This is a genomic window from Nocardia sp. CA-107356 (assembly GCF_050946365.1).
In the GTDB taxonomy this organism is placed as follows: domain Bacteria; phylum Actinomycetota; class Actinomycetes; order Mycobacteriales; family Mycobacteriaceae; genus Nocardia.
In genome coordinates this window covers 1-115343 of record NZ_CP191992.1, presented here as the reverse complement: position 1 = coordinate 115343, position 115343 = coordinate 1, and the positions used below count along the sequence as shown (strand labels likewise).

Sequence of the window (115343 nt, the reverse complement as noted above, 5' to 3'; positions counted from 1 at the left end):
GTACGGCCCGCGAAGAGGGCGATTACCTCGGTGAACAGTTCATGCAGTGGTTCCTGAAGGAGCAGGTGGAGGAGGTCGCCAATATGACCACCCTGCTCACCATCGCCGATCGCGCCGGGTCGAACCTGTTCGACCTCGAGGATTTCGTGGCCCGGGAAATGAGTGGTCCGAGCGATGCCTCCGGCGCTCCGTCCGCCGCGGGCGGCAGCATCTAGTCCGCGATTTCCGAGAGCGAAATCAGGGTCGGCTCGTCGCGACGAGCCGACCCTGTCGCTGTAATTCGAGCACGGGGCACGCGACCCCGCTTTCCGTAAAGCGGCTTACTTGGCACTCATGGTGCTGAGCAGCGTCTTGAGCAGCGTGAGAATGGCGTCCATGGTGTTCCCTACTTTCCTCATCTTTCGGTGAGACTGTCCCTCACCACCACCAGCTTTCGGTGATGCAGTGAACCTAACCGAGCGCGATTAGAAAGGAGGGTGTTTCACAAAATTCTTTGTGATTTTTTTCGAATCACCGCAAAGTGACCTGGCGAGACCGCAGTCCATCGCGGGAACGGCGCTCATCCGCCGAGAGCGGAGCGGTATCGGCCAGCGCCGCCGCCAGTCGCTCACCGAACTCGATGGCCGGTTTGGTCCACTCGCTGGCATGCGATTCCGGGTCCAGATCGAAGACCGGCACCAGCAGGCCGTGCGTGCGGAACGAACCCGCGAAGCGCGAACCCTCTCCGAGATGCAGTCCACCGGAAGCGTGCAGCCGGGCCAGCGCCAGCATCAGATCGTCCTCGTTCTCCGGACGAACCCAGCGCACATGCGCCTTCTCACCGGCGTCGACCCACCAGGCAGCACCGATCGCATCGGAGCCGAGATCCAGGCGCGCCGAGGGCATGATCGCCTGCTTGGCCTGTTCGATGGTCGCGGCGACCTGCGGATCGGGCTCAACGCCTTCGGGCACCCACCAGTCGAAGTCCTGGTGCACGGTCACCTCCAGTGCCGCCCCGGCATCGATCACATCGGCCAATCGCGGTCCGCCCGAAACACTTTCGGCCGCGGTCAGCGATTCGCCGGGTTCGGCGGACTGCGTCCACAGGATGGCCGCCGCGATATCGGCGGCCGGATCCGCACCCTGGAACTGCACCTGCGCGGCGACGTACCCGGTCGGCGACTCACCCGCCCGCACCAATCCGGCGACCGCGCCCGGCAGCACCGTGGCCAGTACGACCGAACGCTCCGCCGCGATATCGGTCGCCAGCTTCAGCGTCGCGGTCGCCGACGGCACGAACTCGCGCAGCGCCACCAGATCACATTCCGCGGCCAACCCCTGGAACGGACGCGTGACGGACTGCGCCGCCTGCTGTTCCAGAGCCGCCCGCCGCTCGGCGAGACGCTGGGCCCGGTTCCCTCCGGGCTTCGGACTATTACGCTTGCTTTTACCCACGGCAGGTCAAACTACAGGGTGAAACCCGCGATGTGCCGCGCGCTCGGTCTATTTGCCGCGCCTTCGGCGCGGCGTGTGCTCTGTTGTTGGCAGCGCCTTCGGCGCTGCGTGTTCGCGGCCCCCTTGGTCTCGCGTCCGAGCCGTCGAGACTCGCGCCTGCGGCGCATGCGCTTCGACGACTCGGACGCGAGACGGGCCGCGAACGGGTCGCTCGTAAGACTCGCTCCGTCGGGGTTGGCGAGGTGCGGATCGTCAATACCCGGCGTACACCAGCCCAGCCGTCGAGACTCGAATCCTCGGCGCATGCGCTTCGACGACTCGGATGCGAGACGGGCCGCGAACTCCTCGCTCGTAAGACTCGCTCCGTGGTGGTCGCCGGGGTGCGGATCGTCAGTCGGCGTACACCGGCCCAGCTGTCGCGACTTCGGCGCATGCGCTTCGACGGCTCGGACGCGAGACGGGCCGCGAACTCCTCGCTCGTAAGACTCGCTCCGTCGGGTCGATGATGCGGTGATCCGACCGTTGGACAAACATCGTCGCTGGCGGGGTGGCGCGCGACGAAAGGCTGTGCGGCCGAAACGATTCGACTCAGGCTGCGGCCAGCAGGGCCTTCGTGCGGGCCGGATGGTTGGTCGCGACCCAGCTGACGCCGAGATCGGCACACAGGCGCACATCGTCGGGGTCGTCGACCGTCCAGCAGTAGGTGGCCCGGCCCGCGGCGGCGGCCTTGTCGACCAGGTCAGGATGCTCGCGCAGGGTTTTCACCGAGGGGCCGACGGCGGTGGCGCCGACCGTGGTCGCGGCGCCGCCGCCCAGGTAGCGCGATGATTCGCCGAGTAACACCGTCGGCAGCAGCGGCGCGGAACGGCGGATCCGCCAGACCGCGGTCGCCGCGAAGGACATGACGACCGCGCGCGAGTGATCGGCGGAGGCGGGGGTGGCGATACCGAAACGCTGGAGTTCGGCGAGCAGCTTGTTCTCCACCAGCGCGCCGTAGCGCACCGGATGTTTGGTCTCGATGAACAGCTTGGTCGGCCTGCTGCGCCAATCGAGGACCAACTCGATCAAATCGCTGAGGGTGAGCACCGAGGCCGGTGCGCCCGTCGCGCCGAAGTCGAGGTCCTTGAGCTCGTCGAGGGTCAGCTCGCTGACCAGTCCGGTGCCCGAAGAGGTCCGGTCGACGGTGCGGTCGTGCACGCAGACCAGATACCCGTCCCTGGTCAACCGGACATCACACTCGACGCCATCGGCGCCCTCCTGTAGCGCCAGCTCATAAGCGGCGAGCGTGTGTTCCGGGCGCGCCGCCGAGGCTCCCCGGTGCGCGACGACGAACGGTGCGCGACTGCCCTGGCTCACTTGGCCAAAACCTCCTCGTGCTCACGGTGCGGTGTAGTTGTCTCGGGCGCGTCTACTTGTTCGGCGGGTGGCTGCTTCGCGGCTCCGCCGCCGGGCTGCACGGGTTCGATAACCGGTACCGCCGGATCGACCGCGATCACCCAGCGGCGCGCGATCCTGGTGCGGCCCAACAGATCACGACCGGTGATCGACCGCTGCACCCAGAGGGTCAGCACCGCGACCCCGGCGGCAACGAGATCGGTCAATGCGGTGAACAGCACACCATCCGCCTTGACCTGCAGGGAATCCGCGGTCCGCCACAGCAGCGCCGCCACCGTGCACACCGCGCCGAGCACCCAGCCCAGCCACCAGATACGCACCGCCCGCAGCGCCCGCGGATCGGCACGCAAGCTGACCAGCTCGGTGAGAAAGACACCGGGCCACAACAGATTCACCACCGGAATCAGACAGCCGAGCGCGAGCATCCGGACCGACCGGGGATCACGTCGCCCAGCCCTGGCAAAGGCGGCTCGACGCGTATCGATCAACCAGCCGAGCATCGCGAGCGCGCAAGCCAGCCCGAGTACGAGGCCGACCACTGCCGAAAGCCAGACCATGACATCGGAGAAGTGCAGTAGCAACGATGGGATCAACCGGGTGCGGTTGCGCAGCAGAATCAGGTAGCGCCCGAGTTCGGCGCATGCGGCGATCGCGAATACCGCCGCGGTCGCGATGAGTAGCGCAGCGGCCCGGTTCGTCAGCCGGTCCAGCGGCCGCTGGACCTCGGCGGCGGATACGACTGGCGGATCCAGCAGACCCCAGCGCGGAATCTGCTGATAGCGCGGTGTTTCCAGCGACGGCCGCGGCCGGCCCGAGACCGGCCTGCGCGTGCGCTGATCGGGGCGGCGCGCCACCCACCGATAGTTACGCCGCTCGGCGGGGGCGTCGATGGGCGCCGGTGACAGCAGCACGCCACGGCAGCGCGGGCACCAGTGCATCGGGGTCGTCTGCACGGCCCAGCGCGCGCCGCAGCGCGCACAAGGTTGTACCACCGCACTCACGGAGTCTCCTTGGCGGCATGCCCGGGCCCTACGTGGTTACGCAGGCTGCCGCCTCCGGGCCTGACGTTCATGCCGCGCGCCCCTCTCTCTTTCCTCAGTAGATCTTCGCCTGGTGATCGCCGTCCGCGACCAGCGGCCGGCCCGCCCGCTGCCATGCCACCATGCCACCGCTGATGCTGACCGCCTCATATCCGATATGCGTCAAGTACTTGACCACCTCGAAGGACCGGCCGCCCTGTCGGCAGACCACATACAGCTGGGCGTCGTAATCGAGCTCGTCCACGCGCGCGGGCACGTCGACCATCGGGATATGGATGGCTCCCGGCGCGTGCCCGAGCTCCCATTCATCGTCCTCGCGTACGTCGAGCAGGATCGCCCGCGGCGCGTCAGCGGCGACACGTTCGGTCTTATCGAATTCGTCCGGTACGGCTTCCACCGGCACCGACGACACTTCGGGGCTCGTCACGCTTCGATCCTGCCATGGGTGGCGCACTGCGGGGGAGTTCCGGGCCCGCTGCCCGGGGAGCTGATCCTTTCGAGCGACCTGCGACCAGTCCGCTACGGCCACGACACTTCACGGCCTCGACATCGGCACGTTACCTCAGGTATGTTCTGTGCTTCTGGATCGTGTCCGACGCCCCGCTCCGGGGCCGCTTGTGCATATCTCGGTCAAAGTTATCCACATAATCCACAACTTGATCCACAGGCCTCAGCTATCGAACAGCACACGATTCAGAGGCTCCAGCTATCAAGTCAGCGCTTCGAGAATTCGATCTACGAGGGCTGATGCCACACACCCCGGTCCGATCGCATCTTCTCTGCCGGTTGCTGGTAACCGTCGACGCCCCCTCCGACGGCCCCGGAGGCCAACGCTAGCGGTACGAACGACCGATCCGAGACTCCCCTCCTTGCCATCCCGGAGCGGTCATTCGCCGCAGCTTCGGGAACTGAGGCTGTGCAGGTCCCGATAAGTACTTGGACGCCGCTGCTCGCTGATCGGTTCCACAAAAAGCGAGAACACTTGCGAATAGCTGAAATACCGGGTTCCCGCAGGTGCTGTCGGTAGCCTGGATGCATGAACGTGAGCAGGGGGCTACTCGAAGGAATAGACACGACCGCACTGAACACCGCACTCTCCGAGGCCGCGTGCCTAGGCCTGGCGGTCGATACCGCGAACGCACAGCTGAGTCTGGATCTGGAGGTGCTGACACTTCCGATCGAGGGACCCGCGCCCCAGGACTACCGCGTGAAGCTGATGTTCACCGGCGTCAGCCGGGTCGCGGCCTCGCTGCGCATCCAGGAGTGGGACGATCTGAACCCCAGGGTGCTGCCGCTGCAACTGGACAGCCTGGACAAAGCCATCCGCAGCTTCGGCGGCGGACGGCTGCACGGCTGGGAATTCATCGATCTGGACGACAGCGGCTGGGTGCACTGGAGTGAACTGCTCAGCTTCGACACCCAGATCGACCCGCACGTCTCCGCGCACGTGCTGGAGTTCTCCCAGGAGGAGGGCATCGATCCGCGCGAACTCGACGTACGGGTCTGGTTCGACGACATGACGATTCACGACTCGAACGGCACCGAGCTCCCGCCGGCGCAATTCATCGCGGGCGGGGTGCGCTGGTGGCAGGCGCATGACGCGGGCGACCCGCGGACCATGCGCGCCGGAATCGTGCCGCAGCTGTAGTAGATCGCCGAAATCGCCTACCGCACACCCGGTCACCGGGTGTGCGGTCGTGTTTCGGGCACCCGAACCGACCGGGTAGCCGACACCGGTGGCGGGTACCGGAAACCAACCCTGGAAAACAGCCCATCGCACGACGGTGACCTGCGGGCTTTCCGGAAACGGCGTACGGATCGGGTGTCCGTTCAGATAATGGGTATCCGACACCAAGATCGCGTCGGGGCGTCCGGGCAAGCCTGATCCGGCGACACGATGACCGGCTCGGGAAGACGGATACGTCCGACTAGCTCGTCGTACCAGGACATGGTGCTGTTCCGCCGCTCCGCGTATTCAGGCCATACGATTTGGGAGCCACATGGCCTGGTCTCGGATCCTGCGTACGGTGCATGGTCGGCTTTGGACGTACCCGGCGAGTTACCCCTTGTGCTCACGAAATCAGTCGTGCCGTCAAGCGCCGAGTGCACACACCCCGCACTGTGGAATTGCCGGTCGGAATGTGGGGGCAAGGGGCGCGGTTGCAAACGAGCGGGTGTACGAATGATGGTTGAGTGTGCCCGAGACGGAGGGCACACACAGCCCGACATTAGGAAGGGACATCGTGGCTGAGTACACGTTGCCAGATCTGGATTACGACTACAGCGCCCTGGAGCCCCATATCTCCGGGCAGATCAACGAGATTCATCATTCCAAGCACCACGCTGCCTACGTCGCGGGCGTCAACGCGGCACTGGAGAAGCTCGACGCCGCGCGCGAGGCGGGCGACCACGCCGCCATCTTCCTGAACGAGAAGAACCTCGCCTTCCACCTCGGCGGCCACGTCAACCACTCGATCTGGTGGAAGAACCTGTCCCCCAACGGTGGCGATAAGCCGGTCGGCGAGCTGGCCGCCGCGATCGACGACCAGTTCGGTTCGTTCGACAAGTTCCGCGCGCAGTTCACCGCCGCGGCTAACGGCCTGCAGGGCTCGGGCTGGGCGGTGCTCGGCTACGACACCCTCGGCCAGAAGCTGCTGACCTTCCAGCTCTACGACCAGCAGGCCAACGTGCCGCTCGGCATCATCCCGCTGCTGCAGGTCGACATGTGGGAGCACGCCTTCTACCTCCAGTACAAGAACGTCAAGGCGGACTACGTCACCGCGTTCTGGAACGTCGTCAACTGGGAAGACGTGCAGGAACGCTTCGCGCGCGCCATCGGCCAAGCCAAGGGCCTGATCTTCGGCTGAGTCAACTCGCCTTCGGGCCCGCGAACCTCGCCATCCGTGGTATTCGGTTCGCGGGCCCGATGTGTTTACAGCTCGGCCTCGGCTCAACCTCGGGAAATCCGCCGCCTCGTGATTCGGCCCGTCGGCATACACCAGGTTTCGAGCGAAGCGAGATCGCGCATGCGCCGTTCGCGGCCCGGCTCGCGTCCGAGTGGCCGGTGTGATGCGACGCAGTCGCCAGCAGCGGTCGCGGCCGCTAGGACTTGCTTGCAGGTCGCTCGAAAGGGTCGGACATGAGCCACCAGGAGCCACGAACATACAACGCCGCAGGCGCTGCCAAAGGCGCTGGCACTCTTTGGTACTTGTGTGCCAGGTGAGTTTCGGCGCATTCTCGGGAATCCACAGTTCGAGGACGGGCAACGCCGCCCCCGGTTCCATGACGGGAGGCATCATGCATACGAATGGCCCCATCGGCATCACGCCGTTCCATGCCCGCGGATTGCTGCGGGGGTTCGTCATTTCCGGCCGCTGGCCCGATACCACCAAGGAATGGGCGCAGGTGCTGGTGCTCGCTGTGCGGGTGGCGTCGTTCCCCGGACTGCTGACGACCTCGACCGTGTTCGGCGTGCGCGAGGAGCTACCGGATGATCCGGCGCCCGGCACCGTCGGCCTGGTCGTCGCCGAGGGACCGGTGCTCGGTGAGCAGGCGCTCGCTCCCGGCCGTTTCGCCGACCATGTGCCGGCGGCTTTGCTGATGCTGCATCCGCCCTCGGAGACCCGGCCGTCACTGCCGGAATGCGTTGGCGCGGCGTCGGGTTGTGTGCTGCTGCCCGGCGTCCCACATCTGGGACTCGAGCATCGCGCCGCCTGGGCCGAGGCCGAATCCGACGGCACCGTCACCTCCCTGGTCAGCCGAGTCGGCTTGGACCCGATCAGCGATCCCGATACCGCGGTGCTGGCCATGCTGCTCGCCGCATAGGCGGCGCCGCCCCCGCACTTGTGGAGATCCCGTGGCGGATCTGTCGAGATGTGGTGGGCTGCGGCGGATTACCGGTCCATGGTCGGCACCCGTCGGCATCATGGCAGCATGGATGTGCTCGATCGGGTGGGGCCGAATATCGCGGATGTGGTTCGGCGGGATTTCTTTTGGCTGGTCTGGAACACGATGCTCGCCTGGGTTCCAGTGGGCTTGGCGCTGTTGGTATTTCGGTCGAGGTCCGATATTCGGCTGCCGCGGTCCCCGGTGTGGTGGGCGGGTGTCGTGCTGTTCGTCCTGTTCCTGCCGAACGCACCCTATGTGGTCACCGACCTGGTGCACCTGCGCGATGACATCCACTTCGTCGGTGACGGACCGGTCGTCACCACGGTGCTGCCGATCTACGCGGCCTTCATCTGCTCGGGATTCCTCGCCTACTATCTGGCGCTCGCCGAGTTGGGCCGCTACCTGGACCGCAGCGGTCGCGCGGCCTGGCGCACACCGCTCACCTTCGGCTTGCATGCGCTGTGTGCGGTCGGCGTCTTCCTCGGTCGCTGGGTTCGCCTCAACAGTTGGGAACCGGTGGTCCAGCCGCGCGGCACCTTCGAACGCATGATGCTCGCACTGACCTGGTCCTGGGCGCCGATCCTCATTGCGGTCGTCTTCGTCGTCACCACCATCGGGCATTTCGTCACCAAGGCGATCGCCGAAGCGGCGGTGGTGCATGCGCGGGTCGGGATGCGCTGGATTCGCGGCGTCGCGGCGGGCGGAGCGTGATAAGGCCAACACCGCGCAAACGCGATCGGTTGAGGACAATGAATGGTGTGTCGAATGTGAACGGGCCGGTGATCCGGGCCGCCCGTGCTGATGACTATGACGCCATTGCAACCGTCATCGATGACTGGTGGGGACGCTCGGTGTTAACACACCTGCCGAGGTTGTTCCTCGATCATTTCTATCGAACCAGCCTGGTCGCCGAGGTTCCGGTCGCGCGGATGCGGGAGCCGACCGATTGGCTGGCCGGATTCCTGATCGGCTTTCTCTCGCCGTCCGAATCCGATGAGGCCTATATCCATTTCGTCGGCGTGGATCCGCAGTACCGCAAGAGCGGCCTCGCGCGGGAACTGTACGAGCGGTTCTTCGCGATCGCCCGGGCGAACGACCGGCACATCGTCAAGGCGATCACCTCGCCCGCCAATGACACGTCGATCGGCTTCCACCGGCACCTCGGTTTCACCGTCACCGGGCCGGTGCGCGACTACAACGGGCGGGGCCACCACCTGATCACCTTCGAACGCAAAATCTGATCCGCTTCGCGCACAGCGAGATCGGCCTGGGTTCGTAGGTCCGCGGGGTGCGGCACGGTTAGCCTTGGACGGTCGAAAGGATCGTCAGCAGATGTCTGGAAACCCGCTTGCCGCCGCTGAACCCTGGGATCTCGTCGCCGACGGATACGCCGAATTCGGCGCTGCGATCATGGCGCCCTTCTCCGATCGCGCACTCGAACTCGCGGGCCTGTCGGCGGATTTGCATGTGGTGGACATCGCGGCGGGACCGGGCACACTGAGCCTGCCCGCCGCCGAACGGGTGGCGCAGGTGCATGCCATCGACTTCTCCGAGCCGATGATCCAGCGACTCACCGAGGACGCGCGGGCCGCGGGGCTGACCAATATCGAAACGAGCGTTGGCGATGGACAGGCGCTGCCCTTCGACGATGATCGATTCGACGCGGGCTTCTCGATGTTCGGGCTGATGTTCTTCCCGGATCGGGCCAAGGGTTTCGCCGAGTTGTTCCGGGTGCTGCGTCCCGGCGCCACCGCTGTGGTGTCGAGTTGGGCGCCGGTGGCCGAGTCGCCGCTCATGCGAATGATGTTCGGTGCATTCGCCGCCGCCGATCCGGCCATCCAGGAGCCCCAACCCAACTTCCTCAATTTGGAGAACCCGGAGGTCTTCGCCACCGAGATGCAGACCGCGGGCTTCGCCGGGGTGAGCATCCAACGTCACACCAGCGCACTCACTTTCGCGAGCTCCGACGAAATGTGGACGACAATGGTGCGCAGCAGTGCGCCACTGATGCTGATGCGGCGCACTGTCGGGGAGCAGGTGTGGGCCGAGCGGATCGCGCTGATGCGCACGTACCTCGCCGAGAACTACCGCCCGAATATGCCGCTGTCCACCACGGCATTCCTCGGCATCGGCCATAAACCGACGCCATGACCGGTGCTCAGCCGAGGAATTCGGTGAGCGCTGCGATGACGGCCTCCGGCTGCTCTTCGGGAAGGTAGTGGCCGCAGTTCGCGATCTCGCGCACCTGGACATCGGTTGCCTTGGCCGGCATGAGATCTCGTAGGTAGCCGTAGTTGCTCGCGCTGCCGCCCAGCGCCAGCATCGGCGCGGTGACCGGCGGATAGATCTGTTCGTCCGCGATATCGCGGGTGAATGCCTGGTACCAGGAGTTGCCCGCGCGGATCGCGTCGGCGCTGCCGTAGGCCCGGGCGTAGACCTGACGCGACCGCTCGTCGATATCGGCCTGATCCACGGCTTGGCGCTGGAACAGCCAATCTATGAGCAGCCGAATCCGTCCTTCCAACAGCAGTTCCGGTAGCTCACGGACCTGGTTGAAGGCGAACCACCACAGATAGGAGCGGTCGCCCGCCTCGATGACGGTGTCGACGTGCTGGTCGGGCGCGGGCAGCAAACCGAAGTCGGCCCAGCCCGAATTCGGGTGCGGTACATCGAGCAGCGAGACCGAGGCGGTGGACTCGGGATAGTTGACCGCATAGGCATAGGCCACCATGGCGCCGATATCGTGCCCGGCGATGTGGACCGCGCCCAGCTCGAGATGTTCGACGAGGGCGCGGATATCACCGGCCATGGACTTCTTGTCGTACCCGTCGGCGGGTTTATCCGATCCACCCATGCCGCGGATGTCGACGGCGAATACCCGATAGCGCCGCGCCAATGCGGGCAGCACCTTGTGCCACTGCCACCAGGTCTGCGGCCAGCCGCCGAGCAGCAGCAGGGGTGCGCCACTGCCGCCGCTGACATAGTGCAGGCAGATTCCGTTGACCTGCGCGTATCGACTGGTGAAGTCGCCGTCCAGCGAGCTGGCGAGTTCCGCGTCCGACAGTTGGTCAATCGTATTGGTGCCCATGGCTCCTCATCGTTTGTACGATAGTACGGGAGTTTCGTACTTTGATAGTACGAGATCTTCGTACGATCAAGGAAACAATGTCAACCCATCCGAGTCAATTAGTACGAGATCCACGTACAGTGAGCAGGTGACCGCCCTGCACCATCCCGCCGCCGCCGATATCGAGCTCGTCGATGTACTGGCCGCACTCGGGCATCCGGTGCGGTTGGCGATCGCGCAGGCGCTGGCCTCCGGCGAGGAACGATTCTGTGGCGAGATCCTGCCGGATATCCCCAAATCGAGCATGACGCACCATTGGCGAGCACTGCGCGAAAGCGGTGTCCTGCATCAGCGCAAGGATGGACGCAAGTACTACCTGACGCTGCGTCGCGGCGATCTGGATGCACGCTTTCCCGGTCTGCTGGATCTTGTACTCACCCGGTCATACGAAAACACCCCGCCATCTCGGCTTTCGCCGTGATGCCGGGGCACAGTCGCCGGACTCCGCAGGAGCCCAGCGCAACAACTGATTTCGTAAGAACATCGGTACCGCACCGGGTACGTCCAAAGGCCATTGGGCACCCGACCGCCGGTCCTGCGTACGACGGTCGTGGCACCCAACTGCTATGGCCCGAATATTCGGGGAGGCGGACCGACTAGCGCGGAGCCATGCGCAGGGCGCCATCCATGCGGATGGTCTCGCCGTTCAGGTAGTCGTGCTCGACGATGTACTGCGAGAGCTGGGCGTACTCGTCGGGGCGCCCGAGGCGGGACGGGAACGGCACACCGGCCTCGAGGCCCTTGCGGTACTCCTCGGTGACACCGGCGAGCATCGGGGTGTCGATGATGCCGGGGGCGATGGTGTTCACGCGAATGCCGAACTGCGCGAGGTCGCGTGCGGCCGGGACGGTCATACCGTGGACGCCGCCCTTGGAGGCCGAGTACGCGATCTGGCCGATCTGGCCCTCGAACGCGGCGACCGAGGCGGTGTTGATGACGACGCCGCGCTGGCCGTATTCGTCGACGGTGTCGGTCTTGGCGATCGCGTCGGCGGCCAGGCGCATGACATTGAAGGTGCCGAGCAGGTTGACGGTGATGACGGTGCGGAACAGCTCCAGATCGTGCGGGCCGTTCTTGGACAGGATGCGCCCGGCCCAGCCGACACCGGCGCAGTTCACCACGATGCGCAGCGGCACACCGGATTCGACGACCTTCGCGACCGCGGCGGAAACCTCGTCGTTGCTGGTGACGTCGGCGGGGATCAGGGTGACGCCGTCGGGCACATTGTCCCCGGCGCGTTCGATGGATTGGGGTACGTCGAGTCCGAAGACGGTTGCGCCCAGATCGGCGAAACGCTTGGCAGTGGCGGCGCCGAGGCCGGATGCGCCTCCGGTGATGATGGCGGCGGAACCCGAAATCTCCACGATGGTCCTCTCGTTCGTGACAGCCAGTTGGCCCTTCGTCAATTGCACCCTAACGGGTCCCATGTGAGAGCCCGATCACGGCTCCCTGGCCCTCGGAGCTCGGCGCGCACAGCACAGCGGGATCAACAGCGAATTCTTTGCGAACATATATGTTCACAGGTGGTATCGTCGCTGGCATGAAGCTTTTTTCCGCCCCGCCGCTGACCGGGCGCCGGATTCTGATCACCGGCGCGGCGCGTGGTATCGGTGCCGCATTGGCGCGCCAGCTGCACGCGAAAGGCGCGAAGGTAGCGCTACTCGGCTTGGAGGCGGACCTGCTCGCGGAAGTGGCGCACGAATGCGGAGACGCTCCGTGGCGCTACTGCGATATCGCCGATCAGCCGCAGGTGGAGCGGGTGGTTAACACGCTGGTCACCGAGCTCGGAGGACTGGATGTGGTGGTCGCCAACGCCGGGGTGGCGAAGCAATTGGCGCTGCTCGGCGGGGATCCGGCGGTCATGGAGGAGACGCTTGCGGTCAATGTGCTCGGCGTCTACTACACGCTGCGCGCCGCAGGACCGCACATCTGCCATCCGAACGGGTACGCGCTCGTCGTCTCGTCGCTGGCCGCCGCAGTGAATCTGCCGCTGGTCGGGGCATACAGCGCGTCGAAGGCCGGGGTAGAGGCGCTGGGCAATACGTTGCGCCATGAGGTCAGACATACCGGGGCTCGGGTCGGGGTCGCGTACTTCGCCGAACTCGATACCGATATGACCTCGCGCGGTTTCGGCACCGCCGCCGCGCGGGCCATCCTCGGCCGGTCGACGGTGTCGGGAGTAGCGCCGCTCGGCCCCGCGATCGATGCGGTCGAACGCGCCATCGCACGGCGCAAACGTCAGGTCGTATCGCCGTGGTGGGTGGCGGTGGCGCTACCGTTCCGGCCGATCGCCCAGCGCGTCATCGATATCGCGCTACGCCGCGGGGTGGCGCGGGCATTGGAGATCGCGCGCACCGAAGAGGCGCCCTTCACCACCGACCAACCGGCACGACCCCGCAAAATGGAGCGACCGGCGTAGCCGCGGCCGGATACCGCCCCACCGTATGACCGACTATCGGAGCCACCGTATGACCCAATCCGCCAGCAGCGCCCGCCAACTCCCCCGGGGCAGGCACGGCCTGCCGAGGGAAGAGGTGATCGCCTCACAGCGCGAGCGGATCCTGAGCGCGATGGCCGAGGCCATGGTCGAGAACGGGTACGTCGGGACCTCCGTCGCGGCCATCCTGAAACGAGCCGGGGTATCGCGGGAGACCTTCTACGAGCAATTCCGTTCCAAGGAGGATTGTTTCGAGGCCGCCTACGAGCGGGCCGTCGAGCTGCTGATCGCCAATATCGCGCAGGCCATCGGCGGATCCGAATCCTATGCGGCGGATGGCGGGAACCCGGCCGATCCCGATCGGTTGGGCCGGATCCTCGAGGCCTACTTCGACGGGCTGATCGCCGAACCCGCATACGCCCGGCTCTATCTCGTCGAGGTGTACGCAGTGGGTTCGAAGGCAGTCGCCCGGCGCGCCCAACTGCAGGAATCCTTCGTCGCGATGATCGCCGACGTCCTCGACGCCCACACCGAACAGCAGCGCTTCGCCTGCCAAACCCTGGCCGCGGCGGTGAGCGCGATGGTCACTGCACGCATCGCCGTCGACGATCTGGCCGGACTTCGAGCACTCCGAGAACCGCTGTTGGACCTGGTGCGCCGCAGCGGTGATCTGTACGGCGAGGCAATGCTGCGCCGGTCCGAGGTGCGCGCCTGAGCTGTGCGTGCGCGCCACGTATTGGCGAGTCAGCGGGCCGCTGAACAGCGCCATCCGAAGGCGCGCGGGGTGCACGCCACGTAATGGCGAGTCGGCGGGCGCTGGACGGCGCGCAGTACAGCTGTACATGTGATTGCGTTCGACTCGTACCAGCCGGTGCGGCGCTGGTGGCCGGGCGGCGGCAGATGAGTGACGACCGGTCAGCGCATCTCCTCGGCGGGGCCGGCCGCTGGGTGGTCGTGGACGAGTTCGGAATGGTGTACGAGCCGTGCTCGCATCAGCAGGGCAACGCCCGCGGCAGCGGGGGCGAGGATGGCGAGTGCGCCGCCGGTGAGCACGCCGATGCCAGGGAGGGCGGCAGCCAGCAGGCTTGCGGTACCGAAGTAGAGAAACAGCAGGCCGGAGCCGATGCCGATGACATGTTCGGGAAGATGTTTGCCGACCAGGATGCCGACGGCGATGGCGAGAGCGTCGGCGGCGACCATACCGACGGTGGAGCCGATCCAGACGCCGACCCAGCTGTTATCGGTGGCCAGGGCGGCGGTGGCGAACATGGTCCGGTCGCCCAGTTCGGCGAGCAGGAATGCGGACAGCACCACGAAGTACGGGGCGGTGTTCGCGCGCGGTGGCTTCGGATCCGCGTCCTGCGCATCTTCGCCGCCGAAATGCTCGCGCAGGGTCCACAGGCCGACGGCGAGGAAGGTGATGGCGGCCACCAGCGTGATGGCCCGGGTCGGCAAGGCGGCGCCCAGGAAATATCCGACGCCGACCGAGATCAGGTGCACCACCGCGGTCGCGGTCGCGATACCGCCGAGCACCACCCACCAGCGGTAGCGCAGCGCGAACGTCAACGCCATGAGCTGGGACTTATCACCCAACTCGGCGAGAAAGACGATCCCGACGCTCAGCAAGATGGTGGCGATCATGTGGTGTGCACTCCCGGGTCTCCGGCCTGTCGGCCGGGAGATCAGGTACGCCTCCGGCCGACAACGAAATGGTTGTCTCGGCCGAAGGTCTCGCCCACCGGATCAGTACCGGTTCACGCGGCCGGGTCGCGCCCTTGCGGGGCGGCGGACCAGTATGTCGACAGCGCGATTGTGGGCTACTCCCCTTCGCTGTCTTCGACTGTACCCCGGCAGCCGCGCACGCACCAAACCACTGTTGCCGAAATCGCAATGCGCACAATAAGTTTGGTGATCCAACCGTCGAGTTTCGGGTGCCCTTACAGGGTTGGCAGCGAGCACTTATCCAGAAGTGAGCTATGCCGCGGCAATCAGTTGGCGGCACCGGTAGGCGCATACCGGTTGGGCACCTCGCAAAGGTTGCGCTTGCGCGACGCGCTCACTGGGTGTGTGGCAGCCCAAATGCACAGGGCTCCACGGCGACCAGCGCGGAATGCAGCGGCCGCCCCGCCCCATCGGGGACGGGGCGGCCGCCGGTCGAATTCTCAGAGCGTGCGGGTGAGCCGCTCGGTGAGGATCTGGGCGAAACGGGCCGGATCCTTCAGCTCCCCGCCCTCGGCGAGAACCGCTGTGCCGTAGAGCAATTCGGCGGTTTCGGTGAGCTCGGGGACCTTACCTGCATCGGCATCGTCCTTGCGCGTGTCGTAGGCGTCGCGCAGACCGGTGACCAGCGGATGGGTCGGGTTGAGCTCGAGGATCCGCTTGGTCTCGGGCACCAGCTGACCGGACGCGCGGTACATGCGCTCCAACATCGGGGTGAAGTCGAAGACATCTCCGACGAGGCAGGCGGGCGAGGTGGTGAGCCGGTTGGTCAGGCGCACCTCCTTGACGTTGTCCAGGGACTTGCCGAGCCAGGTGAGCAGTTCCGCGAAATCCTTGTCCTGCTGTTCGCGCAGGGACTCGGTGGCCTTCTTCTCCTCCTCGGTCTCCAGGTCGACCTCGCCCTTGGCGATGGACTGGAACGGCTTGCCGTCGAATTCGGTTACCGAGCCGACCCACATCTCGTCGACCGGATCGATCAGGATCAGCACCTCGCGGCCCTTGGCCTTGAAGGCCTCCATATGCGGGGAGCTTTCGACCTGCTGGCGGGTCTCGCCGGTCATGTAGTAGATGGCGTCCTGGCCATCCTTCATGCGCTCGACGTACTGGGCGAGCGTCGTCAGCTCCTCTTCGGAGTCGGTCGAGGCGAACGACGAAACCTGCAGCAGCGTCTCGCGATTGTCGAAGTCCGAGAGCAGCCCCTCCTTGAGGACGCGGCCGAACTCCTTCCAGAACGTCTGGTACTTCTCTTGGTCGTCCGCACCCTGCAGATCCTTGACCGTGGACAGCACCTTCTTCACCAGGCGCTTGCGGATCATCTGGATCTGCCGGTCCTGCTGCAGGATTTCACGCGACACGTTGAGCGACAGATCCTGCGCATCCACCACACCCTTGACGAAGCGCAGATACTCCGGCATCAGCTCCTCGCAGTTGTCCATGATGAACACCCGCTTGACGTAGAGCTGCACGCCGCGCTTGTGCTCGCGGGTGAACAGATCGAACGGCGCGTGCGAAGGAATGAACAGCAGCGCTTGATATTCGAAGGTGCCCTCGGCCTTCATCGGGATGATCTCCAGCGGATCGTCCCAGCCGTGGCTGACGTGCTTGTAGAACTCCTTGTACTCCTCGTCGCTGACCTCGCTCTTGGGGCGGGTCCACAGCGCCTTCATGGAGTTGAGGGTCTGCTCCTCGAGAATCGTCTTCTCGGTCTTCTCCTCACCCTCACCCTCGGTGACGGTCCGCTCCACCTGCATGCGGATCGGCCACGCGATGAAGTCGGAGTACTTCTTGACGATCTCGCGGAGCTTCCACTCCAGCGTGTAGTCGAAGAGGTGATCGTCCTCGTCGGCGGGCTTGAGGTGCAGCGAGACTGCGGTGCCCTGCGGGGCGTCGTCGAGGGTTTCGATGGTGTAGGTCGACTGCCCCTCGGACTCCCAGCGGGTGCCTTCGGTCTCCCCCGCCTTGCGGGTGGTCAAGGTGACCTTGTCGGCGACCATGAAGGTCGAGTAGAAGCCGATACCGAACTGGCCGATCAGTTCCTCGGCGGCCGCCTCGGACTTGGCCTCGTTCAACTTCTTGCGCAGCTCGGCGGTGCCGGATTTGGCGAGTGTGCCGATCAGATCGACCACCTCGGCGCGAGACATGCCGATGCCGTTATCCCTGACCGTCAGGATCCGGTTGTCCTTGTCGACCTCCAGCTCGACATGCAAATCGGAGGTGTCGACGTGCAGATCCTTATCGCGGAAGGACTCCAGCCGCAGCTTGTCCAGCGCGTCGGAGGCGTTCGAGATCAGCTCCCGCAGGAATGTGTCCTTGTTGGAGTAGACCGAATGGATCATCAGCTCGAGCAGCTGATGGGTTTCTGCCTGGAACTCGAGTTGTTCGACATGCTCTGTCACGTCGCGATAGTACGACTCTTGAAATCGGCGATGCCAGGAACCTCGATATCGGCGCAGTGCGACACCGGCTCGCGCGGCTTCATCCATTCGCGCAGCACCATGGTGGCGCGCACATCGTCCTCGTTGTACTCGAGCAGCCGGGTGCGCTGACTCAGATCGGGTTCGCCCTCGTAGCCGACGGCCAGCCGATACCAGCTCATCGACGCCTCACCGCCCGCCTCGGGATCGCGCCAGGAGAATCCGGCCACCGGCGCGATCTTCTTCAACCCCTTGCCATTCGGGCAGATGAACTGGTCGGAGACGGCCTGGAACATATCCACCCACTGCGGTCCGTCGACGAACGCGCGCACCTGGTCAACCGTCGGCACTCCCGGCCGACCCGCGAACCGGCGCGCCGATTCGTAGAGCCATTTGTCCTCGGCGGTGCGTGAATAGCAGTAGGCGGCAAAGGTTTTCCCGGCCGCGATGGCCTCGGCGCGCACCGTCATCAGCCAGGTCCAGAACTCGCCGAAGGACCGGCCCTCATCCTCGGTTGGCAGCGGATCCCAGGTGACGAACGGGCGGTACACGCCGTCGAGCAGCGTGCCCCACAGGTAGGCGCCGTATTCCTGGAAGCTCTCCAGGTCGACGTCCACCTCGACATCGGCCCGGCGCACCCAGACCCGCTCGGCCCGGCGGACCAGCGGTGCGCCCGCGAGCCAGGCCCGGGCGGTGACGACCGCCTCGTCGAACGGGCCGTGCTGCCAGTCCTCCGGATCGTCACCGACCCAGGCGGCCAGATCGTTGATGGTCTCGACCCCGTGCCCACGCAGCACATCCGCGCGCGAGCCGGGCGCGACCAGGCTGACATCTCGATGTTCGGTCAGCCAACCTTCGCAGCTCTGCCCCGCGACCTGCGCCTCATCGGCGGGCGCCCGGCGCGTCCACCACGGGCATTGGCGGCATTCGGGCACCTTCGACGGAACGGTCGGCAATTCCCCGCGCACCACCGCGATCCGATCGGCGTAGCGCCGGTCGTAATCGTCGAGCAGCGGACCGAGATCGTGTACCAGGATGCGGTCGAAGTGGTAGCCGATCACGCCGCCGACCAGTGCGGGGCTGGCCAGACCGTGCCGCTGCAGCATGCGGTACAGATGTGTGAGCCGCTGTTGGTCGCGGGGCTGCTGGCGCAGTTTGCGATGCGGATCCGGTTGTGGATCCCAGCGATAGGGGTCCGAGGTGGTCGGGTGGAAGTCGGCCGGTTCGGGCTGGCGCGGGTCGGTCACCTTGTGGTTGACCACGATCACCGGGATATAGCCGCCGCGATCGAGATCGCGCAGCAGGATCTCCGAGCCACCGCGGCGCCCGGTATCCGGCTCCTGCGGCAGCAGCCCGCCCCAGATATGTTGTGCGCCTTCGGCACATGCGCGCATCGTGGCCGCGGCCCGCTCCCCCGCGCGCAGTGTCGGATCGATCACCACCCAGTTGTCCGGATCCGCGGCGATCAGTGCCTCGCGCACCCGGGTGCGGTGCGCCGTCGCGGCGTCGCGGCGCTGGCGTACCCCGGCGTCCTCGGTCACCCCGGTCAGCGATTCGGGATGGGCGGCGTTCAAATGCAATCGGTGACGGCAGCCGATCAACGCCCTGGCATCGACGAATGCGGTCGGCCCCGCTGACGTCGGCACCGCATTCACCTCGGCTTGCCGCTCGTCGGCTACGCCTTCGTGATTGTGACCGTCGCGGTCACCGATGCCCGAATACACATACGCAGTATGGTCCAGACCCCTGACAACTCCGCGAACCGCATGACACGGCGCTATGTGCGAGCCAAGTCGAGCACTCACCCACTCGCAGCTGCCACCATGGACCCGATAGGGTACTGACGACACGTGTGACATGGGCGGACGAGCGTTCCCCGACGTCGTACTGCCATGGGAACCAGCAACACGGAGGGCCTTCGATGGGGTTGTTCACGAAGCGCAAACGGCGGCCGAGCCGCAGGGCCGAGGCGAAAGCCCTCAAGCACAAGGCCGCCATGGAGGCGAAACTCGGCGCCAAGAACGACCGCAAGGCCCGGCGCGCGGAGGCACGTACCCAGCGCATGGTCGCCAAGGCCCAGATCTCCACGCTGCAGGCGGAGGAGAAGGCCGCACTCAAGGTGGCGGCCAAGGCCGAGCGGGATCCGTTCAGCGCGAGCCAGGTCCGCAAATACCTCGGTGTCGCCCGTGTGCTCGTGCCGGTACTCGCGCCGCTGGCCTACCGCGCCGCGACCTTCATACGCGGCCAGATCGATACCCGTCGGGCACATCAGCTCGGCATCGGCATCGAACAGCTCGGTGATTTCAGCGGCCACGGCGGTCGCCTACAGGCCCGGATCACCAATACCGAAGCCGCCCTCGACAAGATCGGCACAGAGTCGGGCGACAAGTCGAACAAGGGTGAGACCCAGAAGTTCGTCGTCGCCACCCAGGACCGACTCGGCAATCTGACCGCCGCGATTCGGACCGCCGAGCAGATGCCCGCGCCGCGCCGCCGCGCCGTGCACGCATCGATCTCCAACGAGCTGTCCGGTATCGAGGCCGACGTGTTGGCGCGCCTCGGCGTCAGCTGATCGATAGAATGCGCCCCGGACCGACTACCCGTAGCCTGCGTGGCTGCTCGGTAGGCGGGATGGCCGGGGCGCTCGCCGTCGCCGCGCATGGTGCCGCGGGCGGCGGATTTCCGGATTCGACGGATCTCGCGCTGCTGCTCTTTGTTTCGATGCTGACGGGTTGGGCCGCGGCCTGCGGTACGGGTCGACTCCGGCCACCGTGGCGGGGGGATAACGCGCATTCGGTCACCGATTCGATGAGTGGTGGACGTGCAGCACTGCTCGGTCCGCTCGCGTTCGGTCAGCTCGCCGGACATGCGGTGCTGTCCGGACTGATCGATCACTCCCACGGTCCCAGACCTACCGGTGCACCGCTCGGCGGTCTGCATCCGTCCTATGTACCCACCAGCTGGATGCTGGTGGCGCACCTGATCGCAACCCTCGGCTGCGTCGCACTGATCCTGCTGGCCGAGCGGCTCTACACGGTGGCCTCCAGCGTCATTCGCGCGGTCGCCCCACGATCGTCGGCATCAACCGAGATCACCGGCCCGCTCCGCTGGTCGAATCCCGGTCTCGGAAACTACAGCTTTCCTCCGAACGGCGCGATCGGTCCGCGCGCGCCGCCGGTGTCGGCCTGACCCGCCACACCCAACCCCCCTCGGACAGAAAGCACTTCACTCATGCGCACGCAGATCTCGCATGCCTGCACGGCCGCGGCCGCCGCTGGCCTGGTTCTCCTCGCGGGCGGTACCGCCTCCGCACACGTCACCGCCGATGCACCCGGCGCGACGCAGGGCGGATATTCGGTGGTCACCCTCAAGGTCCCGACCGAATCGGAGACCGCCAACACCACCGCACTGACCGTCACCCTGCCCAACCTCAAGAGCGCTCGCACCGAACCCATCCCCGGCTGGACCGCCAAGGTCGACCGCAACGACAAGGCCGAGGCCATCTCCGTCACCTGGACCGCCGTTCCCGGCACGCCCGGCGTCGGCCCCGGTCAGTTCCAGCGCTTCGTACTCTCGGTCGGCCCATTGCCGAGCCAGGAGACGATCAGCCTCCCGGCCACCCAGACCTACAGCGACGGCAAGATCGTCAAATGGGATCAGCCGATGGGCAGCGACGGCTCCGAACCCGAGCATCCGGCGCCGACGCTCGCCCTCGCGGCGGGGAAGGGCGGCGATGGTCATCACGTCGACGCCGAAGCGGCCGAGACATCGAAGGACACCGACGACACCGCACGCTGGCTGGGTGGCATCGGCCTCGCCCTCGGCCTGCTCGGTGTTGCCCTGGGTCTCGGCAATGTGATCCGCGGACGCCGGGCATGACCGACCAGGGCAGCGCGGTCGTCGCGGCGCGGCGACTGCTCGCCGGGCTCGTCGCCGGTCTGCTCCTGCTGGGCGTGGGTTTGCTCGCGGCAGGCCCGGCCGCGGCGCATTCGTCCCCGGTCAGCAGCGTGCCCGCCGACGGGGCGAGCATCGATACCGGTCCGGAGCGGGTGAGCATCACGTTCAACGAGCCGCTGCAGACGAGCTTTCCGGCGCTGACCGTGGTCGGCCCCGACGGCAATCTGTGGTCCAAGGGCGACCCGACGGTTGACGGCCCCACCGTCAGCGTCGCGGTCGGCGAACTCGGCCCGACCGGCGTCTACAAGATCGGATACCGGGTCACCTCCGCCGACGGACATCCGGTCAAGGGCGAGTTGACCTTCACCCTCACCAAGGCGGGCAATGGCACGCCGGGCCCGAGTGCCAGCAGTCGGAACAGCTCCGGCGATAAGGCCGACTCCGAGGGAATTCCGTTGTGGATCTTCATTGTCGGCGCTGTCATCCTGTTCGGCGGTGGTCTCGCATTCGCCCTGTTCGGCGGTAGGGGCCGGAAACCGCAGCGGTGAGAAGAGCACACGGGTGAACAAGGCGCAGGGGACGACCGGCGGACATGCGCAAGCGCTGCTGCTGGTCGTCCCGGCCGGACTACTCGGGGTGGCGCTGGCCCTGATCCTGGCGATCCCGGCCCCTGCCCAAAGCGCGAGCATCGTCCGAGTGATCGCCGACTGTGCCGGGGCGACCGTGCTCGGGCTGGCCGCGCTGCCCCGGCTGCACGATCGGCTGCGCCCGCCGTGGCGGGTACTCGCGATACTGGCCGGAATCTGGTGTGTCACCGAATTCGCGGTGCTGGTCTTCGAGGCGGCCGCGGTCGTTGGTGTGCCCCTCGGCAGACTCACCGGCGGGCAATTCGGCAACTTCCTGGTCGAGATCAGCGGCGGTCAGGTCGGTATCGCCGTACTGGTCGGCAGCGGTGCGGTCGCCGGCTATTCGGCGCTGGCGTTCCGGCGACCGGAGACCGCATCGGCCGATCTGGTGCTGGTCTTCGCTGCGGTGGCGCTGGCGCTGCGGCCGATCACCGGGCATATGTCGCAGCAGCCCTTCGGTTCGGTGCTCGCGGCGGTGCATGCGCTGGCGGCGGCAGCCTGGTTCGGGCTGCTGGTCGCGCTCGCACTGGTGGTGCGTACCCGCGGTGAATGGGCGGTGACGCTGCCCCGGTATTCGGCCGTGGCATTGCCGATGGTCGGCGTTGTCGCGGTGAGCGGCATCGTCAACGGGCTGGTGCGGGTCGGCGGGATCACGCCGTTCGTGACGACCGGCTACGGACGCATTCTGCTCGCGAAAACCCTTGTGCTGGTTGGTTTGCTGGCGCTGGGCTGGTGGTGGCGACGCACCTGGGTACCGCTCGCGACCAGCCATCGGATGCAGGCCGAATCCTCGCTGCGGCGGGCGGTCGTCGAGGTCGCGGTGATGTCGGTGGCGTTCGGTCTGGCGGCGACACTGGCGGTCACCGCCTGACGCTTGCAAATGCAAGCGCGAGCTGCCGGGCAGATAGCAACCCGTTACAGTTGGGCCATGACCGAAGTGAAGATCGTCGAAGACTGTGCGGCGACGGCCGAAACCGCATTCGCGTATGTCAACGACTACCGAAATCTGTCGCGCTTCATCACCGAGGTCCAGGACTTCACCCCGCGCACCGAACAGGTAGAGGGCGTCGGCGCGACGTTCGACGGCGTCATCAAACTCGGTCCCGCCTCGCTGCATTCGCGGCTCCAGGTGGTGCGCTGGGAGGAGAATTTCGCGATCGCGGTGAAGTCGATCAAGGGCTTCGAGATCGAGTCGACCTTCCTGTTCCACGATAAGGGCGCCGACCTGTGCACCGTCGACGCGATCGTCGACTATCGCGTACCGGGCGGCATTGCCGGAAAGGTGCTCGGCAAGACCATCGAGCCGTTCGTGAAGATCGCGGTCAAGCACTCCACGCACAACCTGACCACCCAGATCGCCGAATTCCACACCAGCAGGCAGAGCTAGCGAACCGCCTTCGAGGGCCGTGCGCGCAGTTGCCAGCGGTCATCGAAGGGGATAGAACGCCGGTCGGCGAAGTTGTCCGGGTGAACCCGGGCGGAGGATGCTGAACAGCATGGCTGAACGCACGACACCGACGCTGCCGCAGCGCATCGGCTATATCTGCGGGCGCACATTGCCCGAGTCGATGTCGGCGTGGGTACTCGACGACCTCACCGGACCGGGCGCGGCGCGGCGCTATCTGATCCGCTTCCTGATCCCGATGATTCCGGTGCTGAGCCTGTTCCTGCTGGTACCGGGGCCGCTGTGGATGGGCTTCGCGATGATGGCGCTGCTGTATCTGCCGCTGATCTATTTCACCGCGGCCTTGATGTACGTGTATCGCAGATCGCGTCTGGTCAAGCACGGCCTCGATCCGGCGCTGGCCGATTCTGCCTCGCGCAAGCGCGCGGAATCCGAGCGTCTGGCCTACGAACGCCGTCACGGTCGCGCCTGATTGCGCCCTTGCCGAATATTCGCCGAACCTGTGGTTACTCGGCCTGACCTGCAATCAATCCGTAGCGGTGACCGACCTCACAGGCATAGCCTTGGCATATGAAACGCCCCACGTTAGGCCAGCGGATCGCCTACGATCTCGGCCGCGAGCTCCCCAAAGAGCTGCACGAGTGGGTTATCCACGACCTCGTCGGGCACGGGGCCATGGAGCGCTATCTCGTCCGGTTCGTCGTACCGTTCATCCCGTTCTTCCTGCTGTGGCTGCTGTTCCCCGGGCCGATGGCATTGAAGATCGGCATGATCGTCATGATGCTCGTGCCGCTGATCCTGTTCACCGTGTCGCTCAGCTACGTCTGGCGTCGCTTCCGATTGGGCCAGCACGGCCTCGATCCGGAATGGATCAACCACAACAAGATGCGCGAAACCGAGCGGATCAAATACCAGATGCATTACGGGCACCGTTAGCAATACGGTTTGCTGGGCGCCCGTCGGTCAGCGCTGACCATCGGCACTCACCCCGACGACCACGGAGCGAGTCTTTAGGCGACCGTTCGCGGCCCGTCTCGTGTCCGAGTCGTCGGAGCGCATGCGGCGCAGTCGCGAGTCTCGACGGCTCGGACGCGAGACACCAGGGGCCCGCGAACCCGCCGCGCCGCAGGCGCGGCAAAATAACACAGTGACCGAATCGCAAAATGTAGTTGCTACCGCGGATCTCGCCGACGAGATCGGCCCGGAAATCCGCAGCTGCGATACGCAGTTCATCCAGTTCGGCGGGCGTGCGGCGTTCTCAGGGCGCATCACCACGATCCGCTGCTTCCAGGACAACCTGCTGGTCAAGCAAACGCTGAGCGAACCGGGCAATGGCGGCGTGCTCGTGGTGGACGGTGGCGCAAGCGTGCACACCGCACTGGTCGGCGACATCATCGCCGGACGCGGCGTGGCCAACGGCTGGTCCGGTGTCATCGTCAACGGCGCGGTGCGTGATTCGGCGATTCTGCGCACGCTCGATATCGGCGTCAAGGCATTGGGCACCAATCCGCGCAAGAGCACCCAGACCGGCTCCGGCGACCGCGATATCCCGATCGAATTCGGCGGGGTCACCTTCGTACCCGGCGATATGCTCTACAGCGACCACGACGGCATCGTGGTCCGCGCCGAGAACTGAACTACACCGCCGCAACCCTGGCCTTGTGACCGGCGATGGCCACAATGTCGCCGACGTGCAGCTGCCGTCCGCGACGTAGTTCCACCTCCTCGTTCACCCGGACCAGCCCCGCGGCGATCACGGTCTTGGCCTCCGACCCGGATTCGATCAGATTGGCCAGCTTGAGGAACTGACCGAGTCGAATGACGTCGTCATCGATCGGCACATCGACTGCATCGGACATGGGATACATCCTTACTCCGTGTCGGTGTTCGGCGAAACGCCAACCCCCGCTCTGACAGCTGACACGCATGAATGACGCGCCGATACCGGCGACGCGAGCGACGGGCCGGGCAGCGGTAGCGCAGCGTGACCACGGAGCGCCCAGGAGGTGTCACGAATGAAACACCGACATGCCCGGGTGGTCTTCGAGCACCAGTACGGCGGCACCGTACACACTGGTGCTGTGACCACCACGCACGCCCGGCAACACATCGACACCGAACCACCCTCGGACAGACCGGCACCACCGGTTCCGCATCGCGGACACGGACGGTTGCGCGAGGTCCCGCATATCGCGGGTCTGCTCCTCGGCGTTTTCGCCGTGCTCTGCTTCCTGTGGAGCCTCTCGCCCGGACTGCGGTACCTGACACATGTGCCGCGTCGCTATATCGACCTGTACTACTTCGACGCACCGGACACCAGCCTCGTATGGGCACTGGTGGTCGGATTGCTCGCGGGGGCGACGGCCAGCCGCAAGCGGATCGCTTGGTGGTTGCTGCTCGGCTATACCGCGCTCTATGCACTGGCGAACGCCCTGGAATTCGCCGACGAGGGCGATATGAACGCGCTCGTGGCCGCGGTGGTGCAGATCGTCGCGATCGGCGTGCTGCTCGCGTCCTGGCGCGAGTTCTACACCAAGGTGCGCCGCGGTGCGGGCTGGAAGGCGTTGGGCGTGCTGGCCGGTGGCCTCGCGGTCGGCTGTCTGCTCGGCTGGGGTCTGGTGGAGCTGCTGCCCGGCTCGCTGCCACAGGGCGTGCAGCGGCCGCTGTGGTCGGTCTATCGGGTGACCGCCGCGGTGCTGGTGGACAACGAACACTTCGACGGCCACCCACGTCCGTTCGTCAACTTCCTGCTCGGTCTGTTCGGCGCCATCGCATTGCTGGCCGCGGTGGTCATCCTGCTGCGCTCGCAACGCGCGGGCAATGCGATGACCGGCACCGACGAATCCGCGATCCGCGGTCTGCTGGAACGCTCCGATGTCGAGGATTCGCTGGGATACTTCGCGACTCGCCGCGATAAGGCCGTGGTCTTCGCGCCGAGCGGCAAGGCCGCGCTCACCTACCGGGTCGAGTTGGGCGTTTGCCTCGCCAGCGGCGATCCGATCGGCATCCGCGAGGCCTGGCCGCAGGCGATCGACGCCTGGCTGCAACTGGCCGACCAATTCGGTTGGGCGCCAGCAGTCATGGGCGCCAGCGAGCTCGGCGCGACAGCATACCGGCGGGCCGGACTCTCGGCGCTGCGCCTCGGCGACGAGGCCATCCTCGACACCAGGACCTTCTCGCTGGCGGGCCCGGAGATGAAACAGGTCCGTCAGGCCGCGAACCGATTGCGCAAGCACGGGATCACCGTTCGGATCCGCCGCCATCGCGATATCTCGGCCGAGGAATTCCCACAGGTGATCGCCCGCGCGGATGCCTGGCGCGACACCGAAACCGAGCGCGGCTTCTCGATGGCGCTCGGGCGGTTGGGCGATCCGCTGGATGGTGACTGCCTTTTGGTGGAGGCGGTGAAGCTCACCCGCCAGCCCACCACCAGCCACAACGGACAACCTTCGGCCGCATCCCAACCCGAGGAGCGCGTGCTCGGCATGTTGTCGCTGGTGCCGTGGGGCCGCACCGGTGCCTCACTCGAGCTGATGCGCCGAGATCCGCACGGCCCGAATGGCGTGATGGAGCTGATGATTTCCCAGCTCGCACTGACCTCCGAACAGCTTGGCATCACCAAGGTTTCGCTGAACTTCGCGGTGTTCCGCTCGGTCTTCGAGGAGGGCGGGCGCATCGGCGCAGGTCCGGTGCTGCGCCTGTGGCGCGGTGTGCTGCTGTTCTTTTCGCGCTGGTGGCAGCTGGAGGCGCTGTATCGGTCGAATGTGAAGTATCAGCCGTACTGGGTGCCACGGTTCTTCCTGTTCGAGGAGCGCAGGCAGCTACCCCGGGTCGCCATGGCCAGTGCGCTCGCCGAGGGCTTCCTGCCGCGCTTCGGCAAGGACCCCGAGACCATCACTCACACCGGTCTGCACAGCGCGGTACCCACGGGCATTACCGGACTGCACGCCGACGGCAGCCCGCCGGATCTGCCGAATATCGTCGGCGCGGAACAGCTGCCACGTCGCCCGGAGCAGGTGCGGGTGCGCATGGACAAACTCGACCGGCTCAGTGCCGAAGGCATCGATGCCTATCCGGTCGCCTATCCCCCGACGCATACCGTTGCGGCAGCACGTCGTTCACCGCGCGGCACCACGGTTCGGGTATGCGGCAGGCTGTTGCGCATCCGCGATTACGGCGGCGTGATCTTCGCGGTGGTCCGGGACTGGACCGACGATATCCAGCTGGTCATCGACCGCGATCGGGTCGGTGCGCAGCGCAGCGCCGAATTCGGTGACTTCTTCGACCTCGGTGACCTGATCGAGGTCAGCGGTCAGATCGGCCGCAGTCGCCGCGGCGAACTCTCCCTGCTCGCGGCAGACTGGCGGATGATCGGCAAATGCCTGCACCCGTTGCCGGACAAGTGGAAGGGCCTGTCCGATCCCGAGGCCAGGGTGCGCCAGCGCTACGTCGATATGGCGATCAATCCGGAGGTCCGCGAGGTGCTGACCAAGCGCACCGCGGTGGTGCGTTCCCTCCGAGATTCGTTGAACGCCTGGGGATATCTCGAGGTCGAGACCCCGATCCTGCAGAAGGTGCACGGCGGCGCCAACGCGACCCCGTTCCTCACCCATATCAACGCCTACGACCTGGATCTGTATCTGCGGATCGCACCCGAGCTGTATCTCAAGCGGCTGTGCGTCGGCGGCATGGAGAAGGTGTTCGAGATCGGCCGCAACTTCCGCAACGAGGGTGTGGACTTCAGCCACAATCCGGAGTTCACCAGCCTCGAGGCCTATGAGGCGCATGCCGACTACGAGCGCATGATGCACCTGGCCCGCCAGCTCATTCAGGACGCCGCGCTGGCGGCCAATGGTGCGATGGTGGCACTGCGCCCCAATCCGGACGGTTCCTTCGAACAGGTGGACATCTCCGGTGAGTGGTCGGTGAAGACCGTGCACGGCGCGGTATCCGAGGCGCTGGGCAGCGAGGTCACACCGCAGACCACACTCGACGAACTGCGCGAACTCTGCGATAAGGCGCAGGTGCCCTATCAGCACGGCTGGGACGCCGGACAGGTCGTGCAGGAAATGTACGAGCATCTGGTCGAATCCCAAACGCAGGAGCCGACTTTCTATATCGACTTCCCCACCTCGGTCTCCCCGCTGACCCGCGCGCACCGCAGCATCCCCGGCGTGACCGAGCGCTGGGATCTGGTCGCCTGGGGCGTCGAATTGGGTACGGCCTACAGCGAACTCACCGATCCGATCGAACAGCGGCGCAGGCTCACCGAACAATCGATGCTGGCGGCCAACGGCGATCCAGAGGCGATGGAGCTCGACGAGGACTTCCTGCAGGCGCTCGAACATGCGATGCCGCCGACCGGCGGGTTGGGGATGGGCGTCGACCGCATCGTCATGCTGATCACCGGCCGCAGTATTCGCGAGACGCTGCCGTTCCCCTTGGTGAAGCCGCGCTGAGCATCGCACCGCCGAGGGGCTCACTATGAAAGATTGCAGTACCGAAAAGTTCCATATGCCGTAATCGCCCGCTAACCTTGATAATTCGGCCCCGGGAGGAGGCCGGTACCTACAACTATGGGGATGCATATGTATCTTGACCTGCTGACCAACACCACTCTGCTGGACCCGCAGGTGTGGGCGAGCGCGGACACCTGGACCAACTCGGACACCTTGTCGTCGGCGATGGAGTTCACGGCCAAGAAAAAGAAGAAGAGCAGCAGTGGGCTGATCATCGGCGGCATCTGCTGCCTGGTCGTCATCGCCCTGATCGTCGGCGGCATCTACCTGCTGACCCAGCGCAAGAAGCAGCAGTAGGCGAAACCATACGACAACGGCCCGGCTCGCGAGCCGGGCCGTTTCGGTATTTCCGACAGACGCCCAGATGGCGGTGCGTTCGGAAGCCACCTCGGCCGCGAGCAGCAGTTCGTCGTCGAGGTCGTCCTGCGGCGCGTGCGGCTGCGGCGGCACCCTCGGGTGACAGCTGGGCGAATCTACAGCCGGTCGATACCGGTCAGGTCGCTGTCGATGTCGAACGGCACGCTCAGCTTCGGTTGCTCATGATGAATGCCGGTGAGCGCGTACACGTCAGTAGCCGGGTCGAGTTCGTATACATGGACCACTGGCCGTCCGTCGACATTCTCGACCCGCCAGAAGTGTGCGAGTCACAACGCACCGATGCCCCGGGGACAGAACCCGACCGGCATACGGCAGAGTGGGCGGGGTGCAGTTGATTCTTGTTCGTCATGCTCAGCCGGTGCGGGTGCTGACCACCGGTGGTCGCGCGGATCCTGAATTGGCGCCGGTTGGGGTGGAGCAGGCGGAGCGGGTGCCCGCGGCATTGAGTCAGCATCGGATCAGCCGGATCGTGAGCAGTCCGCAGCGGCGGGCGCGGGAGACGGCCGAGCCGACGGCGGCGAAGCTGGGCCTCGCGGTCGACGTCATCGATGACCTGGCGGAATACGATCGGGATCTGCCCGCCTACATTCCGATCGAGGACGCCAAGGTCGAATTCCACGCCGTCTATGAGCGGATCAAGTCCGGGCATCTGCCCGAGCAGATCGACGGACCGGCCTTCATTACGCGGGTGCGCGACGCTGTCACCTCGATCGCCGCCCATACCGATCCCGCCGATACGGTGGCCGTCTTCGCGCACGGCGGGGTGATCAATGTGATCCTGCAGGACGTGCTGGGCCTGGTACGGCCGCTGACCTTCCCGATCGACTACTGCTCGATCACCCGAATCCTGTTCTCCCGCAGCGGCCGCCGCACCGCGGCCACCATCAATGAGAACGGGCACGTCTGGGATCTGTTGCCACGCAACATCTCACAGCGATCCTGACGGTTATTCACAGACTCGGTCATTCACAGTCGACTGCCAGACGAGTCGCACCGCAGTCCCAGTGACGGAGCCTTGTATGGGTCCGGTGAGCCGCCGCACCAGCGACTCACGGTCCGAGGAAAGGAACCGTTTTGCTCTCCAAGACATCGACCTCCTTCAGGCGGGGGTTCGCTCGCGTTGCGATCGCAGGCGCCCTGGCCGCAGTTCCGCTCAGTGCACTCGCGGTCACCGCATCCGCGGCCGCGCCCGATTCGTCCGCGCCGACGGTTCAAGCAGCGTCAGACCAGATTCCGTTGCAGGGCACCGATATCGACGGTCAGGACTGGGACGGACCACGCGGCGACCACGATGGCCGCCGTCATCACCATCACCGCGGCCCCGACGATCAGCACGATGGTCCGTGGCAGCCCTGGCAGCCGCCAGCCCTGCCGTCGACCGGCTCGGCCGGCTAGCAGCCCAGACCCGTTGGACAAGCGAAGGCCACCCCTCCGAACAGGAAGGGTGGCCTTCGCTTTTGCCTTGGGACTACCGCCTGGGTATCAGGCCATGCCCGCGATCCAGTTGTGCATCCAGCTGATAGCGGTCTGTCCGCCGCCCACCGGGTAGCTGCCGTAGAGCGTATGCGCCTGCGACTTGTAGAACCGCTCCAGATCCTTGGCCCGCTGCTCGTTCGCGGAGTCGGTCAGCTGCGACTGCAGCGTCGGGACACCCCCGCGCGACATCAGGTCGTTCATGATGGCGCCCGCCTCGAGCTGGTAGCGCCAGATGTTCGCCGGGTTCGCCTCGGAGGTCTGCGCAAGGAATCCGGCGAACCGGGTCACGAAGTCATCGGTAGCGGTGGCGCAGTAGAGATCGTCGACCGCGCAGATGGTGCGGGTGCGATCGCTGAGCCAGCCGAAGCCGCCGACCCGAGCGCCACCGGCACCCCCACCCTGTGCGACCGGACCGACCTGAATGTCGGTGGGCGAACGGCGCGGATCGGAGATCAGGCCGACGCCCGCGATCCGGTCCGCCGGAATCGAGCTGAGGCCGCTGCCGATCTCGGCCGCGAGATCACCCGCGGCATCCGCACCCTGGCTGTAGCCGAGAAGCGCGATCTTGGTGCCGCCGCAGCTCTGCACCATCGCGGTCGCCAGGTCACGGGCCCGGTCGGTCGCTTCCTTCTTGGACGCACCGTAAACATCGCCTTCCCAAGGGAATGCGGTCGCGGCGTACGTCACGTAGTCGACGTCTACCGACCTGGGCAGACCGTTGGTGACGCCGGACAACATACCGGGCTGCGGCGTCTTATCCTTTCCGGTCTCCCAGGTGCCGGGAACGGCAACCACGTAGAGGCTCGGGCACCCCGGATCGGCCGTTACCGAACCGCTACCGAGGACCACGCCGGATGTAACAGCCGCGCACGCACCGAGTACGGCGGCAACTTTCTTCAACCGCATATTGCTCCAGTTCAAAACCGTTGCCCCTTGCGAGAGCAAGCGCCGACAGTCGTTCGCCAACCATGCTGACCTCGGCGGATGTCGGTCCAGTGCACGTCGGGTGAACGCGAGTCACCCGCCGGTATGACATGCACGACGCGACCACATCCCAAGATCACGCACCACGCCGAAGATCACAATAAGGCAACACCACAACTTGCGCCATTCGAACTGGTGGCCGTGTCCGATTCCCGTCACCGACAACAAGACTCGGGCACACAAGCAAGGGCGCCTGTGGACTCGAGTCCACAGGCGCCCTTATCCGCTCCGGTAAGAGAGAGGTTCTAGCGCTGGGCGACTGCCGTCGGGGCGATCGGCGCGGGGAGCGCGGTCTCGCCTTCCAGGAACTTGTCGACCGCGGAGGCCGCAGCGCGGCCCTCGGCGATGGCCCAGACGATCAGGGACTGGCCGCGGCCCATATCACCGGCGACGAAGACGCCGGGAATGTTGGTCGCCCAGTTCTTATCACGCTGGACGTTGCCGCGCTGGTCGTAGCCGACACCCAAACCTTCGAGCAGACCCGGCTTTTCGGGTCCGGTGAAGCCCATGGCCAGCAGCACCAGGTCGGCCTCGAGGGTGAATTCGGTGCCCTCGACCTTCTCGAAGCGGCCGTTGACCATCCTGACCTCATGCGCCTCCAGCGCGGTGACCTTGCCGTCCGCGCCGACGAAACGCTCGGTGTTCACAGAGAACACGCGCTCGCCGCCCTCCTCGTGTGCCGAGGAGACCCGGTACATGAGCGGGTAGGTCGGCCACGGGGTGGAGGAGGCACGCTCTTCCGGCGGCCGCGGCATGATCTCGAACTGGTGGATGCTCGCCGCACCCTGCCGGTGCGAGGTGCCGAGGCAGTCCGCGCCGGTGTCACCGCCACCGATGATGACGACCTTCTTGTCCTTCGCGTGGATCGGCGGCAGGCCGTTCTCATCGGTGACATCGTCGCCGAGCTGCACCCGGTTGGACCAGGGCAGGAACTCCATCGCCTGGTGGATGCCGTCCAGATCCCGACCGGGGATCGGCAGGTCACGGGCCAGCGTGGCGCCACCGGCGAGTACGACCGCGTCGAACCGCGCGCGCAGTTCACCGGCGGTGATGTCGATACCGACGTTCACACCGGTCTTGAAGATGGTGCCTTCGGCCTCCATCTGCGCGAGGCGGCGGTCGATGAAGCGCTTCTCCATCTTGAATTCCGGGATGCCGTAGCGCAGCAGGCCGCCGATGCGGTCGGCGCGCTCGAAGACGGTCACGGTGTGACCGGCGCGGGTCAGCTGCTGCGCGGCAGCGAGACCGGCGGGACCGGAACCGACGACGGCGACCTTCTTGCCGGTGAGGCGGGTCGGGTAGACCGGGGTCACCCAGCCCTCGTCGAAGGCGTTCTCGATGAGCTCGACCTCGACCTGCTTGATCGTCACCGGATCCTGGTTGATACCGAGGACGCAGGACGCCTCGCACGGCGCCGGGCACAGCCGCCCGGTGAACTCCGGGAAGTTGTTGGTCGCGTGCAGCCGGTCGATGCCCTCACGCCACTGACCCCTGTGGACCAGGTCATTCCACTCGGGGATGAGGTTGCCCAGCGGACAGCCGTTGTGACAGAACGGAATACCGCAGTCCATGCACCGGCTGGCCTGAGTCTGCAAGGTCTTGTGGGAGAAACCCTCCTCGTAGACCTCTTTCCAGTCCATCAGGCGCAGCGGAACCGGACGACGCGTCGGCAGCTCCCGCTTGGTGGTCTTCAAAAATCCTTGCGGGTCAGCCACGTGCCGCCCCCGAATGGTCACAGCGCCTCGTCGACATCTTTAGAACACTCCTGTCAGCCACGTGCCGCCCCCGAATGGTCACAGCGCCTCGTCGACATCTTTGAACACTCCTGTTAGCCACGTGCCGCCTCCATGATCGCCTCGTCGACGTCCGTGCCGTTCTTCTCGGCCTCGGAGATCGCGAGCAAAACCTTCTTGTATTCGCGCGGCATAACCTTCACGAAGTGGTTCACCTGCTGTGACCAGTCGCTCAGAATGCGCTCGGCGACAGCCGAACCCGTCTGGTCACGGTGCTGGGTGATGATGTCGCGCAGCCAGGTGAAGTCGTCACCGACGAGCTGCTCGACGGCATCGGCCTGCTCCGGATTGAGCTTGGCCTCGAAGGTGCCGTTCGGGTCGTAGACGAACGCGACACCACCGGACATACCGGCGCCGAAATTGCGGCCGGTCTCACCGAGGATGACTACGCGGCCACCGGTCATGTACTCACAGCCGTGGTCACCGACGCCCTCGACCACCGCGGTGGCGCCCGAGTTGCGCACGGCGAACCGCTCGCCGACTACACCGTTGATGAATGCCTGGCCGCTGGTGGCGCCGAACAGGATCACGTTGCCCGCGATGATGTTCTGCTCCGCGACGAAGTCGGCAGGTGCGTTCAGCGATGGGCGCACGATCAGGTGGCCGCCGGAAAGACCCTTGCCCACATAGTCGTTCGCGTCACCCTGCACCCGCAGCGTGATGCCTGCCGGGACGAACGCGCCGAAGCTGTTGCCCGCGGAGCCGGTGAAGGTGATGTCGATGGTGTCATCGGGCAGGCCGGCGCCACCGTAGAGCTTGGTCACCTCGTGGCCGAGCATGGTGCCGACGGTGCGGTTCACGTTCGTGATCTTGGTTTCGAACTTCACCGCCTGGCCGCGTTCGAGCGCATCGGCGCTCTGCGCGATGAGCTGGATGTCCAGCGCCTTGTCCAGGCCGTGGTCCTGGGTCTTGGTGCAGTACCTGTCCTGGCGCATGAATGCGGTCTCGACATCGTCGAGGATCGGCGACAGATCCAGCTTGCTGGCCTTCCAATGCGCCTTGGCCTGCGAGGTGTCGAGCATATCGACCCGGCCGATGGCTTCGTCCAGGGTGCGGAAGCCCAACTCCGCCAGCAGTTCCCGGACCTCTTCGGCGACGAACAGCATGAAGTTCTCGACGAATTCCGGCTTGCCGGTGAAGCGTTCGCGCAGTACCGGGTTCTGCGTCGCGACACCGACGGGGCAGGTGTCGAGGTGGCAGACCCGCATCATGATGCAGCCCGAGACCACCAGGGGCGCAGTGGCGAAACCGAATTCCTCGGCGCCGAGCAGCGTGGCGATCATCACGTCGCGGCCGGTCTTCATCTGACCGTCGACCTGCACGACGATGCGGTCGCGAAGTCCGTTGAGCAGCAACGTCTGCTGGGTTTCGGCCAGGCCGAGTTCCCAGGGACCACCCGCATGCTTCAGCGAGGTCAGCGGCGAAGCACCGGTGCCACCATCGTGACCGGAGATCAGCACCACGTCCGCATGTGCCTTCGACACACCGGCCGCGACCGTGCCGACGCCGGGCTCCGCAACAAGTTTCACGTGAATCCGCGCCTGCGGGTTCGCATTCTTCAGATCGTGGATCAGCTGCGCCAGATCCTCGATCGAGTAGATGTCATGGTGCGGCGGCGGCGAGATCAGACCGACGCCGGGCGTCGAGTGCCGCACCTCGGCGACCCACGGGTACACCTTGTGCGCCGGAAGCTGGCCGCCCTCACCGGGCTTCGCACCCTGCGCCATCTTGATCTGGATATCGGTGCAGTTGGTCAGGTAGTGCGCGGTGACACCGAAGCGACCCGAGGCAACCTGCTTGATCGCCGAACGCCGCCAGTCGCCGTTCTCCTCGATCTCGAAGCGGGCCGGATGCTCGCCGCCCTCACCGGAGTTCGAGCGTCCACCGAGTCGGTTCATCGCGATCGCAAGGGTCTCGTGCGCCTCGGACGAGATGGAGCCGTAGCTCATCGCACCGGTGGAGAACCGCTTGACGATGGCACTGGCCGGTTCGACCTCGTCGATCGAAATCGGCTTGCGCTCACCGCTCTTGAACTTGAACAGGCCGCGCAGCGAGGCCAGCCGCTCGGACTGATCGTCGACCAGCTTGGTGTACTCCTTGAAGATCGAGTACTGACCGCTGCGGGTGGCGTGCTGCAGCTTGAAGACGGTGTCCGGGTTGAACAGGTGGTACTCGCCCTCGCGCCGCCACTGGTATTCACCACCCACCTCGAGCTCGCGGTGCGCGCGCTCGTTGCGGTTCTCCAGGAACGCCACGGTGTGCCGGGCCGCCACATCGGCGGCGATCTCGTCGAGGCCGACGCCGTCGAGGTGCGAACGCAGACCGGTGAAGTACTCGTCCACCAGTTCCTGCGACAGGCCGATGACCTGGAACAGCTGCGCGCCGGTGTAGGAGGCGATGGTGGAGATGCCCATCTTGGACATCACCTTCAGCACGCCCTTGCTCGCGGCCTTGTTGTAGTTCGCGACGGCCTTGCGGTAGTCGGCGGCCAGATCGCCGGTGCTGCCGGGCATCTGCAGCCCGCCGCGCTCGAGCAGATCCTCGATGGTCTCGAAGGCCATGTACGGGTTGATCGCGGCCGCACCGAAACCGACCAGCATGGCCATGTGGTGCACCTCGCGGGCGTCACCGGCTTCCACAACCAAGCCGACCATGGTGCGGGTGCGCTCGCGCACCAGGTGGTGGTGCACCGATGCGGTCAGCAGCAGCGATGGGATCGGTGCCAACTTCTCGTTGGACTCGCGGTCCGACAGCACGATGATCCGCGCGCCGCCCTCGATGGCGGCCGAGACCTGGGTGTTGATGGCCTCGAGTGCCTTGCGCAGGCCCTTGCCACCCTTCTTCACCGGGTACAGACCGTGCACGACCACCGAACGCAGCTCCGGATGCGAGCCGTCGTCGTTGATGTGGATGAGCTTTGCCAGCTCGTCGTTGTCCAGAATCGGCTGCGGAATGGTGATCTGGTGGCAGGACTCCGGGCCGGGGTGCAGCAGATCGGCCTCCGGGCCGAGGGCCCGGCGCAGGCTGGTCACCACTTCTTCGCGGATCGCGTCCAGCGGCGGGTTGGTCACCTGCGCGAAGAGCTGGGAGAAGTAGTCGAAAAGCAGTCGGGGGCGCGAGGACAGCACCGCGATCGGGGTGTCGGTGCCCATCGAGCCGAGCGCCTCGCCGCCGGTCTTGGCCATCGGCGAGATCAGCAGGTTCAGCTCTTCATTGGTGTATCCGAAGATCTGCTGACGGATGAGTACGCGATCGTGCGACATGTGCACATGCGGGCGGTCGGGCAGATCGACCAGCTTGGTCACACCGGCGTCGAGCCATTCCTGGTACGGGTGCTCGGAAGCCAGCTGGCTCTTGAGCTCCTCGTCGCCGACGATGCGGCCCTGCGAGGTGTCCACCAGGAACATGCGGCCCGGCTGCAGCCGAACCTTCTTGATCACCTTGGCCGGATCGATGTCGAGGACACCGACCTCGGAGGCCATCACAACCAGACCGTCATCGGTGACCCAGATGCGGCTGGGACGCAGACCGTTACGGTCGAGTACCGCGCCGACCACGGTGCCGTCGGAGAAGCACACCGATGCCGGGCCGTCCCACGGCTCCATCAGCATCGAGTGGTAGCGGTAGAACGCCCGCCGCTGCGGGTCCATGTTCTCGTTGCGTTCCCAGGCCTCGGGAATCATCATCAGCACCGCGTGGGGCAAGCTGCGGCCGCCGAGATGCAGCAGTTCCAGCACCTCGTCGAAGCGCGCGGTATCGCTCGCCCCCGGGGTACAGACGGGGAAGATCTTCTGCAGGCGGTTGTTGCCGGCTTCGTCGATGCCGAAGACATCCGAACGCAGCAGCGCTTCGCGGGCCCGCATCCAGTTCTCGTTGCCGGTGACGGTGTTGATCTCACCGTTGTGCGCGACCCGGCGGAACGGATGCGCCAGCGGCCACGACGGGAAGGTGTTGGTGGAGAACCGGGAGTGCACGATGCCGAGCGCGGACTCCATCCGGCCGTCCTGCAGGTCCAGGTAGAACGCGCGCAGCTGCGGCGTGGTGAACATGCCCTTGTAGACGAAGGTCTGACCGGACAGGCTCGGGAAGTACACCGACTCCTTGCCGACCGCACCTTCGCCCGCGCCGGCCTTGCCGAGTTCGTGCTCGACCCGCTTGCGCACGACGTAGGCCCGTCGTTCCAGGTCCATGCCCGACAGCTGTTGGGCAGCACCCTTCGGGGAGCCGATGAAGATCTGGCGGAAGGTCGGCATGGCGTCACGAGCCAGCGCACCGAGGGTGGACTCGTCGGTGGGCACCTCACGCCAGCCGAGGACGGTCAGGCCCTCGGATTCGACGATGCGCTCCAGACCGTAGGCGGCCTTGGTCGCCTCGCGGCGGGCCTGCGGCAGGAAGGCGATACCGGTGGCGTAGGAGCCCTCCGGCGGCAACTCGAAGTCAACCACGGCGCGGAAGAACCGGTCCGGAATCTGGATCAGGATGCCCGCACCGTCACCACTGTTGGGTTCGGCGCCAGCGGCACCGCGGTGCTCCAGGTTCAACAGAGCCGTAATAGCCTTGTCGACGATGTCGCGGCTGCGGCGGCCGTGCATGTCGACGACGAATGCGACACCACAGGCGTCGTGTTCGTTCGCCGGGTCGTAGAGCCCGATGGGTCCGGGGGACCTGTGGCCAGGAAGTTGCGTCATGCCTCTGCCTTCAAGAAAGTCGGCCTCGATGAATCGGCCTATGGGAAAGGGGCCTTTCGTCGATTGCCTCCGTCGAGACTGCGCCCGTACGTTGTGAAACCAGCCGCGCTGATGGTCTTCTTCGTGCAGTCACGTCTCCAGTTGTCCACCCGCTGCTGTGACGTAGGGGTGCTCGTCGGTAACGGAACGCTTACGTGTTCCTTACCTCCGCGCGGGTGCTCGCCCGCTACGCTTGGGCACCGGATTCGCCGAGTCCGAGCGGGCGATAGTGCCGAACATTCTGTGTTCGGCGTAAGAGCAAACGATAAGTCAGGTCCTGGGCCCAACCAACTTAGGTCGTGCTAATAACTAGGTCTAGCTGGGCTTCTTCAATCGGTCCTCCACGTGTGCGCGTTGTCCAGTGTAAAGCAGCGAACACGGTGGTATCGATCCCCTTGGCACCCCGTGCCAACCAGCGACAACGGACGCCCAGGACCCGCGCCGCGGCGCACAGCGCACGCGAGAACCGGCGCTCACCTGCATCGAAGTGGATTTCCCCTGCTTCACACGGCGCAAACCCGATCCGCGGTGGCTAACTGGCCAGCGGGCCTATTGAGAGATTTCCGACAGGGGCGTGACGAGCACACAACCTGATCCGACCGTCCGGACTGTTTTACATTCTGTGGGATTCAGCACATTTCCAGCAATCGAATTCGAGTGCTTTACGACACATTTCCGACCTTCGGCGCGCTATCGCGGAGACTTTGAGATCTGCGTCACACCAGACCGAGAACCCGCAGTGCCTACGGACCACACAGTGCGGCGGCCGCCCGAACCAGTGCAGCCTGATGCAAGGCGTCGGCCCGTCCCGAGGTCAGAACCCCGAACACTGGCGATGCCAGGCGCTCGGCGCAGTTCGGTCCGGTGAGCTCGGCGCGGCGCAGGGCGAGTTGGTCGACGATCTCCACATTCACCCGGTCGATCACCGGGCGCACGGCGGCCAGATCCGGCGGTGTGCTCGGCGCCGCGGACGGATCGAAGCGCCAACGGGTCACCAAACCGCGCTGAACGATCTTATTGGCCTCGATCTGCCCCGAGAACACCTGGCGGATCCAGCTTTCCGGCAGCCCGCGCTCGGCCCCGAGGCGCGCCATCGCGTCATATACCTGCGCTTCGCGCACCGGATCGTCGATCGAGAGTTCGCCGCCGTTCTGCGCGGCGCTCGCCCATTTGGCCGCGGCGACGGCGTCGGCGGTATCGAGGCGTTCGGTCACCAACGCCACGATGCGATCCAAAGACGGGTCGTCGTCGAGTGTTTGCGCGCGGCTATCAGGGGCAGCCACCAACAGTGCCGCAGCCACGCACACCAAAACCCTTGCCGAGCCTCGGAAAAACATCCCCAACACCCCGTCCGCTGGCCGTTCCGATCCGATCACCTAGGTCAGATTAAGCGTGAGCGCGCGCACAAGTCCGGGCGGGCGGCCCACTTCTGTGAGCCTGACCACATCCCCGGTTCCTTGCTCGGTGTGTCGCGGCCGCGCCTGTCACGCTGTGACAACGAATCTGTGACAGTTCGGCTGATCGTCTTCCAGCGACCGGCAAGCAGTCGCTAGCGGTGCAGCCACCATGACTGGGATGTAGAGGATGTGGGATCCCATGACAGTCACCGGCTTGTTCACCTGGCTCGGCGGAGGTCTCGGGCGCGAGCAGGATGGGTCAGAACTGAACGACCGGCACGAGCGGGCGGGGTATGCCGTAAGTGGAGCGGTCGTACTGCTGTTCGCGACCGTGGCCGGTGTGGTCACCACCCTCGCACTGACCATGGCCGATGCCATGCCCTTATTCGCGATCGTCCTCGTCGCGCTCGTCGTCGCAGTACTGACCGGTGCGGTGGCCCGCGCGCTGACGACCCGACGACCCGCCAGCGGGCCCGATCGCCGCGGCCTCGCCGGACGGATCGCGGTCGCGGTCCTGGCCGGTGTGCTGGTCGCCGAACTCGCCTCGACGGTGCTCTTCGGCGGCACTATCGACCGGTTGCTGGATGAAAAGGCGCAGCGCGCGGTCGATTCCGCCCCCGCGGTGGTCACCGCGCGCACCGAACTCGACCGTGCCGAGGCCGATCGCGCCGCGCTGGATCAGTCGATTGCCAAGACGCAGGCCGATATCGATCACGCGCTGGTGATCGCCCGGTGCGAATACAACCCGACACCGGAATGCCCGCAGACCAGGATCACCGGTGTGCCGGGCCGCGGACCCGAATCGCAGACCGCCAACGAAATGCTCGACGACGCCCGTAAGCAGTTGGCCGCGGCGCAGGGTCGGGTCGTCGGACTGGATCAGCGCATCGCCGATGACCAAAAGGCTGTCACCACAGCGGGTTCCGCCGCCTTCGCGGATGCCGATCGCGGCCTCGGCGCGCGCTGGGTGGCGATGAACGACTACACAACCGGCGCGGCGGGCGCTTTCCTGCTGCGGGTGCTGACCATCATCACCTTCGTCCTGCTCGCGCTGCTGCCGCTGATCCTGCGGTGGTGGCGCGGCGAGACCACCTTCGATCGGCGACTTGCCTTCCACACCGTGCAGGATCGCGCCGAACGCAGCGCCGACGCCGCCATCGCGGTCAAGCGCGCCGAGGTGCGGGTCGAGGCCGAAAATCTGCGTGCCGAACAACAATTGACCGCCGCCCGACTGGCCGTCGAGGCCGATACCGCCATCGACCGGGAGCGCCAGCGCACCCGGATCATCGCCGCCATCGGTGGGCTGGAGATCGGCATCACCGATCCGGGACGCCTGGATGAAAAACAGCGTCGTGGCGAACTACCAGCCGCAACGGCTGGCGACCGAGAGGACAGCTCCGTGTCTCAGGAGGGCATCGTGACACCGAACCTACCGGCCACTGTCAGCGCGGGCGCGCTGGCGCCGACCAGCGGGGCTGGCCCGGTGCGGCCGTACGTCGCGGCGCAGGCGCCCACCGCACCTAAAACCAGTGGTGGCCTGGAACTTCCGATCATCGGCACGGTGCCGTTCACCGATACCGCGGCCCGCTGGATCCGGCCGCTGGTCCCCTCGTTCGTCGCCAATGCGATCGACACCGCCACACACCCGCTGCGCACTGCGCGGCAGGCCTTCGAGGAAGTCGAGGAGATCACCTTCACCCTGCGTCGCACCCGCAAGGTGACCGTGGATACCCAGGATTCGCACGCACCGGCGATGACTCAGGCCGCCGGGCCGGGATACCAATTACCGCCCGGCTCTGCCGAGGCGTGGCACGCACAGCGGATCGCCGCCAATGTCGTCGACGCGGACTACCAACAGCCCGCACGCTACTCGGCCCTGCCCCACGCGACCGCGCAGCAGAGCTACGGCCTATCGCCCGCCGACCGGCATGAGGAGTTGTCGGCTCAGCATCGCGGCGAACTCCAGAACCGCCCCGGACCACGGGAGCTCCCACCCGCCAACTAGTCGGTACGTGCACCATTGGTCCCGTCGAACAGCACAACGAATTCGGCGAGCACCCCGCACGATTGACGCTGTTCCCTACGATCGGTAGCCGTGCCCATTTCGTATCGTGACGGCACATGGCGGAGGTCGGGGCTGCTCCAAGCCGGGGCCGCTGCAGTTGGTGCTTATCGGCCACGCCGCTGTATGGCGCACTGGCGGTGCTGATCGGTCTGGGCGGGTACGGCGCGCGGCTCGGCGGGGCCCGTGGTGCGGACCGAGGCGGAGCAGGCGGTGACCGCGCGGGTGCTGGAGGCCGCGGCCTCGCGGCGGGCGGGATCGGTGTCTTCGGTCGTTCGATTCTGACCTGAACGCTCGGCTCCGCGGTGCCGCAGCGATGACCGCCACCCGCCCCGCCACCCAGATCGTCGCCATCTCAACAGCTTCTTCATCGTCGTCGACGAGGTCGAACGATATGGCGGCCTGCTCAGCAAGTTCGAGGGCGATGCAGCACTGGCCGTCTTCGGTATGCCCGCGCCATCGACGACGCACCGGGCGCGGCCCTGTCCTGTGCCTGCGCGATCCGAAACCGCCTGACCGCCAGCGTCTGCAACTTCACCGCCGCGATCGGCGTGGCCGCGGGCCGCGTCGTCGGGGCAATGTCGGCGCGCTCCAACGCTGCGAATTCACCTGATGCCGTGGCGTCGAGTGCGTGGGCGCTCGGTGCCGGGGCATCTGATGCGACGGACGCGCTCATGATTTCGGTTCCTCCATCGTGCCCTGCGGAAGCACCCGCCCCGGGGCACCGTCTTCGGCGACGCCGTCAACGAGGCCGTTCGCCTCTGCGACTCGCCAAGAACAACCCTGGCCGACTGCTCACCACCGAAACCACCATCGCCACCACTGATCCGACCGAAGCGGAACATTGGCAACTCGGCGAGTCCCACGCTGCGCGCGGCCGCGTCACACCGACCTGATCGGGACGACCGCACCCGGATCAGCCGGTCGGTACTGCATATCCGCATCCGCACTGTATATCCGATATCGGACATACAGACGGAACCGGACAACTGTTCCGAACCGTACAGCAATCACGGCGGGCCATCGAAGCCGCTGGTCAGCAGCGATAATCCGAGACAGCAACATACGGCGGCACGAAGCCTGTGACGGCGAGTCGATCCAGACCGGTTGGCTTTGATACGACGTCGCTCCCGCTCCGAGTGCGGAACAGGGGCGAAATCTCCACCGGGGTATGCAGTTAGGCACGAGCCGTCGGTAGGCGGCAGGTAACCACAGCGCCGATCAACAACACCAAGGCCGTACCCGCGGCGGCGATATAGACGTCGGACACGAAGGGTCTCGTGCGCCGATTCAGTCGGTCCGAATTATGCGCGGGCCGTGCGCAGTCGGAACGCGACGACCGCAGCGATCAACAACACCACGACCGTAGACCTCGGACACGAAGGGCCTCGTGCGCCAATTCAGTCGGTCCGAATTACGCGCGGGCCGTGCGCAGCCGGAACGCGACGACCGCAGCGATCAACAACACCACGACCGTAGACGTCGGACACGAAGGCCGTCGTGCGCCAATTCCGTTGGTCCGAATTACGCGCGGGCCGTGCGCAGCCGGAACGCGACGACCGCAGCGATCAACAACACCACGGCCATGCCGATCGCGCTGACGTGGACGCCCGAGACGAAGGCCTCGTGTGCTGACGTCAGGAATCCATTCGCCAACGATTCCGGTAGTTGACGTGCGTATTCGGTTGCGCCGCCGAGGGATTCCGAGGCCGCGCCGGTCCGGTCGCTCGGCACCTGGGACAGGTCGAGTCCGCCGCGGAATACCGCCATGGTCACGCTGCCGAGCACCGCGACACCGAGTGCGATACCGGTCTCATAGGCGGTCTCCGACACCGCTGCGGCCGCACCGGCACGTTCGGCCGGAGCCGAGCTGACCACCAGATCGGACGAAACCGTCAGTGCCACGCCGACACCCGCGCCGATGCAGAGGAATCCGAGGATGAACGGCACCGTACTGGTCGCCGAATCCGGGCTCAGCCACAGGAACAGTGCCGAACCGACCGCGGCGAGCAGCAGCGCGGCACCGAGCACAAGTCCGGGACGCAGCACCCGAACCAACCATGCCGCCGCCAACGAGGCCAGCACACTGGCCGCGAGTCCGGGCAGCAGGAGCAGTCCGGCCTGCATCGGCGAATGTCCGAGCACCAATTGCAGGTACTGCGAGCCGGAGAACAGCACACCGGCCAGCGCGAATACCGCGAGGAGGTTGGTGAGTACCGCGGTGCGGAACTTGGGCAGCGCGAACAGCTTCAGGTCGATCATCGGATGCGTGAGACCGCGCTGTCGGCGCACGAACAGCACACCGGCGACGACACCGATCGCACCGATCACCAACGGCCGCACACTGATACCGTGCGCCGCGGATTCCTTGAGCGCGTACACCACCGGCACCAGCGCCAGCATGGACAGCGCCGCGCTGGGCAGATCGAAGCGGCCGGGCTGCGGGTCGCGGGATTCCGGGATGAGTGCCGGGCCTACCGCGAGCAGCACCAGCATTACCGGCAGGTTCACCAGGAATACCGAACCCCACCAGTAGTGCTCGAGCAGCCAGCCGCCGAGCAGCGGCCCCGCCGCCGCCCCGCCACCGGCCATCGCGGCCCAGACCGAAATGGCGAGCGTGCGCTGCCGCGGATCCAGGAACATCGACCGGATCAGACCCAGTGTGGCGGGCATCAGCGTCGCACCCGCGACACCTTGCAGCACGCGCGCGGCGATGAGCATTTCCGGATCGACCGACCAGGCGGCCAGCGCCGAGGCGAGTCCGAATCCGATGGCGCCGATCAGCAGCAGTCGGCGCCGCCCGATCCGGTCGCCGAGATTGCCCATTACGACCAGCAGTCCGGCCAGGACAAACGAGTACACGTCGATGATCCACAGCAGCTGCGGTGTGGTCGGTGCCAGTTCCGCGCTGATCGCGGGCACCGCGAGGTCGAGCACGGTCGCGTCGACGGCGAGCAGCAGCAGGGCGAGCGCGAGCACGACCAGTCCCGCCCAATCACGCACCGTGGCGCGCGGCGGAGCGAGCCCGGCACCGCTGTCCTTCTCGATCTGTGTGGTCATCGCCTTCTCGACTTCCATCGTCGGTCTTCTTACCGTCCAGACGGTACAGTAAATCGACCTTACCGTCCAGCCGGTATAGTGAGGGCGGTGACGGCAAACACTCGCGACCGGATCTTGGACGCGCTCGAATCCCTGCTACTGGAGAAGGGGATGTCCCAGGTGACCCTGGAGAACGTCGCCGCGGCCGCCGGGGTCTCCAAGGGTGGGCTGCTGTACCACTTCAAGAGCAAGGACACCCTGCTCGCTGGTCTGGTGCGCCGACTGGGCGAACGCGCCGAACAACAACTCGACGCCGCCGTCGCCAAGGGCACGCCGGTCGCCGAGTGGTATCTGCAGACCCCGAATCCGGACAATGCCTCGGACGCACTGGAACTGGCGCTCTACCGATCGATGGTCGCGGCCATGCGCACCATCGACGCCAAGTCCGGTCCGGAGACCGATGAGGTGCAGCGGGCACTATCCGACATGATGGACAGCTGGTCGCAGGGCCTGGACGAGGATATCGACGACCCGGTGCACGCCGACATCATTCGGTTGGTCGGCGACGGTGTCTATCTGCGCGCCCTGCTCGGCCTGCCGCCGGTCGACCCGGCGCGCTATCGGAAGGTCGTGGACCGCTTGCTCGAGCGCTGACCCGACGCACCATCGGTAGTTGTGCCCCGCCTGGCGGGTCGCCGACGGCTAGACTCGGCCGCGTGCTACCAGCCGCCGAGTCGGCCGGGGCCGTCGGGGCGGGGAACGATCCGGTACCAGGGTCCCCTGGAACGACGGTGCCGATCCGCCCATTGAGCTTCCGCGAACTCCTCGACGAGCCGTTCGCGCTGATCCAGGCGAATATCGTCGTGCTGGCCTGCACCACTGCGATCGGGCTTGTCCTCGCCGAACTGGTGGTCGTCGCGGTCACCGGGGGGATTTCCCATCTGACCGACGGCTCCGACGCGGGCACCGCCTGGGCGGCGATCCTGGCCACGGCGGCCTGCGCTTGGGCGCTGCGGTTCCTGTTGCGCGGAATGACCGTCGCGGTCGGGCTGGCGACGGTTGCCGGATCCCCGATCGGCTGGCGCACGGCACTGGGCCGGGTGAGTACCGTCGCGGCTCCACTGCTGGCGTTCCAGGTGATGTACACCCTGGTCGGCATCGGAGTGCTGGTCGGCGGCAGCATTCTGATCATCACGTATCCGTTCGCGCTGATCTGGCTGGGCTATCTGCGGGCCGGACGGTTCGTCGCGGTGCCGGTCATCTTCGTCGAGCGGACCACGCACTCCGGGGCGGTCGCACGTTCGAAACTGCTGGTCGAGGGCGCGCAGTCGTCGATAACCGGTCTCTGGTTGGCCTGCCGCGCGCTGCTGGTCCCGATTGCCGTGCCGCTGTTCGGCATTCCATGGTACCTAGCGGATTTCACCGGCACCCATCGCTGGCAGGTCATCGTCCTGCTCACTTCGGCGGCGCTGTTGATCATCGCCTTCGCTGAGGTCGTCGAGTCGGCGACGCGGGTGGTCTCGTATGTGGATCGCCGGTGCCGTCGCGAGGGGCTGGACATCCGGATTCCTGGAACGGAAAAGCGATGAACGGTGGGCCGGACTTCACCGAACGCGCATCGGGCGAGCCCGCGGCACCGCCGCCGCCGCGACTCGGGCCCGCGGACGACCACCGCGACGCCGCGGAGAACGCCGCACTGCACCGCGATTTCGATATCGCGCTGCGCGAGCGGTTCCGTGCGGTGCTGCGCGGCCTCGAACAGCGCGGCATGCTGGAGGTCCGCCGCTCGCGAACCGCGCGGGAAACCGCGGACGATGCGACGACCGCGCTGCCACTCGAGGCCGCGACCGAATTACATCCGGCCGCACACAGTTTCGACGAGGTCGTCTACGGCGGCCGCCACGCGACCGAGGACGAATACCGCAGACTCGAATATGCCGACCGCTACTCCCGCAGCGCACCGGCGCCGACACCGGAACCGGTCGAGGCGACGATCACCGAAAAGACCAAGACCCGCAGACAACTTCCGCCGCTACCCGACCTGCTGCGCAATCCGAAATTCTGGGCCGCACTGCTCGCCGTCATCGCGCTGGCCGTGCTGCTCTACGCCGTACTGAATTCGTGTGCCGCGCCAACCCCGCACAAGCCCCCACCGCCGGATCTGCCGCCGCCGACCGAACATCACGACCACCACCCGGATAACAGCCGCGATGATTCGGGCTTCGGCGCGGGCGAGGACTCCATCTTCGGCAGGCTGCCCGCACCGCTGGCCTTCGGCGGACTCCAATTCCTGATCGCCGCAGCATTTGTGGTGTGGTGGCGGGCCCGCCGCCGCGGTGCGCTGGTCGGTGAGCCGCGGCCGGTCGAGGTGGCGGCGAACGAACTGCTCGACGGCCAGGCCGCGCTGTATCGCCGATCGAAGGACCACGAACACGTCGCCGCCCGGCTGCGCGCCGCGACGCTGCGCCGGATCCGCCCGATGCTCGGGGTGGGCACCGATGCCACACCCGATCGACTGATCGCGACGATCGCCGCACGCACCAGGGCCGATCCGGCCATGATCGGCGCTGCACTGTACGGACCGGTACCCGATGCGGGCACCCTGCAACTCGTTGCCACACAACTCGAATGGATAGAGGCGGAGGTCGGATGACCAGCACGGACACCAACCACACCCCCACCGCCGAGGAGGCGGGCGCCGCATTCGCCGCGCTGCGTGCCGAAATCGGCAAAGCGGTGATCGGCAACGACAACGCGATCATGTACCTGGTGCTCGCACTGCTCTGCCGCGGCCATGTGCTGCTGGAAGGCGTTCCGGGCGTGGCGAAGACGCTGCTGGTGCGGGCACTGGCCACGGCCCTCGATCTCGAACACGCCAGGGTCCAGTTCACCCCGGACCTGATGCCGGGTGATGTGACCGGTTCGCAGATCTACGACCCGCATACGACCGAGTTCACCTTTCGACAGGGCCCGGTCTTCACCAACCTGCTGCTCGCCGACGAGATCAACCGCACACCACCGAAGACCCAATCGGCGCTGCTGGAATCGATGGAGGAGCGCCAGGTTTCGGTGGACGGTAAGCCGCGGCCGCTGCCGGATCCGTTCGTGGTGGTCGCCACCCAGAATCCGATCGAGCAGGAGGGCACCTATCCGCTGCCGGAGGCGCAGCTGGACCGGTTCCTGTTCAAGGTCGATATCCAATTGCCCGGTCGCGACGACGAATTCCGCATCCTGCAGCGGCATGCCGGTGGGTTCGATCCGCGTGATCTGGTCGCCGCCGGTCTGCGCCCGGTCGCGGGTCCGTCGCATATCGCCGCGGCGCGGGCGGCGATCACTCGGGTCACCATCAGCCCCGAGGTGCTCGCCTACACGGTGGATATCTGCCGGGCCACCCGCAACTCCCCCGCGGTACAGCACGGTGCGTCCACCCGAGGGGCAACCGCATTGATGGCGGCCGCACGCGCCTTCGCCTGGCTGAACGGTCGCGGCTACGTCACCCCGGATGACGTGAAATCGGTTGCGGTGGCGGTTCTGCGGCACCGTTTGCACCTGCGGCCCGAGGCGGAGTTGGACGGTGTGACGACCGAGGGCGTCATGTCGTCGCTGCTGCTGTCGGTTCCGGTTCCGGTGTAGCTCGTGGTCGTCACCGGTCGGCTCGCCGCGACGGCGGCGGTGCTCGCAGTGTTCGTCGGCTTCGTCATGCCGTCCTGGCTCGGCGTTGTCCTGGTGACGAGTCTGCTTGCCGCCCTTATCCTTTTCGATCTGGGCACGGTGGCCCGAGCGTGTGACCTCAGGCTGTCCAGGGAACCGCTGACGGTGATCCGACTCGGCCGGACCGCCGAGGTGGAACTCGGCGTGGTGAACAATGGCACCCGCACCGTGCGCGGGCGGTTGTGGGACGACTGGCCCGCCAGCGCCCGCGCCGAAACCCGCACGCACCGGCTGGATCTGCCGCCGAACACTCGCCTGCGCGTGCACACCACACTTACCCCGACCTACCGCGGTGATCGGGTCGCCGGTCCGGTGACGGTGCGACTGTTCGGCCTACTGGGTATGGCCGGATGGCAGAGCCGCCATACCGTGGCCGCCCGTGTCCGGGCGCTGCCCGAATTCCGAAGCGAACGCCTGCTGCGCTCGAAAGTGAAGCGGCTGCAACATCTCGAGGGCCGCAATATCGCCAACCTGCGGGGTCAGGGCACCGAATTCGATTCGTTCCGCGAATATGTCGCCGGCGATGACGTCCGGGCCATCGACTGGCGCGCCACCGCCCGCGCCACCGACGTATTGGTGCGCACCTGGCGTCCGGAGCGCAACCGGCACATGTTGATGGTGCTCGACACCGGCCGTATCAGCGCGGGCCGCGTCGGCGCGGGCACCCGCCTGGACGCGAGCATCGAGGCCGCCCTGCTGCTCGGCGGACTCGCCGCCGCCGCGGGTGATTCCGTGGATCTGCTCGCCTACGACCGTCAGGTCCGCGCCGAGGTGCGCGGTGTCGGCGGTCGCCGCCTACAACTGAAACTCATGCACGCCATGGCGGGCGTGACCCCAGCACTCGTCGACACCGACAGTGCGGGCTTGGTCCGCGCGGCCATCCAACGCACCCGCCGCCGCAGTCTGGTGGTCTGGTTCACCAGTCTCGACGGTGCAGCGGTCGAAGAGAACCTGCTCCCGGTCCTGCCGACCCTCGCCCAACGCCACCGCGTCCTGATCGTTTCGGTCACCGACCCCGATCTAGCCGCGGCCGCCGCCAACCGTGCCACCCTGACCGACCTCTACCCCGCGGCCGCCGCCGAATCCCTGCTCGCCGAACGCGCCCTGGTCCAAGAATCCCTGCGCCGCATGGGCATCGCCGTCGTCGCGGCTGCCCCGGAACGCCTGCCCGAAGCCTTGGCCGACGAATACCTCGAGCTGAAACAGTCCGGCACTATGTGATTCCGCGATTCTCCGACCGCGGGCACGACGGCTTCGCATCGATGTCGATCCTCGGCCGAGGCATCATCCGGATCCGGATCGCTATCTCGCGCTCCGGAGCCGCCAAGACCTTGGCCAGCAGCACAATGGCCACGAACCCGGCCCATAGGAGAGACATCAGGACAAGCACGGCGACGAGCCAGGGTGCAGTGCCGAATAACGAAGCCACGAAGTACGCTCCTCGACCGCCAGCGAGTCGACGTTCCCCGCAGCGCGGCGGTCCTGCGCCGACATCAGCTCAACCGAACTCACGGGTTAATGCCCGTGTTGGAGTATGGAACTCGGTATCACCTAGCTTGCACGGGAGATCGGCATCGGGCGCGGGCCCGCCATGATCATCGGGGCGATGATCGGGGCGAGGGTGCGGCGCTGGCGTTCGGCGATGACCGCGCCCAGGATCTGTACGGGTGGGTAGTCGGTCGGTACCGGAATCTGCAGGCGGTCGCAGACCGCGACGACCAGGGTGTGGCCGAGGTTCGCCTGTGCGGCGGGGCTGAGGGTGTTGACGCGAGACAGGTACTGGCGCACCGCGAGTGCGAGATCTTCGTGGATGCCGGACAGGTCCAGCTGTCCGGACCAAGCGATGAGCCAGGGCGGCGCGACGGCCAAAAGCGGGAAGGGCACGCGGCGCTGGCTGTGCACGACAACGGTGCCCGCGAGCACATCACCGACCCGGCGCGCGTTCGGCGAGCACATCGAGGTGACCACCCCGACCGCACCGAATGCGCCCAACATCCAGAAGTCGACGATCGCGCCGGCCAGCCCACGGGTCAGGGCATGGCGGAAATCGATCGGTCCGCCGTCGCCGCGCACCACCCGCAGGCCGAGCGCCAACTTCCCGATGGTCCGTCCGCGCATCAGGGTTTCGCAGATCACCGGATAGCCGACCAGGGTCGCGACGATCGTGGTGATCACCGCCACACTCAGCCATGCGGAGTCCGCGGTGGAGAAGGTGAGCACCAGGCTGAGACCGAAAAACAGCATGCTGCCCAGCACGAACTGCACCAGCACGTCCACGAGGAACGCGGTGGCCCTGGTCGGGATCCGTGCGATGGGCAGCTCGAGTGCGACCGCTTCGCCGGTGGTGAATTCAGCCATGTCGATAGCATTCTTCCGACCGGCGGTATGGGAGGCAACCAATGGACGTAGACGCGTATAGCTATGCACAGCGGGGCGCATGGGATCGCCTGGACTATCTGGCCGGGCGGCGCAAGCTCACCGGAGCCGAGGCCGACGAGCTGGTCGTGCTGTACCGGCGCACCTCACAGCAGTTGGCCCGCCTGCAATCGCACAGTCCGGACCCGGAACTCATCGCCGGACTCAGTGCGCTGCTGACCAAGGCGCGCGGCCGGGTGCTCGGCACCAAGGGTGATGCGTGGCATGAGGTCGGCCGGTTCTTCACGCACCGATTTCCCGCGACGCTGTATCGGGCGTGGCCGTGGTGGGTATCGGTGGCCGCGGTCTTCATCATCGTCTCCACCGGTTTGGCCGTCTGGATATCGGGGTCCGGTGCGGCGCGCGACCTGTTCGGCGTCTCCGATGACAACGACTGGCTCACCGCCCCCGGCGGGGAATTCGAGACCTACTACACCGAACATCCGCACGACGCCTTCGCCGCGCAGGTCTGGACCAATAACGCCTGGGTGACGGCGATGGTGCTGTTCACCGGCGTGCTGATCCTGCCGGCGGTCTACCTGCTGTTCGGGAACGCGCTGAATACGGCGGTGACCGGCGGTCTGATGGCCGATGCCGGTCGGCTCGACTCGTTCTTCGGATTCATCCTGCCGCACGGCACGCTCGAGCTGACCGCGATCTTCGTGGCAGGCGGCGTCGGACTGAAGCTGGGCTGGACGCTGATCGATCCGGGCCGGTCGAGTCGGTTGGAGGCGGTGGCGCGCCAGGGCCGGGCGACCGCGACGGTGGCGCTCGGTCTGGTCGCGGTGCTGCTGGTCTGTGGTCTGCTGGAGGGTTTCCTGACACCGAGTTCGCTGCCCGTGCCGGTGAAGGTCGGCATCGGATTCATCGTGGAGGCGCTGTTTCTCGGCTACGTCTTCGTGGTCGGTCGCCGGGCTGCGCATGAGCGGGCGTAGCGAGCGAATCATGTGCCAGCGTGCATTGCGCATGTCGTAGCCGAGCGCAGCGAGGCGCAGGCATGAGCAGGACGCGGGCTGAGGCCGAGCTGGACCGGTCCGCCACCGGCGCGGATCCCGCAGACCACTGGCAGACAACGCCGAGCACACGATGAGTGAAATGGGGCCGGGCAATCGGTAGCAACGCTACGCCACGGATGAGTTTCGAAGTCCCCCAATTGAGTTCCGCTGGCCGCAGCGAGTCCAGCTCAGCTGCGGCCAGCGTTACCGTCAACTCTACACAATCGTTATCCCTATGCAACCCTCCCCGCCGAGGTCAAGCGTATAAAGCAGCACCCCAGCAAACCCATGTGGGCACATGGTTTTTCATACCTTCAGCAAACTCATGGCGGCCATCCCGACAACCCGTATCGAGCCTCGCATAGGACCTCTAGAGCACGGTTCCAGATCACGATCGGGAAACCCTCGGTGGGTCACAAACATTCTCCGAGCGATTAGCTGGATAGCAAACATAGATATCTCTACGTTCGACATACGCCGCCTGGACCTGCGTTTTTTATGGTTCATAATGGCGTTAGCTGACCGTTGGATGAACTAAAAACAACCTCAGGTTGGTTTACTAGGTAATAAACGTGATCCACACCTAGTCGTAACGCTTCAAGGTGTACTTACATCCGGTCAAGATCATGATTAACCAGCTGCGGAAATGCGGTTGCTCGACTACCGGATCGAGCCGCGGTCAGCACTTCGACCGCAACCACAACGGGCGCTGTGATATCCGCCACCATTGCCGTCCAACCTCGCTGAATCGGGCGAAAACGGCACTCCGGCAGGCGATCACCGACATACGGCAGCGGCCCCGCACATGCGATGCGGGGCCGCCGTGTGAACGCCGTCAGGCTTCGGCCAGACCCAATCGACCGTGCACCAACCGCAACGGCTTCGGCGCGTACCAGGCCGCCCGGCCGAGCAGCCGCATCGCCACCGGAACCAGTACGCCGCGTACCAGCGTCGCGTCGATCAGGATCGCCAATCCCGCACCGAGTCCGAAGAACTGGATGAACCGGACATCACTGCTGGTGAAGGCGAGGAAACTGATCGAGATCAGCGCCGCGGCGGTGGTCACCAAGCGCCCGGTACGGGCCAGCCCCTCGATAACCGCTTCCTTCGTCGACGCCCCGCGATCGTGCAGCTCCTTGATCCGGCTGATCACGAACACCTCGTAGTCCATCGACAGTCCGAAGGTGATGCAGAACAACAGCAGCAGCATCGAAACATCCAGCGGCGCCGGGGTGAAGCCGATCACTCCGGACAGGTGTCCCTGCTGGAAGATGAACACCATCAGTCCCAGCGTGGCGGCCAGGCTCAGCACATTCGACAGCAATGCCCGCAGCGGCTGCACAATGCTGCCGGTGAACAGGAACAGCAGCGCGAAGGTCGTCGCCACGATCCACCCGATCGCGATCGGCAGTTTCGCGCCGATCGATGCGAGACTGTCGCGCAGCTCGGCCACCTGACCGCCCACCAAGGCGCTCGCACCACCGGGGCCGGGCACCTCGCGCACCCGATCGACCAGATCACGGGCGGCCGAGGAGTCGCGGTCCAGATCGGTGAGCACGGTCAGCCGCTGCGCGTCCGGACGGGCGAACCTGGCATCGGCGGGTGTTGTCGTCGTCAGCTCGCCGTGCACGAAAGTGCCAGCGCTCGAATCGACCTGGGTGACGTGCTCGACCCGGGACAGGGTGCGCGCGTAGTCCGCGAGCGGGCCAGCGGCAACACCGGTCTCGGTGATCACCGATAGCGCGTTGACATCGCCGCCGCCGAAGTCGTCACGCATCGCATCGCCGACCTGACGTACCTCGGTGCTCGTCGGGAGCACCCGATCGTCGGGTGTGCCGAACTGCACATTCAGCAGCGGCGCGGCCGCGAGCAGCAGTACCGCCACCACCGGCACACCCGCCAGCAGCGGCCTGCGCATCGCGAATCCGGCCACCCCGGCCCAGAAGGGGGTGGCGTCACCGCGGATCCCGCGGACACCGGGCACCCGCCACGCATCGGTGCGCGCGCCGAGTACCGCGAGCAGCGCGGGCAATACGACCACCGCGGCCGAGGCGGCGATGGCGACAACGCCGATGCCGCCGTAGGCGAACGACCGCAGGAAGTACTGCGGGAAGATCACCAGCGCGGACAGCGCCGCGACGACCGTTGCCGCGCTGAACGCGATGGTCCGCCCGGCCGTGGCTACCGCCGAGATCACCGCATCGGACGGTTCGGCCCCGGCCGCGCGGCGCTCGCGGAATCGGCTCACCATCAGCAGCCCGTAGTCCACCGCGAGCCCGAGCCCGAGACCGGTGGTCAGATTCACCGCATAGATCGACACATCGGTGACCGAACCGAGGATCGCGAGTTCGGTGAACGTGCCCAGAATGGCGATACCGCCGACGACCAGGGTGAGCAATGCGGCGATCACATTGCCGAAGGCCAGCACCAGCAGCGCCAGAATCAATGGCACCGCAACGGCTTCCGCGAGGCCGAGATCCTTGCCGATCTGTTCGGTGATCGAGTGGAAGATCGCGGTGCCGCCGCCGACCTTGACCCGCGCGGTAGGACCATCGGCACGATAGGCGTCGACGATCGCGGCGGCGGACTTCTCCTTATCGGTCGCCTGCTTATCGACATTGCCCGCTAGGACCACGGCGGCGGTTCCGTCTCCGGAACGCATGGCCGGGGATCCGGTATCCCAGTACGAGACGACATTGATGAGCCGCTGATCGGCCGCGAGGCGCCGGGCCAGATCGCGGCCGACATTGGCGACCGCATCGCCGTCGACCGTCCCTTGCTTCGCCTCGACCAGGAAGACGTAGTCGGTGTCGGCGCCGAATTTATCGGCCAGTTGCGTTAATGCGGCGCTGGATTGGGCGTTGGGATCCTCCTGACCACCGGGTTGCATCTTGCTGAAGGCGGTGGCGCCGACCACACCGCCCGCGACGAGCGCGAGCACGCCGACGACCAGGATCCAGCGCGCGTGGTCGACGACGAATCTGCCGAGTCTTTCGAACATATCGGTCTCCGATCGGGCATGTTGTCATGCGTAAACTTTATGGGTGTTAACTTGCCAGAGATGTGTGCGGGTGTCAACATCGAAGTGATGACACATTCGGAAGCAGCGACGAAGCGCTCCGCCCGCACCGGCCCGTACCACCACGGCGACCTGCGCAATGCGCTGGTGAACGCCGCCGCCGAACTCGCGGAAACCGGCGGACCGGAGGCGGTGACCGTGCGTGCCGCCGCCCGCCACGTCGGTGTCACCCCGACCGCGGCCTACCGGCACTTCACCAATCACGAGGAACTGCTCAACGCGGCACAGGAACAGGCCCAGCAGACCCTGTTCGGCGCGATGTCCGAGACGATGGCAAGTCTTGCGCCGCAAGCGGATGCGGTCGCCCGGCTAGGGGCGGTCGGCCGCGGCTACATCACCTTCGCACTCCGCGAACCGGGCCTGTTCCGGACCGCCTTCTGCGGCGACCAGACACCGTCCCCGGCCTTCGACCTGCTCGCCGGACTCCTCGACGAACTCGTCGGCATCGGATTCCTCGACCCCGCGGATCGGCCGGACGCCGAATACGCCGCCTGGTCAACGGTGCACGGCATGGCATCGCTCATCATCGATGGCGTACTCGACGATCTCGACGATGCGGCCAAGGACCAGGCGATACAGCGCACGCTCGCGGTCATCGAGCGTGGTTTGGCCACCGGACCGAATGCCGGTGACCGGTGCGTCAGCTGATGCGCAGGATTCCGGTGATGGTGCCCTGCAGAATCTTGCGGTCGTGAGTGATCAACGGTGAGGTCTGCAGCGGGTCGTCGACAATGGTTCCGGCCAGCGGCCGCTCCGACATTACCGCGCCGGTATCCGGATTCATGACGGTGAACGCGTAGCCGTCGAGCGGGGTGGTGATATCGAGCCCGACGCGCGTCACGGTGTAGAGCAAGCCGTCGGCGGCGGACAGATGCGGGACGGCCGCGCTGCGCACGGTGTTCTCCCACACCGTGTGACAGCCGGTGTCATCGACATCGACCCTGGTCATGCCGCCGACGAACGGTGCGCTAGCCGGAACGGCCGAACCCGCGCCCTCGGGAACGGTGGGATACGGGTAGCCGTAGGTGCTGGCAACGAAGACCGATCGCCCGATACCGATCGGTGAGTTCTCGCTACCCGCGCCACCACGGGTCAGCACCGGTTGCGAGCACACCAATTGCCCACTGCCGGAACGGAAGACCAAGGCGTTGACCTGTCCGTCCGCATTGTCGACGATGGTCAGATAGTCGGCGCCGGAGTTCGGTCCGAAGTAGGTCGGCGTCGAGCCGGTGCCCCAGCTGAGCTGTCCCGGCTTGCGCGCCGACCCGCGATCATAGGCGGCGCGCCACAGCACCTCGGGCCGTCCGGCCGCATCGGCGCGCAGCTCGTAGAGCGCATGCGTGGTGGCGACCGCAACCCGTCCACTCGGCGCCGAGGAGATGCTGTTGGCCACCGACTCACCCGCGGGCAGTGCGACGGTGGCCGACGCACCCGCGGGCGTCACCAGCCCGACAACACTCTTGCCGGTGGCGAACCAGACATTGCCGGACCAGTCCGGCACCAGCCCGGTCACGTTATCGCCCACCGGAATCACCGAGCTGAGATCGGTGGACGAGTCGATGGACAACCGCCACTTGCCCGCCGCGTCGCGCGCGTGGCCGACGCGGAGCAGGGTGCGGTTGCCATCCACGATGACCAAACGGTCGGCATTGTCGAGATAGGCGTAGACGCCACCGAGCAGGCTGCCCTTGGCGATCTGCAGCGATGCCAGTGGGGTGCCGACCGGACCGCCGAACGACGGATCGAGCAGATGAATGGTCGGGGTCTGGCCGAGGATCGGTGTGCACAGCGCGACAACCAGATTGTCCGAACCCTGCAGCAGGGTCGGGCATGCCGACGCCAATGGGTACCCGGCCACCGAAATCCCGCCCGTACCCGGCCCGGCCAACGGCGTCGCATCCGACGACCCGGCGTCGCCGTGCATGGTCGCGGTCCCGAGCGGGCCCAGGTACGGATTGGGCGGGGCCAGCGGTCCCCACGATCCCGCCGCGTCCGCCGTACCGATCGGCGCAAGTGTCAAAACAGCGGCAGCGAGAAGTATCAGGGGTGAGCGCATCAAGGTCAGCTTTCCGGTTGACGGCATTCGATCGAATCCGATCCGCGGCGGCGGGAACAGCATTCGTAGCAGCGATGATCCGAATTGGCGGTGGCTAGCATGGCGGCATGAGTATTCGGGGCCGTCTGCTGTCCACGATCGCCGGTCAACTCGGCAACCCGCACGGGACGCTCGGCAAGGGCTTCGCCTTCATCCTCAATCGGGGTAACCACCGCGCCATCGCGGGTGCGGTGGCGGCGGCCGCGGTCGCCCCGGGTGCGACGGTCGCCGATATCGGATTCGGCGGCGGCGCAGGTCTTTCGATGCTGCTCGAGCGCGTCGGCGCGAACGGAACGGTACACGGTTTCGAGATCTCCCCGGATATGCTGATCCGGGCCCGGGCCAAGTTCGCGAGCGAAATCGCCACGGGCCGAATGCAACTCGCGGATGGACCGATGACGGGACTGCCGCTGGCCGACAACGCACTCGACGCCGCCATCACCGTCAACACCATCTATTTCGTGCCGGACCTGGATGCCGCCTGCCAGGAACTCGTGCGTGTCGTCGGCTCCGGCGGCAGCCTGGTAGTCGGCATCGGCGATCCGGATGCGATGGCGAAAATGCCGTTCACCGCATACGGTTTCACGCTGCGGCCGGTGGCCGAGGTGATCGCCGCACTGGAACGCGCTGGCTGCACCGTCGACCATCAGCAACTGCCCAACCCGCCGATTCCGCATCACCTGCTCGTCGCTCGACCCGCCTGACCGGCCCGACTACATCAGGGCGCCGCCGTCGATGCGGATCTCGGTGCCGGTCATATAGCGGCCGTCATCGGAGGCGACCATCGCGACCACACCCGCGATATCTTCCGGACTACCGAGCGCGCCGCCATTGAGCCAGCCGGTCAACCTGGAGAACAGCTTCGGATCGAAGCCCTCCGGCTGATCGAGGATGGATTTGGTGGTGATCCCACTGGTGATGCCCGCTGGCACGATATTCACCGCGCGCAGCCCCTGCTTGGCGTACTCCAGCGCGATCGCGTGGGTGAACGCATTGACCCCGCCCTTCGACGCCGCATACGCCGCCAGATAGGGCGCGGCGCTGAAGGCCGCGGTCGAGGACAGGTTCACGACGACGCCGTGTCCGGTCTCCAACAGCGCGGGCAGCGCACTCTGGGTCATCAGGAAGGTACCGGTGAGGTTGACCGTGATCACCTGGTTCCACACCTCGAGCGGCATCTCGTCGGTGCGCGCCGGACGCAGGATGCCTGCCGCGTTGACCAGCACATCCAGGCCGCCGAGGAATTCGACCGCCTCGCCCGTAGCGGTGCGTACCGACTCGATATCGGCGATATTCACCTGGACGGTCCGCAGCCGATCGGCCGCGTCACCCGCCTTCGCCGCGGTGGTCTCCAGCCCCGCTGCGTCGACATCGGCGGCGACCAACGTCGCCCCCTCGTCGAGTAGCCGCAGGGCAATGCCCTGCCCGATGCCCGACCCTGCTCCGGTGACCAACACCCGGCGGCCCTCATATCTACGCATGCCAAAAATTAGAACAGGTTCTCGTTAAGAGTCAACAGGTTCGCCGAGTTCGCCGGTAACGGTGAGCGCATGGTGAGAGGTCGGTGAGTGCTCCCGGCGAGTCTGTTCTCGAACGGAAAGCACGCACCATCGAGGAGCTCGCAATGTCCACTCGCACCGGGTCCACTCTCACCGGAAAGACCGCCCTCGTCACCGGCGCCTCTCGCGGTATCGGCCGCGCCATCGCCACCCGGTTGGCCGCCGACGGCGCGCTGGTCGCCGTCCACTACGGCACCAACAAGAATGCCGCAGCACAGACCGTGGCCGAGATCGAGGCCGCGGGCGGGCGGGCATTCCCAGTGCGCGCCGCACTGGGCACCCCCGACGGCATCGACACGTTGTTCACCGAACTCGCGGCGGGCCTGCCAGAACCGCACCTGGACATCCTGGTGAACAACGCTGGCGGCGGCGGCATCGGCGGCTCACTCGAACAGGTGTCCCCCGCCGACGTCGAGAATCTGTTCGCGGTCAACGTCGCCGCAACGCTGTTCATCACCCAGCGCGCCGTGCCGATGCTGCGCGATGGCGGACGCATCGTCAATATCTCCTCCTGCGCACCCCGGGTGGCCGCGCCGTCCCAGGTCGCCTATGCGATGAGCAAAGGCGCGGTCGATGTGCTCACCAAAACCGTTGCCGTGGAACTCGGTCCACGGGGTATCACCGTCAATTCCGTTGCCCCCGGCGCGACGGAGACCGAGGGTACGGCGGCACTGTTGGACGCCAATCCACAGATGCGGGCGGCCATAAGTGCGATGACCGCGCTCGGCCGGGTCGGGCAACCGGCCGACGTCGCCGATGTGGTCGCCTTCCTGGCCTCCGACGACGCCCGCTGGATCACTGCGAATGTGATTGATGTCAGCGGCGGAACCGCCATCAGTCCCGCCATCGGCGCACGCTGACCGCCGCGGTCGGCACGGACGGCACACACGCACGACACGGCACGACACGGCCGGCACGACACGGCACGACACGGCACGACACGGCCGGCACGCACGGCGGCACGACACGGCCGGCACGCACGGCGGCACGGCACGGCCGGCACGCACGGCACGACACGGCCGGCACGGCATACTGGCGACCGTGCAGTTCGGGATTCTTGGGCCCATCGAGGTACGGCGGGCGGACGGCAGCCCGATCGCGGTCGGCGGCCCGCAAGTGCGGTCACTGCTGGCATTGCTGCTCATGGACGCCGGGCGGACGATCTCACCGGAACGGTTGATCGACGGCCTCTACGGCGACAACCCACCGGGCGACGCGGCCCATGCCCTGCAATCGCAGGTGTCCCGACTACGGCGCGGCCTGCGGAATGGTGCGGGGCCATCTGAATTGGTCGAGTTCGGCCCGGCGGGGTACCGGCTCGCGATCGATCCGGATGCGGTCGATGCGCACCGATTCGCCCGGCTCGCCGACGCCGGACGCGAACTACTGCGCGGTGGCGACCCTGCGGCAGCCGCGATTCTGCTGGACGAGGCATTGGCGCTGTGGCGGGGCCCAGTATTGGCCGACGTACTCGACGCCCCCTTCGCCGAAGCGCAGGCCGCCCGCTTGACCGAGGCTCGGCTCGCAGCCGTGGAGGATCGTGCGGATGCCGCACTCGCGCTCGGTGAACACCACCCGGTGGCCGCCGAACTGGCCGATCTGGTCGCGGCACATCCCCTGCGCGAACGAGCCAGGGCGCTGTTGATGCGCGGGCTCTATGCCGCGGGCCGACAGGCGCAGGCGCTGGCGGCCTTCGAAGACGGCAGGCGGCTGCTCGCCGACGAATTGGGCGCCGACCCCTCCGCCGAACTGGCCGAGGCACATCTGGCGATCCTGCGTGCGGATGCGGCGGCCACGCCCGCGACCCGGCGGCTGCCCGCTCAGCTCACCAGCTTTGTCGGTCGCGACGATGAACTGCGGCGGCTACCGCCGCTGCTCGCGCAGTCGCGGTTGGTCTCGCTGATCGGTCCCGGCGGCACCGGCAAGACGCGGCTGGCGCTGGAAGCGGGCAACCGTGTCCGCGGCGAGGTGTGTTTTGTCGATCTCGCAGCGCTGACCGACGGCGCTCAGGTCGCGCATGCGTTCGCGGTGGCACTGGGGGGCCGCGACACCGCGTCGACTGCCGCGGCCGCCGATGCCGAGGCCAGGGTGCGCGCCATGCTGGCCGATCGGCGCGTGCTGATCATTGTCGACAACTGTGAGCACGTGGTCGCGGATGCGGCCAGGCTGACCCACCTACTGCTGCGTACCTGCCCCGGCCTGCGGGTGCTGGCCACCAGCCGGGAGCCGTTGGGTATCACCGGCGAAACGGTGTTCCCTGTCGGGCAACTGGCCGTCGCGGCACCCGAGACCGATCTCACTACGGCCCTCGACTGTGCCGCCATACGCCTGTTCACCGACCGCGCGGCCGCGGCGGCACCCGGGTTCGCGGTAGACGCCGGCACCATCGACGCGGTGCGCCGGATCTGCACCCGATTGGACGGTCTGCCGCTGGCGATCGAACTCGCGGCGGCCCGGCTGCGCTCGCTCGGACTCGATGAGGTCGACGCACGGCTGGACGACCGATTCCGGTTGCTCTCCCGCGGCGAACGCATCGCCTCGCCCCGGCACCGGACCTTGCGGGCCGTCGTCGAATGGAGCTGGGACCTGCTCGATCCTGCCGAACAGCAATTGGCCGAACGATTCTCGGTATTCGCGGGTGGCGCGACCATTGCCGATGCCGGGCAGGTGTGCGATGTGCCCGATACCGACGAGCTATTGACCAGCCTGGCCGACAAGTCGCTGGTGGTGTCGGTCGAGGGCCGATATCGGATGCTGGAGACCATCCGGGAATTCGCGGCGCGGCGGCTCGTCGACGCCGGTGCGCAGCAGCGATTCCGGCATGCGCATGCGGAATTCTTCGCCGCGCTGGCAGAGCGCGCCGATCCGGAACTGCGCGGTGCCGAGCAACTCGACTGGCTGGCCCGGCTGACCGCGGAACACGCCAATCTGCAAGCGGCCCTGCATTGGGCGGTCCGCGCCGATCCTGCGGTTGCGCTGCGACTCATCGCGGCACAGTCGTGGTTCTGGTGGTTGAGCGGTCTGCGTGGTGATGCGACGCAACTGGCCGCCGACCTGCTGCCGACACTGGATTCCAGCGCACCCGCCGAGGAGTACGCGCTCTGCGCCGCTGCGGCCGCACGAGCGGTAGACGGCGCGCAGATACCGCTCGATCGGGTGACCGCTGAGCTGGCCCGACTCGAAAAACCCTTACGCCGACCACATCTCGTATTCCTGCTCGCCATCGCGGGCGGGCCGATCGACACCGAACAACATCCACTGCCGTTCGGACCGGACCTGTGGTCACAGTCCTTCGTGCGGTTGGGCGAGGGCTTGCGCTTGCTGATGAATAGTCGAACCCTCGATGCCGAGACCGAATTCACCTCGGCACTGCATGATTTCCGGACCGTCGGTGATCGATGGGCGATCGCGGCCGCACTGGACAAGCTGGCCGCCATCGCCGATTGGCGAGGTGAGCAGGCGCGGTCGCTGGCCATGATGGACGAGGCGATCGTGCTCACCACCGAACTCGGCACGGTCGAGGACACCGCGGATCTGCTCAACCGCCGTGGCGATGTCCATGCGCGCGAGGATGATTCGCACGCTGCCGCACGCGCGGACTACCTGCGCGCCGCCGAGCTGGCCCATGCCGTCGGCGCATCGGATATGTTCGCCAACGCGCAACGGGGGCTGGGAGATATCGCGCGCTTCAACGGCGAGCCGCAGCAGGCACGGGCCCACTATTCGACCGGTCTGGCTCGATGCCCGTCGGATTCGTTCGGTGCGATCGAGGCACGAGCCCGGATCCTGGTCGGATTCGGATGGACGGCCGTCGCGGATGGCGATGTGGCGGCAGCGCTTTCATCGCATCGTCAGGCGCTCGAGATCGCGTTGGGCAGCGGCCAGTTGCCCACTGCGGCCAGTGCGGTGGAGGGCCTCGCCGGTGTGGCCTTGTTGACGGAGAATGCCGAGCGGGCGGCGGTCCTGCTCGGCGGCGGGGCGGCGTTGCGCGGAGTGGCGCTCGCGAATGACCCCGACGTCGCGCGGACCACGGCAGCGGCCCGGAATACGCTGAGCGACCAGCGCTTCGACGCGGCCTATCGGCGGGGCAGCGGCATGACCCGGGAAGAGGTGCTCGCGCTGGCCGGTCGGTGACGGTGAGTCGATGGTGAGCCCGCGGTGAGCGATCCGCCGCACGCTTGCCCCATGACGAACAACCAGCTCATCAACAAGACCGTCCTCATCTCCGGCGCCAGTGTGGCCGGGCCCGCGCTCGCCTACTGGCTGCACCGGTACGGCTTCACCGTCACCGTCGTCGAACAGGCGCCAGCCCTGCGCGAGGGCGGCTACAAGGTGGATATCCGCGGCGCCGCGATCCCGGTCGTCGAGCGCATGGGTCTGCTGCCCACCGTTCGACAGGCCGGCACCCGGATGCGCGGCGGCGCCTGGGTCGATGAATCCGGTAAGGCCTTGGCGACCCTCGGTCCAGACCTGATCGGCCTGCGAGCACCCGGTGACGAGGAGGTGCTGCGCGGCGATCTTTCCCGAATCCTCTACGACGCGACCAAGAACGGTGTGGAGTACCTCTTCGGTGATTCGATCGTCGGTCTGACACCGCAAGCCGATGGTGTCGAGGTGCGTTTCCATCGGTCCGCGCCGCGGGTGTTCGACTTGGTGATCGGCGCGGACGGGCTGCATTCGACCGTGCGCGGGCAAACGTTCGGCCCGGAGCGGGAATTCGTTCGCCACACCGGGATGGCTGCCTGCGTGGTATCAGTGCCCAATTTCCTCGACCTCGATCGCTGGGAACTGATCCACCCCACCCCGGGGCGTGTCGTGCAGGTGTACAGCACCCAGCACAGCACCGCCAAGGCCCAATTCATCTTCGCCGCACCGGATGCACTGCCCGAGCGCGGCGACCGTGCGGAACAGCAGCGCTTGGTCGCCGAGATGTTCGCCGACGCAAGCTGGGAAACGGCAGAACTGTTGCGCGCCATGTCCGATTCCCCGGACTTCTATTTCGACTCGGTCAGCCAGGTCCATCTGCAACGCTGGTCGCTCGATCGCGTCGCGCTCGTCGGCGATGCCGCCTATTGCCCGTCCCCGCTGTCCGGTCAGGGCACCAGCATGGCCTTGGTCGGCGCGTATGTCCTTGCGGGTGAACTGAAATCGGCACTCGGCGACCACCGCATCGCCTTCGACCGCTACCAGGAAGCGATGCGCGAATATGTCGACCTCAACCTGACGCTCGGCTGGAACAACGCCACCCAGATGGTGGCGGGTAGCAAACGCGCCATCAGGGCCCAGACAACCATGCTGCGCATGTTGCGCCATATGCCATGGAAGGGACTGGCGCTGCGCCCGATCATGAAGCCGCTCAACCACGCCGCGAACGCCATCGCCCTCGCGGACTACTGATCCGCCGCAGGTCCGGTGTGGACCGGAAGCCGGGTCGGTCGCCACTGATATCGCGGCCCCGGTCGCGATCAGGACACAGCGTTATCTCTGACCGCCGCGAGGTATTCGGCGTCGAGGTTGCGGGAGAGGCAGCGGATGTGGTCGGTCGCAGTCGCGTTCCAGGGTGGCCAGCATGTCTGGGGAGTGGACGGTGCGGGGTTCTCCTGGCAGAGCTCCGACGGCCCTCCGATCCGCAGGTGTTCCACCTCGCATTTGACCTTCACATCTATGTGATGGTTCGAGCATAGGCGGCATGGACAACTCGCTCTTCGACTACAGCCCGATCCTCGACCGCGCACCGATTCACTGGCCGGGCGGTGCTCGCGTCGCGTTCTATATCGGGCTCAATATCGAGCATTACCAGGTCGACCGCCCGTCGACGAGCATATTCCCCGGTACCGCGGCCCTCGCTCCGGATCCGCTGAATTACGGCTGGCGTGACTACGGTCCCCGGGTGGGCATCTGGCGAGTGATGCAGGCGTTGGACAAGTACGGGATCCGCGCCAGCGCCCTGCTCAACTCCGATGTCGCACACCATAATCCGCAGATCATCGCGGCGGGCCGGGAGCGGAACTGGACCTGGTTGGCGCACGGTAAGAACAATTCGATCTTCCAGGCCGATATGTCGATCGATGACGAGCGCGCCTACCTGACCGATATCGTCGAAACCATCGAACGCGCGACCGGCCGCCGCCCGCACGGCTGGATGGGTCCCGCGCTCACCGAAACCTTCCATACCCCGGCACTTCTCGCCGAACTCGGCCTCGACTATGTCCTGGACTGGACCAATGACGACCAGCCGTATCTGCTCAATGTCCCGGGCGTGCTGAGCGTTCCGTATTCGGTCGAACTCAATGACAACAGCCTCTTCCTCGGAACCGGTTTGCGTGGTGCGGATTTCGTCCAGATCGTCAAGGACCAAGTGGACCGACTCTATGAAGATTCCGCCGAAAGCGGCCGTGTCATGGCCTTGGCCCTGCATCCCTTCGTCATCGGCCAGGCCTTCCGCATCAAATATCTGGAGCAGGCCCTGGAGTACGTGACAAACCATCCGGGCGTATGGCTCACCACCAGTGACGAAATCGCCGACCACTACGCAACCAGCCGCTGATCCCTAGCCGGATTCGGATCGGTGAAAACCGTTGCGAACGGCGGCGGCGGCGACCACCATTACCCCATGAGTAAGGTAACCCTAACTACTGAGCTGCCGATCGCCGCCGAGGTAGCGTCCGCGCTCGCGCGTACACCGGAACTGTTCGCATACGTGGTGGCACCGATCCTTTCGGTGCCACAACTACTGCTGCCGGACCGCATCGAACCAGGAGCCGAGGGTTCGGCCCGCCTCTGGTGGTTCGGCATCATCCCCGCCTGGCGCCATCACCTCCGCCTGGTCCGATTGGACGCCTACGAGATCTACACGAACGAGTGGGGCGGCCCGCTACGCACCTGGAACCACCGCCTGACCTTCGAACCCATCACCGAATCCAGCTGCCGCTACACCGACGAAATCGAAGTCGACAGCGGCCTGCGCGGCATCGGCACCCGCATCTTCGTCCACCTGTTGTTCCGCCACCGCCACCGCCGCTGGCGGCAACTAGCGACAGTCCTCGCCAGCAGCGGCATCAAGTGCCAGGCGCGGCCCCGGTAATCGACGCGCGAATACCGGGGCGTGTTCGGAGCGGATACCCGGCTGAACGCGGATCGGAGCCAGTGGATCGCGACGCTTCTACACCGCGCCGCCGGTTCGCGGCTGAACACTGGTGCGAACCAGTGCGACGGTCAGTAACGCCGCGCCCACCAACCCCGTCGACGTCAGCCGTTCACCGAGCATCGCGGCGGCCAATGTCGCGCCGGTAAGCGGCTCGAGCAGCGCCAATACCGCAGCAGTGCCCGCACCGGACCGGGACAGCCCGCGGAAGTACAGGGTGGATGCCACCGCGCTCGGCATCAGCCCGAGCGCCACGACCAGGACAATGCTGTGCGTAGTGGGAGAGAACGTGAGCCCGGATATCGCCGCGGCCGGTATCAGCAGCACCGCGCCGCCGGTGATGCCGAAACCTGTTGTGGTGATCGCATCGAGCCCGGGCACGGGTCGGGCACTGATCACCGTCATCGTCGCGAAGGCGCAGGCGGACACCAATGCCATTGCCGCACCGGCGAATATCCCACCCGCACCCGCGTGGTTCCGGGGCGCGCCGACCAGCAGAACCAACCCGAACAGTGCGATACCGATCGTCACGGCACGCCGACGGTCCAGGACGCGCCTGCCGGTCAGCTGTTCCAGCAGCGCGACGACCACAGGCGACATCCCGATAGTGATCAAGGTCGCCAGGCTCACCGACGATGCCGCAACAGCACCGAAGAAGCTCGCCTGGACGACCGCGGAAAGAACCGCGACCGCACCGATCCTTCGCCAGGCCACGATATCTCGCGGCCATGGCCGTCGCGTCACGGCGAGCACAGCGATCAGCAACAACCCGCCGACGGCGAGCCGACAGGTGGCGACGGAGACCGGCGAAAGGCCGGTAGCGCGATGAAGAAGGGTACCGAGCAGCCCGCCGGTGCCCGCTAACAGTCCGGCACCGACAAGGCAGACCAGCCCAGATCGAGTGGCCGTGGATACAGATGTGGAGGTCAGGAGTTCGCTCCTGCGACAGAAGGGGAATGAGGTCGCGGAAGCGAGGTGCACAACCAATGCTCGAGCGGCGCACTTACCTACGAGGCGATGCGCGCGGTCCTACACCCCGCTCAGGAGGCGGGCGGCGGGGTGATGAGTAAGTATCGGTGCACCGCCCGATACTAAGGACCGCTGAATGAGGTTGTCATTCGCTTTTACGGGGGCGGGACTCGCCATCGAGTAGCGCTGTCGGCAGCGAGCCGGCGCGCGCACCTGCTGCGCGCGTTACGCCGAACGGTCCAAGCCTTTCCGAGGAGCCCGCCATGGCGCCGCGGGGCTCGAATTCATCGACCTCTGACCGATACGCTCCATCGCTGGTTTGCTGATGGGATGCTGGAAGCGCGGCAAGGTAGTCGACTACTCGTGCCACGGCGGCGGGAAAAGGGGATCGACTTCGGGCCGCCGCAGTGGACAGGACTTCCGATATCAGGGAAATCGACCCGTACGAACCTCCGGCATGCCCGGGTGGCACGCCTTGAAAGGGGAGAACCATGAAGCTCGTAGTTTTCGGCGGTACCGGACGGATCGGCTCGCAAGTGGTCCAGAAGCTGACCGCAGCCGGACATGAGGCCGTCCCCGCGGCACCGTCCACCGGTGTCGACCTGATCACGGGGAAGGGCGTGGACCAGGCGCTGGAGGGCGCCGACGTCGTGGTCAACGTGGCGAATTCGCCGACCTTCGACGAGGCGTCGGTGGACTTCTTCCGCACCTCCATGAACAACCTGCTCGCCGCGGGAGAGCGGGCCGGTGTCGGGCACCAGGTCATCCTCTCGATCATCGGCGTGGACCAAGTGCCCGAGCTGGACTATTACCGCGCCAAGACCCTGCAAGAGGACCTGCTCCGGCAGGGGCCGACGCCATACTCCATCGTGCGCGCCACCCAGTTCTTCGAGTTCATGGACGCGACCATGTCCTGGACCTCCGACGACGACACCGTCCACCTGCCCGCAACCCCGATCCAGCCGATCGCCGCCGCGGACGTCGTCGACGCGGTCGTCGAGGTCGCCACTGGCGCCCCATTGCAAGGGATCCGCAACGTCGCCGGTCCGGACGTCTTCACCCTCGATGAACTCGGCAGACTCACCCTGGCGGCAGAGCACGACAGCCGCACCGTCATCACCGACGACAAGGCTGGCATGTTCGCCGCCGTCACCGGCGATGTGCTCACCGCCGGACCGGACGCAAACCTCGCACCCACGCATTACCGGGACTGGCTCCTGCAGCCCCACTGACGTGAACGACTTCCCACTGATCAACCGCGACTGGATCCAGCAGCAGTTCTCATCGAGCTGCCGCTGGTGCGCGGTACAACTCCTTGCGGTCGTAGTAGCGGGTGACCATCGCGCCGAGGACCAGTCCGATGGCTGATCCGAGCAGGGTCATCCAGATCGCACGGCTGAGCCCGGCAGAGCCGTCGGCATTGAAGTACAGAATGGCCCGGATGCCGAGGTACACCTGGTGCATCGGTTCGAAATCGGCAAGCCGGGCAACGGATTTCGGCAGCGCCTCGACCGGGATGGTGCCTCCGGAGGAGGGCAGGCCGAGAACGATGAACAGGATGAGGTTGATCAGCAGACCAGCGGTGCCGAGCGCCGATACGATCGACAGCGCGGTCACGCCGACCGCGATGATCGCGAAGGTGCTGTAGAGGAACAAGATCAGCGGCCGGTCGATGGGCATCCCGAGCCAATGTCCGACGCCCATGAAGATGGCCGCGACCACCGGCGCGGTGCCGGTGATGATGCCCCATTTCAGCAGGAGTGTGTGTAGCCGAGAGATCGGCGTCGGCGGATAGTGCACGTACCAGGGACCGAATTCGGTGGGCGCGAAGCCGAGCGACGAATCGACCATTCCATTGATCACCATGGCGCCGGTGAAGCCGGCCAGCAGCACCATCATGGTGTAGAAGAAGGCGGTGAGCCCGCCGCCGGTGCCCGTGGGCAGTGGATGGAACGGCGTGACGACCACATCTATCGGCTTGGCCAGCATCAACCGGCTGAGGCCGACCAGCTCCGGCGCCTGCGCGCCCCCGGAGGTTTGCAGTTGGGTCTGCACGGTCTCGGTGAGCTGTTTGCCGACCGTCTGATTGGCTCGAGCCAGTGCGCTTCCCGCGACGGTCTGCACGACCTGCGGTGAGAACGACCCGGTCCGTGGATTGGTGTACACGGTGATGATCGGCTGGCTGACATCGCCGGGTACCACGCTGGCGGTCGCGAAGATCCCCAGCCGCTTGGTGAAATCGCTCGGAATGACGATCGCCCCGTACACATTCCCCGAATTCAACTGCTGCTGAGCCTCGTTGATGCCGAGCACCCGCAGTTCGATCTTGTCGCTCGGGATCTGCTGCACGAGTGCATCACTGATCTGCTTGCCAACATTGGTCGGCTTCCCGCCGATCACATCCCCGGTGTCCTGATCGACCAGGGCGATCGGAAAGTTGTGCAGATGCTTCGACGGGTCGACGACGTATGCCAGGTACATGGTTGCCAGCAGCGCCATGAGCAGCGAAACCACCACAGCGGGCGCGAGCCGTACCCGCACGCGCGAACGCCGACCGGTCGTGTGATCGCCCTGTTCCGGGTTCGTCATAACAGCACCGTAATTCCTGGGTTGTGACGCATGGGGCGATTGCTGGAGTGTGTTGGAGTCTGCGTCAGTCTTGGAAGTTCGGGCCCAGCAGCGCGATCTGGCGCCGCAGGCCGGGCTCGCGCATCAGGTCGGTGACCGAAGTAGGCACACCAGGGATCCTGAACGACCTGCGGTCACATCGGTTCGTTATCCGGGCTGGCGTCCGTGCCGGTTCGTTGATCCGCGGATTCGCGCAGACGGTGTCCGATGGTGTCGACGCCGCACGACGCGACGCCCTCCCTCGGCGTGCGACGAATCACACTGTCGCATGCGGTGCGACGTCGAGCTCGGCAGTATCGGCCATCGGCATTGCGGTGGGCAGTCGTTTGCCGACCGTGATGAACAGCAGGACCAAGCCGACGGTCAGCAGGATGTGGCCGAGGCCTGCGACCAGAGCGATCACCGCACCGCTGGAATGCCCCAGCACCGTGAGGGTGCCGTGCACGGTCATCGCGCCGACGGTGACGGCGAGGCCGATGTTGTAGATCCGGAAGAACCAGCGGAACAACGGACTTGCGGTCAGCGTGAACAGCTTTTCCAACACCAGAACGATGAGAAAAAACAACATACCGAGCGCCAGCAGGTGGGTGTGGACGACGCCGAGCTGGGTTTGACCGGTGAAGTCCTCGAACTTGGTGATCTCCCGGTAGTACAGGCCGCTGACCACCCCGAGGATCATATAGACGTGGGCGGTGTTGAGGATCGTCTTCATGCGGTCACCGGGCGATCTCCGCGCCGCGGATCGATGGGTGTCCCGATCCGGAACCCATCCTCGACGACGGCGGCCGCGGCAAGTCCGCGCCGCTCGCAGAACGGTGCGGTGATCAGCTGAACCCCAACCGGCAGACCTTCCTCCGACAGTGCCGCAGGCACGGTGACTGCGGGCAGTGCCAGGTAGTTGGCCGCGATCGTGAGCCGATGTGCCGCATACATCGCCGCAACGTGTGCGGTGCCGCCGAGGTCGTAGCCGACCGGCCACGGCAACGCCGCCGATACCGGCCCGAGCACGATCGGGTACTCGGCGAGGAACCTCGACCAGGTCGTGCGCAGGGTCAACCGCTCGGCCAGGCCATCCATATATCCCGCCAGATCCAACGGTGGGAACAGTTCGAGTGCGGCCTCGAGGAACGCATTGAGACCAGCGCTGCCGAGCCGCCGCATGGTTTCCAGGCGCTGGATCACCACCTCGGTCGACACGAGCCGACCGTAAGCCGATGCGGTCTGCGCAAGTTGCGGTGGCGCGACCTCGACAACGGGATAACCGGCACGTGCCAGCGCATCGGCGGCCGACAGCACCGCGGCACGCACCTGCGGATCGACGGTGTCACCGCCTCCATCGACTGCGACCGCGACCGCGGGCAGCGGCGCTCCCGGTGAATCGGTGAGATCGTGTGCGGGAATCCAGGCGGGATCACGGACATCCGCGTCGACCATCACGTCGAACGCGAACGACAGGTCCCGGACCGAACGGGCCAAAGGGCCTGGTGCGGCGAACATCTGGTTCGTCGGCGCGGGTGCGGGCCCGGGCAGGCTCGATGCGACCGCCACCCGTCCGGGCGTGGTGCGCAGCGAGGTGACACCACAGAAGGCGGCGGGCACTCGAAGTGAACCACCGAAATCGGTTCCCAGCCCGAGCGGGGTCATGCCGGTGGCCACGGCGACCGCGTCGCCGCCACTGGAACCGCCTGGGCTGCGGGACGCGTCCCACGGGTTGATCGTCGGACCCGCGGCATCGTTGTCGGTGTGCCACCGGGTGGCGAAGTCCGGCATATTGGTTCGGCCGATCGCAATCGCCCCCGCTCGCCGCAGGGCGGCCACCGTCGGGGCGTCCGCCGCCGGGTCGGCATTGGCGAACGCGCCGACTCCCCAGGTGGTCGGAGTGCCGACAACGTCGAGATTGTTCTTGACCGTGAACGGGACTCCATGCAGCGGCCCGATCGGCTCGGACCGGTCAGCGGCGGCAGCAGCGGCGAGCGCCTGCTCCGCGAGTACCGAGGTAAAGGCCCCGACCACCGGATCGATATCCGAAATACGCTCCAGGTGGGCCGTCACCACCTCGGTGACCGTCACCTCGCGCGCGGCGATCGCCCCCGCCAACGATCTCGCATCCTGTGTCCACAGTGCGATGTCCTGTCCGACTGTCACGGTTGTTCCTCACTACTCGGATGACGTGATGACAACCCTCTGACACCCACCCTCGGCCGATCAACGACAGATCACGCAACGTCCGATAACCCCTGGCTAATCTCGAACGGTGAACGAGTCCGGAAACGCCCGCACCGGCACACAGCGCGAACCTCGCCGAACCAGCGATGTGCAGAAGATCGGGCAATGCCGGCCACGCTGATGCGGAGTGCGGCTCGACGCATACGGCTCAGTGCGTGACCAGCGTCCGCACGATCATGAAGATGGCGGCTACACCGAAACAGCCGAGTCCGACCACCCATACCGTGAACATCTGCCGCATCGGTATCAGCTTGCCCACCCAGCCGGCGTCCAGATCCGCAATGTCCTGTTGCGCATCGAATGCCGTGCCATGTGCGCCCCAGGCTCCCACGTCGAGTTCATGCTGTTCGAAACGCTCCAGCCAGAGCGCATCCTTGCGTCCGGCGAGACGGTGGCTCGCCATGAGCATGATCGAGATGAGCGACACGATCAACGCGAGCAGTGACGAGGCGATCCGTGCGACGGGGTCGTTGCCGACTGCCATCGAGATACTGAACAAGAACGCCTGGGCCGTCAGACTGAGGGCAGGCACCTGCCAGAGCAGATTTTCGTATTGCAGATGTCGGTCCGCCACGGCCTGGTAGAGCATCCCCAAATCGGGCGAACACCGGGAAGATGACTCGTCCACAAAAGGTACTGTGGCACAGCGCACGGACCCCCGTGGAGATTTATCACTTCCGCAATGCGCCCACCGGCTGGTTGCCGAGATCAATCGCGCTGGTCACGCCCATGATCGATCAGCACGGAGCGGGCCAGGAGGAGGCCGCTGACCACGAGTACCCAGGCCGGGAATGCCAGCGTGAGCCACCTACTCGTTTCGCTGGCGATGAGCAGCGCGAAAGCCAGCAGGTAGCTGAGGACGGCGAGCCAGCGCGGCATCAGCCTGGTCTTCACCCAGATCGTCGCCAGCGAAATCATGAACACCGCGGCCATCCGCAGCGCATAGGTCTGGCTCGCCGAAACCACCACCATCTTGCCGAAGTTGATCACCTCGACGCGGGCGGCCGGGTCGGTGACGCCGCTATTGCTTGCCACCAATCCGGCGGCAACGGCGGTAGCGAGGAACATCATCGCCACGAACAGCAGCCCGCTGCCCAGGAATACCGACAAGAAGAACCGATCTTCATAGCGACCGAATCCGTCACGCACCACGCCGATGAACCAGAGGAAACTGATGCCAGCGAAAGGCATCAGCACCGTCGCGGTGATGATCGCAGTCTGCTTGTTCTGCAGCCAATAACTCGAATCTTGAATGTCGTCGGGCATGTCGATGCGAATCAAGATCAGCGTTGTACCGAGCAGAACCGCGAAGACCACTCCCGCCAGCGCGGCAGCTCGCGGCGTTGACAGCTGGCGCAGGCTCGGCGCAGGCTTGTTGCCTGGCGGCGGTGTCGACATGAGGTCATCCTGCCAAGTCCGGGTGCCGGTGGCCGGGATTTCGCACCCAGGGCCAACGGAATTTGCGGTACGCGGGTCGGCAACGAATTCGAATCGTCGAACAACCCGCGGGGACGCGCCGCGGAGTCGGCGCGCCGAGTAAGCAACCGAAAAACCATGATGATTATGCGGCGAACCTACGTCGGTGTGGACATGACGGTTTCGATGTCGGACTTACTGCGAGGGTGAAGGTGGGTGCGGACATGGCAGCGACTGACCACGACTGGAACAAACCAGCGGCAATGGCCATCCCCGAGGAGGGGTACTTCGAAGTGCAGCGGGGTCGGTACGGCCCAATATATCCACGGACCCCGGCCTGCTATGGATTCTCGATCATCGCCAAGGTGAAACCCGGTCGGGAAGAGGCCGTCCGCGCGTACGGCAAGCAGATCGAAGAGGCGGTAGCGGCCAGCCCGGATGTGCTGGCACCGCTGCGTCTGCATTACCTACGGTGGGTGTTGTTCGACGTCGGCTCCGGACTGCATTTCCAATACCAAGGCATCTTCGACACCGATTTCGACAAGTACACCGAGGACGCCGTGATGCTCTTCAGCAAAACGGGTATCACCACCGTTTTCACCAACCTCGAGGGATTCCCCGAGGACTGGAAGGAGAACCCGGAGGCGTTCGTCCGATTCGTCCGAGAACACCAATGTCCGAGCTTCCTCGAATACGGCGAATACCCCTACGTCACCGCCGATGAAATCAAAAGAGCGCTGCGGCTGAAGGCGGCGTTCTCCGATATGCTCGACCAGATGCAGTGACCACCCAGTCGATGCTCGAGCTCGACGATATTCAGCACATCCTGCTGACTCGTACCCCGGCGATGACCGGCCGGTACGAATTCCTGTCCTTCGACGACCCCACCGGAGGACGGGCCTGGTTGACCGAACTATTGGACCGGGTCCAGTCGGCCGCGGACGCGCGCGCCTCGATGGACAGCTCCCAGCGTTGGATCACCCTGGCCTTCACCTGGCGAGGGTTGCGGGCGCTCGGAGTGTCGGAGGAATCGCTCGCCACTTTTCCCGACGAGTTCCGTGAAGGCATGGCCGCCCGCGCCGACATCCTCGGCGACACCGGCGCCAACCACCCCGATCGCTGGGCGGGCGGGTTGGCCGGCGACGACCTACACGCCATCGCCATCCTGTTCGCCCGCACCGATGCCGAACACCAGCGCTGCACCGCCGAGCACCACAAGCTGGTGGCCCGCTGCCCGGGCGTACGCGTGGTGTCGTTCCTGGATCTGAACGCGACGCCACCGTTCAACTACGCCCACGACCATTTCGGGTTCCGAGACCGATTGTCCCAACCGGTCATCGAAGGATCCGGCGAAGAACCGACACCGGGCTCGGGCGCACCGCTACAACCCGGTGAGTTCATCCTCGGCTACCCCGACGAGGAGGGCCCGCCCCGCGCGCTACCCCAGCCGCAGGCGTTGTCCCGCAACGGCAGCTACATGGCCTACCGGCGGCTGCAAGAACACGTCGGTGCGTTCCGAAACTTTCTGCGCGAGCACGCCGACACCCCGGATGCGCAGGAGTTGCTCGCCGCGAAACTCATGGGCCGCTGGCGAAGCGGCGCCCCCTTGGTACTGGCCCCGGACCATGATGACCCAGCACTGGGCGCGGATCCTATGCGCAACAACGACTTCGACTACAAACAGATGGATCCGCACGGCTACGCGGTCCCGCTCGGCTCACACGCGCGGCGACTCAACCCGCGCGACACCGCGGTCAACATGAACCGCCGCAGAATGATTCGCCGCGGCGCCACCTACGGGCCCGCACTGCCCGAGGATGCGCCCGACGACGGGGCGGACCGAGGCATTGCCGCATTCATCATCTGCGCCAGCCTGGTCCGCCAGTTCGAGTTCGCTCAGAACGTCTGGATCAACGACAAGACATTCCACGAACTCGGCAATGAACACGACCCCATCTGCGGCGCCCAGGACGGAACCCTGGACTTCACCATCCCCAAGCGGCCCATCCGCACAGTGCTGGCGGGACTGCCGGCCTTCACCACACTCAAAGGCGGCGCCTACTTCTTCCTGCCCGGCATCGGTGGCCTGCGATACCTGGCCGGACTCGACAGTGGAGAGGTAACAGCATGAGCACCCTGCCGGGAGCACGCACTTACAACCAGAACCACATTCCACGCCCGCACGACGGGCGGCGGCGGATCAGCATCTATTGGACGTGGAGCTACCCATGGGAGGCCCAACGCGATCCCGCCGCAATGTACAACCGCTTCTCCACGATGACCGAAGTCCGCAATGTCCTGTGGCCGAGCTACGAGACACCCGAGTACGACGCGGCGCATTTCCTGCAAGGTATCGCCGGCACATTGGAGCTGTTCCACCGCTCGACACTGGCATTTCAGCAGCTATCCGGTGACGCGACCGGTCACCCCGTCGCGGTGTTCCAACGCATCGACCAAGCCGGCTACACCTTGCCGATCGACGAGCGGATCCTGGCCGACACCGACACGCTGATGGTGTTCGGGCTCGATCACGTCCTCGCCGAGCAGGAAGCCGCACCCGAAGAGAGCGCCGCGATCCGGGAATGGCTGCACCGTGAAGGCACCTGCCTGCTTTTGGCACCGCACCACGACGTCGGCTTCACCGACGACTACACGCAGCGACAAATCGAATACGAGCATCACGGCGACCGACTGGTGCCCCGCCAGCAGCGATTCGGCCAGTACACCCGCTCGCTGATGACGGCGCTCGAAGTGCCGGTGCACAACAAATGGGGGCTACGCCCCGCGGTCGTCGGCGGCACCGACGAGATCGCCCCGCTGACCGGGTTCCGCGATCTGGACGCGCCCGGGTTGCTCGACAACGTCACCACATTCAACTTCCACCCCCATCTACCGCACTACGAACTCACCGCGCCCGAAAGCGACTCGCTGCGCGTCCTGGCCCGCCAGCGCGTCGATCCCACGCGCCCCCACCCCTTCACCACGGCCGGAAACACCGAATTCAACACACTGATCTGGATGCCACCCACCGGCGAGCGTGCCGGTGACATCCTGCTCATCGACTCCACCAACTTCACCACCCTCTTCGGCGGCACCGACAGCCTCCAAAACCTCTGGCGCAACCTCGCCACCATGAAATGAGCCCTGACGTGGCCAGCGCTCTGCTCATCGCCGGTCGGGACACCACGCGCAACAGCTCGGACTGGCCGCACAGCCCCTGCTGGACCGTCCCGACCAGCCCTAGGCGCTGAAGTTCACCGATGCTCGCCCCGCAGCAGCAGCGCCCCTGTGGAAGCCACCAACGCGGCCGTGAGGCCGTGCACGCCGATCGCGGTGGCGGTGGAGCCGCGGCGGATCAGGATGGTCAGCATGTCACCCGTCGGGATGAGGGCGATGGTCACCATGGCGACCCCGAGGGCGCGGCGCTGCCTCGCAGCCAGCAGCGCGAACAGGATCAGCCCGGTGACGGTATCGCGGACACCTTTGACGTTCATGAATCCGACGGCCGCACCGCGCGGCCAGTCGGGTAGGCCGAAGTTCGGGGCCATGGACTCGGGCGCGACCAGATAGCCGCCCCCGATCCCCAGAATGAACGCGGCCCCGAGCACCGCGCCCGCGGTGCCGAGGCGTTCGGTGATGGTTCGGGCAGTCCGCCGTGACGGGTCAGCGGTTTCGGCGTGATCGAGAACGAACAACGAATCTCTCCTGCATCGAGGTGGAACAGACGCCATATCGGCAGTTCCAGCCTCCGATCCGACCGGCCGCTCGATCAACGACTGATCCGATAAGAGCCCATTACTCCACGGTTATCGCGCCGAGGTCCGGCCGCGGATCGTCGCCGGTGTCGGCTACCGCCTGGGATAAGGCCCGGATCAGCGGACTTTCGGCGGCAGTGCGCCACACCAGCGCCCACCGGCACGTCGGCGCGTCGCGAATCGGAACGAATACCAAGCCCGGCCACGGGTAGTAGCGCTGGACCTCTGCGGCGACGGCGGCCACGCCCCGTCCGGCGGACACCATATTGAGAAGCTCGTGCCAGGTAGAGACCGCGGGTCCGCGCGCGATCGGTCTACCGGTCGGTGTGTGGAAAGGGTTGAGCGCTTCCTCCATATAGGGCGGAATCGACCGGCCCGCCACTATGACGCACTCGCCCAGGTCTTCCAGACAGATCGACTCACGCGCGGCATACAAGTGACCGGCACCGACCATCAACATCAGTGGCGAGGTGTGGGTGACCGGCCCGACCGTGAGGTCGGGCTCACGCACCGGCAGCCACACCAGCGCGACGTCGACCTCACCGGACCGCAGCAGTTCCAGTGGCGCCGGCGGCTGGATCTCACGATGGTTCACTTCGGCCGCCACATGCCGGGCTCGAAACAGCTCGATGGCCTCGACCAGCACCGAGGGATGTGGCCCCATACTGCCCAGCGTCAGCACACCCGCCGTCCCGCGCGCTACGGCGGACACGCTCTCGACACCGTCCATGATCTGCCGGTACCCGGCGCGGAACTCCCGATGCAGCTGTTCGCCCAGCGGCGTGAGCCGCACCACTCGCGTCGAGCGGTCGAACAGCAGCCCACCGATACGGCGCTCCTGCTTCTTGATCGACTGGCTGACCCGGGCTTGGGTGATGTGCAGGCGTTCGGCGGTGCGGCGGAAATGCAGCTCCTCGGCCAATGTCAAGAAGATCTCGATGTCCCGCAGCTCCACACCGCACCCCAACACGCCAATTGCCGATTCCAAGAAGGATCAACTATAGGAAGCCGACCGTTGCACAACATCGGCCATGTAGTCCCACAACATCGGTCATGGCGCCTTGTGCCGCAAGACCTCTGACGACGAAAGCCGCGTTCAGAGGGGCACCCTCTGATACGCGGCTTTTGTGTACTACCTCTGTGGGCGAAGGGGGACTTGAACCCCCACGTCCCGAAGGACACTGGCACCTGAAGCCAGCGCGTCTGCCATTCCGCCACTCGCCCGAGCGACTCGCAGACAGTATCACGAGGGTCAGCGAGACACGAAATCGCCTGTGGGCGGCGCTACGGCGCTGGCCAGACAGTCACGGGAACCCGCTGGGCTTTCCAGGAGTTACAGGTGTGGACGATCGTGGATATCATGCAATGAACGTGGTCGATACGCGACACGCCATATAGGTGTGTCGTTGTTATGAATCAGCACAGACGCTCGCCGAAGGGAGGCCGAGATGGGCATCGTTTCTCGATTCGAGCGTCGCCTGCAAGGCGCCGTCGGTGATGTGTTCGCCAGAGCTTTCGGGGGCAGTGTCGTACCCCAGGAGGTCGAGGCGGCGCTCAAGCAGGAAGCCGCCGACAACATCCAGGATCTGGGTGGCGGACATCTGTTGGCGCCCAACAGCTATGTGATCACCATCAACACCTCTGATCACCAACAACTCGCCGCCGACCACGACCTCACTACCCGCGCATTCGCCAAGCACCTACAGGACTACATCCGCGAACAAGGCTGGCAGACCTACGGCGAAGTACACGTGGCATTCGAGGCATCACCTACGCTGCACACCGGACAGTTCAGGACGAGCGGTCGGGTCGATCCCGACATCGGCCGCAGAGCCAACCCGGCTCGCAGCCCCGAACCCCCGCCACAACGACCTGCAAACCCGCAACCAGGAGCTGGCCCCATGACGCAGAACTCAGGCTACGACCCAAGCCGTGAGCCCGCGGAGTCCGATCCACGCAACCGCGGGTACGCACCGCCGCCGGCGGGGCGGCCCGGGCCGCCGAACGGTGCGTACCGCGACGACTACGGCCGGGGCGGCGCGCCCTATGGCGGTGGCTCCGACTACCAGGCGCCGGACTCGCAGCAGGGTTACGGCGACTACCAGAACGGCTACGACTACCAACAGGGTGGCCAGGGCTACGGTCAGCAGGGCTATCAGGAGCCCGGCTACGCCGGCGGCCAGCAGGCCTACGGCGAGCAGGGCGGCTACGGCCAGCAGCAGGGTGGCTACGCCGAACAGGACTACGGCCAGCAGGGCTACCAGGAGCCGGGCTACGGACAGCAGGGCTACGCCGAACAAGGCTATGGGCAGCAGGGCTACGCACAGCCCGGCTACGGCGAACAGGGCTACGCCGACCAGGGTGGTTACGGCCAGCAGCCGGGATACGGACAGCAGGGTTACGCGCAGTCCGGCTACGGCGAACAGGGGTATGCGGAACCGGGTTACGGCGAGCCGGGCTACGCCGCGCCGGACGAGCAGGGCGGCTACGGCCAGGCCTACTCGCAACAGCCCGGCTACGGTGCACAGGGAGGCGGCTATGCGGCCCCCGCGTATGGCGGTGGCGCACAAGCCGGTTCGGGCTACTCCGCGACCCTGCAACTCGACGACGGCAGCGGCCGCACCTACCAGCTCCGCGAGGGCAGCAACATCATCGGCCGCGGCCAGGACGCGCACTTCCGGCTGCCGGATACCGGAGTTTCGCGCCGCCACATCGAGGTTCGCTGGGACGGGCAGACCGCGATGCTCTCGGATCTCGGTTCGACCAACGGGACTCTCGTCAACGGCTCCCCCGTCCAGGATTGGCAGCTCGCCGACGGTGACGTGATCCGCGCCGGGCATTCCGAGATCCTGATCCGTATCGTCTGATCCCGTAAGCTCGCGGTGCAGGTCACGACATGGCGTACAGGGATTCTGCGGCCGTATCGTGATCGAACTCGACCCACGGCCCTATGATGCTGCCAACACACGCGCGTCGCCAGGACCGGGGCTCGCGAAACCAGCAAGCCGGTGGGGGCGAACTCGCACCTACGGCACCGACGTACACGGTCGAACAGGAGGTGGAGCGCCGTGCAGGGACTGATCCTGCAACTGACCCGTGCGGGGTTCCTGCTGCTGTTGTGGTTATTCGTGTGGGCGGTGCTGCGCACCCTGCGCAGCGACATCTACGCGGCATCCGGCATCCGGATCCAGCCCAGGGCCGCTCGCGGTTCCGCGGTGCTGCCGTCTTTCAGCCGAGGCCAGAAGGGCGCCAAATTTCTTGTGGTGACTCAAGGTTCACTCGCCGGCACTCGCATTTCGCTAGGCACCCAACCGGTGCTTATCGGACGTGCGGACGACTCAACGCTGGTACTCACCGATGATTACGCCTCTACTAGACATGCGCGACTCTCACCGCGCGGTGACGACTGGTACGTCGAAGACCTCGGCTCGACGAACGGCACCTACCTCGACCGTGCGAAAGTCACCACCGCAGTCCGAGTTCCACTCGGCACCCCTGTCCGTGTCGGCAAAACAGTGATCGAGCTGCGATCGTGACACTTGTTCTCCGCTACGCAGCGCGCAGCGACCGCGGTCTTGTCCGAGGCAACAACGAGGACTCCGTCTACGCGGGCGCACGGCTGCTCGCGCTAGCCGACGGTATGGGCGGCCACGCGGCCGGTGAGGTCGCCTCGCAGTTGATGATCGCCGCGCTGGCGCATCTCGACGACGACGAGCCCGGTGACGATCTGCTCGGCAAGCTCAACGCGGCCACCCATGAGGGCAATGCCGCCATCGCCGACCATGTCGAGGAAGAGCCCGAACTCGACGGTATGGGCACCACGCTCACCGCAATCCTGTTCGCGGGCAAGAAGCTCGGCCTGGTCCACATCGGCGACTCCCGTGCGTATCTGCTGCGCGGCGGCGAGCTGGCCCAGATCACCCGCGACGACACCTTCGTCCAGTCGCTGGTCGACGAGGGCCGGATCACCCCTGAGCAGGCGCATACCCATCCGCAGCGTTCGCTGATCATGCGCGCGCTCACCGGCAACGAGATCGAGCCGACGCTGATCATGCGCGAGGCCCGTGCGGGCGATCGCTATCTGCTGTGCTCCGATGGGCTCTCCGATGTGGTCAGCGATGAGACCATCGCCAACACCATGCGCGAAGGCAGCACCGACGAATGTGCCGACCGGCTCATCGAACTCGCGCTGCGCAGCGGCGGTCCGGACAACGTCACCGTGGTCGTCGCCGATGTCATCGATCTGGACTATGGGCAGAGCCATCCGATCGTGGCGGGTGCGGCCTCGGGTCAGGTCGAGGACAACCCGCCGCCGAATACGGCCGCCGGTCGCGCCGCCGCGATGCGCCCGCCGCGGGCGGAGCCGCGCCGCGCCGCCGCAACACCCGAACTGCCCCCGCAGAGTAGATCCCATAGGCTGCGCTGGATTCTGCTCGCGGCCGCCTTGGTGGTGGCCGCGGCTGTCGGATTGCTGGTCGGCTACAAGATGATTCGCAGCAACTACTACGTCGGGGCGGATAGCGGCCAGGTCGTCATCCTGCGCGGGCTCCCGGGTTCGATACTCGGATATTCGATCCACGAGGTCGAATCGGTCGGCTGTGTCGACGCCAGCAACAAGCTCATCCTTGGGCAGGCCGGTGCGGATCTGCCGCCGAAGTGCAAGGCGCTCAAGGTTTCCGATCTCAAGCAGACCGGGCGCGACCAGGTCGACAAGGGACTGCCACCGGGTTCGCTGGACGAGGCCCGCAAGCAGATGCAGACCCTGGCGCAGAAGGAACTGCTGCCCGTCTGCCCGCCCAAGGAGGCGGTGCCGCAGCCCGGCGTCGTTCCGCCCGCCGAACCGCCCGCGTCGCCCGGCGCGCCCGCGCCGACGACCGTCGCCCCGACCAGTGAGAACCGGCAGCCGCCCGCACCAGAGCAGCCGGGTGAGACCAAGAGCCCCGACGCCAAGACCCCGACGGCGACGGCGTCGTCGTCGAATCCCCAGACGGCGGGGGAGCCTTGCCGGGTGACGGACTGATGTCCGCTCCGGCACCGCCGTCCGCTGGGGCCTTTCCCAGTCCCCCTGGCGGATTCGCGCCCGCGCCGCCACCGTCGACCAGACGCAACGCCGAACTCATATTGCTCGCCGGTGCGACGGGGATCGTCACGATCTCGCTGTTCCTGGTGGAGGCCAGCCAGGAACAATCGGTCACCTGGGAGATCGCCAAATACGGTCTCGCCTATCTCGCGCTTTTCGCCGTGGCACATCTGGCGGTGCGGCGCTTCGCCCCGTTCGCCGATCCGCTACTGCTGCCGATTGCCGCGCTGCTCAACGGACTCGGCTTGGTGCTGATCCATCGGCTCGATCTCGCCGATGCACAGACGGCCGTGTACAACTCGTGGCCGATCCCCTCCCCCGATGCCAATCAACAGATCCTGTGGACCGGTCTGGGGATGATCATCTTCATCGGGATCCTGGTCGTGCTGAGCGATTACCGCACGCTGGCGCGCTACAGCTACACCCTGGGCCTCGTCGGCCTTGTCGCACTGGCGATTCCGGCACTGCTGCCCGGCGCGTATTCGGAGACCAACGGCTCCAAGATCTGGATCCGGCTGCCCGGATTGAGTGTGCAGCCGGGTGAATTCGCGAAGATCCTGCTGATCATCTTCTTCGCCTCGGTGCTGGTCGCCAAGCGCGATCTGTTCACTGCGGCGGGTCGGCATTTCCTCGGCATGGAGTTCCCGCGCGCCCGCGACCTCGGGCCGATCCTGGTGGTCTGGATCGTCTGTATCGGTGTGCTGGTCTTCGAAAAGGACCTCGGCACATCGCTGTTGATCTTCAGCACCGTGCTGGTGATGCTCTACATCGCGACCGAGCGGGTCGGCTGGCTCATCATCGGCGGCGCGCTGCTCACCATCGGATTCTTCTTCGCCTACCAGGCCTTCAGCCATGTGCGGGTGCGCACGCAGACCTGGCTGCACCCATTCGCCGACTACAACAACACCGGCTACCAGATCTCGCAGTCGCTGTTCGGCCTGGCCACCGGTGGACTCGCGGGCACCGGCCTCGGTAGCGGGCGACCCTCGCAGGTCCCCTTCGCCAAGACCGACTTCATCATCACCACCATCGGCGAGGAACTCGGTCTGTTCGGGCTCGCCGCAGTGCTGCTGCTGTTCCTGGTTTTCGTGGTGCGCGGACTGCGGACCGCACTGGCCGTGCGTGACAGCTTCGGCAAGCTGCTGGCCGCCGGATTGTCCTTCACCATCGCGATCCAGCTGTTCGTGGTGGTCGGCGGTGTCACCAAACTGATTCCGCTGACCGGCCTCACCACCCCGTTCATGTCCTACGGTGGTTCGTCGCTGCTGGCCAACTACGCACTGCTGGCCCTGCTGATCAAGGTGTCGGACGCGGCTCGTGCCCCGGCGCCGGTGCGCAAGAAGGATCCGGTGGCCCCGATCGCGGACGCGGCGACCGAACTCCTGCGCAAACCGGAAGCGAGGCCGCAGGAATGAACACACCGCTACGGCGGGTCGCGGTCGCGGTGATGCTCATGATCGTCGCGCTGCTGATCAACGCCACCTACGTACAAGTGATCAAGGCCGACGACTATCGCAACGATCCGCGCAACTCCCGCGTGCTGCTCGACGAATACGCGCGCCAGCGCGGACAGATCTCCGCGGGCGGCACCGTACTGGCCAGTTCGGTCGCTACCGACGACCGCTACAAGTACCTGCGCACCTATCCCACAGATCCGCAGGCATACGCGCCGGTCTCCGGCTTCTACTCGATGCAGTACGGCAGCACGGGTTTGGAGCGCGCCGAGGATACCGTGCTGAACGGCTCGGACAACGCGCTGTTCGGACGCCGCCTGATCGATATGATCTCCGGTCGTGATCCCCGCGGCGGCAATGTGCTCACCACGCTGGATCCGATGATGCAGCAGGTCGCCTACGAGCAGTTGACCGCCAAGGGCTATACCGGTTCGGTCGTGGCGATCGAGCCGAGTACCGGCAAGATTCTCACCATGGTCTCCACCCCCAGCTACGATCCCAACCTGTTGTCCGGGCACGATGGCGCCCAGGGCACCAAGTCTTGGGAAGAGCTGAGTGCGGACCAGCGCCAACCCATGTTGAATCGTGCTGTGTCGCAGACCTATCCGCCGGGCTCCACCTTCAAGGTGGTCGTCACCGCCGCCGCGTTGGCCAACGGCACCGCAACCCCGGATGACCAATTCACCGCCGCGCCCAACATCACACTGCCGGGCACCACCACCACTTTGGAGAATTACAACGGCTCCACCTGCGGGAGCGGCCCCACTGCGACACTCACCGAGGCGTTCCGCAGATCCTGCAATACTGCCTTCGTCGAACTCGGCCTCAAGGTCGGTGCGTCGAATCTCAAGGATGAGGCGGCCGCATTCGGCATCGGCGCCCACCGCGGCATCCCGATTCCGGTGGCCGAGAGCACCGTCGGCACAATTCCGGATACCGCAGCACTGGCCCAGAGCAGCATCGGCCAGCGCGACGTCGCGCTCACCCCGCTGGACAACGCGGTCATTGCCGCGACCGTCGCGAACGGCGGCGTCCGCATGGAGCCATACCTGGTCGATCAGCTGCAAGGGCCCGATCTGAGCGAGCTCTCGAAGAACAAACCCGTCTCAGTCGGACAAGCCGTCAGCGCCCAGGTAGCGTCAACGCTGACCAACCTGATGATCGCGTCGGAGGACAACACCGTCGGACACGGCCAAACCCGGTACCAAATTGCCTCGAAGACCGGAACCGCCGAGCACGGCAGCAATCCGCGCAATACGCCACCGCATGCCTGGTACATCGCCTTTGCCCCCGCACAGACCCCCAAGATCGCCATCGCAGTGATCGTGGAGAACGGTGGCGACCGAGCGCTGGCCGCTACCGGTGGCTCGGTGGCCGCGCCGATTGCCCGCGCGGTGCTTGACGCCGGTTTGCGAGGGCGCTGAGAGATATGAACGTGCGAGTGGATATACGGGGGCCGGGATGCTGAACAACGGCGCGATGATTGCCGACCGATATCGCCTGCAACGGCTGATCGCCACGGGCGGTATGGGCCAGGTCTGGGAGGCGCTCGACACCCGGCTGGACCGCCGGGTGGCGGTGAAGGTGCTCAAGTCGGAGTTCTCCGCCGACCCTACGTTCCGGCACCGGTTCCGTAGCGAGGCCAAGACCACTGCCCAGCTGAATCACCCCGGCATCGCCGGTATCTACGACTACGGCGAGACCCTCGACCCGAGCGGTGGCGAGACCGCCTATCTGGTCATGGAACTGGTGCAGGGCGAACCGCTCAATACGGTGCTGAACCGGCTCGGCCGACTCTCGGTGGTCCAAGGTCTGGACATGCTGGAGCAGACCGGCCGCGCACTGGAGGTCGCACACGCCGCTGGCGTCGTGCACCGTGACGTGAAGCCGGGCAACATTCTGGTCACGCCGACCGGTCAGGTGAAGATCACCGACTTCGGCATCGCCAAGGCGGTCGATGCCTCTCCGGTGACCAAGACCGGCATGGTGATGGGCACCGCCCAGTACATCGCGCCGGAGCAGGCGGTCGGTGAGGACGCGACCTCGGCGAGCGATGTTTACGCACTGGGTGTGGTCGGGTATGAGGCGCTGGCCGGGCAGCGACCGTTCACCGGTGACGGGGCGATCACCGTCGCGATGAAACATGTGCGCGAGGCCCCGCCGCCGATGCCGTCCGATCTGCCGCCCAATGTGCGCGAGCTCATCGAGATCACCATGACCAAGGACCCGACTCGTCGCTACGCGCGCGGCGGCGAATTCGCCGACGCCGTGGCCGCGGTGCGCGCCGGACGCCGTCCCCCGCCGCCGGGCGGTACCGCCGGACCGATGACCGCGGGCGCGACCCGAGTGTTGCCGCCCGGCCCGACGGTGATCCTGCCGTCGCACGACTACGATGGCCCGACGGTCCGGTACAACACCCCGGCCACCCCGATGGGTACGGCGGGCGCAGCGCCGACCGGGCAAACGCCCGTCGGCGCGCCCAAGACCGTGATGAGTTCCGGCAGCACGCGCGCCAACCCGCTGCCCGAGCCGGATAAGTCGAGGTTCACCACGGGCCAGAAGGTGGGCGCGGCCGTCGCCGTCGGTGCGGTGCTGCTCGTCGGTCTCGTGCTCTGGCTGCTCTTCGGTGGCGATACCAATCCGGATACCGTGCGTCCGCCCACCACCTCGAAGGTCGCGCCGGCACCGGTCACTACGCCACCGCCGACGACAACCGAGCCGCCGACGACCATCGTCACCACCACCAGACCGGTCCCACCGCCACCGCCGACGACGACGGAACCGCCAACGACGACAACACAGCCGCCGACGACGACACCGAGCACCACGGCGCCGACGACGACGAAATCGTCGAAAACAACGAGTCCGTCTACGACCACCAGAGGCTCGTGGTTCCCTACGCTCGACTTACCATTTCCGGATAGTCCCGGTGCTCGAGGACCCTCGGCCACCCCCGGCGCTGCTACTCCGCAAGGACAACCATGACGACCCCGAAGAATCTCTCCTCCCGCTACGAGCTGGGTGAGATCATCGGGTTCGGCGGTATGTCCGAAGTCCACAAGGCGCGCGATCTACGGCTGAGCCGGGATGTGGCGATCAAGGTGCTGCGCGCCGACCTCGCCCGCGATCCGACGTTCTACCTGCGCTTCAAGCGCGAGGCGCAGAACGCCGCCGCGCTGAACCATCCGGCCATCGTCGCGGTCTACGACACCGGTGAGGCGGAGGTGGACGGCGGCCCGCTGCCGTACATCGTGATGGAGTACGTCGACGGTGACACGCTGCGTGACATCGTGCGCGGTAAGGGTCCGATGCCGCCGCGCCGGGCCATGGAGGTCGTCGCCGACGTCTGCGCCGCACTGGATTTCAGCCATAAGGCCGGGATCGTGCACCGCGATATGAAGCCGGCCAACATCATGATCAACCGGGCCGGTGCGGTGAAGGTGATGGACTTCGGCATCGCGCGGGCGCTCGCCGACAGCTCCAACCCGATGACCCAGACCGCGGCCGTTATCGGCACCGCGCAATATCTTTCGCCGGAGCAGGCGCGCGGTGAGACCGTCGACGCCCGCTCGGATGTCTATTCCGTCGGCTGTGTGCTGTTCGAAATCCTCACCGGCGAGCCGCCTTTTACTGGTGACTCACCGATTGCCGTTGCTTACCAGCACGTCCGGGAAGATCCGCGGCTGCCCTCGCATGTCCACGACGGGGTGCCGCGCGAGTTGGACTCCGTCGTGCTCAAGGCGATGAGCAAGAATCCGGCCAACCGGTACCAGTCCGCCGCCGAGATGCGCGCCGATCTGATCCGGGTGCTCGGCGGGCAGAAGCCGAGCGCGCCGATGGTGATGACCGACGAGGACCGCACCACCATCCTCGGCGCGAACGAACCGCCGCCGCGCAGCTTCCGCACCGTCGAACGCAATGACAATGACGACACCGCCGAGCAGGAACCCGCCGAACCGGGGAATCCGCGCCGCAGCCTCTACATCGCACTCGGCTCCGCCGCCGCGGTCATCGTGGCCTTCGCCTTGTTCTGGGTATTGATCGGGCCGGGTGCGAGACCGGATCAGATTGCCGTGCCCGACCTTTCGAACAAAACGGCGCAGCAGGCCCAGGACTCGTTGCAGAAGCTCGGCTTCACGGTGGCCATGCAGCAGAACCCGAATAACAAGGTCGCCACCGGCAATGTCATCTCCACCCAACCACTGGGTGGTTCCCGGGTCGACAAGGGCAGCACTATCACTGTGCAGGTCTCCGCCGGTCCGGCGCAGGTGCAGATTCCTCGGCTGGAGGGCCTGACGGTGGACCAGGCCGAGCAGCAGTTGAACGCCAGTGGTTTGCGGATGGATCCGACCGTGCAGCGCAAATCGTCGAGTGCGCAGGAAACCGACAAGGTGATCGGCACCGAGCCGTCGGCGGGCTCCAGGGTCGATGTCGACCGGGCCATCGTCGTAGTCGTCGGCTCCGGTCCGGAGCAGATCCGGGTGCCGAATGTGGTCGGGCAGGACATCAGTGTCGCGCAGCCGAATCTGGTGGAAAGCGCCGGATTCAAGATCGCCATCCAGGAGGTGGCGTCCTCGAAGCCCAAGGGCGAGGTGCTCTCGACCAACCCCACCGGCGGCTCCACCGCAGATAAGGGTTCGACGGTCACTGTGCAGGTCTCCAGCGGTGACATCGTCATGCCGAGCGTGATCGGCCTGACCGCGGCGCAGGCGCTGGAAAAGCTGCGGCAGGCGGGATGGACCGGCACTCCGGCCCAGATCAGCCAATCCGCTCAGGGCACGTTCGATGCGAACAGCGTCGGCCGGATCGTCAGCCAACAGCCCGCTGCGGGGTCAGCGATCGCGAAGACCGGAACGGTCTCCATCACCACATACGTCCTGGGCCCGCCGTGATATCGGCACCCAGGTCAAACGCCTGAATACGCGGAGACGCGGACCACACGGTCTGATCGGCGCGAGAATGGGGCTGCTCATCCCAACCCACCGTGGAACAGGAGGCAGCCCCATGACCATAGCCAGGGACATCATGAAGCCCGGTGCGCAGTGGATTTCCAAGGACGAGACCATTGGGAAGGCCGCACGTCTGATGGCCGAACTCGGCGTCGGCGCGCTGGTCATCGCCGATGAGAACGAACGGATGTGCGGGATCATCACCGACCGTGACATCGTGGTCAAATGCATCGCCCAGGGTCGGTCCGCGGCCACCACCCGGGCCGAGGAGTTCTGCGCAGCGACCCCACGGTGGGTCGCCGCCGATGCGGATGTCAACCAGGTGCTGGATGCGATGGAGAGTCACCGGATCAAGCGGATGCCGGTGATCGATGACAAGCGGCTGGTCGGGATGATCAGCGAGGCCGACCTCGCGCGTCATCTCGACGACAACCAGCTCAGCGAGTTCGTCACCGCGATCTACGGCAGGCCCTAGCGCCTGTCGAAGAATCCAGCAGCGGTCACGAAAGATCCAGGTGGCGATTCATCGACATCGCCTCCACCGCCAACCCCGGCAGTTCGACCACCTCGACGCCGCGCTGCCGCAGCTTCTCCACGCCGACGCAATTGGTCACGAAGGTCGTGGGTTCGCGCCAGGCGATGACGACTCGTGCAATCCCGGCCCGCAGGATCCGGTCAGTGCACGGCAGCCGCGTCGCGGTGGCGCGCTGTGAACACGGTTCCAGGGTGGAATAGATCGTCGCGTCGGCCAGCCGAGGATCGTCCGCATCGAGTTTGTTCAGCGCGGACTCCTCGGCGTGGACCTTCTGGTCGGTCTCCCGCGAGTAGCCCGTCGAAATCTCGACGCCGTCGGCCACGATGACCGCACCGACCGAGAAGGCGGTCGAACTGGTCGGGCACAGCCGCGCCAGTTCGATTGCCCGGCGCATGAATTGGATATCGGTCCGGTCAGCCGACATCGATAGACCTCCGCGGTTGGGGACACTCAGCGGTCATGCGCGGCATCGCTGGACTGTCGAGGCAGGTAGCGCAGCAGCGCGATATCACCGATCCGGGTGACATCGACCAGGTGCATTCTGCGGGTCGGATAGGCGGCCGGGCCGAGGAAGCGGGGCGCCGCGGCGTGCCCGACGACGATCGGTGCGACCGCCATCTGCAATTCGTCGGCCAGGTCCGCCGAGAGGAATTCCGTGTGGATGCGCGTGCCGCCCTCGACCATCAGCCGGGCGATGCCACGGCGACCGAGATCGTCGAGCAACGCACCGAGCTCGACTTCGGCACCGAGCGCCGCCACCTCCGCGAGACCGGCCAGCCGATCGCGGAGCTTCGTCGCACCGGCGTCGGTGGTGTAGACGAGTTTGTCGCCGCCGTGATGCCAGAACCGCAGTTCGGGATCCAGATCACCGCGCGCGCTCACCGCGATCTTCAGTGGGTACTCCGGCTTACCCGCCGCGATGCGCGCAGCCCGCCGCTGCGCGCTGTCGACCAGCAATCGGGGATTGTCGCGGCGGAGCGTCTCCGCGCCGATCAAGATCGCGTCGGAGTCCGCGCGCACCTGATCCACTCGATCGAAATCCGCCGCATTCGACAGCTTCAGGCGCTGCGGACTCGCGTCGTCGATATATCCATCGACGCTGACCGCGACGGACAGCAGGACATAGGGTCGGATCCCTTGCGTCACTGGGTCACCAGTGACGCGACCTCCGCCTCCAGCATCGCCACCAAACTCTCGGACGGACGCTCGCCGCACACCTCGAGCCAGTTCGCCAACATCCGATGCCCGCCCTGCGTCAGCACCGATTCGGGATGGAACTGCACACCGTGGATCGGCAGCGTACGGTGCCGCATGGCCATGACGATTCCGGTTTCGGTCCGGCCGAGCACCTCGATATCCGCGGGCAGGGTGTCCTCGAGGACGGTGAGCGAGTGGTATCGGGTCGCGGTGAACGGGTCCGGCAGACCGGCCAGCACACCCACGCCCAGATGGAACACCGAACTGGTCTTGCCGTGCAGCAGTTCCGGAGCGCGCGTGACGGTGCCGCCGAACGCCTCGCCGATGGCCTGATGACCGAGGCATACCCCGAGCAGCGGAATTCGGTGCCGGGCGCAGGCGTGCACCAGGTCGATGCTCGCGCCCGCCCGATCCGGGGTGCCCGGCCCGGGGCTGATCAAAATGCCGTCGTATTCGGCGACCACGGCATCCAGGTCGGCCAGCTTCGGGTCGTCATTGCGCCAGACCACGGCCTCGGCACCCAACTGGCCGAGGTACTGCACCAGGTTGAACACGAAGCTGTCGTAGTTGTCGACGACCAGTACACGCATGCTGTCGAGATTACGTGGCGACCCGGCACACCGTCGCATCCATTACCAGTTGGGATAGCCTAGAGGCAGACCGGAGGGGACCTGAGCCCTCGCCCGGACCCTTTCCGCCTACGTCGGATCGGGTACCGCCGTGAGCGAGCCGGGCACCATAATTCAACCGAATCCAGCCCGCCGGTACCCGACCTGAACGCCGAACACGAGGACGACATGCCCAAGTCGAAGGTCCGTAAGAAGACCGACTACACGATCAATCCCGCCAGCCGCACACCGGTGAAGGTGAAGGTGGGGCCGTCCCCGGTCTGGTACGTCGTGATCATGCTCGGCTTCATGCTGGCCGGGCTGCTCTGGCTGCTCGTCTACTACCTGGCCAACGACCACATCACCTGGATGGCAAATCTGGGCGCGTGGAACTTCCTGATCGGCTTCGGGCTGATGGTCGTCGGCCTGATCATGACGATGCGGTGGCGCTGACCGGTAGCAATCGCTACTGACCCTTTCGAGCGATCCGCAAGCAATCGCTGCTGGCCCTTTCGAGCGATCCGCAAGCAATCGCTACGATCGGGATTACAGACGTGTCATTCATGCACACCTGTGGATAACCATGTGGACAACTCGAGGAACGATTGGGGAAAGTGACACGTGGATCCCGAATCCGATTCGCTCGAGCCGCTGCCTCCCGAGCCACGCACCACCTGGACCACGCCGATGGCCGCACTCATCGCGGTCACCATCGGCGGGGTGGTGCTGGCCGGTGCCGCCATCCTCGCCAAGGACGGACCGAGCCGTCTGCTCATCGGGTTGGCCGCGGTCGGCCTACTGGCATTGGCCGGACTGGGATTCCGGCAGCGCCCTCGACTGAGCATCGCCTCCGGCCCCCAGCCACGTCTGGTGGTTCGCACCCTCACCGGGCCGACCGAATACCGACGCGATCAGATTCTGCGCGCGCGGGTCGTCGGCTACCGCCGTCTCGGCCGCAAGAATCCCATGCTCGAAATCGACGTCGAACATGACGGCGGCGAACGCCTGCTGATCTTCGGCCGCTGGGATCTCGGCACCAGTCCGGACGAGGTCTTCGAAACCCTTGTCGCGCATGGCCTGGCGCAGTAGCGGTGCGCTGAATCCACGCGGCGACAACGTTTCACGTGAAGCATCTACCGCTGTGATATCGCTGCGGCGACGATGACAGCAAGCGCCGCGACGGCGACCACGGCAACCGCCGCCCAGCCGATCAGCCGGGCGTTCTCTTGGGATTTCGCGCGCAACCACTCGGGCAAGAACAGAATGCCGAGCGCGGCGAGGGTACCGGCGGCCAGGCCGCCGAGGTGTCCGGCCAGGGAGATGCCGGGCAGCGAGAAGCTGATGAAGACATTGATGCCGATGAGGATCAACATCTGATTCGGGTTCTGTCGCACCCGGATCAGGACCACCGTGATCGCGCCGAACAGGCCGTATACCGCGCACGACGCACCGGCGGTGAGACTGTCCCTGGCGAAAACCATCACGGCGGCCGAACCGCCGAGCAGGGACACCAGGTAGACCACCAGATACCGCGCCCGGCCGAGTACCGGCTCGATACTCCGGCCGACCACATACAGCGCGAACATATTCAACAGCAGGTGGATCGGACCATAGTGCAGGAAGCCGGATCCGATCAGCCGCACATACTGGCCGTGCGCCACCGCGGGCGGGTACAGCACCCAGTCGACGTACAGCGGGGAATGGGCGGTGTTCTCGACCAGGCTGCGCGATTGGCCCGCGGTGATCGCGAAGACAATCGTGTTCAGCGCGATCAGCGCGTAGGTGACATATGGGATCGGGGTCCGCGCGGTCTGCGCACCGGCAACGGTGCGCACCGAACGGACCTCACGCTGACCCTGGCGGACACAGTCGACACAATGTTGACCCACCGCGGCGGGTCGCAGGCACTCCGGACAAGCTGGCCGCCCGCAACGTGTGCAGGCCAGGCCCGTCGGTCGATTGGGGTGGCGGACGCACGTCGGTGCGGGCGGCTGAGCGTTCATCGGATTATTCGATAGTGATCGTGGAGATGGTGACGGCTTCCTTGGGTCGGTCGTTGCGGTCGGTCGCCGTGGTCGCGATGGCATCGACGACTTTACGCGAATCGGGGTCGACAACTTCCCCGAAGATGGTGTGCTTGCGGTTCAGGTGCGGCTGCGGGCCGACGGTGATGAAGAACTGCGAACCATTGGTTCCCGGTCCGGCATTCGCCATCGCCAGCAGGTAGCCGCGGGTGAAGCGCAGCTCCGGATGGAATTCGTCGCCGAATTCGTAGCCGGGACCACCGCGTCCGGTGCCGGTCGGGTCACCGCCTTGAATCATGAACCCGTCGATCACCCGGTGGAAGACCGCGCCGTCGTAGAACGGCCCGGAGGTTCCTCCGCTCGCGTTCTCGGTCGTGTACGGCGCCGATCCGTCGGCTAAACCGATAAAGTTCCGCACCGTCTTCGGGGCGTGGTTACCAAAGAGCGAGATCTTGATGTCGCCGTGGTTGGTCTGCACCGTCGCCACAGCGGTCTGATTCGGTGAGGTCACCCCGTCATGCTAGTCAGCGATACATACGGGTACGTCACACGGTCTCTCGGCACGCGGGATCACATGATTCTGCCCATCGGGATAACTGATCTCGCGGGCACATCGGCAACTCACCCACGACGTCACACTCGGCCGCCCACGCCGCTCTCGCGACATCTGGGTCTGGCGCCTGAATACCGGCGAGGCGGATTGGCCTACTGCGCGATGCGGGGGTCTGTGTCACAGTTGTCGAATGACCTTGGGGCGCCTGTTTGCATCCGCACGTTCTCGTAACCGACTAATTGCCGCCGTTGTTGTCGCGCTGGCCGGTGGCGTGGCCTGGCTGGTACGCAGCAAGCGGCCGCAACCACCGCAGCCCGCACCGGCGCCGCCGCGGATCGGATACTCCCGCAACGGTTCCGCACCCACCCCCGTGGCGGGCGCCGGCGCGGACAACGGTCGCTGACGAACGGGTCACCGCGGACCGGGCACCAGCCCGGTCACCGGCTGACGGTGCGCTTGTACTGCCGCAGCGCCAGCGGGATGAATACCAGCAGGATGATCACCACCCACGCCAGCGTGGTCACCACCGGATGCTGCATGGACCAGGCATCGGATTTCGGCGCCATCGGGCTGGTATTGCCGAACAGGTCGCGGGTCGCCTGGGTAACTGCGGACACGGGATTCCATTCGGCGAATATCCGCAGCGCCGTCGGCAGATTCTCGAGCGGCACGAAGGTATTGGCGAGGAAGGTCAGCGGGAAGATCACCATGAAGCTGGCGTTGTTGAACACCTCGGGCGCACGAACCAGCAACCCGACAACGGCCATGATCCACGAGATCGCATAGGCGAACAGCAGCAACAGCACATAGCCGAGCACCGCGTCGAGGAACGATCCGCGGATCCGCCAGCCGACGATCAGCCCGGTCAGCGACATCACCACCAGACTGACCACGTTGATCACCACATCGCTGATGGTGCGCCCGACCAGTACCGCCGACGGCGCCATCGGCAGCGAACGGAATCGGTCGATGATGCCCTTCTGCATATCCTCGGCCAGGCCCAATCCGGTGAACGTCGCACCGAACACCACGGACTGCGCGAAGATGCCCGCGATCAGGAACTCCCGGTAGCCGCCCGACATGCCGGGCACGTCGATCGCCGAGCCGAAGATATAGGCGAACAGCAGCACGAACATGATCGGCGACAGCGTCGAGAAGATCAGCACATCGGGCACGCGCTTGATCTTGATGACATTCCGCTTCGCGATCGTCATGCTGTCGCTGAAGACGAAGGACAGGCGTTCGCCGAGTGGCATGGTGGTTCTGGTGTCCAGGGTCGCCGCGGTCATCGCTTGCGTCCTTCCGTTGCTTCGAGCCGATCCGCGACCTCGGCGCCATCGCGCCGGTCGCCGTTGATCAGCTCCTCTGCCTCGTGTCCGGTGAGGCTGAGGAAGACGTCGTCCAGCGACGGACGGCGCAGGCCGACATCGTGGATCTGTACGTTGTGCGTGCTCAGCCTGCCGATGGCGTCGACCAGCGCCTGCGAGCCGTCGCTCACCGGAACCGTGATGCGGCGCAGCCCGGGCTCCAGGTGGATCTCCCCGTCCGCCAAGCCCTTCAGCGCCTCCTCGGCGGTCGCGAGATTGTCGGCGTGATCGACGGTGAGCTCGATGCGGTCGCCGCCGACCAGGGTCTTGAGCTCATCCGCCGTGCCGCGGGCGATCACCTTGCCGTGGTCGATCACCGCGATGGCATCGGCAAGCCGGTCGGCCTCCTCCATATATTGCGTGGTGAGCAGCAGAGTGGTGCCACCCGCCACGAGCTCCTCGATGACATCCCAGAGGTCGAGGCGTGCACGCGGATCGAGTCCGGTGGTCGGCTCGTCGAGGAAGAGCACCGGCGGATTCGCGACCAGCGCACCGGCCAGGTCGAGGCGGCGGCGCATACCTCCGGAATAGCCCTTGACCGGTCGGTCGGCGGCATCGCTGAGTCGGAATCGCTCCAGCAATTCCCTGGCGCGCTCCTTACTGCGCTGCACGCCCATGTGATACAGCCGCCCCACCATTTCCAGGTTTTCGAATCCGGTGAGATATTCGTCGACAGCGGCGTATTGTCCCGACGCGCCGATATGCGATCGCAGGGCCTGTGGATTGCGGAGTACATCGATACCCGCGACCGTCGCATGGCCCGCATCCGGAATCAACAGGGTGGTGAGCACCCGAACGGTGGTTGTCTTACCCGCACCATTGGGTCCGAGCAGTGCGGTGACGGTACCCTCTGGCACCGAGAGGTCGAGTCCGTCGAGGGCCACCAACTGGCCGTATCGTTTGACCAGACCCTCGGCGACTATTGCGTCGGGCATGATTCTCCTGAAGTTCGAGGCCGTTACCCGAGTCAGTATTGCCCGCGCTACCGACAATTTCCTCCGATTTACCGTCGACCTGGGCTTATCGGCGGCCGAGAGTGGCCGTGCCGGACACAGAACGGTCGCATCCCGTTCCGGGCGGTGCTCGGGGGTGCCGGATCGGGATGCGACCGGTTCGATCATCCCGCCCGGGTACCCGTTCGATCGTGCGTAGCGCACTACCCGATTCGGGGCCCGGCCGGTACTCGGAGTCCCGCGCACACGACATGCCCGCCCCGAAACGACACGCGACAAATCCGGCCGAATCCGCAGCCGGGTAGACGAAACCGCCGCGCGATTCCGCACATGCAGCAACCGGTCGGCATGGTTTTCACATTTCGCATCGATGAGTAGCGTGATCACGGCTTCTCCGTAAAACCCTGCGCAACAACATTTTTGACAACAGTCACGGAATCACCGAACAGACCGGCTACCAACCGGTCCGGCTACCTGGGCGTCATCCGCGCCGACAGCAGGTAAGCCGACCCAAAAAATCTTGGAAAGTGGCGATCCCCACGCACACACAATCCCGGATCATCGCGTAGGATCATTCACGTCGGCCCCTCCCCCCCGGGCCGACCTTACGCGGGCCTCGGCTAACTCCCCCCCTTCGCCGAGGCCCGCTCCCCATTTCTGGGCAGGTTGGAATCCGACTCAGCTATCCGTCGGCACAGCGCGAATCTCCTCGATGCCCACCGATTGCCAGGCCGCTGTCAACCGTTGCGCCCGTACCTTTCCCGCCGTCGCCAACAGCCGACGATCCCGATCCCACCGCTCGCGGGTGACGGGATCGGCCTGAGCCCAGAGCGGCTCCAGGTCTGTCAGCACCGACTCGAAGAATTCGTACACCCCGCCCAATGCGATATGCCCGCCGGGCGCGGTCGGGCGGTCCATGTCGAGGCCGCGTACGAAGGCCACCGCCGCGAGCAACCGCTGCAGCACCGCCCGCGGCCAGCTCGACTCCCGCCCGATCCGCAGCAGCCAGCCGAGTGTGGCCGCGAGCACGTGCACGTCCTCGAGGGTGCGGAACGGTTTGAGGTAGTCCGAGTACCCGTCCCCGGGCAGCACCTCGGCTACGGCATCCGCGAATGTCACCGTGGCGTGCGGGATTTCGGGTGCGAACGGTGTCGCGGGCAGATTCGTCACGTGCACGCCGGGCTGTCCCGCGTCGACGATCACGGCGCGCAGCCGATTGCGCCCATCCGCCGTAGCGCCCGCGCTGGCGATCACCAATAGCCGCCGCGCCAGGATCCCCAATGTCGTGAAGGTCTTGGTGCCGTCCACCCGCCAGCCGCCGTCGATCTCGGTCAGCCGGGTCCGGATCGCGGACGGATGCGCACCGCCCGCCTCGGTCGCCGAGACCGCGACCAGTTCATCGGCCGCGAGATCGGGCAGCAAGGCGCGCAGCGCCTCCTGATATCCGGACAGGAATGCGAAACCCAGTCGGTCCGCACCGAATCCGCCGGCGATAGCAATATCCACTGTCGTGTCGAATCGCTCGGCGGCCGCCCGATGCCGGGTCCAGGCATCGGTAATCGTCTCGAGCGGTGTCTGATCGAGCACCTCGGTCAGCAGATAGTCGAACACAGAGTCCACTCGTGCACGCTAGCCGAGAATCGGCCGCCAGCTCACGTGCCGAACCTCAGCGGCTATCCCGCGATCATCCGGCAATCCTTAATCAACCCGTCGGCGATGCGTCAGCGGAATCTCAGAAACACCGGGTATCACTGAGTCGTCATCCGCCAAGAGGAGCCCGACCAGTGACGAAACCGGATCTAGCGCGCAGAAAGAGGCTGTTCGACGCCGAGGCACGGCTGTCGTGGGTACTCGCCGCACTGGCCGGTCTCATCGGAGCCGCGGCATTCATGCATACCGCTGGCTACTTCGTCACGTTCATGACCGGCAATACCGAGCGAGCCGTCCTGGGCTACTTCCACGACGAACCGGACCTGGCCGTCGCCGCAACCCTGTTACTGGTGTCGTTCGTCGCCGGTGTGGTGGTCGCCTCGTGGTGCCGCAGGCGCTACTGGTCCGGACATCCGCACGGCCCGACCCTGCTCACCACACTCAGCCTGGCCCTGGCATCGGCACTGGACGCCATCATCTACTGGCTGACGAACGCCACCAATATCGACCTCATTCCCATCCTGCTGGTGGCCTTCGGCGTCGGCGCCCTCAACACCTCCTTCGTCAAGGACGGCGAGGTTTCGGTGCCCCTCAGCTACGTCACCGGAACCCTCGTCAAAATGGCCCAGGGCATCGAACGTCACATCAGCGGTGGCGATTACGCCGACTGGCTCGGTTACTTTCTGCTCTACACCGCCTTCAGCGCCGGCGCCCTACTCGGCGGCCTGCTGAGCCTCCTGGTGGCGGGCTGGGCCATGCTCATCACCGCCACCGTGGTGTGCCTCATCACCACCTGCTACACCTACCTGCATCTTGACCGCCACGGCCCGCCAGCGACCAGCTGAGCCCTGTGCGCGACGTCGAGTCGACGGATACGGTTGTCCGGTGGGGAGTTTCGATGACTTGACGCCGGATAGCTTTGCGACACTTGTACTGCGGCATCTGGCCGATGTCGGCAAAGAGGTCGCGGGGTACGACGCCGAAGCGTTCCGTATCGATCTCAGCGATGGATCCGAGATCGGACTCGACAATGTGTACAACGACGTCATTCGCGCTTCCGAGCCACGGCGTGCGGCGTGGATCGCGCGGTTTCTGACGTTGGTGGGCGGCGACGAATCCCGATATGTGCCCACCTGGGCGCAAGCTCGTCCGCTGCTGCGCCCGATTCTGCGTTCCTCTACCTACAAACAGGCGGCGCACGATGATCTGCTGTACCGCAGGCCCGAGTTGGCCACCCACGAATACGCGCGATTCGTCAGCCGCCCAGCCTTCCCGTTCGTCGACGAGTTGGTCGCGATCGACCTGCCGAACTCACGTTCCATCGTCAACAACTCGATCCTGGCGAGTTGGCCGGTCTCGGCCGAGGATGTTTTCGCGACGGCCAGGAAGAACCTGGAAACCATTGCGCAGCCCCATAATCCACGTGGCAATGCCATTCTCAGCCTGAACGACGACGAGGGCAGCGGCTACATCACCTCATGGCCGCTCGTACCCGGCTGGCTGGCAAGCTTCCGCCAGCGATACAGCGGCCGCCGCCCGGTCGCCTTCATACCCGATATCAACACCCTGATCGTGGTTCCCGACATCCCACACCTGCTCGCCCGCATCTACCGCCAGGTCGAGCAACAGTACGTCGACACACACCGCCGCCTCTCCCCCCAGGGCTACACCCTCGACGAAGACGACACCGTGGTGCCCTTCGATCGAGCGGGCCCACACGACCAGCAGCACACCGCCATCCGCGCCGGATACCGTCTGGCGCTCCGGGAGTACGCCGCCCAGGCCGACTGGCTCAACACGGCACTGGAGCGCGATCTCGAATTCACCGGCTACGGGCTGAAAATGGCGATCGTCGGCGATATCAATATCGCAGGCACCGACACTCGGCCTTACACCTACACCGTCTGGGGCAAAGGCGTCGACTACCTGCTCCCTGCCGCCGACTACATCATGTTCGCGAGTATCGACGCCGACAACAACGCCATTCCCCTCTGCACCGTGCCCCTAACCGCGGCACTCGAAATAACCGGCCTCACACCAATTCCCGCCATATCCCCCATCCGCTTCGAGGCCCGCTTCTGGCCCGACGAAACAATGCTCACCCAGTTGAAGCAAGCCTCGGTCACCCTGTGAATTGAGCCGGGACCCGGATTTCGCGGCCGCACGACACCACCACCGTCGGACCGACGAGGTGTGGGCCGACACGAGGTCACGGCCGAATCCGGACGCCCACGGCAACCCTGTGCGAGGATGGCACCCGAAAACGCCCGTCCCGCTTCGGACATCCTGACCTGAACGATCACGATGGCTCGCGGCGCAGAGGGTGTTTTCTGCGTTCGCACATCGCTCGAACCACCCGACCTTGCACCATGCAGGCTCAGCCGATTACGCGCAGAGCCGCACACTTCGGCCGTCCTCGCACTCGGCGGGACGCCGATCCAAGGATTCAGCAGTCGCCTCCGCATATCGCGTCACTCAAAGCTGTTGATGAGCACGATATTTCGATGCTGCCAAGGACCGAAGGTCGGAAGCCGTGCAAATCTGGAAAGGATGGAGGAACGAGTGAACCACCTCGATTCATCTTCGGCATCGACGGCCGGTAGCGGCTCATGACAGCCGCGGACGAGATCCTGGAGCTGACCGACGATTTCTACGAGCACCCGCATGTGGTCTACGAGGCATTGCGTAAGCGCGGCCCGATCCATCGAGTCCGATTGGACGGAGTGCTCGGCTGGATGATCGTCGATCACGACGTGGCGAAACAGGCCTTCGTCGAGCCGACCATCAGCAAGAAGATCGGATCGCCGGAGGGTCGGGCCGTCATGGCCGAACACGGCGCGCGCGGCCGGTACGACAGCGCAATCAACGACAACATGCTCTTCGCCGACCCGCCACAGCACACACGTCTGCGGCGGCTGGTCGCAAAGGCGTTTGCGAGCCGCGCCATTCGCGATCTCGGTCCGCGAATCGAAGAGATCGCCGACACCCTGCTGGATGACATGACCACCAGGAAGTCCGTCGACCTGCTGGACAGCTATGCCTTCCCGTTGCCGATCTCGGTGATCTGCGAATTGCTCGGGGTGCCGGATGGGGACAAGGACGCATTTCGAGCCTGGACGGCCGTGCTGGTCAATGACTCGGCCGCCATCGAGGAGCGCACCAGCGCCGGTCTGAACTTCTTCACATACCTGACGGAGTTGATCACCGTGCGCACCGAAAACCCCCTCGATGACCTGCTATCGGAGCTCATCGTCGCGAAGGACGACAATGACCGACTGGACCAGCAAGAACTCATATCCATGCTGTTCTTGTTGTTGACCGCAGGACACGAGACCTCCGTCAACCTGATCGGCAACGCGCTGCTCGAGCTCCTGATCGATCCCCGCTCCGCCGATCGACTGCGTACCAACCCCGACAAGATTCCCGACTTCATCGAGGAGATCCTGCGCTACCAGGGACCGGTTCACTTCGGCACAGCCCGCTACACCACCGCGCCGATCACCTTGGGAAATCAGGACATCGGCGCGGGCGAATTCATCATGATCTCGATCGCGGCCGCCAACCGTGACCCCAAACGATTCGCCGCACCGAACCGGCTCGACCCCGATCGCCGCGATACCCGGAATATCGCGTTCGGCCACGGCCTCCACTACTGCATCGGAGCCGCGCTGGCCCGGATGGAAGCGACCATCGCACTCACGCGCCTGTTGGCCCGCATCCCGGCTATGTCGCTGAACGTCACGGTCAGCGACGTAGCGTGGCGAAAGAGTCTGCTCATCCGCGGCCTCACCACACTCCCCGTGCGCCTTTCCAGCAACACCGCGAGGAACACCCCTGCCCAGGAAGCGACCATTCCCTGGGCCGAACCCGACAACCTCGGCGAGCCACAGTTCTCAACGGTCTGACCCGCCGAAACCGCTGATCTTCCAAGGGGCGCCAGCCCGCAAATCCAGTTGCCGACCGCCAGAGCCCTGCACATCTCGAGTGCGAGCCCAACCGCCCCCGTAACCACAGCCAAGGGGGTCCGGGGGGCGAAGCCCTTCCAGGTGGGGCTTCGGCCCCCACAAAAGCACGCGAAACGAGATAAGGCTCTTCGTGAGCATGGGCCTGGCATCGAGTGGCCCTGACGGGCCAACATACGAACCGCAAGATCTGGCAGACGGCCCGGACATCACGATCCAAACAGGCGGCACCCAGCCGCAGCAGGCGGGTTGGGCAGATCAGCCCGGTCCGGTAGCGCAATGTCCCGTCATGATGGCGCACAAGATCTGCGCGGCCAAGGATTTAAGCGCATCGCCGGCCGAACCTGAGGCCGAACCACTATCGTCCACCTGGGACAAGGACGGGGTTTCAGCAACGAGCGTTGGCCCCGTCTCGGCCTGCGCCGGGGCGAAGGGGATCAGTATTGCACCTGTCAGCAGTACACCGGCAACAGCACTACGGATAACTCGATTCAACTCGAACCTGCTCAGCCTCAGAGGGTTTCGGTCCGCGAGCGCGGACTACTCGGGGTAGATCGACGGATACTTACCGTCCGTTACGGACTATCCGCGGACCCGCCGATGCCACCTTCCGCATCCCCAACCCAGAAACGACAACGGGCCCCCGCTCGGCGGGCTCGGCAAGCACCCCCGGCCCCCAGGGGTGCTTGCGTGGGGTGGGTCGGAGTTCGAATAAGCACTCGTAGGGTCCACCAAAGGGGTCATTGCACGGACCCCATCCCGACGGGGCCGGTATACGCGGTGCGCACGCCGCGGCGCGACGTCGGCTTGCCCAGCTCGAGTTTGCGACCGGCGTACGTCCTTGCCCTGCTGATGTCGACCGCACTCGTGATCAGGTCGATGTCGCCGACGGTGAGTGCGCCGATCTCGCCGCCGCGCGCCATCGACATCACCGAGAATTCCGCCTGCACACGCCAGCGTGGCGCGAGCAGCTACTCGAGGGACTGGTACTCGTCCTCGCTGAGGTAATCCAGTTCCGCGCCGTAGACGGAAGGCAGCCGGGTCAGCGCGCGGGTTGTACGGAATCAGCTGCGTGGGGCGCTGACGCACCGCCGCAGCATACCCGCGCTCAAGAATCCATGTTTGTTCGAGATCGTCTTCGGCGCGTTGCCGACCTCCTGAGCCACACCACCCATTCCGCGGCGGTGTCCTGGGTGACGGCGTCCAGCGGCATGCCCTCGCCGTAGAACCCAGCGACATCGTCGTCGATATAGCGGTGATACCGCTTGCGGGTTTCGGGCTCGACGCCGGTGAGCCGGTCGGCGTATCGGCGCAGCCACCCGGTGAGCGTGACGAGTTCGGCCGCATGGGCGGCGGTCCGAACGGCGGGATTGCGCTCGGCCTCGACCGGGCCGACATTCTCGAACAGCTTGTACCAGCGGACCGCCACAGCGTGGTCGTCGAAACTCTGGGAGGTCGCGACGGTGCGGCCACCGCACGGAATGCGATGGCGGACTTGGGAATAGGTCGAATCGTCTTTGCGGTGGCGAATACAGGGATTGTTGACCGACACGCCTGCGCCAATTTGTTCGGCGCCGAATCCCCTCGGATTCGATATGTGGAGCCAGGTCGACCTAGATCATAAATCTAGGTCGAGACCTGCATGGTTCCTAGTGGAGCCTAGGGGAATCGAACCCCTAACCCCTGCCTTGCAAAGGCAGTGCTCTGCCAATTGAGCTAAGGCCCCGAATCCCTGCTGTCCGAAGACAGAATCAGCGGGTGGTGACTTCGTGCCACAGGTCCGCGTCGTCGCGCTTGCGCAGCTTGGTGATTCCGATGAGAACCGCGACTACGACACCGACTGTGAGAAGAATTTTCATGATTCCCACCCTACTGTGATGTTCGGGAGTGGGCCTAGGAGGACTTGAACCTCCGACCTCTTCGTTATCAGCGAAGCGCTCTAACCGCCTGAGCTATAGGCCCTCATCTCTGTTCGGATACCCGCCGAAGCTGCTAACCGAACCGAGGCACGAGATTACCTTACCCTCCCACCGATGACCAAAACGGCCGGTCACCGCCCTGCGTGAGGGCAGCGACCGGCCGTGTGGAAACCGTTCTAGTCGGGGTCGGCCAGGGTCACCTGGATGCCACCGACGAGGTCGCAGCACTGGTTGTAGATGAAGACGCCGACGGTCGCCAAGGCAGTGAAAAGCACCACATTGATGAGCCCGATGACCCCCGCGTACCCGAATACCGAACCGGCATCGACCAATCCGACCGATCCGCTGTCCGAGGAGACCATATCGGTGAAGGTGCTGTTGAGCCGCTCCCACACCCCCATGCCCTCGAGCACGATGTAGAGCAGACCGACCGCGAGCATCCACACGAAGAACATCGCCACGCTGATCACCAGCGAGATCTTCAGGGTCGACCACGGGTCGATCCGGCGGATCTGCACCGTCGCCCGCAAAGGCTCACCCGAGGCAACAGCCGCAGCGACGGCGACCGGAACCGCGGGCGAGACCGGAGTGGTCTGCGGGCTCGGGGTTTCGACCGGCAGTGGGTGCCGGATCTCCGAGAGGTCCGGCATGTCCTTGATCAATTCCGGACGCGCGATACTGCGGGTCGGTCCGTCGATGCCGACGGACTTCACCATTGCCGCTTCCTTGCGCGCCGCCTTGGCCGCAAGATCCGCAGTGGTGCGAGCATTGCCGGAGCCGCCGAGACCGGCGTTACCGAGGCCACCACCGCCGAGGCCACCACCGCCGCCGAGGCCACCACCGAGCCCACCACCGGTGGAGTTCGGACGACCGGTCACCGGCGACTGCCCCGGACGGTACAGGTTCGACTGCGGCTCCCGCTGCGGCAACTGCGACCACCCCTCCTGGAAGGGCGAGTGGCCATTGCCCGCGGGATCACCGGCATCCTGTTTCGGTTTCGATTCGCCCCCGCCGGCACCGGAGGATTCCGGTGCCTTGAACGCGACTTCGCCTTGCTTGTTGTGCATTTCATGCGGCTGAGCACCTCCCGGCGCGCCACCCGGCTGGCCGTTATCGGCCGAGGCGACGGGCCGGGGGATCGGCCGAGGCGGAATCGGTGACGGTGCGATACGTTCGGTTACACCGTTCGTCTGGTGCCGCTCGTCGTTCGGCTGATTCGGTGTGGTCAATGGGAATCCTTAGATCCGTTCGTTGCCGCCGCTGTGGGGTTACTGCTGAGAGGAACCGGTGTCGTCGTCTGCACCGACGATCGAATCGGGATCGGGTTCGTCGGCATTGCGCGCGATAGCAAGCAAGGTATCGCCATCGGCGAGGTTCATCAATCGCACGCCCTTGGTCTGTCGTCCAGCCTTACGAACCTGCTTCGCCGCCGTCCGGATAACGCCGCCGCCGGACGTGATCGCATACAACTCATCCTCGTCGTCGACGATGAGCGCACCGACCAGGGTGCCACGCTTGGTGTCGTATTGGATAGTCAATACACCTTTACCGCCACGGCCTTGCGGCGTGTACTCCTCGATGGCGGTCCGCTTGGCATAGCCACCGGAGGTCGCGACGAGAAGATAGGTGTCCGCACGAACCACATTGAGCGACAACAGCTCATCGTCCGCATTGAACCGCATGCCCTGCACACCGGAGGTGGCACGGCCCATCGGACGCAGCGCCTCGTCGGTGGCGGAGAACCGGATCGACTGGCCCCGCGCCGAGACCAGCAGCAGATCGTCATCGGCCGAGCACAGCACGGCGCCGACCAGTTCGTCGTCGTCGCGCAGGTTCACCGCGACGATGCCGCCGCTGCGGTTGGAGTCGAAATCCGAGAGCTTCGACTTCTTGACCAGTCCATTCTTGGTGGCGAGCACCAGATACGGGGCGTCCTCGTAGCCCTTGATCTGAATGATCTGGGCGATCTTCTCGTCCGGCTGGAAAGCCAGCAGGTTCGCCACATGTTGACCGCGCGCGGTCCGGCTGGCCTCGGGCAATTCGTAGGCCTTGGCGCGGTACACCCGGCCCTTATTGGTGAAGAACAGCAGCCAGTCGTGGGTGGAGCTGACGAAGAAGTGCTTGACGATGTCATCCTGCTTGAGCCCCGCACCCTGTACGCCCTTACCGCCGCGCTTCTGGCTGCGGTACAGGTCGGTCTTGGTGCGCTTGGCGTAGCCGGTCTCGGTGACGGTGACGACCACATCCTCGCGAGCGATGAGATCCTCATCGGCCATATCGCCGTCGTTGGCCACGATCTTGGTACGCCGCTCGTCGCCGTACTTCTCGACGATCTCGGCCAGCTCATCGCGCACGATCGCGCGCTGACGCTCGGGTTTTTCGAGAATGTCCTTGAGGTCGGCGATCTCGGCCTCGATCTTGGCCAGATCGTCGACGATCTTCTGCCGTTCCAGGGCAGACAGCCTGCGCAACTGCATGTCGAGGATGGCGGTGGCCTGGATCTCATCGATATCGAGCAACTGCATCAGGCCGGTGCGCGCGGTGTCGGTATTGGCCGAACGCCGGATCAGCGCGATGACCTCGTCGAGCGCGTCGAGCGCCTTGACCAGGCCGCGCAGGATATGGGCCCGTTCCTCGGCCTTGCGCAACAGGTAGCGGGTGCGCCGCACGATGACGTCCAACTGGTGCTCGACGTAGAACCGGATCATCTGATCCAGGCGCAGCGTGCGCGGCACGCCGTCCACGATCGAGAGCATGTTGGCGCCGAAACTGGTCTGCAGCTGGGTGTGCTTGTAGAGGTTGTTCAGCACGACCTTGGCCACCGCATCGCGCTTGATGGTGACCACGATCCGCATACCAGCGCGGTCGGAGGACTCGTCGTGGATATCGGAGATGCCCGCGATCTTGCCGTCCTTCACCTGCTCCGCGATGGAGTTGATGAAGTTGTCGGTATTGACCTGGTACGGCAGCTCGGTGATGACGATCGTGGTGCGACCGCGATTGTCCTCTTCGATCTCGACGACACCGCGCATGCGGATCGAGCCACGGCCGGTGGTGTAGGCGTCCTGGATACCCTGACCACCGACGATGAGGCCGTAGGTCGGGAAGTCCGGCCCCTTGACCCGCTCCATACAAGCGGCGAGGGTCGCCTCCTCATCGGCCTCGTAGTTCTCCAGCGCCCAGTAGACCGCATCGGCCAATTCGTTGAGGTTGTGCGGCGGGATATTGGTCGCCATACCGACCGCGATGCCGTTGCTGCCGTTCATCAACAGGTTGGGCACACGGCTGGGGAGAACCGTCGGCTCCTGCGAGCGACCGTCGTAGTTCGGCGTGAAATCGACCGTCTCGTGGTCGATTTCACGCAGCAACTCCATCGCCAGCGGAGTCAGGCGGCATTCGGTGTACCGCATGGCGGCCGCGCCGTCGTTGCCGCGGGAACCGAAGTTGCCCTGGCCGTCGACCAGCGGATAGCGCAGCGACCACGGCTGGGCCATGCGGACCAGGGTGTCGTAGATCGAGGCGTCACCGTGCGGGTGGTAGTTACCCATGGTCTCGGCGACCGGGCGGGCGGACTTCACATAGCCGCGGTCGGGCCGGTAGCCGTTGTCGTACATCGCGTAGAGCACGCGGCGATGCACCGGCTTCAGGCCGTCGCGGACGTCGGGTAGCGCACGGCCGACGATCACGCTCATCGCGTAATCGATATAGCTGCTCTGCATTTCGTTCTGGATATCGACCGGCTCGATCCGGTCACCCGCTCCGCCGTTGGGTGGCAGGGTGGTTTCAGTCATCTAAAAGTCTCCTTTGGCACCGGACGTGGAATTACCCGTCACGCCGGTTACACGTCGAGGAAGCGAACGTCCTTGGCATTGCGGGTGATAAAGCTGCGACGCGCCTCGACGTCCTCACCCATCAGGATGGAGAACAGCTCGTCGGCCGCGGCGGCATCGTCCAGGGTGACCTGACGCAGGACCCGCACCGAGGGATCCATGGTGGTCTCCCAGAGTTCCTTGGCGTTCATCTCGCCGAGACCCTTGTACCGCTGGACACCGTCGTCCTTGTTGATCTTCTTGCCCGCGGCGAGACCCGCCTCGAGCAGGCCGTCGCGTTCGCGATCGGAGTAGGCGAACTCCGGATCGGACCGCTGCCACTTGAGCTTGTACAGCGGCGGCTGCGCGAGATACACGTGCCCGTGCTCGACCAGCGGACGCATGAAGCGGAACAGCAGCGTCAGCAGCAGCGTCGAGATGTGCTGACCGTCCACATCGGCGTCGGCCATCAGCACGATCTTGTGATACCGCAGCTTGGCGATATCGAATTCGTCGTGGATGCCGGTGCCGAAGGCGGTGATGATCGACTGGACCTCGTTGTTCTTGAGGACGCGGTCGATACGGGCCTTCTCGACATTGATGATCTTGCCGCGTAGCGGCAGGATCGCCTGGTACATCGAGTCGCGGCCGGATTTGGCCGAGCCACCGGCGGAGTCGCCCTCCACGATGTAGATCTCGGACTTGCTCGGATCCTTGGACCGGCAGTCGGCCAGCTTGCCGGGCAAGCCGCCGAGGTCGGTGGCGCTCTTCCGACGCACCAACTCGCGCGCCTTACGCGCCGCGACGCGCGCCTGCGCGGAGGAAACCGCCTTGTTCACAATGGTCTTCGCATCGGCCGGATTAGCCTCGAACCAGTGCGAGAGGTGCTCGTTGCAGGTGCGCTGCACGAACGACTTGACCTCGGTGTTACCGAGCTTGGTCTTGGTCTGGCCCTCGAACTGCGGCTCGCCGACCTTCACGCTGACGATCGCGGCCAAGCCCTCGCGGATGTCGTCACCGGTGAGGTTGCTGTCCTTGTCCTTGAGCAGTTTCTTGTCTTTGGCGTACTTGTTGACCACCGTGGTGAGCGCCGCGCGGAAGCCCTCCTCGTGGGTGCCGCCCTCGTGAGTGTTGATGGTATTCGCGAAGGTGTGCACCGACTCGGAGTAACCCGAGTTCCACTGCATGGCGACCTCGAGCTCGTGGCCGGTGCCCTTGCCGGTGAAGCTCACCACCGAGTTGTGGATGGGCTGCTTGGTCCGGTTGATGTGCTTGACGAAGTCCTCGAGCCCACCGGGGTAGTGGTAGGTGCGGGTCTTCACCTTGTGCGCGGGCGCGGGCGCTTCCTCGTCGGCATGCTTCGGCGCCTCGGCGGTCTCGCTGACCACTTCGTCGGTGACGTCGGTATCGCTCACCCGCTCATCGGTGAGGACGATAGTGAGGCCCTTGTTCAGGAACGCCATCTCCTGCAGCCGGCGGGCCACCGTCTCGAAGTTGTAGGTCGTGGTCTCGAAGATTTCCGGATCCGCCCAGAAGCGGATGGTCGTGCCGGTCCGCTTGGTTGGCTCACCCTGCACGAGCTTGCCGGGCTTGGCGTCCTTGTAGGTCTGGCTCCAGTGGTAACCGTCGTGGTCGATCTCGGCTTCGAGCCGGTGCGACAGCGCGTTGACCACGGAAATGCCGACGCCGTGCAGACCACCGGACACCGCGTAGGAGTCGGAGTCGAACTTGCCACCCGCGTGCAGCTGGGTCATGACCACCTCGACGGTGGGGATGCCCTGGGCGTGCATGCCGGTCGGGATGCCACGGCCGTCGTCGACGACCTCGACGCCCCCGTCGGCGAGCAGCGTCACCTCGACCTTCGTGGCGTAGCCCGCCATCGCCTCGTCGACGGAGTTGTCGACGACTTCCCAGATCAGGTGATGCAGACCGCGCTCGCCGGTGGAGCCGATGTACATGCCCGGGCGTTTGCGGACCGCCTCGAGGCCTTCCAGAACCGTGATGGAGGAGGCACCGTAGTCCTGCTTGCCCGATGTCGCGTTGGTCGAGCCCGATGCGTTGGAGTCCATGGCAGCCACTGGTCGGTAGCTCTCCTTACTTGCTGATCCTTGGCGCAGCGCGGGACAGCACACGTGGGGCCCCGGTTCAGATTCTGGTCATGAAATACGGGTCCGCGCGCGGGCTGTACGGAACGCGCCGAAGGTTCGCCGCTAGTTACCCCACCATCCTACTGGTAGACCCAAGCCACAATGCACCTACGACACCCCTGACGGCTCCGTGGATGCGAGAAATCGGTCAGCGACGGGTCGGTTCCGCCTTCAACCGCTTTGAGTCCGCCATTCCGCCTCCCCGAGCCTTTTGCTGATCCGCGGATGAGTCGACGGGATCGACACGGGCCCGCGGCCGGTCGGTATCCGACTTCTGGACGTGCCCGACGAGTTGCCCATCTTCTAGCGAAATCAGTTGTCCGGCTGCACGGCATCGAAGCGGGGTTTCACGTGGAACGACCTCGGACCAGGACGTTTGCGCTAGCCGTAGGTGTCGCGGGGGCCTCGGCCCTTGATGTGACGCTCGCCCTTGCGCCAGCTCGGGGCGGCGGGGCCGGTGATCTTCAACGATGTAACCACGCCCTGTCCCACCGCAGCGTTGATCTTCGCCAGGATCTGGCCCTGCAACATGCGCAGCTGGGTGGCCCATGCCGTCGACTCGGCGGCAATGCCGAGTACGCCGTCCTTCAGCGTCATCGGGGTCGCATGCGAGGCGATATCCTCGCCGACCACACCGGCCCAGCGGCCGAAGACCATGCCCTCGGCGACCTTGGCCGACCAGCCCCGATTCTTCGCGATGGAACCAGTCAGGCTCGAAAGCAGCTGCGGATCACGGTCATCCGGTCGCGCGCCGGACCAGCCGGTGCGGCGCCGGGCTCCGGTGCGCAGCCGACGCGGCGATGCCCGACCCTGTCCCACCGATTTACCGCTGGCCTTGGCAGCCGCTCGAGCCTCCTCGAGCGCGCGGCGCGCCAGATCAATGCCGCGCAGTTCCGGTTCCGGCTCCGATCCGGACGCGTTCGCCGCTTGATCGCTCACGGGTCCGCCTCTCTCCCCCGCGTTGGTAGCCACAGCGTTGCAACGCATTCGCGGGTGATCTTACAGAGCAGTCGCCCGAAGAATGCGCTCACCTCCGGTGCGAATAGGCGTCGCGGATCAGGCGGTCGGGGTGGGGGTTTCGGCATCGGCGATCCGGGAGATGCGGCCATCCGCGCCGCCGCTGGTCGCCACCCGCAGCGGTACCGCGGAAAGCTCCGCTGGCACGTCCTCGGGAACGGCCGCGGTGATCAGCACCTGCTCGGCGCCCGCCGCGACCTGCGCGAGTGCCGCGCGCCTGCGGCGATCGAGTTCGGCGAAAACGTCGTCGAGCAGCAGCACCGGTTCGGCGCCGGTGGCGCGCAGCAGTTCGAAGGCCGCAAGCCGAAGAGCCAGCGCGAACGACCACGACTCCCCATGACTGGCAAAGCCTTTCGCGGGTGCGCTGCCGAGGATCAGTTCCAGCTCGTCACGGTGCGGGCCGACCAGGCAGACTCCACGCTCCAACTCTTTCGGGCGCGCCGCCGCCAATTCCCGCAGCACGATCGCCTCCAGCGCCTCGGTGTCATCGGGCAGCGGTGCGCGTGTCGGATCAAGGAACTCCGCTGGCAGGCTCGCACTGCGATAGCCGATTGCGGCCGGGCGGGATTCGGGTGCGATCGAGGAGTACGCCTGTGCGAGATAGGGATACAGGTCGTGCACGAGCCGCAGCCGTTGAGCGAGCAGTACGGCGGCGTGGGTCGCCAGATGTCCGTCCCATACGTCGAGAGTGCTCAGTTCCGCCTTCGAGCGTGCCTGTCGTCCAGCGGACTTCAATAGAGCCGAACGCTGCCGCAGCACCCGGTCATAGTCGGCGCGGACGGCGGCCAGCCGGGGCAACCGAGCTGTGCACAACTCGTCGAGAAAGCGGCGGCGCTCGCCCGGGTCGCCCCTGACCAAGGCGAGGTCCTCCGGCGCGAACAGAACCGTCTGCAGAATGCCGACAATCTCCCGTGGTCTGCGCACCGGCGATCGGTTGATCTGAGCGCGATTCGCGGCGCCCTGGTTCAGTTCGATATCGACGCGCAGCTCGCGGCCCGCGTTCACGACGGTCGCCCCGATCCTGGCGCGGTCCGCGCCGATACGGATCAGCGGTGTGTCGGCGGCGACCCGATGCGACCCCAAGGTGGCGAGGTAGCCGACCGCTTCGAGCAGGTTCGTCTTACCGTTGCCATTTGCGCCGAGAAAAACCGTTCGGCCTGGGGATAATTCGAGCTCGGCGTGCTCCCAGGAGCGGAAGTCGCGCAGTGACAGCGTCCGGATGAACACCCGTCTACTCCGCTCCGCCCGTCGTTATCGCCGTTTTTCGCCGCTTACCGCGACGAATCGGCCGCAGACCACAACATCTTGTGGTCCATCCACTGTCTGTGGACGAACTGTGGATAAATCGCATCGCCGCCGATGCTCAGCCCGGCAGCCGGACCGGCATCAACAGGTAGATGTAGGGGCTTTCCAGTGCGGCGAAGGCACCCGACTCCGTCACCTTCGGCTCCTCATCGCTGGCGGGCAGCAACACCGCAGGGCGACTCGGCGTGGTGAAGCCGAAGGTGACCCGGTCGGTATGCAGCGCGGAGAGACCGTCGATCAGGTAGCCCGGATTGAACGCGATCGTCAGTGACTCACCGCGGAAGTCTGCCTCGAGCCACTCCTCGGCGCGTCCGGCATCGTCACCACCTGCCGAGAGCATCAGGCCCTCGTCGGTGAACTCCAGGCGCACCTGGGCGCCGCGCTCGGCGACCAGGGCGACGCGCTTGATGGCATCGGTCAGAGTCGCGACCTGAAGGGTGGCGATCGAGGTGTGCTCCTTGGGGAGCAATTGGCGGAACTTGGGGAATTCCGCGTCGAGCAGTCGGGTGGTGGTCCGGCGGCCCGCGTTCACGATGCCGAGCAGACCATCGGAGCCGATACCGCTGCCGGTACCGAGCGACAGCTGTACGGGAGCATCGGACGGGCCGAGCGTCTTCGCTGCCTCCGACAGCGTCCGAGCCGGAATCAGCACCGAGGTCTCGATATCGGTGCGGGCCGGCTGCCATTCGATGTGCCGGACCGCCAACCGGAATCGGTCGGTGGCCGCGAGCACGACATGCGGACCTTCGATCTCGACCCGAATGCCGGTGAGCATCGGCAGGGTGTCGTCGCGCCCCGCGGCGACCGCGACCTGACCGACCGCTTCGGCGAAGACATCGACGCTCAGTTCACCGGTCTGCTGGGGGACCTCGGGCAACTGGGGATAGTCCTCGACCGGCATGGTCGGCAACGAGAATTTCGCACTGCCACAGGTGATCAGCACGCGGGTGCCGTCGATGGCGACATCGACGGGCTTATTGGACAGCGCCTTGGTGATATCGGCGAGCAGTCGGCCGGAGACGAGCACCTCGCCGGGACCGGCGACCTCGGCCGCGACGCGCATCTGCGCGGAGACCTCGTAGTCGAAGCCGGAGACGGTGAGCCCGTCCTCGCCCGCCACGAGTAGTACACCGCCGAGTACGGGAACCGGAGGCCGCGACGGGAGGCTGCGTGCCACCCATGCAACGGACTCGGCGAAATCCTCTCGGGCGACCCGAAACTTCATACTCGCCAGCTCCATGGCCCGATCTGTCCTCTCCCGGTTCCGTGATCTGTGTCGGCTTGTCAGCGTTGATTCTCGAAAAAGGGGTGCTGTTTCGGCCGCCCGAAAAGTGTGGCATAGACGACCGACATCAAACCGTACCCGCGCGAACCGTATGAACCTAGCCCGACCCTCCGGTCACTGTCTGTAGCGATCCAGACCCTCGCATCGATGAGAAGCCACGGAGGAGAGGTGCGGGCGATCCGGTGGATAGGTCGCCCCCTCTCCTCCTTGCTGGGGTGAGAGTGACCAACCCGGATGCCGATGCTCATCGATCGACTTTCCACACACCCTGTTTTGAAGAGAGATTTCTAAGAAGAAGAACTGAAGTAGTAGTAGGCACTGTGGAATCTGTGGACTGCGACCGAATCCGCAGGTCCGGGGGTGTGGTGCCGTGGGGATGGCCGCGGGGTGACTCGAGGATGAACACGAGGGGTCTGTGGAGGTTCAGTAGTTGTCCCCCATTCATCCTCGAGCGCTCCTCGAGTTGTTCCACCAGATTTACGTGGTTGTTCACACGTGTGCACCGATTCGTGGACAACTCGAGGAATCCTCGAGGACTCCACAGGGACTCCTCGAGGATTCCCCAACCCCGTGACCGAGCCCATTGCTGGTCACGGGGTGTGAGTGGACCGGGCTGTGGAAGCTGTTGAATCCACCCCTGTTAGCGAAGCCGTTCGAGCCGCACCCCGAGCCTGTGCACTAACCGGTGGACAACTTCGAGTTTCCTCGAGGACTCCACAAGAATTCCTCGAGGAGTCCACAGGGCATAAAAAAGCACCGCCCCTGGTCAGGGGCGGTGCACAGGGTGTGGGTGCCGGTCAGCGCGAACGCTGTTTAATTCGGGCTGTTAGTTCTTGCACCTGGTCGTAGACCCGCCGCCGTTCGGTCATCTCCTTGCGTACCTTTTTCTCCGCGTACATCACGGTGGTGTGGTCGCGACCGAATGCCTGACCGATCTTGGGTAGCGATAGGTCGGTCAGTTCGCGACACAGGTACATGGCGATCTGCCGGGCCTGGGCCAGCGGGCGGGCCTTACCCGGGCCGGTCAGCTCTTCGAGGGTGGTGTTGAAGTATTCGGCGGTGACGGCCATGATCGTCGCCGCGTTGATCTCCAGCGTCGCGGTATCGGGCATGAGATCGCGCAGGACGACCTCGGCCAGCGGCAGATCCAGTGGCTGACCGTTCAACGACGCGAAGGCCGTCACTCGGATCAGCGCACCCTCCAACTCACGGATATTGCGTTCGACCCGGCTGGCGATCAGCTCGAGCACATCGTGCGGTACGTCGAGCCGGTCCATCCGCGCCTTCTTGCGCAGAATCGCGATGCGGGTCTCCAGCTCCGGCGGCTGCACATCGGTGATCAGACCCCATTCGAACCGGGTCCGCAGCCGCTCCTCCAGAGTGGCCAGTTGCTTGGGCGGCCGGTCCGAGGACACGACGATCTGCTTATTCGCGTTGTGCAGGGTATTGAAGGTGTGGAAGAACTCCTCCTGGATACCTTCCTTACCCTCGATGAACTGGATGTCGTCGACCAGCAGAATGTCGGTCTCGCGGTAGCGGCGTTTGAACGCCACCTTCCGGTCGTCGCGCAGGCTGTTGATGAAGTCGTTGGTGAACTCTTCGGTCGATACGTACTTCACCCGCATGCCGGGGAACAGCCGCTGGGCGTAGTGGCCCGCCGCGTGCAGCAGGTGGGTCTTGCCCAAACCCGAAGCGCCCCAGACGAACAGCGGATTGTAGGCGCGCGCCGGCGCTTCCGCGATGGCCACCGCTGCCGCGTGCGCGAAGCGGTTGGAAGCGCCGATGACGAACGTCTCGAAGGTGTATTTCGCGTTCAGGCTCGCCGAGGAGTTCGACGGCGCCGGGTTCTCCTGTGACTTGGTGAAGTAGGTAGGCCATGAGTTGCGGACATTGATGACCGGTTCGTCGTCGTGCGAGCTGTCCGAGATCGGCTCGCGGACCGATTCGTGCACGGCCGCCATCGCCGGATCGCCGTTCGACCGTCCTTCCCGTACCGAGGCCGATTCCCGCATCGGCGCGCGACCCTGACCGCGTCCCGGCTCCGGTGTCGGCTCCGGGTTGAACAACGATTCCTGACCAGGCGGCACGGAATCGCGCCGTGGCGGCAATCCGGATTCGCGGCGCGGCGCGGGCGGCGCGTCCTGTCGTTCGCCGTTGACCTGGCCCGGGTAGTCGCCGCGGGTCGGATATTCGTCGGTCGGGTACTCCCTGGCCGCTTCGTATCCCGGCACCGGCAGATACTCCGGCGGTCCCGCGTACTCGGGCGCGGACTCGTAGTCCGGCGCGGCCGAATATTCCGGTCCGCCGGAGTAGTCCGGCGCGGCCGGGTAGTCGTTGGGCTGTGCATAACGCGGCGGCGAATAGTCGGAGCGTCCCGGATAGTCGGGGGCGGGGTATCCGGCCGGGCCACGGCCACTGTCCCGGCCGCGCTCCGGCCGACTCGTCATTCTGGCGTGGCGCGGATTATTGCCTGGGCGTTCGGTCGGCTGGGTGGCCGGCGCGGCGATCCGGACCCCGAGTCCCTCGACCTGGGGACCGAGGCGGCGGCCGAGGGAACGCAGAATGGGTTCGCGCAGATCGCGTTCGATGGCCTCCTGAGCCAACGACGACGGCACCGAGAGCAAGGCGAAGCCCTGTGCCACGGTCAGCGGTTTGACCAGTTTGAGCCAGGCCTGCTGTGCCCGCGAAACCGGCGGGATGGCACCATCGGGCGAGCCGGTGGTGAGTTCGGCGACCACCTCTGGCCACACGGTGGCCAACACATTCTGCTCGTCGTCCAT

At 65.8% G+C, this 115343-nt stretch carries 102 protein-coding genes and 3 tRNA genes (1 of these 105 running past the window's edge); 55 read left to right on the top strand and 50 right to left on the bottom strand.

Going from position 1 to position 115343, the window contains the following annotated elements; translation table 11 throughout:
- A protein-coding gene (locus ACQP1G_RS00525; RefSeq protein WP_062981203.1) for a ferritin crosses the window boundary here: on the top strand, positions 1–215 show its 3' portion. It extends 334 nt beyond the left edge of the window; the window shows 215 of its 549 coding nt (coding positions 335–549); the start codon falls outside the window, past its left edge; it ends in the stop codon at positions 213–215.
- A gap of 295 nt (positions 216–510) precedes the next feature.
- Here the strand turns inward: ACQP1G_RS00525 and ACQP1G_RS00520 are convergent, their stop codons facing one another.
- From ACQP1G_RS00520 to ACQP1G_RS00505, 4 genes are all read right to left on the bottom strand, one after another.
- Positions 511–1434 carry a DUF5926 family protein gene (locus ACQP1G_RS00520; RefSeq protein WP_433197264.1) on the bottom strand — a complete coding sequence of 308 codons (924 nt, stop codon included), beginning with the start codon at positions 1432–1434 and terminating at the stop codon, positions 511–513.
- A gap of 588 nt (positions 1435–2022) precedes the next feature.
- Positions 2023–2790 (bottom strand): glycerophosphodiester phosphodiesterase, encoded by a 768-nt coding sequence (locus tag ACQP1G_RS00515; protein WP_433197262.1) that lies wholly within the window; start codon positions 2788–2790, stop codon positions 2023–2025.
- The gene (locus ACQP1G_RS00510) at positions 2787–3830 is read right to left on the bottom strand and encodes a DUF4328 domain-containing protein (protein ID WP_433197260.1); all 1044 of its coding nucleotides are present in this window, start codon (positions 3828–3830) and stop codon (positions 2787–2789) included. The genes ACQP1G_RS00515 and ACQP1G_RS00510 overlap by 4 nt, the downstream gene beginning before the upstream one ends.
- Before the next feature lie 94 nt (positions 3831–3924).
- Positions 3925–4296 carry a rhodanese-like domain-containing protein gene (locus ACQP1G_RS00505; protein WP_433197258.1) on the bottom strand — a complete coding sequence of 124 codons (372 nt, stop codon included), beginning with the start codon at positions 4294–4296 and terminating at the stop codon, positions 3925–3927.
- Between the two features lie 609 nt (positions 4297–4905).
- On the opposite strand from ACQP1G_RS00505, the gene ACQP1G_RS00500 reads away from it, so the two are divergent.
- The 6 genes from ACQP1G_RS00500 to ACQP1G_RS00475 all read left to right on the top strand — a co-directional run bounded on the left by ACQP1G_RS00500 (position 4906) and on the right by ACQP1G_RS00475 (position 9908).
- Positions 4906–5517 carry a hypothetical protein gene (locus ACQP1G_RS00500; protein ID WP_433197256.1) on the top strand — a complete coding sequence of 204 codons (612 nt, stop codon included), beginning with the start codon at positions 4906–4908 and terminating at the stop codon, positions 5515–5517.
- 595 nt (positions 5518–6112) lie between these two features.
- Complete coding sequence (locus ACQP1G_RS00495) at positions 6113–6736, top strand: superoxide dismutase (RefSeq protein WP_433209480.1); 624 nt, start codon at positions 6113–6115, stop codon at positions 6734–6736.
- A 430-nt stretch (positions 6737–7166) separates the two neighbouring features.
- On the top strand, positions 7167–7694 hold the full coding sequence (locus tag ACQP1G_RS00490; RefSeq protein WP_433197254.1) for a peptidase: 528 nt from the start codon (positions 7167–7169) through the stop codon (positions 7692–7694).
- Positions 7695–7802: 108 nt separating this feature from the next.
- On the top strand, positions 7803–8468 hold the full coding sequence (locus ACQP1G_RS00485) for a DUF1361 domain-containing protein (protein ID WP_433197252.1): 666 nt from the start codon (positions 7803–7805) through the stop codon (positions 8466–8468).
- A 56-nt stretch (positions 8469–8524) separates the two neighbouring features.
- Complete coding sequence (locus ACQP1G_RS00480; protein WP_433209477.1) at positions 8525–8998, top strand: N-acetyltransferase family protein; 474 nt, start codon at positions 8525–8527, stop codon at positions 8996–8998.
- A 91-nt stretch (positions 8999–9089) separates the two neighbouring features.
- A complete protein-coding gene (locus ACQP1G_RS00475; RefSeq protein WP_433197250.1) occupies positions 9090–9908 on the top strand; it encodes a class I SAM-dependent methyltransferase in 819 nt (272 codons plus the stop codon).
- A gap of 7 nt (positions 9909–9915) precedes the next feature.
- Here ACQP1G_RS00475 and ACQP1G_RS00470 read toward each other — a convergent pair whose 3' ends face one another.
- Complete coding sequence (locus ACQP1G_RS00470; protein WP_433197248.1) at positions 9916–10845, bottom strand: alpha/beta fold hydrolase; 930 nt, start codon at positions 10843–10845, stop codon at positions 9916–9918.
- Between the two features lie 127 nt (positions 10846–10972).
- Between ACQP1G_RS00470 and ACQP1G_RS00465 the strand changes: the two genes are divergently transcribed.
- Positions 10973–11305, top strand: coding sequence for an ArsR/SmtB family transcription factor (locus ACQP1G_RS00465; RefSeq protein WP_433197246.1), 333 nt, complete (start codon positions 10973–10975; stop codon positions 11303–11305).
- Between the two features lie 175 nt (positions 11306–11480).
- Here ACQP1G_RS00465 and ACQP1G_RS00460 read toward each other — a convergent pair whose 3' ends face one another.
- Positions 11481–12248: an SDR family NAD(P)-dependent oxidoreductase gene (locus ACQP1G_RS00460; protein WP_433197244.1), complete on the bottom strand. Its 768-nt coding sequence runs from the start codon at positions 12246–12248 to the stop codon at positions 11481–11483.
- Positions 12249–12424: 176 nt separating this feature from the next.
- Between ACQP1G_RS00460 and ACQP1G_RS00455 the strand changes: the two genes are divergently transcribed.
- Positions 12425–13303 (top strand): SDR family NAD(P)-dependent oxidoreductase, encoded by an 879-nt coding sequence (locus ACQP1G_RS00455; protein WP_433197242.1) that lies wholly within the window; start codon positions 12425–12427, stop codon positions 13301–13303.
- Positions 13304–13352: 49 nt separating this feature from the next.
- Complete coding sequence (locus tag ACQP1G_RS00450; RefSeq protein WP_433197240.1) at positions 13353–14036, top strand: TetR/AcrR family transcriptional regulator; 684 nt, start codon at positions 13353–13355, stop codon at positions 14034–14036.
- Between the two features lie 200 nt (positions 14037–14236).
- Here ACQP1G_RS00450 and ACQP1G_RS00445 read toward each other — a convergent pair whose 3' ends face one another.
- The 3 genes from ACQP1G_RS00445 to ACQP1G_RS00435 form a co-directional block, all read right to left on the bottom strand.
- Complete coding sequence (locus tag ACQP1G_RS00445) at positions 14237–14962, bottom strand: TMEM165/GDT1 family protein (protein WP_433197238.1); 726 nt, start codon at positions 14960–14962, stop codon at positions 14237–14239.
- Between the two features lie 521 nt (positions 14963–15483).
- On the bottom strand, positions 15484–17436 hold the full coding sequence (htpG, locus tag ACQP1G_RS00440; RefSeq protein WP_433197236.1) for a molecular chaperone HtpG: 1953 nt from the start codon (positions 17434–17436) through the stop codon (positions 15484–15486).
- Positions 17433–19109, bottom strand: coding sequence for a TM0106 family RecB-like putative nuclease (locus tag ACQP1G_RS00435; RefSeq protein WP_433209474.1), 1677 nt, complete (start codon positions 19107–19109; stop codon positions 17433–17435). Before ACQP1G_RS00435 ends, htpG begins: the two co-directional genes overlap by 4 nt.
- A 266-nt stretch (positions 19110–19375) precedes the next feature.
- Between ACQP1G_RS00435 and ACQP1G_RS00430 the strand changes: the two genes are divergently transcribed.
- The 9 genes from ACQP1G_RS00430 to rraA all read left to right on the top strand — a co-directional run bounded on the left by ACQP1G_RS00430 (position 19376) and on the right by rraA (position 25018).
- Positions 19376–20026, top strand: a complete 651-nt coding sequence (locus ACQP1G_RS00430; protein ID WP_433197234.1) for a DUF6474 family protein — start codon at positions 19376–19378, stop codon at positions 20024–20026.
- A gap of 59 nt (positions 20027–20085) precedes the next feature.
- Positions 20086–20643: a hypothetical protein gene (locus tag ACQP1G_RS00425; protein WP_433197232.1), complete on the top strand. Its 558-nt coding sequence runs from the start codon at positions 20086–20088 to the stop codon at positions 20641–20643.
- Between the two features lie 42 nt (positions 20644–20685).
- Positions 20686–21333, top strand: a complete 648-nt coding sequence (locus ACQP1G_RS00420) for a YcnI family copper-binding membrane protein (RefSeq protein WP_433197230.1) — start codon at positions 20686–20688, stop codon at positions 21331–21333.
- A complete protein-coding gene (locus tag ACQP1G_RS00415; protein WP_433197228.1) occupies positions 21330–21899 on the top strand; it encodes a copper resistance CopC family protein in 570 nt (189 codons plus the stop codon). Before ACQP1G_RS00420 ends, ACQP1G_RS00415 begins: the two co-directional genes overlap by 4 nt.
- A gap of 13 nt (positions 21900–21912) precedes the next feature.
- Complete coding sequence (locus ACQP1G_RS00410; protein WP_433197226.1) at positions 21913–22848, top strand: CopD family protein; 936 nt, start codon at positions 21913–21915, stop codon at positions 22846–22848.
- Positions 22849–22905: 57 nt separating this feature from the next.
- Positions 22906–23364 (top strand): SRPBCC family protein, encoded by a 459-nt coding sequence (locus tag ACQP1G_RS00405; RefSeq protein ID WP_433197224.1) that lies wholly within the window; start codon positions 22906–22908, stop codon positions 23362–23364.
- 109 nt (positions 23365–23473) lie between these two features.
- The gene (locus ACQP1G_RS00400; RefSeq protein WP_433197222.1) at positions 23474–23854 is read left to right on the top strand and encodes a DUF5313 family protein; all 381 of its coding nucleotides are present in this window, start codon (positions 23474–23476) and stop codon (positions 23852–23854) included.
- 98 nt (positions 23855–23952) lie between these two features.
- Entirely contained in the window at positions 23953–24318 is a 366-nt protein-coding gene (locus tag ACQP1G_RS00395; RefSeq protein ID WP_433197220.1) for a DUF5313 family protein, read from the top strand.
- 211 nt (positions 24319–24529) lie between these two features.
- Positions 24530–25018: a ribonuclease E activity regulator RraA gene (gene rraA / locus ACQP1G_RS00390; protein WP_433197218.1), complete on the top strand. Its 489-nt coding sequence runs from the start codon at positions 24530–24532 to the stop codon at positions 25016–25018.
- Position 25019: 1 nt separating this feature from the next.
- Here the strand turns inward: rraA and ACQP1G_RS00385 are convergent, their stop codons facing one another.
- Positions 25020–25241, bottom strand: coding sequence for an RNA-binding S4 domain-containing protein (locus tag ACQP1G_RS00385; protein WP_433197216.1), 222 nt, complete (start codon positions 25239–25241; stop codon positions 25020–25022).
- Between the two features lie 222 nt (positions 25242–25463).
- Between ACQP1G_RS00385 and lysX the strand changes: the two genes are divergently transcribed.
- Together lysX and ACQP1G_RS00375 are read left to right on the top strand one after the other, a co-directional pair.
- The gene (gene lysX / locus ACQP1G_RS00380) at positions 25464–28841 is read left to right on the top strand and encodes a bifunctional lysylphosphatidylglycerol synthetase/lysine--tRNA ligase LysX (RefSeq protein WP_433209471.1); all 3378 of its coding nucleotides are present in this window, start codon (positions 25464–25466) and stop codon (positions 28839–28841) included.
- 123 nt (positions 28842–28964) lie between these two features.
- Positions 28965–29198, top strand: coding sequence for a hypothetical protein (locus ACQP1G_RS00375; protein WP_433197214.1), 234 nt, complete (start codon positions 28965–28967; stop codon positions 29196–29198).
- Between the two features lie 176 nt (positions 29199–29374).
- Here the strand turns inward: ACQP1G_RS00375 and ACQP1G_RS00370 are convergent, their stop codons facing one another.
- Positions 29375–29503, bottom strand: coding sequence for a hypothetical protein (locus ACQP1G_RS00370; RefSeq protein ID WP_433197212.1), 129 nt, complete (start codon positions 29501–29503; stop codon positions 29375–29377).
- A gap of 101 nt (positions 29504–29604) precedes the next feature.
- On the opposite strand from ACQP1G_RS00370, the gene ACQP1G_RS00365 reads away from it, so the two are divergent.
- A complete protein-coding gene (locus ACQP1G_RS00365) occupies positions 29605–30222 on the top strand; it encodes a histidine phosphatase family protein (protein WP_433197210.1) in 618 nt (205 codons plus the stop codon).
- 278 nt (positions 30223–30500) lie between these two features.
- Here ACQP1G_RS00365 and ACQP1G_RS00360 read toward each other — a convergent pair whose 3' ends face one another.
- The 5 genes from ACQP1G_RS00360 to aroQ all read right to left on the bottom strand — a co-directional run bounded on the left by ACQP1G_RS00360 (position 30501) and on the right by aroQ (position 39560).
- Entirely contained in the window at positions 30501–30695 is a 195-nt protein-coding gene (locus tag ACQP1G_RS00360) for a hypothetical protein (RefSeq protein WP_433197208.1), read from the bottom strand.
- Between the two features lie 66 nt (positions 30696–30761).
- Entirely contained in the window at positions 30762–31661 is a 900-nt protein-coding gene (locus tag ACQP1G_RS00355; RefSeq protein ID WP_433197206.1) for a cutinase family protein, read from the bottom strand.
- A gap of 323 nt (positions 31662–31984) precedes the next feature.
- On the bottom strand, positions 31985–33454 hold the full coding sequence (locus ACQP1G_RS00350; RefSeq protein WP_433197204.1) for a glutamate synthase subunit beta: 1470 nt from the start codon (positions 33452–33454) through the stop codon (positions 31985–31987).
- Between the two features lie 113 nt (positions 33455–33567).
- Positions 33568–38220 carry a glutamate synthase large subunit gene (gene gltB / locus ACQP1G_RS00345; protein ID WP_433197202.1) on the bottom strand — a complete coding sequence of 1551 codons (4653 nt, stop codon included), beginning with the start codon at positions 38218–38220 and terminating at the stop codon, positions 33568–33570.
- A gap of 782 nt (positions 38221–39002) precedes the next feature.
- Complete coding sequence (gene aroQ / locus ACQP1G_RS00340) at positions 39003–39560, bottom strand: gamma subclass chorismate mutase AroQ (protein ID WP_433197200.1); 558 nt, start codon at positions 39558–39560, stop codon at positions 39003–39005.
- Positions 39561–39855: 295 nt separating this feature from the next.
- Between aroQ and ACQP1G_RS00335 the strand changes: the two genes are divergently transcribed.
- Positions 39856–41661 (top strand): DUF4407 domain-containing protein, encoded by a 1806-nt coding sequence (locus tag ACQP1G_RS00335; RefSeq protein WP_433197198.1) that lies wholly within the window; start codon positions 39856–39858, stop codon positions 41659–41661.
- A gap of 116 nt (positions 41662–41777) precedes the next feature.
- A complete protein-coding gene (locus tag ACQP1G_RS00330) occupies positions 41778–42008 on the top strand; it encodes a hypothetical protein (RefSeq protein ID WP_433197196.1) in 231 nt (76 codons plus the stop codon).
- A 1234-nt stretch (positions 42009–43242) separates the two neighbouring features.
- Here the strand turns inward: ACQP1G_RS00330 and ACQP1G_RS00325 are convergent.
- Positions 43243–44778, bottom strand: a complete 1536-nt coding sequence (locus ACQP1G_RS00325; protein WP_433209468.1) for an MFS transporter — start codon at positions 44776–44778, stop codon at positions 43243–43245.
- An 87-nt stretch (positions 44779–44865) separates the two neighbouring features.
- Here ACQP1G_RS00325 and ACQP1G_RS00320 point away from each other — a divergent pair, with 87 nt between their 5' ends.
- The 5 genes from ACQP1G_RS00320 to ACQP1G_RS00300 all read left to right on the top strand — a co-directional run bounded on the left by ACQP1G_RS00320 (position 44866) and on the right by ACQP1G_RS00300 (position 49689).
- A complete protein-coding gene (locus ACQP1G_RS00320) occupies positions 44866–45411 on the top strand; it encodes a TetR/AcrR family transcriptional regulator (protein ID WP_433197194.1) in 546 nt (181 codons plus the stop codon).
- Between the two features lie 62 nt (positions 45412–45473).
- Positions 45474–46346: a hypothetical protein gene (locus tag ACQP1G_RS00315; RefSeq protein ID WP_433197192.1), complete on the top strand. Its 873-nt coding sequence runs from the start codon at positions 45474–45476 to the stop codon at positions 46344–46346.
- Entirely contained in the window at positions 46343–47410 is a 1068-nt protein-coding gene (locus ACQP1G_RS00310; RefSeq protein ID WP_433197190.1) for a DUF4129 domain-containing protein, read from the top strand. Before ACQP1G_RS00315 ends, ACQP1G_RS00310 begins: the two co-directional genes overlap by 4 nt.
- Positions 47407–48390: an AAA family ATPase gene (locus ACQP1G_RS00305; protein ID WP_433197188.1), complete on the top strand. Its 984-nt coding sequence runs from the start codon at positions 47407–47409 to the stop codon at positions 48388–48390. The genes ACQP1G_RS00310 and ACQP1G_RS00305 overlap by 4 nt, the downstream gene beginning before the upstream one ends.
- A gap of 3 nt (positions 48391–48393) precedes the next feature.
- Positions 48394–49689: a DUF58 domain-containing protein gene (locus ACQP1G_RS00300; RefSeq protein WP_433197186.1), complete on the top strand. Its 1296-nt coding sequence runs from the start codon at positions 48394–48396 to the stop codon at positions 49687–49689.
- 330 nt (positions 49690–50019) lie between these two features.
- Here the strand turns inward: ACQP1G_RS00300 and ACQP1G_RS00295 are convergent, their stop codons facing one another.
- On the bottom strand, positions 50020–50826 hold the full coding sequence (locus ACQP1G_RS00295) for an RDD family protein (protein WP_433197184.1): 807 nt from the start codon (positions 50824–50826) through the stop codon (positions 50020–50022).
- A 41-nt stretch (positions 50827–50867) separates the two neighbouring features.
- Between ACQP1G_RS00295 and ACQP1G_RS00290 the strand changes: the two genes are divergently transcribed.
- A complete protein-coding gene (locus ACQP1G_RS00290) occupies positions 50868–51818 on the top strand; it encodes a stage II sporulation protein M (RefSeq protein ID WP_433197182.1) in 951 nt (316 codons plus the stop codon).
- A gap of 895 nt (positions 51819–52713) precedes the next feature.
- On the opposite strand, the gene ACQP1G_RS00285 is transcribed toward ACQP1G_RS00290, so the two are convergent.
- Complete coding sequence (locus ACQP1G_RS00285) at positions 52714–54879, bottom strand: MMPL family transporter (protein ID WP_433197180.1); 2166 nt, start codon at positions 54877–54879, stop codon at positions 52714–52716.
- 87 nt (positions 54880–54966) lie between these two features.
- On the opposite strand from ACQP1G_RS00285, the gene ACQP1G_RS00280 reads away from it, so the two are divergent.
- Positions 54967–55605 (top strand): TetR/AcrR family transcriptional regulator, encoded by a 639-nt coding sequence (locus ACQP1G_RS00280; RefSeq protein WP_433197178.1) that lies wholly within the window; start codon positions 54967–54969, stop codon positions 55603–55605.
- Here the strand turns inward: ACQP1G_RS00280 and ACQP1G_RS00275 are convergent.
- Complete coding sequence (locus tag ACQP1G_RS00275) at positions 55598–57013, bottom strand: hypothetical protein (protein ID WP_433197176.1); 1416 nt, start codon at positions 57011–57013, stop codon at positions 55598–55600. The genes ACQP1G_RS00280 and ACQP1G_RS00275 overlap by 8 nt on opposite strands.
- Positions 57014–57120: 107 nt before the next feature.
- Here ACQP1G_RS00275 and ACQP1G_RS00270 point away from each other — a divergent pair, with 107 nt between their 5' ends.
- Positions 57121–57756, top strand: a complete 636-nt coding sequence (locus ACQP1G_RS00270; protein WP_433197174.1) for a class I SAM-dependent methyltransferase — start codon at positions 57121–57123, stop codon at positions 57754–57756.
- Positions 57757–57765: 9 nt separating this feature from the next.
- Here ACQP1G_RS00270 and ACQP1G_RS00265 read toward each other — a convergent pair whose 3' ends face one another.
- Positions 57766–58533 (bottom strand): SDR family NAD(P)-dependent oxidoreductase, encoded by a 768-nt coding sequence (locus tag ACQP1G_RS00265; RefSeq protein ID WP_433197172.1) that lies wholly within the window; start codon positions 58531–58533, stop codon positions 57766–57768.
- 143 nt (positions 58534–58676) lie between these two features.
- On the opposite strand from ACQP1G_RS00265, the gene ACQP1G_RS00260 reads away from it, so the two are divergent.
- The 5 genes from ACQP1G_RS00260 (at position 58677) to ACQP1G_RS00240 (ending at position 65695) form a co-directional block, all read left to right on the top strand.
- Complete coding sequence (locus ACQP1G_RS00260; protein ID WP_433197170.1) at positions 58677–59471, top strand: SDR family NAD(P)-dependent oxidoreductase; 795 nt, start codon at positions 58677–58679, stop codon at positions 59469–59471.
- Positions 59472–59652: 181 nt separating this feature from the next.
- The gene (locus ACQP1G_RS00255) at positions 59653–62745 is read left to right on the top strand and encodes a BTAD domain-containing putative transcriptional regulator (protein ID WP_433197168.1); all 3093 of its coding nucleotides are present in this window, start codon (positions 59653–59655) and stop codon (positions 62743–62745) included.
- Positions 62746–62796: 51 nt separating this feature from the next.
- Positions 62797–64008, top strand: a complete 1212-nt coding sequence (locus tag ACQP1G_RS00250; RefSeq protein WP_433197166.1) for an FAD-dependent monooxygenase — start codon at positions 62797–62799, stop codon at positions 64006–64008.
- Positions 64009–64300: 292 nt separating this feature from the next.
- Positions 64301–65158, top strand: a complete 858-nt coding sequence (locus tag ACQP1G_RS00245) for a polysaccharide deacetylase family protein (protein ID WP_433197164.1) — start codon at positions 64301–64303, stop codon at positions 65156–65158.
- Between the two features lie 66 nt (positions 65159–65224).
- Entirely contained in the window at positions 65225–65695 is a 471-nt protein-coding gene (locus ACQP1G_RS00240) for a hypothetical protein (RefSeq protein WP_433197162.1), read from the top strand.
- Between the two features lie 78 nt (positions 65696–65773).
- Here the strand turns inward: ACQP1G_RS00240 and ACQP1G_RS00235 are convergent, their stop codons facing one another.
- The gene (locus ACQP1G_RS00235) at positions 65774–66736 is read right to left on the bottom strand and encodes a DMT family transporter (protein ID WP_433197160.1); all 963 of its coding nucleotides are present in this window, start codon (positions 66734–66736) and stop codon (positions 65774–65776) included.
- Positions 66737–67215: 479 nt separating this feature from the next.
- On the opposite strand from ACQP1G_RS00235, the gene ACQP1G_RS00230 reads away from it, so the two are divergent.
- Complete coding sequence (locus tag ACQP1G_RS00230) at positions 67216–67956, top strand: SDR family oxidoreductase (protein ID WP_433197158.1); 741 nt, start codon at positions 67216–67218, stop codon at positions 67954–67956.
- A gap of 49 nt (positions 67957–68005) precedes the next feature.
- Here ACQP1G_RS00230 and ACQP1G_RS00225 read toward each other — a convergent pair whose 3' ends face one another.
- The 5 genes from ACQP1G_RS00225 to ACQP1G_RS00205 form a co-directional block, all read right to left on the bottom strand.
- Positions 68006–69313 (bottom strand): YhgE/Pip domain-containing protein, encoded by a 1308-nt coding sequence (locus ACQP1G_RS00225; protein ID WP_433197156.1) that lies wholly within the window; start codon positions 69311–69313, stop codon positions 68006–68008.
- A 295-nt stretch (positions 69314–69608) separates the two neighbouring features.
- The gene (locus ACQP1G_RS00220) at positions 69609–70064 is read right to left on the bottom strand and encodes a DUF2871 domain-containing protein (protein ID WP_433197154.1); all 456 of its coding nucleotides are present in this window, start codon (positions 70062–70064) and stop codon (positions 69609–69611) included.
- Positions 70061–71497, bottom strand: a complete 1437-nt coding sequence (locus tag ACQP1G_RS00215; RefSeq protein WP_433197152.1) for an amidase family protein — start codon at positions 71495–71497, stop codon at positions 70061–70063. The genes ACQP1G_RS00220 and ACQP1G_RS00215 overlap by 4 nt, the downstream gene beginning before the upstream one ends.
- Positions 71498–71726: 229 nt before the next feature.
- Positions 71727–72206, bottom strand: coding sequence for a hypothetical protein (locus ACQP1G_RS00210; RefSeq protein ID WP_433197150.1), 480 nt, complete (start codon positions 72204–72206; stop codon positions 71727–71729).
- Positions 72207–72286: 80 nt separating this feature from the next.
- Positions 72287–72976: a hypothetical protein gene (locus ACQP1G_RS00205; RefSeq protein WP_433197149.1), complete on the bottom strand. Its 690-nt coding sequence runs from the start codon at positions 72974–72976 to the stop codon at positions 72287–72289.
- 242 nt (positions 72977–73218) lie between these two features.
- On the opposite strand from ACQP1G_RS00205, the gene ACQP1G_RS00200 reads away from it, so the two are divergent.
- The 3 genes from ACQP1G_RS00200 to ACQP1G_RS00190 are packed head-to-tail and all read left to right on the top strand — an operon-like array spanning position 73219 to position 76135.
- Positions 73219–73779 (top strand): hypothetical protein, encoded by a 561-nt coding sequence (locus ACQP1G_RS00200; protein WP_433197147.1) that lies wholly within the window; start codon positions 73219–73221, stop codon positions 73777–73779.
- Positions 73780–73790: 11 nt separating this feature from the next.
- Positions 73791–75125 carry a Dyp-type peroxidase gene (locus ACQP1G_RS00195; RefSeq protein WP_433209465.1) on the top strand — a complete coding sequence of 445 codons (1335 nt, stop codon included), beginning with the start codon at positions 73791–73793 and terminating at the stop codon, positions 75123–75125.
- A complete protein-coding gene (locus tag ACQP1G_RS00190) occupies positions 75122–76135 on the top strand; it encodes a hypothetical protein (protein WP_433197145.1) in 1014 nt (337 codons plus the stop codon). Before ACQP1G_RS00195 ends, ACQP1G_RS00190 begins: the two co-directional genes overlap by 4 nt.
- A 113-nt stretch (positions 76136–76248) precedes the next feature.
- Here ACQP1G_RS00190 and ACQP1G_RS00185 read toward each other — a convergent pair whose 3' ends face one another.
- The 3 genes from ACQP1G_RS00185 to ACQP1G_RS00175 all read right to left on the bottom strand — a co-directional run bounded on the left by ACQP1G_RS00185 (position 76249) and on the right by ACQP1G_RS00175 (position 77973).
- Positions 76249–76689: a DUF4267 domain-containing protein gene (locus ACQP1G_RS00185; protein WP_433197143.1), complete on the bottom strand. Its 441-nt coding sequence runs from the start codon at positions 76687–76689 to the stop codon at positions 76249–76251.
- A 100-nt stretch (positions 76690–76789) separates the two neighbouring features.
- On the bottom strand, positions 76790–77704 hold the full coding sequence (locus tag ACQP1G_RS00180) for a LysR family transcriptional regulator (RefSeq protein ID WP_433197141.1): 915 nt from the start codon (positions 77702–77704) through the stop codon (positions 76790–76792).
- 186 nt (positions 77705–77890) lie between these two features.
- A tRNA-Leu gene (locus ACQP1G_RS00175) sits at positions 77891–77973 on the bottom strand.
- Positions 77974–78197: 224 nt separating this feature from the next.
- Between ACQP1G_RS00175 and ACQP1G_RS00170 the strand changes: the two genes are divergently transcribed.
- The 8 genes from ACQP1G_RS00170 (at position 78198) to ACQP1G_RS00135 (ending at position 88707) form a co-directional block, all read left to right on the top strand.
- A complete protein-coding gene (locus ACQP1G_RS00170; protein WP_433197139.1) occupies positions 78198–79616 on the top strand; it encodes a DUF3662 and FHA domain-containing protein in 1419 nt (472 codons plus the stop codon).
- A gap of 201 nt (positions 79617–79817) precedes the next feature.
- Complete coding sequence (locus tag ACQP1G_RS00165) at positions 79818–80285, top strand: FHA domain-containing protein FhaB/FipA (protein ID WP_014980860.1); 468 nt, start codon at positions 79818–79820, stop codon at positions 80283–80285.
- Complete coding sequence (locus ACQP1G_RS00160) at positions 80282–81769, top strand: PP2C family protein-serine/threonine phosphatase (RefSeq protein ID WP_433197137.1); 1488 nt, start codon at positions 80282–80284, stop codon at positions 81767–81769. The genes ACQP1G_RS00165 and ACQP1G_RS00160 overlap by 4 nt, the downstream gene beginning before the upstream one ends.
- Positions 81769–83244 carry an FtsW/RodA/SpoVE family cell cycle protein gene (locus ACQP1G_RS00155; protein ID WP_433197135.1) on the top strand — a complete coding sequence of 492 codons (1476 nt, stop codon included), beginning with the start codon at positions 81769–81771 and terminating at the stop codon, positions 83242–83244. Before ACQP1G_RS00160 ends, ACQP1G_RS00155 begins: the two co-directional genes overlap by 1 nt.
- On the top strand, positions 83241–84707 hold the full coding sequence (locus ACQP1G_RS00150; protein WP_433197133.1) for a peptidoglycan D,D-transpeptidase FtsI family protein: 1467 nt from the start codon (positions 83241–83243) through the stop codon (positions 84705–84707). Before ACQP1G_RS00155 ends, ACQP1G_RS00150 begins: the two co-directional genes overlap by 4 nt.
- 37 nt (positions 84708–84744) lie before the next feature.
- Positions 84745–86268: a protein kinase domain-containing protein gene (locus ACQP1G_RS00145; protein WP_433197131.1), complete on the top strand. Its 1524-nt coding sequence runs from the start codon at positions 84745–84747 to the stop codon at positions 86266–86268.
- On the top strand, positions 86265–88175 hold the full coding sequence (gene pknB / locus ACQP1G_RS00140; RefSeq protein WP_433197130.1) for a Stk1 family PASTA domain-containing Ser/Thr kinase: 1911 nt from the start codon (positions 86265–86267) through the stop codon (positions 88173–88175). The genes ACQP1G_RS00145 and pknB overlap by 4 nt, the downstream gene beginning before the upstream one ends.
- A 112-nt stretch (positions 88176–88287) precedes the next feature.
- Entirely contained in the window at positions 88288–88707 is a 420-nt protein-coding gene (locus tag ACQP1G_RS00135; protein ID WP_433197128.1) for a CBS domain-containing protein, read from the top strand.
- Between the two features lie 25 nt (positions 88708–88732).
- Here ACQP1G_RS00135 and ACQP1G_RS00130 read toward each other — a convergent pair whose 3' ends face one another.
- The 3 genes from ACQP1G_RS00130 to ACQP1G_RS00120 are packed head-to-tail and all read right to left on the bottom strand — an operon-like array spanning position 88733 to position 90554.
- Positions 88733–89191 (bottom strand): deaminase, encoded by a 459-nt coding sequence (locus ACQP1G_RS00130; RefSeq protein WP_433197126.1) that lies wholly within the window; start codon positions 89189–89191, stop codon positions 88733–88735.
- Positions 89192–89217: 26 nt separating this feature from the next.
- Positions 89218–89913 (bottom strand): RibD family protein, encoded by a 696-nt coding sequence (locus ACQP1G_RS00125; protein WP_433197124.1) that lies wholly within the window; start codon positions 89911–89913, stop codon positions 89218–89220.
- The gene (locus ACQP1G_RS00120; protein WP_433197122.1) at positions 89910–90554 is read right to left on the bottom strand and encodes an aminodeoxychorismate/anthranilate synthase component II; all 645 of its coding nucleotides are present in this window, start codon (positions 90552–90554) and stop codon (positions 89910–89912) included. The genes ACQP1G_RS00125 and ACQP1G_RS00120 overlap by 4 nt, the downstream gene beginning before the upstream one ends.
- 207 nt (positions 90555–90761) lie before the next feature.
- Here ACQP1G_RS00120 and crgA point away from each other — a divergent pair, with 207 nt between their 5' ends.
- Positions 90762–91025, top strand: coding sequence for a cell division protein CrgA (gene crgA / locus ACQP1G_RS00115; protein ID WP_433197120.1), 264 nt, complete (start codon positions 90762–90764; stop codon positions 91023–91025).
- Between the two features lie 234 nt (positions 91026–91259).
- Positions 91260–91661 carry a PH domain-containing protein gene (locus ACQP1G_RS00110; RefSeq protein ID WP_433209462.1) on the top strand — a complete coding sequence of 134 codons (402 nt, stop codon included), beginning with the start codon at positions 91260–91262 and terminating at the stop codon, positions 91659–91661.
- A gap of 44 nt (positions 91662–91705) precedes the next feature.
- Here the strand turns inward: ACQP1G_RS00110 and ACQP1G_RS00105 are convergent, their stop codons facing one another.
- Together ACQP1G_RS00105 and ACQP1G_RS00100 are read right to left on the bottom strand one after the other, a co-directional pair.
- Positions 91706–92575, bottom strand: coding sequence for a rhomboid family intramembrane serine protease (locus ACQP1G_RS00105; protein WP_433197118.1), 870 nt, complete (start codon positions 92573–92575; stop codon positions 91706–91708).
- Positions 92576–92579: 4 nt separating this feature from the next.
- Positions 92580–93107 carry a peptidylprolyl isomerase gene (locus tag ACQP1G_RS00100; RefSeq protein WP_433197116.1) on the bottom strand — a complete coding sequence of 176 codons (528 nt, stop codon included), beginning with the start codon at positions 93105–93107 and terminating at the stop codon, positions 92580–92582.
- Between the two features lie 232 nt (positions 93108–93339).
- On the opposite strand from ACQP1G_RS00100, the gene ACQP1G_RS00095 reads away from it, so the two are divergent.
- The gene (locus tag ACQP1G_RS00095; protein WP_433197114.1) at positions 93340–93552 is read left to right on the top strand and encodes a hypothetical protein; all 213 of its coding nucleotides are present in this window, start codon (positions 93340–93342) and stop codon (positions 93550–93552) included.
- A 34-nt stretch (positions 93553–93586) separates the two neighbouring features.
- Here the strand turns inward: ACQP1G_RS00095 and ACQP1G_RS00090 are convergent, their stop codons facing one another.
- The 3 genes from ACQP1G_RS00090 to ACQP1G_RS00080 all read right to left on the bottom strand — a co-directional run bounded on the left by ACQP1G_RS00090 (position 93587) and on the right by ACQP1G_RS00080 (position 97089).
- The gene (locus ACQP1G_RS00090) at positions 93587–94405 is read right to left on the bottom strand and encodes an ABC transporter permease (protein ID WP_433209459.1); all 819 of its coding nucleotides are present in this window, start codon (positions 94403–94405) and stop codon (positions 93587–93589) included.
- Positions 94406–94434: 29 nt separating this feature from the next.
- Entirely contained in the window at positions 94435–95451 is a 1017-nt protein-coding gene (locus tag ACQP1G_RS00085; RefSeq protein WP_433197112.1) for an ATP-binding cassette domain-containing protein, read from the bottom strand.
- Between the two features lie 696 nt (positions 95452–96147).
- Positions 96148–97089 (bottom strand): acyl-CoA dehydrogenase family protein, encoded by a 942-nt coding sequence (locus ACQP1G_RS00080; protein ID WP_433197110.1) that lies wholly within the window; start codon positions 97087–97089, stop codon positions 96148–96150.
- A 164-nt stretch (positions 97090–97253) separates the two neighbouring features.
- On the opposite strand from ACQP1G_RS00080, the gene ACQP1G_RS00075 reads away from it, so the two are divergent.
- The 3 genes from ACQP1G_RS00075 to ACQP1G_RS00065 all read left to right on the top strand — a co-directional run bounded on the left by ACQP1G_RS00075 (position 97254) and on the right by ACQP1G_RS00065 (position 101024).
- On the top strand, positions 97254–97964 hold the full coding sequence (locus ACQP1G_RS00075) for a YoaK family protein (protein WP_433197108.1): 711 nt from the start codon (positions 97254–97256) through the stop codon (positions 97962–97964).
- A 40-nt stretch (positions 97965–98004) separates the two neighbouring features.
- A complete protein-coding gene (locus ACQP1G_RS00070; protein WP_433197106.1) occupies positions 98005–99252 on the top strand; it encodes a hypothetical protein in 1248 nt (415 codons plus the stop codon).
- Positions 99253–99728: 476 nt separating this feature from the next.
- The gene (locus ACQP1G_RS00065; protein WP_433197104.1) at positions 99729–101024 is read left to right on the top strand and encodes a cytochrome P450 family protein; all 1296 of its coding nucleotides are present in this window, start codon (positions 99729–99731) and stop codon (positions 101022–101024) included.
- Between the two features lie 797 nt (positions 101025–101821).
- Here ACQP1G_RS00065 and ACQP1G_RS00060 read toward each other — a convergent pair.
- The 12 genes from ACQP1G_RS00060 to dnaA all read right to left on the bottom strand — a co-directional run bounded on the left by ACQP1G_RS00060 (position 101822) and on the right by dnaA (position 115343).
- Positions 101822–102010, bottom strand: a complete 189-nt coding sequence (locus ACQP1G_RS00060) for a hypothetical protein (RefSeq protein WP_433197102.1) — start codon at positions 102008–102010, stop codon at positions 101822–101824.
- Positions 102011–102189: 179 nt separating this feature from the next.
- Entirely contained in the window at positions 102190–102633 is a 444-nt protein-coding gene (locus ACQP1G_RS00055) for a hypothetical protein (protein ID WP_433197100.1), read from the bottom strand.
- 101 nt (positions 102634–102734) lie between these two features.
- Positions 102735–102807 (bottom strand) — tRNA-Ala (locus ACQP1G_RS00050).
- 25 nt (positions 102808–102832) lie between these two features.
- A complete protein-coding gene (locus ACQP1G_RS00045; protein ID WP_218007666.1) occupies positions 102833–102940 on the bottom strand; it encodes a DLW-39 family protein in 108 nt (35 codons plus the stop codon).
- Positions 102941–102969: 29 nt separating this feature from the next.
- A tRNA-Ile gene (locus ACQP1G_RS00040) sits at positions 102970–103043 on the bottom strand.
- Between the two features lie 133 nt (positions 103044–103176).
- Positions 103177–104229, bottom strand: coding sequence for a DUF3566 domain-containing protein (locus ACQP1G_RS00035; RefSeq protein WP_433197098.1), 1053 nt, complete (start codon positions 104227–104229; stop codon positions 103177–103179).
- 39 nt (positions 104230–104268) lie between these two features.
- Positions 104269–106791 carry a DNA gyrase subunit A gene (gyrA, locus tag ACQP1G_RS00030; protein WP_433197096.1) on the bottom strand — a complete coding sequence of 841 codons (2523 nt, stop codon included), beginning with the start codon at positions 106789–106791 and terminating at the stop codon, positions 104269–104271.
- Positions 106792–106838: 47 nt separating this feature from the next.
- Positions 106839–108878 carry a DNA topoisomerase (ATP-hydrolyzing) subunit B gene (gene gyrB, locus ACQP1G_RS00025; protein WP_433197094.1) on the bottom strand — a complete coding sequence of 680 codons (2040 nt, stop codon included), beginning with the start codon at positions 108876–108878 and terminating at the stop codon, positions 106839–106841.
- Positions 108879–109337: 459 nt separating this feature from the next.
- On the bottom strand, positions 109338–109943 hold the full coding sequence (locus tag ACQP1G_RS00020; protein ID WP_433197092.1) for a DUF721 family protein: 606 nt from the start codon (positions 109941–109943) through the stop codon (positions 109338–109340).
- A 69-nt stretch (positions 109944–110012) separates the two neighbouring features.
- A complete protein-coding gene (gene recF / locus ACQP1G_RS00015) occupies positions 110013–111200 on the bottom strand; it encodes a DNA replication/repair protein RecF (protein WP_433197090.1) in 1188 nt (395 codons plus the stop codon).
- A 136-nt stretch (positions 111201–111336) separates the two neighbouring features.
- Positions 111337–112518, bottom strand: coding sequence for a DNA polymerase III subunit beta (gene dnaN, locus ACQP1G_RS00010; RefSeq protein WP_433197088.1), 1182 nt, complete (start codon positions 112516–112518; stop codon positions 111337–111339).
- Positions 112519–113360: 842 nt separating this feature from the next.
- On the bottom strand, positions 113361–115343 hold the full coding sequence (dnaA, locus tag ACQP1G_RS00005; protein ID WP_433197086.1) for a chromosomal replication initiator protein DnaA: 1983 nt from the start codon (positions 115341–115343) through the stop codon (positions 113361–113363).

What these genes read in the sequence shown, in the direction of transcription:
- ACQP1G_RS00500 (WP_433197256.1), top strand. Translation starts at nt 4,906, where the DNA reads ATGAACGTGAGCAGGGGGCTACTCGAAGGAATAGACACGACCGCACTG.
- ACQP1G_RS00490 (WP_433197254.1), top strand. Translation starts at nt 7,167, where the DNA reads ATGCATACGAATGGCCCCATCGGCATCACGCCGTTCCATGCCCGCGGA.
- ACQP1G_RS00485 (WP_433197252.1), top strand. Translation starts at nt 7,803, where the DNA reads ATGGATGTGCTCGATCGGGTGGGGCCGAATATCGCGGATGTGGTTCGG.
- ACQP1G_RS00475 (WP_433197250.1), top strand. Translation starts at nt 9,090, where the DNA reads ATGTCTGGAAACCCGCTTGCCGCCGCTGAACCCTGGGATCTCGTCGCC.
- ACQP1G_RS00470 (WP_433197248.1), bottom strand. Translation starts at nt 10,845, where the DNA reads ATGGGCACCAATACGATTGACCAACTGTCGGACGCGGAACTCGCCAGC.
- ACQP1G_RS00455 (WP_433197242.1), top strand. Translation starts at nt 12,425, where the DNA reads ATGAAGCTTTTTTCCGCCCCGCCGCTGACCGGGCGCCGGATTCTGATC.
- ACQP1G_RS00450 (WP_433197240.1), top strand. Translation starts at nt 13,353, where the DNA reads ATGACCCAATCCGCCAGCAGCGCCCGCCAACTCCCCCGGGGCAGGCAC.
- ACQP1G_RS00445 (WP_433197238.1), bottom strand. Translation starts at nt 14,962, where the DNA reads ATGATCGCCACCATCTTGCTGAGCGTCGGGATCGTCTTTCTCGCCGAG.
- ACQP1G_RS00430 (WP_433197234.1), top strand. Translation starts at nt 19,376, where the DNA reads ATGGGGTTGTTCACGAAGCGCAAACGGCGGCCGAGCCGCAGGGCCGAG.
- ACQP1G_RS00425 (WP_433197232.1), top strand. Translation starts at nt 20,086, where the DNA reads ATGGCCGGGGCGCTCGCCGTCGCCGCGCATGGTGCCGCGGGCGGCGGA.
- ACQP1G_RS00420 (WP_433197230.1), top strand. Translation starts at nt 20,686, where the DNA reads ATGCGCACGCAGATCTCGCATGCCTGCACGGCCGCGGCCGCCGCTGGC.
- ACQP1G_RS00415 (WP_433197228.1), top strand. Translation starts at nt 21,330, where the DNA reads ATGACCGACCAGGGCAGCGCGGTCGTCGCGGCGCGGCGACTGCTCGCC.
- ACQP1G_RS00405 (WP_433197224.1), top strand. Translation starts at nt 22,906, where the DNA reads ATGACCGAAGTGAAGATCGTCGAAGACTGTGCGGCGACGGCCGAAACC.
- ACQP1G_RS00400 (WP_433197222.1), top strand. Translation starts at nt 23,474, where the DNA reads ATGGCTGAACGCACGACACCGACGCTGCCGCAGCGCATCGGCTATATC.
- ACQP1G_RS00395 (WP_433197220.1), top strand. Translation starts at nt 23,953, where the DNA reads ATGAAACGCCCCACGTTAGGCCAGCGGATCGCCTACGATCTCGGCCGC.
- ACQP1G_RS00385 (WP_433197216.1), bottom strand. Translation starts at nt 25,241, where the DNA reads ATGTCCGATGCAGTCGATGTGCCGATCGATGACGACGTCATTCGACTC.
- ACQP1G_RS00375 (WP_433197214.1), top strand. Translation starts at nt 28,965, where the DNA reads ATGCATATGTATCTTGACCTGCTGACCAACACCACTCTGCTGGACCCG.
- ACQP1G_RS00355 (WP_433197206.1), bottom strand. Translation starts at nt 31,661, where the DNA reads ATGCGGTTGAAGAAAGTTGCCGCCGTACTCGGTGCGTGCGCGGCTGTT.
- gltB (WP_433197202.1), bottom strand. Translation starts at nt 38,220, where the DNA reads ATGACGCAACTTCCTGGCCACAGGTCCCCCGGACCCATCGGGCTCTAC.
- ACQP1G_RS00335 (WP_433197198.1), top strand. Translation starts at nt 39,856, where the DNA reads ATGACAGTCACCGGCTTGTTCACCTGGCTCGGCGGAGGTCTCGGGCGC.
- ACQP1G_RS00330 (WP_433197196.1), top strand. Translation starts at nt 41,778, where the DNA reads ATGGCGGAGGTCGGGGCTGCTCCAAGCCGGGGCCGCTGCAGTTGGTGC.
- ACQP1G_RS00325 (WP_433209468.1), bottom strand. Translation starts at nt 44,778, where the DNA reads ATGACCACACAGATCGAGAAGGACAGCGGTGCCGGGCTCGCTCCGCCG.
- ACQP1G_RS00310 (WP_433197190.1), top strand. Translation starts at nt 46,343, where the DNA reads ATGAACGGTGGGCCGGACTTCACCGAACGCGCATCGGGCGAGCCCGCG.
- ACQP1G_RS00305 (WP_433197188.1), top strand. Translation starts at nt 47,407, where the DNA reads ATGACCAGCACGGACACCAACCACACCCCCACCGCCGAGGAGGCGGGC.
- ACQP1G_RS00295 (WP_433197184.1), bottom strand. Translation starts at nt 50,826, where the DNA reads ATGGCTGAATTCACCACCGGCGAAGCGGTCGCACTCGAGCTGCCCATC.
- ACQP1G_RS00290 (WP_433197182.1), top strand. Translation starts at nt 50,868, where the DNA reads ATGGACGTAGACGCGTATAGCTATGCACAGCGGGGCGCATGGGATCGC.
- ACQP1G_RS00285 (WP_433197180.1), bottom strand. Translation starts at nt 54,879, where the DNA reads ATGTTCGAAAGACTCGGCAGATTCGTCGTCGACCACGCGCGCTGGATC.
- ACQP1G_RS00280 (WP_433197178.1), top strand. Translation starts at nt 54,967, where the DNA reads ATGACACATTCGGAAGCAGCGACGAAGCGCTCCGCCCGCACCGGCCCG.
- ACQP1G_RS00275 (WP_433197176.1), bottom strand. Translation starts at nt 57,013, where the DNA reads ATGCGCTCACCCCTGATACTTCTCGCTGCCGCTGTTTTGACACTTGCG.
- ACQP1G_RS00270 (WP_433197174.1), top strand. Translation starts at nt 57,121, where the DNA reads ATGAGTATTCGGGGCCGTCTGCTGTCCACGATCGCCGGTCAACTCGGC.
- ACQP1G_RS00265 (WP_433197172.1), bottom strand. Translation starts at nt 58,533, where the DNA reads ATGCGTAGATATGAGGGCCGCCGGGTGTTGGTCACCGGAGCAGGGTCG.
- ACQP1G_RS00260 (WP_433197170.1), top strand. Translation starts at nt 58,677, where the DNA reads ATGTCCACTCGCACCGGGTCCACTCTCACCGGAAAGACCGCCCTCGTC.
- ACQP1G_RS00250 (WP_433197166.1), top strand. Translation starts at nt 62,797, where the DNA reads ATGACGAACAACCAGCTCATCAACAAGACCGTCCTCATCTCCGGCGCC.
- ACQP1G_RS00245 (WP_433197164.1), top strand. Translation starts at nt 64,301, where the DNA reads ATGGACAACTCGCTCTTCGACTACAGCCCGATCCTCGACCGCGCACCG.
- ACQP1G_RS00240 (WP_433197162.1), top strand. Translation starts at nt 65,225, where the DNA reads ATGAGTAAGGTAACCCTAACTACTGAGCTGCCGATCGCCGCCGAGGTA.
- ACQP1G_RS00230 (WP_433197158.1), top strand. Translation starts at nt 67,216, where the DNA reads ATGAAGCTCGTAGTTTTCGGCGGTACCGGACGGATCGGCTCGCAAGTG.
- ACQP1G_RS00225 (WP_433197156.1), bottom strand. Translation starts at nt 69,313, where the DNA reads ATGACGAACCCGGAACAGGGCGATCACACGACCGGTCGGCGTTCGCGC.
- ACQP1G_RS00220 (WP_433197154.1), bottom strand. Translation starts at nt 70,064, where the DNA reads ATGAAGACGATCCTCAACACCGCCCACGTCTATATGATCCTCGGGGTG.
- ACQP1G_RS00205 (WP_433197149.1), bottom strand. Translation starts at nt 72,976, where the DNA reads ATGTCGACACCGCCGCCAGGCAACAAGCCTGCGCCGAGCCTGCGCCAG.
- ACQP1G_RS00200 (WP_433197147.1), top strand. Translation starts at nt 73,219, where the DNA reads ATGGCAGCGACTGACCACGACTGGAACAAACCAGCGGCAATGGCCATC.
- ACQP1G_RS00195 (WP_433209465.1), top strand. Translation starts at nt 73,791, where the DNA reads ATGCTCGAGCTCGACGATATTCAGCACATCCTGCTGACTCGTACCCCG.
- ACQP1G_RS00190 (WP_433197145.1), top strand. Translation starts at nt 75,122, where the DNA reads ATGAGCACCCTGCCGGGAGCACGCACTTACAACCAGAACCACATTCCA.
- ACQP1G_RS00170 (WP_433197139.1), top strand. Translation starts at nt 78,198, where the DNA reads ATGGGCATCGTTTCTCGATTCGAGCGTCGCCTGCAAGGCGCCGTCGGT.
- ACQP1G_RS00155 (WP_433197135.1), top strand. Translation starts at nt 81,769, where the DNA reads ATGTCCGCTCCGGCACCGCCGTCCGCTGGGGCCTTTCCCAGTCCCCCT.
- ACQP1G_RS00150 (WP_433197133.1), top strand. Translation starts at nt 83,241, where the DNA reads ATGAACACACCGCTACGGCGGGTCGCGGTCGCGGTGATGCTCATGATC.
- ACQP1G_RS00145 (WP_433197131.1), top strand. Translation starts at nt 84,745, where the DNA reads ATGCTGAACAACGGCGCGATGATTGCCGACCGATATCGCCTGCAACGG.
- pknB (WP_433197130.1), top strand. Translation starts at nt 86,265, where the DNA reads ATGACGACCCCGAAGAATCTCTCCTCCCGCTACGAGCTGGGTGAGATC.
- ACQP1G_RS00135 (WP_433197128.1), top strand. Translation starts at nt 88,288, where the DNA reads ATGACCATAGCCAGGGACATCATGAAGCCCGGTGCGCAGTGGATTTCC.
- ACQP1G_RS00130 (WP_433197126.1), bottom strand. Translation starts at nt 89,191, where the DNA reads ATGTCGGCTGACCGGACCGATATCCAATTCATGCGCCGGGCAATCGAA.
- ACQP1G_RS00120 (WP_433197122.1), bottom strand. Translation starts at nt 90,554, where the DNA reads ATGCGTGTACTGGTCGTCGACAACTACGACAGCTTCGTGTTCAACCTG.
- crgA (WP_433197120.1), top strand. Translation starts at nt 90,762, where the DNA reads ATGCCCAAGTCGAAGGTCCGTAAGAAGACCGACTACACGATCAATCCC.
- ACQP1G_RS00110 (WP_433209462.1), top strand. Translation starts at nt 91,260, where the DNA reads ATGGCCGCACTCATCGCGGTCACCATCGGCGGGGTGGTGCTGGCCGGT.
- ACQP1G_RS00105 (WP_433197118.1), bottom strand. Translation starts at nt 92,575, where the DNA reads ATGAACGCTCAGCCGCCCGCACCGACGTGCGTCCGCCACCCCAATCGA.
- ACQP1G_RS00095 (WP_433197114.1), top strand. Translation starts at nt 93,340, where the DNA reads ATGACCTTGGGGCGCCTGTTTGCATCCGCACGTTCTCGTAACCGACTA.
- ACQP1G_RS00090 (WP_433209459.1), bottom strand. Translation starts at nt 94,405, where the DNA reads ATGCCACTCGGCGAACGCCTGTCCTTCGTCTTCAGCGACAGCATGACG.
- ACQP1G_RS00085 (WP_433197112.1), bottom strand. Translation starts at nt 95,451, where the DNA reads ATGCCCGACGCAATAGTCGCCGAGGGTCTGGTCAAACGATACGGCCAG.
- ACQP1G_RS00065 (WP_433197104.1), top strand. Translation starts at nt 99,729, where the DNA reads ATGACAGCCGCGGACGAGATCCTGGAGCTGACCGACGATTTCTACGAG.
- ACQP1G_RS00060 (WP_433197102.1), bottom strand. Translation starts at nt 102,010, where the DNA reads ATGTCGATGGCGCGCGGCGGCGAGATCGGCGCACTCACCGTCGGCGAC.
- ACQP1G_RS00045 (WP_218007666.1), bottom strand. Translation starts at nt 102,940, where the DNA reads ATGAAAATTCTTCTCACAGTCGGTGTCGTAGTCGCGGTTCTCATCGGA.
- gyrA (WP_433197096.1), bottom strand. Translation starts at nt 106,791, where the DNA reads ATGACTGAAACCACCCTGCCACCCAACGGCGGAGCGGGTGACCGGATC.
- gyrB (WP_433197094.1), bottom strand. Translation starts at nt 108,878, where the DNA reads ATGGACTCCAACGCATCGGGCTCGACCAACGCGACATCGGGCAAGCAG.
- ACQP1G_RS00020 (WP_433197092.1), bottom strand. Translation starts at nt 109,943, where the DNA reads ATGCGTTGCAACGCTGTGGCTACCAACGCGGGGGAGAGAGGCGGACCC.
- dnaN (WP_433197088.1), bottom strand. Translation starts at nt 112,518, where the DNA reads ATGGAGCTGGCGAGTATGAAGTTTCGGGTCGCCCGAGAGGATTTCGCC.
- dnaA (WP_433197086.1), bottom strand. Translation starts at nt 115,343, where the DNA reads ATGGACGACGAGCAGAATGTGTTGGCCACCGTGTGGCCAGAGGTGGTC.